Annotated in this window: 148 protein-coding genes and 1 pseudogene (2 of these 149 cut by a window edge); 30 read left to right on the top strand and 119 right to left on the bottom strand. The window is 69.4% G+C overall.

All coding sequences use genetic code 11. The features are described from left to right. Positions 1-41: 41 nt before the first annotated feature. The 25 genes from ABGB18_RS11010 to ABGB18_RS11130 form a co-directional block, all read right to left on the bottom strand. Complete coding sequence (locus tag ABGB18_RS11010) at positions 42-194, bottom strand: HNH endonuclease (protein WP_347695328.1); 153 nt, start codon at positions 192-194, stop codon at positions 42-44. Positions 195-428: 234 nt separating this feature from the next. Beyond that, the gene (locus tag ABGB18_RS11015) at positions 429-638 is read right to left on the bottom strand and encodes a hypothetical protein (protein WP_347695329.1); all 210 of its coding nucleotides are present in this window, start codon (positions 636-638) and stop codon (positions 429-431) included. Positions 639-944: 306 nt separating this feature from the next. Further along, entirely contained in the window at positions 945-1127 is a 183-nt protein-coding gene (locus tag ABGB18_RS11020; protein ID WP_347695330.1) for a hypothetical protein, read from the bottom strand. A gap of 29 nt (positions 1128-1156) precedes the next feature. Next, positions 1157-1858, bottom strand: a complete 702-nt coding sequence (locus tag ABGB18_RS11025; protein ID WP_347695331.1) for a hypothetical protein — start codon at positions 1856-1858, stop codon at positions 1157-1159. A gap of 478 nt (positions 1859-2336) precedes the next feature. Continuing rightward, the gene (locus ABGB18_RS11030) at positions 2337-2519 is read right to left on the bottom strand and encodes a DUF6011 domain-containing protein (RefSeq protein ID WP_347695332.1); all 183 of its coding nucleotides are present in this window, start codon (positions 2517-2519) and stop codon (positions 2337-2339) included. A 35-nt stretch (positions 2520-2554) separates the two neighbouring features. Further along, positions 2555-2854 (bottom strand): hypothetical protein, encoded by a 300-nt coding sequence (locus ABGB18_RS11035; RefSeq protein WP_347695333.1) that lies wholly within the window; start codon positions 2852-2854, stop codon positions 2555-2557. Continuing rightward, entirely contained in the window at positions 2851-3411 is a 561-nt protein-coding gene (locus ABGB18_RS11040; protein ID WP_347695334.1) for an HAD domain-containing protein, read from the bottom strand. Before ABGB18_RS11040 ends, ABGB18_RS11035 begins: the two co-directional genes overlap by 4 nt. Beyond that, on the bottom strand, positions 3404-3802 hold the full coding sequence (locus tag ABGB18_RS11045) for a hypothetical protein (RefSeq protein WP_347695335.1): 399 nt from the start codon (positions 3800-3802) through the stop codon (positions 3404-3406). The genes ABGB18_RS11040 and ABGB18_RS11045 overlap by 8 nt, the downstream gene beginning before the upstream one ends. After that, the gene (locus ABGB18_RS11050) at positions 3795-4091 is read right to left on the bottom strand and encodes a hypothetical protein (RefSeq protein ID WP_347695336.1); all 297 of its coding nucleotides are present in this window, start codon (positions 4089-4091) and stop codon (positions 3795-3797) included. Before ABGB18_RS11050 ends, ABGB18_RS11045 begins: the two co-directional genes overlap by 8 nt. Continuing rightward, entirely contained in the window at positions 4088-4360 is a 273-nt protein-coding gene (locus ABGB18_RS11055; protein WP_347695337.1) for a hypothetical protein, read from the bottom strand. The genes ABGB18_RS11050 and ABGB18_RS11055 overlap by 4 nt, the downstream gene beginning before the upstream one ends. Further along, a complete protein-coding gene (locus tag ABGB18_RS11060; RefSeq protein WP_347695338.1) occupies positions 4347-4778 on the bottom strand; it encodes a hypothetical protein in 432 nt (143 codons plus the stop codon). Before ABGB18_RS11060 ends, ABGB18_RS11055 begins: the two co-directional genes overlap by 14 nt. Next, a complete protein-coding gene (locus ABGB18_RS11065; RefSeq protein ID WP_347695339.1) occupies positions 4775-5056 on the bottom strand; it encodes a hypothetical protein in 282 nt (93 codons plus the stop codon). Before ABGB18_RS11065 ends, ABGB18_RS11060 begins: the two co-directional genes overlap by 4 nt. Then, positions 5049-5288 carry a hypothetical protein gene (locus ABGB18_RS11070; protein WP_347695340.1) on the bottom strand — a complete coding sequence of 80 codons (240 nt, stop codon included), beginning with the start codon at positions 5286-5288 and terminating at the stop codon, positions 5049-5051. Before ABGB18_RS11070 ends, ABGB18_RS11065 begins: the two co-directional genes overlap by 8 nt. Then, positions 5281-5562 (bottom strand): hypothetical protein, encoded by a 282-nt coding sequence (locus tag ABGB18_RS11075; protein WP_347695341.1) that lies wholly within the window; start codon positions 5560-5562, stop codon positions 5281-5283. The genes ABGB18_RS11070 and ABGB18_RS11075 overlap by 8 nt, the downstream gene beginning before the upstream one ends. Further along, positions 5555-5887 (bottom strand): hypothetical protein, encoded by a 333-nt coding sequence (locus ABGB18_RS11080; protein ID WP_347695342.1) that lies wholly within the window; start codon positions 5885-5887, stop codon positions 5555-5557. Before ABGB18_RS11080 ends, ABGB18_RS11075 begins: the two co-directional genes overlap by 8 nt. Beyond that, positions 5884-6042, bottom strand: a complete 159-nt coding sequence (locus tag ABGB18_RS11085; protein ID WP_347695343.1) for a hypothetical protein — start codon at positions 6040-6042, stop codon at positions 5884-5886. The genes ABGB18_RS11080 and ABGB18_RS11085 overlap by 4 nt, the downstream gene beginning before the upstream one ends. Positions 6043-6145: 103 nt before the next feature. Next, positions 6146-6598: a DUF6283 family protein gene (locus ABGB18_RS11090; RefSeq protein ID WP_347695344.1), complete on the bottom strand. Its 453-nt coding sequence runs from the start codon at positions 6596-6598 to the stop codon at positions 6146-6148. Next, entirely contained in the window at positions 6591-6962 is a 372-nt protein-coding gene (locus ABGB18_RS11095) for a hypothetical protein (RefSeq protein WP_347695345.1), read from the bottom strand. Before ABGB18_RS11095 ends, ABGB18_RS11090 begins: the two co-directional genes overlap by 8 nt. Before the next feature lie 3 nt (positions 6963-6965). Continuing rightward, on the bottom strand, positions 6966-7577 hold the full coding sequence (locus tag ABGB18_RS11100) for a hypothetical protein (protein ID WP_347695346.1): 612 nt from the start codon (positions 7575-7577) through the stop codon (positions 6966-6968). A 101-nt stretch (positions 7578-7678) separates the two neighbouring features. Next, a complete protein-coding gene (locus tag ABGB18_RS11105; RefSeq protein ID WP_347695347.1) occupies positions 7679-8047 on the bottom strand; it encodes a hypothetical protein in 369 nt (122 codons plus the stop codon). Next, positions 8044-8340 (bottom strand): hypothetical protein, encoded by a 297-nt coding sequence (locus tag ABGB18_RS11110; protein ID WP_347695348.1) that lies wholly within the window; start codon positions 8338-8340, stop codon positions 8044-8046. Before ABGB18_RS11110 ends, ABGB18_RS11105 begins: the two co-directional genes overlap by 4 nt. Before the next feature lie 104 nt (positions 8341-8444). Next, the gene (locus ABGB18_RS11115) at positions 8445-8669 is read right to left on the bottom strand and encodes a hypothetical protein (protein ID WP_347695349.1); all 225 of its coding nucleotides are present in this window, start codon (positions 8667-8669) and stop codon (positions 8445-8447) included. 100 nt (positions 8670-8769) lie between these two features. Further along, positions 8770-9357, bottom strand: coding sequence for a hypothetical protein (locus ABGB18_RS11120; protein ID WP_347695350.1), 588 nt, complete (start codon positions 9355-9357; stop codon positions 8770-8772). Between the two features lie 125 nt (positions 9358-9482). Beyond that, a complete protein-coding gene (locus ABGB18_RS11125; RefSeq protein ID WP_347695351.1) occupies positions 9483-9770 on the bottom strand; it encodes a hypothetical protein in 288 nt (95 codons plus the stop codon). Then, entirely contained in the window at positions 9767-10339 is a 573-nt protein-coding gene (locus tag ABGB18_RS11130) for a hypothetical protein (RefSeq protein WP_347695352.1), read from the bottom strand. The genes ABGB18_RS11125 and ABGB18_RS11130 overlap by 4 nt, the downstream gene beginning before the upstream one ends. A gap of 118 nt (positions 10340-10457) precedes the next feature. Here ABGB18_RS11130 and ABGB18_RS11135 point away from each other — a divergent pair, with 118 nt between their 5' ends. Then, positions 10458-10706, top strand: coding sequence for a hypothetical protein (locus ABGB18_RS11135; RefSeq protein ID WP_347695353.1), 249 nt, complete (start codon positions 10458-10460; stop codon positions 10704-10706). Between the two features lie 20 nt (positions 10707-10726). On the opposite strand, the gene ABGB18_RS11140 is transcribed toward ABGB18_RS11135, so the two are convergent. The 17 genes from ABGB18_RS11140 to ABGB18_RS11220 all read right to left on the bottom strand — a co-directional run bounded on the left by ABGB18_RS11140 (position 10727) and on the right by ABGB18_RS11220 (position 18760). After that, on the bottom strand, positions 10727-10903 hold the full coding sequence (locus ABGB18_RS11140; protein WP_347695354.1) for a hypothetical protein: 177 nt from the start codon (positions 10901-10903) through the stop codon (positions 10727-10729). A 56-nt stretch (positions 10904-10959) separates the two neighbouring features. Then, entirely contained in the window at positions 10960-11211 is a 252-nt protein-coding gene (locus ABGB18_RS11145; RefSeq protein ID WP_347695355.1) for a hypothetical protein, read from the bottom strand. Next, positions 11208-11570 (bottom strand): hypothetical protein, encoded by a 363-nt coding sequence (locus ABGB18_RS11150; protein ID WP_347695356.1) that lies wholly within the window; start codon positions 11568-11570, stop codon positions 11208-11210. Before ABGB18_RS11150 ends, ABGB18_RS11145 begins: the two co-directional genes overlap by 4 nt. Continuing rightward, positions 11567-11911, bottom strand: coding sequence for a hypothetical protein (locus tag ABGB18_RS11155; protein ID WP_347695357.1), 345 nt, complete (start codon positions 11909-11911; stop codon positions 11567-11569). Before ABGB18_RS11155 ends, ABGB18_RS11150 begins: the two co-directional genes overlap by 4 nt. 118 nt (positions 11912-12029) lie before the next feature. Beyond that, positions 12030-12347 (bottom strand): DUF397 domain-containing protein, encoded by a 318-nt coding sequence (locus tag ABGB18_RS11160; protein WP_347695358.1) that lies wholly within the window; start codon positions 12345-12347, stop codon positions 12030-12032. Then, a complete protein-coding gene (locus ABGB18_RS11165) occupies positions 12344-12637 on the bottom strand; it encodes a hypothetical protein (RefSeq protein ID WP_347695359.1) in 294 nt (97 codons plus the stop codon). The genes ABGB18_RS11160 and ABGB18_RS11165 overlap by 4 nt, the downstream gene beginning before the upstream one ends. After that, positions 12634-12990, bottom strand: coding sequence for a hypothetical protein (locus ABGB18_RS11170; RefSeq protein ID WP_347695360.1), 357 nt, complete (start codon positions 12988-12990; stop codon positions 12634-12636). Before ABGB18_RS11170 ends, ABGB18_RS11165 begins: the two co-directional genes overlap by 4 nt. Then, positions 12983-13378 (bottom strand): hypothetical protein, encoded by a 396-nt coding sequence (locus ABGB18_RS11175; RefSeq protein WP_347695361.1) that lies wholly within the window; start codon positions 13376-13378, stop codon positions 12983-12985. Before ABGB18_RS11175 ends, ABGB18_RS11170 begins: the two co-directional genes overlap by 8 nt. Then, positions 13375-13863: a hypothetical protein gene (locus tag ABGB18_RS11180; protein ID WP_347695362.1), complete on the bottom strand. Its 489-nt coding sequence runs from the start codon at positions 13861-13863 to the stop codon at positions 13375-13377. The genes ABGB18_RS11175 and ABGB18_RS11180 overlap by 4 nt, the downstream gene beginning before the upstream one ends. A 13-nt stretch (positions 13864-13876) precedes the next feature. Further along, positions 13877-14065 carry a hypothetical protein gene (locus ABGB18_RS11185; RefSeq protein WP_347695363.1) on the bottom strand — a complete coding sequence of 63 codons (189 nt, stop codon included), beginning with the start codon at positions 14063-14065 and terminating at the stop codon, positions 13877-13879. A 57-nt stretch (positions 14066-14122) separates the two neighbouring features. Beyond that, a complete protein-coding gene (locus tag ABGB18_RS11190; RefSeq protein ID WP_347695364.1) occupies positions 14123-14701 on the bottom strand; it encodes a hypothetical protein in 579 nt (192 codons plus the stop codon). Continuing rightward, positions 14698-14871 (bottom strand): hypothetical protein, encoded by a 174-nt coding sequence (locus ABGB18_RS11195; RefSeq protein WP_347695365.1) that lies wholly within the window; start codon positions 14869-14871, stop codon positions 14698-14700. The genes ABGB18_RS11190 and ABGB18_RS11195 overlap by 4 nt, the downstream gene beginning before the upstream one ends. Beyond that, the gene (locus tag ABGB18_RS11200; RefSeq protein WP_347695366.1) at positions 14868-15197 is read right to left on the bottom strand and encodes a CHC2 zinc finger domain-containing protein; all 330 of its coding nucleotides are present in this window, start codon (positions 15195-15197) and stop codon (positions 14868-14870) included. Before ABGB18_RS11200 ends, ABGB18_RS11195 begins: the two co-directional genes overlap by 4 nt. Next, complete coding sequence (gene dnaB, locus ABGB18_RS11205; protein WP_347695367.1) at positions 15194-16561, bottom strand: replicative DNA helicase; 1368 nt, start codon at positions 16559-16561, stop codon at positions 15194-15196. Before dnaB ends, ABGB18_RS11200 begins: the two co-directional genes overlap by 4 nt. After that, positions 16558-17139, bottom strand: a complete 582-nt coding sequence (locus tag ABGB18_RS11210) for an ATP-binding protein (RefSeq protein ID WP_347695368.1) — start codon at positions 17137-17139, stop codon at positions 16558-16560. The genes dnaB and ABGB18_RS11210 overlap by 4 nt, the downstream gene beginning before the upstream one ends. 2 nt (positions 17140-17141) lie before the next feature. Further along, the gene (locus tag ABGB18_RS11215) at positions 17142-18227 is read right to left on the bottom strand and encodes a hypothetical protein (RefSeq protein WP_347695369.1); all 1086 of its coding nucleotides are present in this window, start codon (positions 18225-18227) and stop codon (positions 17142-17144) included. After that, a complete protein-coding gene (locus tag ABGB18_RS11220; RefSeq protein ID WP_347695370.1) occupies positions 18227-18760 on the bottom strand; it encodes an HNH endonuclease signature motif containing protein in 534 nt (177 codons plus the stop codon). Before ABGB18_RS11220 ends, ABGB18_RS11215 begins: the two co-directional genes overlap by 1 nt. A gap of 230 nt (positions 18761-18990) precedes the next feature. Here ABGB18_RS11220 and ABGB18_RS11225 point away from each other — a divergent pair, with 230 nt between their 5' ends. Beyond that, positions 18991-19212, top strand: a complete 222-nt coding sequence (locus ABGB18_RS11225; protein ID WP_347695371.1) for a hypothetical protein — start codon at positions 18991-18993, stop codon at positions 19210-19212. A gap of 196 nt (positions 19213-19408) precedes the next feature. Here the strand turns inward: ABGB18_RS11225 and ABGB18_RS11230 are convergent, their stop codons facing one another. The 19 genes from ABGB18_RS11230 to ABGB18_RS11320 form a co-directional block, all read right to left on the bottom strand. Beyond that, on the bottom strand, positions 19409-19876 hold the full coding sequence (locus ABGB18_RS11230) for a WhiB family transcriptional regulator (RefSeq protein WP_347695372.1): 468 nt from the start codon (positions 19874-19876) through the stop codon (positions 19409-19411). Beyond that, positions 19873-20118 carry a WhiB family transcriptional regulator gene (locus ABGB18_RS11235; protein ID WP_347695373.1) on the bottom strand — a complete coding sequence of 82 codons (246 nt, stop codon included), beginning with the start codon at positions 20116-20118 and terminating at the stop codon, positions 19873-19875. Before ABGB18_RS11235 ends, ABGB18_RS11230 begins: the two co-directional genes overlap by 4 nt. Further along, positions 20115-20924: a WhiB family transcriptional regulator gene (locus ABGB18_RS11240; protein WP_347695374.1), complete on the bottom strand. Its 810-nt coding sequence runs from the start codon at positions 20922-20924 to the stop codon at positions 20115-20117. The genes ABGB18_RS11235 and ABGB18_RS11240 overlap by 4 nt, the downstream gene beginning before the upstream one ends. Beyond that, positions 20924-21421 carry a WhiB family transcriptional regulator gene (locus tag ABGB18_RS11245; RefSeq protein WP_347695375.1) on the bottom strand — a complete coding sequence of 166 codons (498 nt, stop codon included), beginning with the start codon at positions 21419-21421 and terminating at the stop codon, positions 20924-20926. The genes ABGB18_RS11240 and ABGB18_RS11245 overlap by 1 nt, the downstream gene beginning before the upstream one ends. After that, positions 21414-21734, bottom strand: a complete 321-nt coding sequence (locus tag ABGB18_RS11250) for a winged helix-turn-helix domain-containing protein (RefSeq protein ID WP_347695376.1) — start codon at positions 21732-21734, stop codon at positions 21414-21416. Before ABGB18_RS11250 ends, ABGB18_RS11245 begins: the two co-directional genes overlap by 8 nt. Before the next feature lie 167 nt (positions 21735-21901). After that, positions 21902-22735 (bottom strand): DNA adenine methylase, encoded by an 834-nt coding sequence (locus ABGB18_RS11255; RefSeq protein WP_347695377.1) that lies wholly within the window; start codon positions 22733-22735, stop codon positions 21902-21904. Next, a complete protein-coding gene (locus ABGB18_RS11260) occupies positions 22728-23105 on the bottom strand; it encodes a hypothetical protein (RefSeq protein ID WP_347695378.1) in 378 nt (125 codons plus the stop codon). Before ABGB18_RS11260 ends, ABGB18_RS11255 begins: the two co-directional genes overlap by 8 nt. Next, positions 23102-24856, bottom strand: a complete 1755-nt coding sequence (locus ABGB18_RS11265; protein ID WP_347695379.1) for a DNA cytosine methyltransferase — start codon at positions 24854-24856, stop codon at positions 23102-23104. Before ABGB18_RS11265 ends, ABGB18_RS11260 begins: the two co-directional genes overlap by 4 nt. Further along, positions 24853-25107 carry a hypothetical protein gene (locus ABGB18_RS11270; protein WP_347695380.1) on the bottom strand — a complete coding sequence of 85 codons (255 nt, stop codon included), beginning with the start codon at positions 25105-25107 and terminating at the stop codon, positions 24853-24855. Before ABGB18_RS11270 ends, ABGB18_RS11265 begins: the two co-directional genes overlap by 4 nt. Then, the gene (locus ABGB18_RS11275; protein ID WP_347695381.1) at positions 25104-25772 is read right to left on the bottom strand and encodes a hypothetical protein; all 669 of its coding nucleotides are present in this window, start codon (positions 25770-25772) and stop codon (positions 25104-25106) included. Before ABGB18_RS11275 ends, ABGB18_RS11270 begins: the two co-directional genes overlap by 4 nt. Beyond that, positions 25769-25981, bottom strand: coding sequence for a hypothetical protein (locus ABGB18_RS11280; protein WP_347695382.1), 213 nt, complete (start codon positions 25979-25981; stop codon positions 25769-25771). Before ABGB18_RS11280 ends, ABGB18_RS11275 begins: the two co-directional genes overlap by 4 nt. Continuing rightward, positions 25978-26442, bottom strand: a complete 465-nt coding sequence (locus tag ABGB18_RS11285) for a hypothetical protein (RefSeq protein WP_347695383.1) — start codon at positions 26440-26442, stop codon at positions 25978-25980. The genes ABGB18_RS11280 and ABGB18_RS11285 overlap by 4 nt, the downstream gene beginning before the upstream one ends. Next, positions 26439-26570 carry a hypothetical protein gene (locus tag ABGB18_RS11290; RefSeq protein ID WP_347695384.1) on the bottom strand — a complete coding sequence of 44 codons (132 nt, stop codon included), beginning with the start codon at positions 26568-26570 and terminating at the stop codon, positions 26439-26441. The genes ABGB18_RS11285 and ABGB18_RS11290 overlap by 4 nt, the downstream gene beginning before the upstream one ends. Next, entirely contained in the window at positions 26567-27040 is a 474-nt protein-coding gene (locus tag ABGB18_RS11295) for a hypothetical protein (RefSeq protein ID WP_347695385.1), read from the bottom strand. Before ABGB18_RS11295 ends, ABGB18_RS11290 begins: the two co-directional genes overlap by 4 nt. Positions 27041-27123: 83 nt before the next feature. Next, entirely contained in the window at positions 27124-27471 is a 348-nt protein-coding gene (locus ABGB18_RS11300) for a hypothetical protein (RefSeq protein WP_347695386.1), read from the bottom strand. Then, on the bottom strand, positions 27471-27764 hold the full coding sequence (locus ABGB18_RS11305; protein ID WP_347695387.1) for a hypothetical protein: 294 nt from the start codon (positions 27762-27764) through the stop codon (positions 27471-27473). The genes ABGB18_RS11300 and ABGB18_RS11305 overlap by 1 nt, the downstream gene beginning before the upstream one ends. Continuing rightward, positions 27764-28216, bottom strand: coding sequence for a hypothetical protein (locus ABGB18_RS11310; protein ID WP_347695388.1), 453 nt, complete (start codon positions 28214-28216; stop codon positions 27764-27766). The genes ABGB18_RS11305 and ABGB18_RS11310 overlap by 1 nt, the downstream gene beginning before the upstream one ends. Then, on the bottom strand, positions 28213-28983 hold the full coding sequence (locus ABGB18_RS11315; protein WP_347695389.1) for a phage antirepressor KilAC domain-containing protein: 771 nt from the start codon (positions 28981-28983) through the stop codon (positions 28213-28215). The genes ABGB18_RS11310 and ABGB18_RS11315 overlap by 4 nt, the downstream gene beginning before the upstream one ends. Continuing rightward, positions 28980-29183 carry a helix-turn-helix domain-containing protein gene (locus tag ABGB18_RS11320; protein WP_347695390.1) on the bottom strand — a complete coding sequence of 68 codons (204 nt, stop codon included), beginning with the start codon at positions 29181-29183 and terminating at the stop codon, positions 28980-28982. Before ABGB18_RS11320 ends, ABGB18_RS11315 begins: the two co-directional genes overlap by 4 nt. Before the next feature lie 96 nt (positions 29184-29279). On the opposite strand from ABGB18_RS11320, the gene ABGB18_RS11325 reads away from it, so the two are divergent. Further along, entirely contained in the window at positions 29280-29624 is a 345-nt protein-coding gene (locus ABGB18_RS11325) for a helix-turn-helix transcriptional regulator (RefSeq protein WP_347695391.1), read from the top strand. Between the two features lie 95 nt (positions 29625-29719). Here the strand turns inward: ABGB18_RS11325 and ABGB18_RS11330 are convergent, their stop codons facing one another. The 14 genes from ABGB18_RS11330 to ABGB18_RS11395 form a co-directional block, all read right to left on the bottom strand. Beyond that, positions 29720-29869: a hypothetical protein gene (locus ABGB18_RS11330; RefSeq protein ID WP_347695392.1), complete on the bottom strand. Its 150-nt coding sequence runs from the start codon at positions 29867-29869 to the stop codon at positions 29720-29722. Then, entirely contained in the window at positions 29866-30381 is a 516-nt protein-coding gene (locus ABGB18_RS11335) for a hypothetical protein (protein ID WP_347695393.1), read from the bottom strand. The genes ABGB18_RS11330 and ABGB18_RS11335 overlap by 4 nt, the downstream gene beginning before the upstream one ends. Then, positions 30378-30686 carry a hypothetical protein gene (locus tag ABGB18_RS11340; protein ID WP_347695394.1) on the bottom strand — a complete coding sequence of 103 codons (309 nt, stop codon included), beginning with the start codon at positions 30684-30686 and terminating at the stop codon, positions 30378-30380. The genes ABGB18_RS11335 and ABGB18_RS11340 overlap by 4 nt, the downstream gene beginning before the upstream one ends. After that, on the bottom strand, positions 30683-31141 hold the full coding sequence (locus ABGB18_RS11345; RefSeq protein WP_347695395.1) for a hypothetical protein: 459 nt from the start codon (positions 31139-31141) through the stop codon (positions 30683-30685). The genes ABGB18_RS11340 and ABGB18_RS11345 overlap by 4 nt, the downstream gene beginning before the upstream one ends. After that, positions 31138-31557: a hypothetical protein gene (locus tag ABGB18_RS11350; RefSeq protein ID WP_347695396.1), complete on the bottom strand. Its 420-nt coding sequence runs from the start codon at positions 31555-31557 to the stop codon at positions 31138-31140. Before ABGB18_RS11350 ends, ABGB18_RS11345 begins: the two co-directional genes overlap by 4 nt. Beyond that, positions 31554-32579: a hypothetical protein gene (locus ABGB18_RS11355; protein WP_347695397.1), complete on the bottom strand. Its 1026-nt coding sequence runs from the start codon at positions 32577-32579 to the stop codon at positions 31554-31556. Before ABGB18_RS11355 ends, ABGB18_RS11350 begins: the two co-directional genes overlap by 4 nt. Beyond that, positions 32576-32881, bottom strand: a complete 306-nt coding sequence (locus ABGB18_RS11360; protein WP_347695398.1) for a hypothetical protein — start codon at positions 32879-32881, stop codon at positions 32576-32578. The genes ABGB18_RS11355 and ABGB18_RS11360 overlap by 4 nt, the downstream gene beginning before the upstream one ends. Then, the gene (locus tag ABGB18_RS11365) at positions 32878-33177 is read right to left on the bottom strand and encodes a hypothetical protein (RefSeq protein ID WP_347695399.1); all 300 of its coding nucleotides are present in this window, start codon (positions 33175-33177) and stop codon (positions 32878-32880) included. The genes ABGB18_RS11360 and ABGB18_RS11365 overlap by 4 nt, the downstream gene beginning before the upstream one ends. Further along, positions 33170-33562 (bottom strand): hypothetical protein, encoded by a 393-nt coding sequence (locus ABGB18_RS11370; RefSeq protein ID WP_347695400.1) that lies wholly within the window; start codon positions 33560-33562, stop codon positions 33170-33172. Before ABGB18_RS11370 ends, ABGB18_RS11365 begins: the two co-directional genes overlap by 8 nt. After that, positions 33559-33708: a hypothetical protein gene (locus ABGB18_RS11375; protein ID WP_347695401.1), complete on the bottom strand. Its 150-nt coding sequence runs from the start codon at positions 33706-33708 to the stop codon at positions 33559-33561. Before ABGB18_RS11375 ends, ABGB18_RS11370 begins: the two co-directional genes overlap by 4 nt. Continuing rightward, a complete protein-coding gene (locus ABGB18_RS11380) occupies positions 33709-34212 on the bottom strand; it encodes a hypothetical protein (RefSeq protein ID WP_347695402.1) in 504 nt (167 codons plus the stop codon). 87 nt (positions 34213-34299) lie between these two features. Further along, on the bottom strand, positions 34300-34506 hold the full coding sequence (locus ABGB18_RS11385; protein ID WP_347695403.1) for a hypothetical protein: 207 nt from the start codon (positions 34504-34506) through the stop codon (positions 34300-34302). Positions 34507-34528: 22 nt separating this feature from the next. Beyond that, positions 34529-34870: a hypothetical protein gene (locus ABGB18_RS11390; protein ID WP_347695404.1), complete on the bottom strand. Its 342-nt coding sequence runs from the start codon at positions 34868-34870 to the stop codon at positions 34529-34531. Then, complete coding sequence (locus ABGB18_RS11395) at positions 34867-35109, bottom strand: hypothetical protein (RefSeq protein ID WP_347695405.1); 243 nt, start codon at positions 35107-35109, stop codon at positions 34867-34869. The genes ABGB18_RS11390 and ABGB18_RS11395 overlap by 4 nt, the downstream gene beginning before the upstream one ends. A 211-nt stretch (positions 35110-35320) precedes the next feature. On the opposite strand from ABGB18_RS11395, the gene ABGB18_RS11400 reads away from it, so the two are divergent. From ABGB18_RS11400 to ABGB18_RS11410, 3 genes are all read left to right on the top strand, one after another. Then, positions 35321-35815 carry a helix-turn-helix transcriptional regulator gene (locus tag ABGB18_RS11400; RefSeq protein WP_347695406.1) on the top strand — a complete coding sequence of 165 codons (495 nt, stop codon included), beginning with the start codon at positions 35321-35323 and terminating at the stop codon, positions 35813-35815. A 227-nt stretch (positions 35816-36042) separates the two neighbouring features. Beyond that, complete coding sequence (locus tag ABGB18_RS11405; protein ID WP_347695407.1) at positions 36043-36384, top strand: hypothetical protein; 342 nt, start codon at positions 36043-36045, stop codon at positions 36382-36384. Positions 36385-37229: 845 nt separating this feature from the next. Further along, a complete protein-coding gene (locus ABGB18_RS11410; protein WP_347695408.1) occupies positions 37230-38981 on the top strand; it encodes a hypothetical protein in 1752 nt (583 codons plus the stop codon). A 591-nt stretch (positions 38982-39572) separates the two neighbouring features. On the opposite strand, the gene ABGB18_RS11415 is transcribed toward ABGB18_RS11410, so the two are convergent. The 3 genes from ABGB18_RS11415 to ABGB18_RS11425 form a co-directional block, all read right to left on the bottom strand. After that, complete coding sequence (locus ABGB18_RS11415; protein WP_347695409.1) at positions 39573-40100, bottom strand: NlpC/P60 family protein; 528 nt, start codon at positions 40098-40100, stop codon at positions 39573-39575. Positions 40101-40128: 28 nt separating this feature from the next. Continuing rightward, positions 40129-41148, bottom strand: a complete 1020-nt coding sequence (locus ABGB18_RS11420) for a GH25 family lysozyme (protein ID WP_347695410.1) — start codon at positions 41146-41148, stop codon at positions 40129-40131. Positions 41149-41268: 120 nt separating this feature from the next. Further along, the gene (locus ABGB18_RS11425; RefSeq protein WP_347695411.1) at positions 41269-41418 is read right to left on the bottom strand and encodes a hypothetical protein; all 150 of its coding nucleotides are present in this window, start codon (positions 41416-41418) and stop codon (positions 41269-41271) included. Between the two features lie 375 nt (positions 41419-41793). Between ABGB18_RS11425 and ABGB18_RS11430 the strand changes: the two genes are divergently transcribed. Genes ABGB18_RS11430 through ABGB18_RS11440 form a run of 3 tightly spaced genes read left to right on the top strand, consistent with a single transcriptional unit; the run spans position 41794 to position 44003 of the window. After that, on the top strand, positions 41794-42735 hold the full coding sequence (locus ABGB18_RS11430) for an ATP-binding cassette domain-containing protein (RefSeq protein WP_347695412.1): 942 nt from the start codon (positions 41794-41796) through the stop codon (positions 42733-42735). After that, positions 42716-43459, top strand: a complete 744-nt coding sequence (locus ABGB18_RS11435) for an ABC transporter permease (protein WP_347695413.1) — start codon at positions 42716-42718, stop codon at positions 43457-43459. Before ABGB18_RS11430 ends, ABGB18_RS11435 begins: the two co-directional genes overlap by 20 nt. Positions 43460-43487: 28 nt before the next feature. Continuing rightward, entirely contained in the window at positions 43488-44003 is a 516-nt protein-coding gene (locus ABGB18_RS11440) for an NUDIX hydrolase (RefSeq protein WP_347695414.1), read from the top strand. On the opposite strand, the gene ABGB18_RS11445 is transcribed toward ABGB18_RS11440, so the two are convergent. Further along, positions 43980-44645 (bottom strand): flavin reductase family protein, encoded by a 666-nt coding sequence (locus ABGB18_RS11445; RefSeq protein WP_347695415.1) that lies wholly within the window; start codon positions 44643-44645, stop codon positions 43980-43982. The two genes, ABGB18_RS11440 and ABGB18_RS11445, sit on opposite strands and share 24 nt — an antisense overlap. Positions 44646-44890: 245 nt before the next feature. On the opposite strand from ABGB18_RS11445, the pseudogene ABGB18_RS11450 reads away from it, so the two are divergent. From ABGB18_RS11450 to ABGB18_RS11475, 6 genes and pseudogenes are all read left to right on the top strand, one after another. Next, positions 44891-45154: pseudogene (locus ABGB18_RS11450) on the top strand (FAD-dependent oxidoreductase); the annotation flags it as partial. Positions 45155-45380: 226 nt separating this feature from the next. Beyond that, positions 45381-45506 (top strand): hypothetical protein, encoded by a 126-nt coding sequence (locus ABGB18_RS11455; RefSeq protein ID WP_347695416.1) that lies wholly within the window; start codon positions 45381-45383, stop codon positions 45504-45506. 103 nt (positions 45507-45609) lie between these two features. Next, entirely contained in the window at positions 45610-46449 is an 840-nt protein-coding gene (locus ABGB18_RS11460; protein ID WP_347695417.1) for a helix-turn-helix transcriptional regulator, read from the top strand. 69 nt (positions 46450-46518) lie between these two features. After that, entirely contained in the window at positions 46519-47493 is a 975-nt protein-coding gene (locus tag ABGB18_RS11465; protein WP_347695418.1) for a zinc-binding dehydrogenase, read from the top strand. Positions 47494-47677: 184 nt separating this feature from the next. Further along, entirely contained in the window at positions 47678-48016 is a 339-nt protein-coding gene (locus ABGB18_RS11470) for a YciI family protein (RefSeq protein WP_347695419.1), read from the top strand. Next, positions 48013-49257 (top strand): DUF6596 domain-containing protein, encoded by a 1245-nt coding sequence (locus ABGB18_RS11475; protein ID WP_347695420.1) that lies wholly within the window; start codon positions 48013-48015, stop codon positions 49255-49257. The genes ABGB18_RS11470 and ABGB18_RS11475 overlap by 4 nt, the downstream gene beginning before the upstream one ends. A 94-nt stretch (positions 49258-49351) precedes the next feature. On the opposite strand, the gene ABGB18_RS11480 is transcribed toward ABGB18_RS11475, so the two are convergent. From ABGB18_RS11480 to ABGB18_RS11525, 10 genes are all read right to left on the bottom strand, one after another. Beyond that, on the bottom strand, positions 49352-50752 hold the full coding sequence (locus ABGB18_RS11480; RefSeq protein ID WP_347695421.1) for an ABC transporter substrate-binding protein: 1401 nt from the start codon (positions 50750-50752) through the stop codon (positions 49352-49354). Between the two features lie 26 nt (positions 50753-50778). Beyond that, positions 50779-51615: a carbohydrate ABC transporter permease gene (locus tag ABGB18_RS11485; protein ID WP_347695422.1), complete on the bottom strand. Its 837-nt coding sequence runs from the start codon at positions 51613-51615 to the stop codon at positions 50779-50781. Next, the gene (locus ABGB18_RS11490) at positions 51612-52517 is read right to left on the bottom strand and encodes a sugar ABC transporter permease (protein WP_347695423.1); all 906 of its coding nucleotides are present in this window, start codon (positions 52515-52517) and stop codon (positions 51612-51614) included. The genes ABGB18_RS11485 and ABGB18_RS11490 overlap by 4 nt, the downstream gene beginning before the upstream one ends. Before the next feature lie 249 nt (positions 52518-52766). Continuing rightward, on the bottom strand, positions 52767-53249 hold the full coding sequence (locus ABGB18_RS11495; RefSeq protein WP_347695424.1) for a MarR family transcriptional regulator: 483 nt from the start codon (positions 53247-53249) through the stop codon (positions 52767-52769). 77 nt (positions 53250-53326) lie between these two features. Next, on the bottom strand, positions 53327-54187 hold the full coding sequence (locus ABGB18_RS11500) for a YceI family protein (protein WP_347695425.1): 861 nt from the start codon (positions 54185-54187) through the stop codon (positions 53327-53329). A 158-nt stretch (positions 54188-54345) separates the two neighbouring features. After that, complete coding sequence (locus tag ABGB18_RS11505) at positions 54346-56853, bottom strand: MFS transporter (RefSeq protein WP_347695426.1); 2508 nt, start codon at positions 56851-56853, stop codon at positions 54346-54348. A gap of 352 nt (positions 56854-57205) precedes the next feature. After that, positions 57206-57730: an AraC family transcriptional regulator gene (locus ABGB18_RS11510; protein ID WP_347695427.1), complete on the bottom strand. Its 525-nt coding sequence runs from the start codon at positions 57728-57730 to the stop codon at positions 57206-57208. Between the two features lie 230 nt (positions 57731-57960). Beyond that, positions 57961-58995 (bottom strand): TerC family protein, encoded by a 1035-nt coding sequence (locus tag ABGB18_RS11515; RefSeq protein WP_347695428.1) that lies wholly within the window; start codon positions 58993-58995, stop codon positions 57961-57963. Positions 58996-59344: 349 nt separating this feature from the next. Then, the gene (locus tag ABGB18_RS11520) at positions 59345-60007 is read right to left on the bottom strand and encodes a response regulator transcription factor (protein WP_347695429.1); all 663 of its coding nucleotides are present in this window, start codon (positions 60005-60007) and stop codon (positions 59345-59347) included. Beyond that, positions 60004-61119 carry a histidine kinase gene (locus ABGB18_RS11525; protein WP_347695430.1) on the bottom strand — a complete coding sequence of 372 codons (1116 nt, stop codon included), beginning with the start codon at positions 61117-61119 and terminating at the stop codon, positions 60004-60006. Before ABGB18_RS11525 ends, ABGB18_RS11520 begins: the two co-directional genes overlap by 4 nt. A gap of 218 nt (positions 61120-61337) precedes the next feature. On the opposite strand from ABGB18_RS11525, the gene ABGB18_RS11530 reads away from it, so the two are divergent. Together ABGB18_RS11530 and ABGB18_RS11535 are read left to right on the top strand one after the other, a co-directional pair. Next, the gene (locus ABGB18_RS11530; RefSeq protein ID WP_347695431.1) at positions 61338-61754 is read left to right on the top strand and encodes a DUF6223 family protein; all 417 of its coding nucleotides are present in this window, start codon (positions 61338-61340) and stop codon (positions 61752-61754) included. Between the two features lie 81 nt (positions 61755-61835). Next, positions 61836-62156: a PadR family transcriptional regulator gene (locus ABGB18_RS11535; protein WP_347695432.1), complete on the top strand. Its 321-nt coding sequence runs from the start codon at positions 61836-61838 to the stop codon at positions 62154-62156. 82 nt (positions 62157-62238) lie between these two features. Here the strand turns inward: ABGB18_RS11535 and ABGB18_RS11540 are convergent, their stop codons facing one another. The 13 genes from ABGB18_RS11540 to ABGB18_RS11600 form a co-directional block, all read right to left on the bottom strand. Continuing rightward, the gene (locus ABGB18_RS11540) at positions 62239-63510 is read right to left on the bottom strand and encodes an APC family permease (protein WP_347695433.1); all 1272 of its coding nucleotides are present in this window, start codon (positions 63508-63510) and stop codon (positions 62239-62241) included. Positions 63511-63594: 84 nt separating this feature from the next. Further along, positions 63595-63726 carry a hypothetical protein gene (locus tag ABGB18_RS11545; RefSeq protein ID WP_347695434.1) on the bottom strand — a complete coding sequence of 44 codons (132 nt, stop codon included), beginning with the start codon at positions 63724-63726 and terminating at the stop codon, positions 63595-63597. 123 nt (positions 63727-63849) lie between these two features. Beyond that, positions 63850-64221: a DoxX family protein gene (locus tag ABGB18_RS11550; protein WP_347695435.1), complete on the bottom strand. Its 372-nt coding sequence runs from the start codon at positions 64219-64221 to the stop codon at positions 63850-63852. A gap of 22 nt (positions 64222-64243) precedes the next feature. Next, complete coding sequence (locus tag ABGB18_RS11555; protein WP_347695436.1) at positions 64244-64675, bottom strand: ester cyclase; 432 nt, start codon at positions 64673-64675, stop codon at positions 64244-64246. Between the two features lie 118 nt (positions 64676-64793). Further along, complete coding sequence (locus tag ABGB18_RS11560; RefSeq protein WP_347695437.1) at positions 64794-65951, bottom strand: sigma-70 family RNA polymerase sigma factor; 1158 nt, start codon at positions 65949-65951, stop codon at positions 64794-64796. 2 nt (positions 65952-65953) lie between these two features. Continuing rightward, the gene (locus ABGB18_RS11565; RefSeq protein ID WP_347695438.1) at positions 65954-66292 is read right to left on the bottom strand and encodes a YciI family protein; all 339 of its coding nucleotides are present in this window, start codon (positions 66290-66292) and stop codon (positions 65954-65956) included. Positions 66293-66400: 108 nt separating this feature from the next. Further along, positions 66401-67267, bottom strand: coding sequence for a helix-turn-helix transcriptional regulator (locus ABGB18_RS11570; RefSeq protein ID WP_347695439.1), 867 nt, complete (start codon positions 67265-67267; stop codon positions 66401-66403). A gap of 323 nt (positions 67268-67590) precedes the next feature. After that, a complete protein-coding gene (locus ABGB18_RS11575) occupies positions 67591-68502 on the bottom strand; it encodes a succinylglutamate desuccinylase/aspartoacylase family protein (protein ID WP_347695440.1) in 912 nt (303 codons plus the stop codon). Further along, the gene (locus tag ABGB18_RS11580; protein WP_347695441.1) at positions 68499-69356 is read right to left on the bottom strand and encodes an alpha/beta hydrolase; all 858 of its coding nucleotides are present in this window, start codon (positions 69354-69356) and stop codon (positions 68499-68501) included. Before ABGB18_RS11580 ends, ABGB18_RS11575 begins: the two co-directional genes overlap by 4 nt. 27 nt (positions 69357-69383) lie before the next feature. Then, positions 69384-71102, bottom strand: coding sequence for a DUF885 domain-containing protein (locus ABGB18_RS11585; protein ID WP_347695442.1), 1719 nt, complete (start codon positions 71100-71102; stop codon positions 69384-69386). Then, positions 71095-72480 carry a dipeptidase gene (locus ABGB18_RS11590; protein ID WP_347695443.1) on the bottom strand — a complete coding sequence of 462 codons (1386 nt, stop codon included), beginning with the start codon at positions 72478-72480 and terminating at the stop codon, positions 71095-71097. Before ABGB18_RS11590 ends, ABGB18_RS11585 begins: the two co-directional genes overlap by 8 nt. Further along, positions 72467-73216: an SDR family NAD(P)-dependent oxidoreductase gene (locus tag ABGB18_RS11595; protein WP_347695444.1), complete on the bottom strand. Its 750-nt coding sequence runs from the start codon at positions 73214-73216 to the stop codon at positions 72467-72469. Before ABGB18_RS11595 ends, ABGB18_RS11590 begins: the two co-directional genes overlap by 14 nt. Positions 73217-73242: 26 nt before the next feature. Continuing rightward, positions 73243-73956, bottom strand: a complete 714-nt coding sequence (locus ABGB18_RS11600; protein ID WP_347695445.1) for a creatininase family protein — start codon at positions 73954-73956, stop codon at positions 73243-73245. 224 nt (positions 73957-74180) lie between these two features. On the opposite strand from ABGB18_RS11600, the gene ABGB18_RS11605 reads away from it, so the two are divergent. Beyond that, complete coding sequence (locus tag ABGB18_RS11605; protein WP_347695446.1) at positions 74181-74756, top strand: Lrp/AsnC family transcriptional regulator; 576 nt, start codon at positions 74181-74183, stop codon at positions 74754-74756. A gap of 3 nt (positions 74757-74759) precedes the next feature. On the opposite strand, the gene ABGB18_RS11610 is transcribed toward ABGB18_RS11605, so the two are convergent. From ABGB18_RS11610 to ABGB18_RS11655, 10 genes are read right to left on the bottom strand one after another with little or no spacing between them, the layout of a single operon-like run. Beyond that, positions 74760-75257 carry a MaoC family dehydratase gene (locus ABGB18_RS11610; protein WP_347695447.1) on the bottom strand — a complete coding sequence of 166 codons (498 nt, stop codon included), beginning with the start codon at positions 75255-75257 and terminating at the stop codon, positions 74760-74762. 1 nt (position 75258) lies between these two features. Further along, positions 75259-76488, bottom strand: a complete 1230-nt coding sequence (locus tag ABGB18_RS11615) for a CoA transferase (RefSeq protein WP_347695448.1) — start codon at positions 76486-76488, stop codon at positions 75259-75261. Beyond that, the gene (locus ABGB18_RS11620) at positions 76485-77771 is read right to left on the bottom strand and encodes a methylaspartate ammonia-lyase (RefSeq protein ID WP_347695449.1); all 1287 of its coding nucleotides are present in this window, start codon (positions 77769-77771) and stop codon (positions 76485-76487) included. The genes ABGB18_RS11615 and ABGB18_RS11620 overlap by 4 nt, the downstream gene beginning before the upstream one ends. Then, a complete protein-coding gene (locus ABGB18_RS11625) occupies positions 77768-78592 on the bottom strand; it encodes a M55 family metallopeptidase (protein WP_347695450.1) in 825 nt (274 codons plus the stop codon). The genes ABGB18_RS11620 and ABGB18_RS11625 overlap by 4 nt, the downstream gene beginning before the upstream one ends. Then, positions 78589-79536, bottom strand: coding sequence for a N(4)-(beta-N-acetylglucosaminyl)-L-asparaginase (locus ABGB18_RS11630; RefSeq protein WP_347695451.1), 948 nt, complete (start codon positions 79534-79536; stop codon positions 78589-78591). Before ABGB18_RS11630 ends, ABGB18_RS11625 begins: the two co-directional genes overlap by 4 nt. Then, entirely contained in the window at positions 79533-80579 is a 1047-nt protein-coding gene (locus ABGB18_RS11635) for an ATP-binding cassette domain-containing protein (RefSeq protein WP_347695452.1), read from the bottom strand. The genes ABGB18_RS11630 and ABGB18_RS11635 overlap by 4 nt, the downstream gene beginning before the upstream one ends. Next, positions 80576-81607, bottom strand: a complete 1032-nt coding sequence (locus tag ABGB18_RS11640; protein WP_347695453.1) for an ABC transporter ATP-binding protein — start codon at positions 81605-81607, stop codon at positions 80576-80578. Before ABGB18_RS11640 ends, ABGB18_RS11635 begins: the two co-directional genes overlap by 4 nt. Beyond that, positions 81604-82470 (bottom strand): ABC transporter permease, encoded by an 867-nt coding sequence (locus ABGB18_RS11645; RefSeq protein ID WP_347695454.1) that lies wholly within the window; start codon positions 82468-82470, stop codon positions 81604-81606. Before ABGB18_RS11645 ends, ABGB18_RS11640 begins: the two co-directional genes overlap by 4 nt. Next, positions 82467-83408 (bottom strand): ABC transporter permease, encoded by a 942-nt coding sequence (locus ABGB18_RS11650; RefSeq protein ID WP_347695455.1) that lies wholly within the window; start codon positions 83406-83408, stop codon positions 82467-82469. Before ABGB18_RS11650 ends, ABGB18_RS11645 begins: the two co-directional genes overlap by 4 nt. A gap of 39 nt (positions 83409-83447) precedes the next feature. Next, positions 83448-85061, bottom strand: coding sequence for an ABC transporter substrate-binding protein (locus ABGB18_RS11655; protein WP_347695456.1), 1614 nt, complete (start codon positions 85059-85061; stop codon positions 83448-83450). Between the two features lie 277 nt (positions 85062-85338). On the opposite strand from ABGB18_RS11655, the gene ABGB18_RS11660 reads away from it, so the two are divergent. The 6 genes from ABGB18_RS11660 to ABGB18_RS11685 all read left to right on the top strand — a co-directional run bounded on the left by ABGB18_RS11660 (position 85339) and on the right by ABGB18_RS11685 (position 93822). Further along, complete coding sequence (locus ABGB18_RS11660; protein ID WP_347695457.1) at positions 85339-87492, top strand: amidase family protein; 2154 nt, start codon at positions 85339-85341, stop codon at positions 87490-87492. Positions 87493-87532: 40 nt separating this feature from the next. Then, positions 87533-88573 carry an alcohol dehydrogenase catalytic domain-containing protein gene (locus tag ABGB18_RS11665; protein WP_347695458.1) on the top strand — a complete coding sequence of 347 codons (1041 nt, stop codon included), beginning with the start codon at positions 87533-87535 and terminating at the stop codon, positions 88571-88573. Positions 88574-88792: 219 nt separating this feature from the next. Next, positions 88793-89263, top strand: coding sequence for a formate dehydrogenase subunit gamma (locus ABGB18_RS11670; protein ID WP_347695459.1), 471 nt, complete (start codon positions 88793-88795; stop codon positions 89261-89263). Then, positions 89260-90807: an NADH-quinone oxidoreductase subunit NuoF gene (locus tag ABGB18_RS11675; protein WP_347695460.1), complete on the top strand. Its 1548-nt coding sequence runs from the start codon at positions 89260-89262 to the stop codon at positions 90805-90807. The genes ABGB18_RS11670 and ABGB18_RS11675 overlap by 4 nt, the downstream gene beginning before the upstream one ends. Further along, entirely contained in the window at positions 90804-93584 is a 2781-nt protein-coding gene (gene fdhF / locus ABGB18_RS11680) for a formate dehydrogenase subunit alpha (RefSeq protein WP_347695461.1), read from the top strand. Before ABGB18_RS11675 ends, fdhF begins: the two co-directional genes overlap by 4 nt. Before the next feature lie 4 nt (positions 93585-93588). Continuing rightward, positions 93589-93822, top strand: a complete 234-nt coding sequence (locus ABGB18_RS11685) for a formate dehydrogenase subunit delta (protein ID WP_347695462.1) — start codon at positions 93589-93591, stop codon at positions 93820-93822. A 46-nt stretch (positions 93823-93868) separates the two neighbouring features. Here ABGB18_RS11685 and ABGB18_RS11690 read toward each other — a convergent pair whose 3' ends face one another. Beyond that, positions 93869-94267 (bottom strand): MerR family transcriptional regulator, encoded by a 399-nt coding sequence (locus tag ABGB18_RS11690; RefSeq protein ID WP_347695463.1) that lies wholly within the window; start codon positions 94265-94267, stop codon positions 93869-93871. 27 nt (positions 94268-94294) lie between these two features. Here ABGB18_RS11690 and ABGB18_RS11695 point away from each other — a divergent pair, with 27 nt between their 5' ends. The 4 genes from ABGB18_RS11695 to ABGB18_RS11710 all read left to right on the top strand — a co-directional run bounded on the left by ABGB18_RS11695 (position 94295) and on the right by ABGB18_RS11710 (position 97139). Beyond that, the gene (locus ABGB18_RS11695; protein ID WP_347695464.1) at positions 94295-95047 is read left to right on the top strand and encodes an MBL fold metallo-hydrolase; all 753 of its coding nucleotides are present in this window, start codon (positions 94295-94297) and stop codon (positions 95045-95047) included. 202 nt (positions 95048-95249) lie between these two features. Beyond that, positions 95250-95459 carry a hypothetical protein gene (locus ABGB18_RS11700; protein WP_347695465.1) on the top strand — a complete coding sequence of 70 codons (210 nt, stop codon included), beginning with the start codon at positions 95250-95252 and terminating at the stop codon, positions 95457-95459. A gap of 115 nt (positions 95460-95574) precedes the next feature. Further along, positions 95575-96456: a helix-turn-helix transcriptional regulator gene (locus ABGB18_RS11705; protein WP_347695466.1), complete on the top strand. Its 882-nt coding sequence runs from the start codon at positions 95575-95577 to the stop codon at positions 96454-96456. A gap of 176 nt (positions 96457-96632) precedes the next feature. Continuing rightward, positions 96633-97139 (top strand): luciferase family protein, encoded by a 507-nt coding sequence (locus ABGB18_RS11710; RefSeq protein WP_347695467.1) that lies wholly within the window; start codon positions 96633-96635, stop codon positions 97137-97139. 62 nt (positions 97140-97201) lie between these two features. On the opposite strand, the gene ABGB18_RS11715 is transcribed toward ABGB18_RS11710, so the two are convergent. Genes ABGB18_RS11715 through ABGB18_RS11730 form a run of 4 tightly spaced genes read right to left on the bottom strand, consistent with a single transcriptional unit; the run spans position 97202 to position 101597 of the window. Further along, positions 97202-98839, bottom strand: coding sequence for an AMP-binding protein (locus ABGB18_RS11715; protein WP_347695468.1), 1638 nt, complete (start codon positions 98837-98839; stop codon positions 97202-97204). Positions 98840-98882: 43 nt separating this feature from the next. Further along, positions 98883-100025, bottom strand: coding sequence for an ATP-binding cassette domain-containing protein (locus tag ABGB18_RS11720; protein ID WP_347695469.1), 1143 nt, complete (start codon positions 100023-100025; stop codon positions 98883-98885). Continuing rightward, positions 100022-100723, bottom strand: coding sequence for an ABC transporter permease (locus tag ABGB18_RS11725; RefSeq protein WP_347695470.1), 702 nt, complete (start codon positions 100721-100723; stop codon positions 100022-100024). Before ABGB18_RS11725 ends, ABGB18_RS11720 begins: the two co-directional genes overlap by 4 nt. A 22-nt stretch (positions 100724-100745) precedes the next feature. Next, a complete protein-coding gene (locus tag ABGB18_RS11730) occupies positions 100746-101597 on the bottom strand; it encodes a substrate-binding domain-containing protein (RefSeq protein WP_347695471.1) in 852 nt (283 codons plus the stop codon). 55 nt (positions 101598-101652) lie between these two features. On the opposite strand from ABGB18_RS11730, the gene ABGB18_RS11735 reads away from it, so the two are divergent. Beyond that, positions 101653-102567, top strand: a complete 915-nt coding sequence (locus tag ABGB18_RS11735) for a substrate-binding domain-containing protein (RefSeq protein WP_347695472.1) — start codon at positions 101653-101655, stop codon at positions 102565-102567. Here ABGB18_RS11735 and ABGB18_RS11740 read toward each other — a convergent pair. Continuing rightward, on the bottom strand, positions 102551-103078 hold the full coding sequence (locus ABGB18_RS11740; RefSeq protein ID WP_347695473.1) for a hypothetical protein: 528 nt from the start codon (positions 103076-103078) through the stop codon (positions 102551-102553). The genes ABGB18_RS11735 and ABGB18_RS11740 overlap by 17 nt on opposite strands. Before the next feature lie 130 nt (positions 103079-103208). On the opposite strand from ABGB18_RS11740, the gene ABGB18_RS11745 reads away from it, so the two are divergent. Then, positions 103209-103815 carry the 5' portion of a MerR family transcriptional regulator gene (locus ABGB18_RS11745; RefSeq protein ID WP_347695474.1) on the top strand. It continues 26 nt past the right edge of the window, so 607 of the gene's 633 nt are visible here — the first part of the coding sequence; it begins with the start codon at positions 103209-103211; its stop codon lies beyond the right edge, outside the window. After that, positions 103811-103815, bottom strand: partial view of an STAS domain-containing protein gene (locus tag ABGB18_RS11750; RefSeq protein WP_347695475.1) — the 3' portion only. The gene runs 232 nt beyond the window's last position; the window shows 5 of its 237 coding nt (coding positions 233-237); the start codon falls outside the window, past its right edge — the gene reads right to left on this strand; it ends in the stop codon at positions 103811-103813. The genes ABGB18_RS11745 and ABGB18_RS11750 overlap by 31 nt on opposite strands.

Here is a 103815-nt window from a genome sequence, read left to right on the forward strand (position 1 = left end):
GGGGTGGGGTGTGGGTAGGGGGGTGGGGGTCCCTGCCGGGCCTACCCCACGTACCCCACTGTTGCGCCCTTGCTGTAGTTGCAGGAGGCGTGCTCCGCCTGGTAGTTGGCCAGGTCGTTGGTTCCACCACGAACGCGCGGGATGATGTGGCCTGCGGTGAGCGGGTCATCGGGTGTGGGTGGCAGCTTGCACACGGCACACACGGTGGCATCAGCAAGGATCAGTTCGCGTGCTTGCTGGTGATCCCAGCCGAGTCCGCGTTCGGTGGTGGTTCCTCGCTGCTGGTCTCGCTGCTGCTGCCGTATCCCTGTGCACCCCGGGCAACGTGGCCCTGGCCCGGAATGCAGGTGCCGGCAGGTGAGGCACTCCCGCTTGGTCATGCTGCCCGCCCTGTTGATGGGCGCCCCTTCATGAGCGTCCCCCCGAAGTCAGGTGATGAGTCCGGTCTGTGCGAGTACCGCCAAGGTGAGGCCGAGACTGAGGAGGGTGAGCGGCCACGCCTTCTGTATGCCGGCGATGAGAGTGCCGGACAGGAGGCAGACGATGGCGAGGAGCAGCAGGACGTCCATGGTGGGTTTCCGTTCCTGCGAGGTGGGAGCCGGGCGGGTGGCAAGCTGGCGGCGTGCAGCGTCGACCATCCGCCCGGAGTGTTGGGGTGACGGCCCGACTTCCCGACCCCGGCGGACCCCTCACAGATCCTTTGAAGGGAGGCCGGGCCGTCACGGGGCTCCGCGCTCTACGGGGGCGTGAGCTGCGGAGCGGGGCGCGTCTCTCCCTAAGGGACGCGCGTTCTTGGGGTTTCTACCGGCGTCTGGAAACGCAAAAGCCCCGCTCGATGTCGGGGCCTTACTTTTCGGACATGCCGATAGCGCTCCTAGGATCGCGGACCCGGCCTCAGCTTGTCAATCTGGGCTGATTTGGGGCGTGTCACCTCGGCAAACGAGTTATCCACAGGCAAGATCGTCGATCTTGCCTTCCGCTTGTTCCATGGGATCGGCCAGCAACTCCCGCAACCGTGACCGCTGCTCCGGTGTGAGCCTGATCGTCAGCTGGCCGCGCGGCACGATGATGACGTCGCCGCCAGGGCAGGGCAGCACGTCGCAAGGGAGGACTGGGGGGATGGCCATGATCCCCCTATTATCCCAGTCCAGACGGTCTATGCGACGGCTTTGACCTTTGTTTCGGCTCGTTCGACGCGCTTGGCCAGCCAATCCCACTCCGACAGCGGCCAGACGGGTGCGCCCCGCCACCATGTCCCAACGTCCTTGCTCGGTGGTTCGCACAGGTTCTCACACACGATCGCGACCAGGTTGCCGGGCAACTCCCGCACCCGCCACGTCCTGGTGCCGCCCGCTGGGTTCTCCGGGGTGATGCCGCGGCACCAAGGGCATTCCACGTCGAGGCGCTGGCCGTCGAAGGTGAGCGCTAAAGCGTGCGCGACCTGTGTGACCATGCCGCGGGCGATCGGCGCCGCATAGTGGGTGAGCTCGTCGGTCATGTGCTTGGCGGCGAACTCCAGGTAGGGGCGGGCGTCCGCATCCCCGAGGCGCGGAGGGGCGAGCGTCGGGACGCCGGCGTGCTCGGCGACGGCTGCGGCGAGGTCGTCGGCCCGGACGAGGACGTCGAGCATCGTGTCGAGGATGCCGAGATCGAGCGGGGCGGGGTGCTCACCGGGGGCGACGCTGGACCGGTCGAGGCGTTCCTGCCAGGCTTGCCGGTCGCGTTCGTACTGCTGGTCGCTGGTGAGGTTGGGGTGCCGCCACGGCCTGGGCGTGCCCGGTAGGCGGGATTCGGTGAGGTCCTCCCAGTAGGCGGACACCCATTGCAGGTCTTCGACGACGAGCTGGACGTATGACACGTGGTCCTCCCCCGAGAAGTACGCTTGCGGGGAAGCCGTTGAGGGACGGTCGAGGGTGGATCCTGGGGGCGGCTCTCCATGTGCGGTGGAGGGCCGCTTTCGCGTTCTAGGACATTATGGACATCGGCACCAGCGGGCATATGCGCGGAGCGTCATAACGGCAGTTCGCCTGGCAACTTACGGTAGCGGATGCGCTGCCAGAGTGTGGCGGGCATCCAGACTGAGCGAAGGATCAGTCCGGCGTAATGCCGTGGGCAGCGCCCGTTCCATGTGCAGCGGTCACAGCCCGTCTCGATCCGCCATAGCACACGACACTCCAGGCAGCGCCAGAGGTCGCCCTGCTGCCCATCAGGAACGGTCTCGCGATGCTCAAGCACCGCTCCGCCTTCAACCGCCATGGATGGAATCCGATAAGCAACTTCCCGCCTGGGCCAGCCGCACCTGTGTGGCGCCTTCTGTGGTTGTCGAAGCACCCAGGTCACGTCTCCTCCATCAGGTCGGTCAGGTCGCCTTGTCCTTCGCAGTCTCCGCCGTCACGCCGGCTGAAGCGCGGCGACGACGGGACGACGATCCCGAGCTTGGCCGCGCAGTCCGGCCCGTACCCGCGCTCGCGGGATCTCGGGTCCCACAGATATCGTCCGCAGCCTCCGAGACACAGCATCGAAGGCAGGGGCGGGACCGGGAGGTCGAGGAGGTTCACGGCGCGGTCTCAGGCGGCAGGCTGGCGGCTTCTCGTTCGGCCTTGGCCCGCTTCTCGGCGGCCTCGTTGACGGGTGTCCCATTCCCGCGCGGGATACCAAGAGCCTCGCAGCACGCGGAGCAGCGAGGCATCGAGAAGCGGGACACCATGCCCGCGTAGGTGAGCGGCAGAGTTCTCCCGCACACGGTGGTGCGGACGTACGGTTCGCCGGCGTCGATCGCGGCATGGTGGTCTTCGACGGTGAGGGCGTCTCCTGGGACGGCGTGGAGGCGATGCCAGCCCTTGAAGGTGGTCAACCACCAGTGGAACCCGTTTTCCCGCGTCGGATAAGCGGTCGCCCGGCCTCCTGGGAGTCGTCGAGCGATGTCAGCCACGCTGCCGCCTGCTCGACGTGCAGAGCGCGAAGCCCTTTCCGCGGCCCAACGTCGATGATGCGGAACCGGTCCACGTTGTCGTGGGTCTTCAGGTAGATCCGGTCGGCGCGTTCGAGGTCGTCGTCGAACCACACGAACGGCCGCCGGTTGACGTAGGCGGCGACGGGCGGTGTTTTCGGGTGGACGCGTGGTGCGCCGGCCCCGGAGTTGACCGGGATCACCGGGAGTTCGGGCAGGCCGATCAGCGGGCCGATCTCCTGGTTGGCGGCCTCCGCCCATGTGGTGGCCCACACCAGTTCGGCGCCGGTCTCCTGGGCCAACTGGAGCAACATCGGGCCGTGCTCGGGGTTGAGCACCACCGGGTAGGTGACGCCATCGCAGGTGGCTTTGACGCTCAGCCAGTGCGGTCCCTGCTTGTGCCACGGGTTCAAGACGCCGTCCACGTCTAACAAGATCAAGGGGCGGAGGTCTTCAGTCATGGTCATCCTTCAGCTCGATCGAGATGATCGGCATGTCCGGGCGGATCATCCGGATCTCATCGAACGGGTCGATCCGAGTGTGGTCAGCAGGATCGAGACGTGCCACGGGGCGTGTCTCGCCGAACCGTGCCACCTGCTCGCTGAGCCACGCGAGCACGGCTTCTTTACCGTCGAGGTCCTCGGGGACCTGGACGTCGGCGAGGTCGGGGTGCTGCTGGAGCAGTGAACCCTTGCACGCTTCGCCCACGCGCGGGAGTTGGTGGGTGAACAGGTTGTCGCCTGTCATCCAGTTGAGGATTCGGTAGACGCCATCGATGTGCGAGGGCGAGACGAGCATGCCCGTGGTGATGGACAGGATGTCGCCAAGGTGGAAGTCGCGAGTCTCAGGCATCGGGGTTCCTCTCAAGTACGGCGGCGGGGCGGCGGCCTGCCGCTGCAATGGCGTCTGCATAAGGCTGGTCGAGTGCCTGAACCGCTTCGCTGAGCTGGTCGAACGGGATCAAGCTCTTGTGGTCGGGGCGGGTCCGGGAGCGCCACACCGCCCACGCATCGTGTACATCCTCCAAGGTCACTTGTTCGCCCTTGACGAGCGCGAGGAGGGTATACAGGTCCAGCAGGACAGGGTCCAAGTTCGGCTTGCGAACGTAGAGAGCGGTTCTGACCTGCTCCACGTAGCTCATTTGGTGGTCCTTTCGGGTAGGGCGGCACGGAGGCGGGCCACACGCTCTAGTTCATCGGCGGGCGGTGGCTCGCACATGTCGAGGTAGTTCTCCGCGATCTCGGCCACGTGGTAGAGGTCTTCAGCGGAGACGCTGACCAAGCCCGCCTGCGCGAGAGCGTCTATGGCGATCCTGGCGGCGTCCTCGGCCTCTCTGCCGGACATGGGGACACCCGCACACACGCGCATGTTCTCGCGGAGTGCCTTCTCGATCACCTCAGCGGGAATCACCGCTGCTCCCTTCGTAGCGGCGGACGGGGATGCCCACATGCTCAGCGAAAGCGGCGCAACCGCTCGCGCCTCGTGACCCTTCGACGATGTAGGCGACGCAGCCGACCGGTTGGACTCCCCTGCCGACCAGTAGCCCGGCCATGAACCCGTTCCGGTACGGTCCAGCGACAGCGCCGAGAAGCTCCCATGGGGCGGCGATCGGTTCGACGGTGACGGGGCATCCTTCGGCGATCCTCTGCGTTGCCCACGCCTGAGCGATGGCGTCGGAGACGAGCCGTCCGTCTCGCCGCTTGTAGTCTCCGTGCACCAGGTGGACGGATCCGTGGCGTTCCAGGACGCCGTCCAGGTGGCGGAAGCCTCGGGTCACGTCATCCACCTCGCGGGAGGCGGTGTAGAGCAGGTGGAACGGCTCGGTCACAGGTCTTCTCCGATCTGGCGGGCGACACGGGCAGCTCTCCGGATGCCGCCCTCCCACGTCACCTGCGTGTTGCCGGACGGCTTCTGGCGGAGGATCTCCTTGGCGATCTCCCGCGACACCTTGCGGCGTTCGTCGGCTCGGGCTTGGGCGGCGAGGACAGGAGCAGCCGCCTCCAAGATCTCGCGGACGTCCTCCTCGCTGACGTACTGCCACCGGATGGGATGTGCCGCTATCGGCGCCCACGCGGCTTGTACGACTTCCTCGGAAAGATCAGGCACGGTTGGCACCTCCCATCTGGGCGCATTCGCGGCACACGTCCCACACCCTGCCGGGCTCGCCGGCCACCGGCTCCAGCTCGTGGCGGTGGCGGTAAGCGAAGCAGACGCAGCAGGCGACCCGGCCATCGGTCAGTCTGCTCAGCGAAACCCACTCGGTCCCGTCCGCCAACGGGACGCGGAGGAAGTCCGCTGTACCCTGATCGGCGGCTTCTGCCGGGATGAGGTCAGCCATGGTCGATCTCCAATGCGGTGACACGGTCACGGATCTTGCGGAGCTTCGCCTCGAACCCGGCGCGCGGGTCATCAACTGTCGAGGCGACGGCGACCATCGCGGTCACGATCGTGTCGTTCAGCTCGTCGGCCAGCTCTTCGCGGGTGTGGGAGGCGCCCTTACGCGGGTTGCCCCACTTCGCTGAGGTGCGATCCACGATCACGCAGTTCTCGGGTCGCCTCCACCCGCGCTGCCGCTTCCTCTGGATGCGCTGGGGCTCTCGGGTCTCAGCCACGGCCGACCCCACCTTTCCCCCACAGGAAAGTGCACGAGCACTCGTGACGGTCGGTGGCATGCGACGAGCGAGCACACACGTGGATCTCGTCCGTGTCGGGGTCGGAGATCTCCGCCCTGCACAGGTCGGGCTCCGGCTCGTGGCGGAGCGGGTCCGGCTTGTCGAACACCGTCCAGCCCGCCTGCTCCAGGTCGGCGCTGCCGATCCACCGACCCTTGTCGTTGCCGAGCACCTGGGCGAACCACGGCTCGTTGCCCGGCATCCAGATCGCGAACTCCCGCTGGTCCGGGCTGAGCGCGAACTTCCAACTCTCTGGCGCTGTCACGCCTCCACCTCCGGTTCCTCGTAGTTGAGCGCCCTCACCCGGCACAGCAGCGACGCGACCGTGGCCACGGTGGGCGAGTCCCATCCCGACGCCCACACCACGATTCGCTCGTCCTCAGCGCCGAGCTCAACGCCGGCGAGCGCGTCGCGAAGCACCTGCTCGTGGACGGGCTGGTTCTTCTCTAGCAGTCCGGTACGGATCGCACCCCAAGGGGGCGGAGTGGATAGGGCCTAACGGGATGGAGATCTCAGCCATCGGTCAGTCCTCCTCAGAGCGCGGAAGGTACTCAACAGGGCGGTCCCCGCGGCACGGCGACAGGGCCGGGTCGTCCTCGTCCACGCCGTTGGCGACTGCCATCTCCCGGTAGTCGTCGTACAACGGAACGGTGGTGTGAACGCCGGCGTAACCGCGGACGCTCATCCGGACCGCGAGGTTGTCCGACGCTCCCCGCAGCAGGAAGCCAGCGCATGTTTTCGGGCGGTCGCTCCCGGAGGTGTGGCAGCCGAACTTCTCGGTGGCGAGGTCGTAGGTGGTGCGGGCGGAGTGGCGGAACACCTCCGCGGGGAACACGCCGGTCGGTGAGTCGCGCCGCCACGGGCAGGTGGGGCACGGGTGGGTCTGGTAGTCGCCTTTCCCGCCCATGAGGGTGGTGACGCCCCACTCTCCGTCGCCGCCGTCGTGGACTCCGACAACCCTGGGCTTGTCAGCCATCGGTGCTGCCTTCCTCGGCCTGGGAGGCGGCGATCAGTTCAGTGAGAGCGTCGTCCGTCACCACCGCAGCGGTCGCCGCCAGCCGGTAGCCGTTGGCGGTGTCGCGCAGTCGCTCCACCCGGATCCGGGCCCTCTTGCCGACTCGGTCGAACACGTTCGGGAAGACTGTCACGGCTCCTGCCTGCTCGCACCGCTTGTTGGCGTCGAGTTGGCGCTGCACCTCGTGCGAGTTGGTGAGGATCGTCACCACCACGTAGTCGCCTCTGATGGCGGCGATCTCGAAGGAGCGGCCTTCCTCGCGGATGCTGTTGCAGGCCCACACCTGGCCAACCTTGGCGGGCGGGGATTCGATCTTTCGCGGCATCGGTCAGTCCTCTTTCGGGGAGTCCGGGGAGGCGGAGAGCAGGGCCAGCAGCTTGTCGGCGTTGTCGAGGTCGATCACGAGCCCGGTCGGATCCCACTCGTTGTCCGCCCGCACGACAACCCCGAGTGAGGCGAACCTGGGGAGGACGCGAGCGACCCGCTGTGCCGCGTCCTGGCGCTGCCGCTCCTCGGCATCTCGCTGAGCCCTGGCTGCGTCACGCTCGGCTGCCTCATCGGCCTTGACGTCCTCGTACAGCCCCGCAACGTGGCCCAGCGTCGTGATGACGCCATAACTGATGCCGTCTCCAAGGTAGTTGGATGTGGCGGCCTCAAAGTCGGCGAGGGTCACGCTCGGCAAACTCCCGGGCTTGGTCGTCGTCCCTCCAAGGACGACCGGATACCCAACAGTGGGGCTGGAGTAGAAGCTCCCACGGCCGGGCTTGCTACCAGATCGGGCCTTGACGTAGGCGGGCGTGTCCGGTTTCCGGTGATGGCTGGTGGTGGCGTACAGGTGGTCCTTGTCGATCGGCGCGAGGAACACGACGGGCGTCACGCTGCCGTACTTGCCACGGCGGTAGCCGTAGACCACGCCGGGCTTGATGTCCTTGGCCTTCATCGGTGCCTTCCTTGGTCGTCTTGGGGTGTCTGGTCTTTGGTGCTCTCCTCCGCGCTCCGAACGCTGTCCCGGCCTGTATGCCGAGAGAAGAGAGCCGGGGGTCAGGACTTCTCGCCGTAGAGCTTCGCGATCTCCGCCTCGACGTCCACGACGCGCAGGTGCAGCTTCCGGTACCACCAGCCGAAGGCTCGGTTGGTCGGGATGCAGAAGTCCTGTATGACGTCCTCGTTGTCGTCGAGGATGTCGAGCACGGCGTAGCAGTCGCAGCCGCCGCACGTCGGCTTGACGTAACCGCAGGTGAGAGCCATGCGCAGCAGGTGATTGATCGCCCGCCATTTGTCGCCGGATGCTGCTTCGCTGACTGTGTAGGTGCGACCTACGCCGTCCGGCAGGCCACGGAAAGCGGTCACGGCTACGGCGTCAGGGTGAAGCGCTGGGAGGGCGGATTCCTGCGCGTGGGTGTCGCTCATGGGGAGCACTCCTCCGAGGAGTCCGGGACGTCCTGGACGAGCCGGTAGCCGGTCTTGGTGGGGCGGAACCGAGCCAGCGAGATGCGGGTAGTGCGGCCTCGCGTGTCCTGGAGATTGCTTCGCTCGCCCCGATCAATCCGCTCCTGCGTGTCGGTGGAGTTGGTGAGCACGGTGCAAACGGCTTTATCGCCGTCGATCGCTTCGACGCGGAGCGTGCGTCCTGCCACGCGCTCGTCGTTGTCCGCCCACACCTGCCCTGCTCTCACATCGGGCGGTGCCGCCTTCTTCGGCATCGCTGCCTCCTTGTCGTTGATGGGTCTTGGGGGTCTGGTCTTTTCGCCCTCTCCGCGCTCCGAACGCTGTCCCGGCCAGTACCGGGGAGGGAGGGCTGGGGGGGTCACGGCTGCGGCGGAGGACCGTCCAAGGTGGCCCTCTCAACAGCAGCCTCCAACTCAGCGATCAACTGTTGCGCCGCCGCGATGCTGACCGTGGCGCCAGTGCTCTGGAATCTGTTCAGGCGGACCTTGAACTCGATCGTGGGCTGGTCGGGCTCGCCCGCCATGGGGGCGCTCACCTGCGCGGCGGCGAGTTGGCCTGGCTCCAGGTAGAGGTCGCGGATCATCGTTGGCTCTCCGTTCAGGGTTGAGGGGGTCAGTTGTCTGCGAGGCGTCGGTCTGACCGAGCCAGGGCCCCGGGGATGGAGAACCCGGGGCCGGGGAATGTCAGGCGTCGTCGCTGACGCCTGCTGCGATCAGCGTCAACGAGGCAGGATCGACGTCCGCGTCATAGATCAACCTGGATGCGGAGGTCCAGCAAGGGACGCCGTCGCGCGTGGCGGCGCGGATCATCGTGTCGCCCGCCTCGGTACGCACCACGCACCCGGGCGTGAACTGGCTGAACGCCTCACGGCGTGCGTCGCGTAACTGCCGAGCTTCGGCCATCCGCGCATCGAACGCGGCCTGAGCCTGTGCCAGATCCCAGCCAACCGCGTTGACGTCCCACCCGAACGGGACATACTCGGAGACTTTGCTGGTCACCTGGTCGAGCGGAACCATCTCGCCGTTGCCGATACCGGGGAACTCCGTGTACTCGTCCACCGTCGCCGTGGGTTCGCTGGTCGGGTCGTACGTCAGGCGGGCGTGGATCATGTACAGAGTCCGGGGCTCGGGCAGAGACCGGATCACCTTGATCGGCTGGATCGAGTAGCCCTCATCCGACCACTGCCCTGCGATGTACCTGTCGGCAAGGTCCCGGGTCTCAGCGATCACCTGGACCTCGTCGTGCTTGTCCCATTGCATGACAGCGAACATCTCGTCGAAGGCGACGTATCGGGGATCAGTGGCCATATCGGCTCCTCGGGGGGTCTGGTCTTCGGGTGGTGGATCGTCAGGGAGAGGGGGTGGCCCGGAGGTATCTCCTCCGGGCCGGCAAAACGTCAGGCGATGCGGCGGAGCCACTCGGTCTGCGCGTCGGCGAGTTCCTTCGCGCACTCCTCGGTGACGTCCGTGTGGTCGCCGTTCCAGCAACTCGGCTCGCGAGTCCAGCCGTTGAGCCAGCCTCGGCTGGTGAAGGCGACGAAGTCGGCGGAGAGTGCCTCCTCGCGGGCCATGGCTCGCACCTCGCCCTTGTGGTGGTCCCAGGCAAGGACGTCTCCGCCCGGTTGGGCGAGGGCGTGGATGTGGTCGGTGGCGACGACCAGCGTCGCGGCGTCGAAGGGGATCATGCGCTGGCCCCGATCTGCGCGGACTGGGCGTGCTCCACCTCGTCGGCGAGCGTCTCGGCCGCCCACCCGGCGGACAGCAGCCGGTCAGCGGTCTCGGCCGCCTGCTCGCGCACGTCGTTCGTCCACTCGGGGGTGTCGCAGCCGTCAGCGAAGTCCACGATCACGTTGCAGGTGCCGGTCAGGGATTCAACCGCCTCCTTCAGGGAGATGGTGACGGCGGCGTAGTCGCAGTCCCAGTCCTCGGGCGGGGCGATCAGGCAGAGGCGGAGCAGGTCGGCGGACGCCTCCACCTGCTTGGCGATCTCGGTGGGGGTCGCGGATGCGGGCTCGGCCGGCTCGCTCTCGCTGCTCCACTCGCCGACGGTCACCGTGCGGGAGACGAGTTCGGCGTCCGGGGTGCGACCGGCGAACTTCTGCGCCTCACGCCGCTCCTCCACGAGCCGCTCCATCCACTCCCGGTCGGCCTCGTGTCCGGGGTATGTCTCGATCGTCACGTGGTATTTGCCGTGACGGGCGGCGGTCCCCTTGATGGCGTACTCGGTGCGGATCTCGGTGGCCATGAGCGTCATCACTTCTCCTCGTAGGCGAGTCTTCGTAACGCTATTTCGATCTCTGATTTCGAAATCTATTTACGACTATGGCCTACGCCGCTAGGTTTCGCAAGCGTCTTTCGGTACCATCTTTCGCATGAGCCCTACCGACCCGTTCGCCGCCGCCAGCAAGCGCTACCTGAAGCTGCAGGCCGCCGCAGACCAGGCCAAGACGGCGTTCTTCGACCTGTGCGCCGAGCATGTGAAGGCCGGGCTCGAAACGGCCGACACCATCGCGCCACGGTCGTTCCCAACCGCCGTCACCATTCGCAAAGAGCTACGAGCCCGGGGGGTGGAGCCGCTGCCGCGCGGCCCCAGAACACGCAAGACGCCTCCCCCGGAGTAGCCCGTCACCGAGACCCCGCCTCACGCCCGCCGGCGATCCAGGGCAGCCTCCGCCAGTTCCCGCGCGTCCTTCGATGTCAGATAAACGACGGTGGTGGAGCCTCGCCCTCCCACGCCTCCGTCGGTGCAGATGGTGACCCGCTCCAACGCATCGACGGGCGTCGGCTCGGTGGTGGTGGTCGTGGTGTTCTCGGTCATGGTGTTCTCTCCTTCTCGGGTTGGTGATGTTGGGGTGGAGGGGTTCGGGTTGCGGGTCACCGGGACCGCCCGGACCGCTTCAGCCGGCGAACCAAGTCCGCCAGCCCGACGACCAGGAACACGGCGACGATCGCCAGCACGTGGCCGTTCCCGGTCTCAAGCGCGTACCAGGCGAACCAGAATCCCGTCGCCGCGCTGACCATTACCAGCGCGGCGGCAAAGGCGACGAAGCCCCGAGTGAACGGCTGCGCTACCGGCTCGAACAGCCAGCGCCAGAAGCGGCGGATGCGGTCAGACAGGACGCTCACCGTGCCACCTCCGGCGTTGAAGGCAGCAGTTCGTACGCCGCGATCTTGCCGACCTGGCGGGCGTACTCGTTCTGCGCCCTGAGAACCTTCGCCTCCTCGATCGCGGACAGCGGCGGCCTTTCCACCACCAGGCCGCCCTCGACGACGAAGCAGTCCTCGCACAGGTAGCGCTCGTTCGGGGTGCGCCGCCAGCCTCCGACATCGGAACCGTAGGTCTCTCGGAGGGCCGCCCGCTTGAACGTCTCGGCGATCTCCGCCAGGCCGGACCAGTAGGCGGGCGTCTCGGTTTCGCCGTCCAGCCACGGGGTGTTGCAGCGGGAGCAGTGGAGGATCACGGAGACCACAGGTTCGACGATCACGACGCCACCCCTGCCTGCCGGGCTGCCTGACGCTTCGCGACTGCCTCCCCGGTGGCCCTTGCTGCGCGTGCCGCCATCCGCTCCTCCATGTGCCGCAGATCGTCGGCGGTGAACGTGTCCTGGTCGTTCTCCATGGCGGGAACCATCACCTCGGGCGGGAGCGAGCCTTCGCGCCAGCCGTGCGCCGCCTTTCGGCATATCTCGGCAGCCTCCTTCTCGGTGTAGCGGCCTGCCTGCCACAGGTCGCCCGTGTAGCCGCACCTGTTAGGCCTCCACCAGGCGCCGTGCTCGTTCGACCACACCAGGTAGACCTTCACGGGCGGCTCTTGGATGTCTCGCATCGTTCGATTCCTCTCTCGAAAGCGACTCATCGAGCCGCTGTTGTGATCCACTTTGGGTACTGACATTCGATCTTGGAGCGCTGAGAGCCCCCTCAGAAGCTCTCAGCGCGACCCGGAGCTATGCGGGGACCGGACCGGCCCCAAAGTCCGCGAGAACCGTCTCAGCGCCTCGCGTAGCGCCATCCCCGTCCGAGCCGTCCCCCGCCGAAACGACCGGAGCCCCCGTGAGCGGCAGATCGAACTCGCCTTCTCGGACTCCCGCTGTGAAGGCCGCCCATTCAGCCTTCGTGAATCGAAGCACCGGCCCGTCCTGGCTCTTCGAGTCCCGCACCAGCACGTTGCCGTCAGCGAGCTCTGTGATCTCGACGCACGCATCTGCGCCGTTGCAGAAGGAGCTCTTCCGCCAGGCTGCCGTCGTTGGGCGGTTGTGAATCATGGTCCGGTCCTCTCGATCGGTTGAGCGAACTTCTCCCACGCCGCCTCCCACGGGGACAGCCGACGCTTGGGGTCGTGGATCAGGTCGGACAGGGCTTCGATCACAGCCGCCTCGCCGGCCTTCACGTCGTCGTCCAGCGTGTCCTTGAACGACGTCTCCAGCAGCGGAGGCTCCACAACGGGCCGCACTTCCACCGGCTCCGGTGTCGGCTCCGACTCCTCCCGGACGTTGGCGGGGACCTTGGGCGCCGGCCAGAAGCGGCGGTAGAACGCCTCATCGAGGAAGCTCACGACACGCCCGCCTTCAGCGCTCGCGTGACTTCCAGAGCGCCGACGAAGCAGTAGCAGTCCTCGCCCACCGCCCCATCGCAGGTGCCGTGCAGGCGCCGGTGGCCGGCCTCGCGAACCTCGTGGTCCCACTGGCGGGCAGTCCGGTACAGCCAGCCTGCGAGCGCCTCAGCGACCTCCGGCGAGAACATCCCGGCCAGCAGACCGCCGGCGCCGCCGCACGCGTTGTCGATGCCCTGTGTGAAGCCGCCGCTCCAGTACGGCTCGTGCTCTTCACGGCGGAAGTCGGCCACCTTCTCGTGCAGCAGCGCCGACAGTGCCCGCATCTCGTCGGCGGGTGTCGTGGTCTCAGCCATGGACGGACACCTCCCGCGGTCTCGTGTCGGCGTACATCCGCCCAGGACGCTCGAACGGCTCCCGCGGGAACAGGCCCTCCTGCCCGGGAGGGTCAGGGATCGGAGTCGGCTCGCCAGGGCCCGGGTCGTCCTCGTCGCGGAAGTAGATGCACGAGTACCGGTCGTACAGCCCGTACGGGTTGCGCTCCATCCACGCGTTCGGCGTCTTGCCGAGCAGCGCGACCATGATGAGCGGGCAGCCCTTGTCCCATTCGTCACGCCTGGTCGGGGCGTCGTTCACGCACCGGTGGCAGTTGTTCTCCATCCAGCACTCGCCCTCGGTGCCGTTCGAGAACGGCGAACCCTCCTGGGCGGTCGCGTCGGCCTCTTCGAAGGTAGGCAGGCTCATCGGGCGAACACCTCGCCCCCGTGCTCAGAAGCGGCCTTGCACGGCCACCGCGTGGTGGTGCCCTCGTCCCAGCAGACGTTGCACACCCAGGACTTCGGCGTGCAGTCGCCCATCCAGTGCGGCGTGTGGAACCGGGCCGGGAGCTTCTCCCGCTCCTCCAGCGTCTCCGGCAGGTCCTCGTAGCACGGCGCGTCCGGCGCTTCGAGGAGGATCGCCTTCACCGGCTCCGAGTAGGCGCGGCGGTGAAGCTTCACCAGCTCCTTGATCGCGTCGGTGGTGGCGCGGTGGTCATGCTCGACCGGTTCGATGAGCACGCTCGCCTTCTCGTCGAGAGCCTGCTCTGCCACCCAGTCGAGGTCGTCGGCGCAGACCGTGGTTGGACGAAACCGGGCGTTCGGGTAGGTGAGGCGGGCGACGGCTGGCGTCTCCTCGTCGTGGTCCTCGTTTGCACACAGGACCGTCTGTGCGATCTTCGTGTCACTCATGATTCGTGATCTCCTACGGGATGGTCTCGGGCGGGACGTCAGGCGATTCGGCTTCGCTGACGAAGTTTTTGTCGGCGACCAGGAGGATCAGCGCCCAACGCCGCATCCCGATCAGCCGGTACCAGTGGGTTCGGTTCTCGTTGCGGCGGGCTGTGTTGGTGAGTTGCCAGCCCTGCCGTCTACGCAGGTCGATCTTCAGCACGCGCGGTCTCCTCCTTGTAGGTCGGTAAGGCAGGAAGAGCGGGGACGGGAAGGCGGGTCACCCGGACTCGCCATGCTCGAAACGGGCAGAACGAGCAGCGCGGTAGGCATCCGAAACGCCGCGGACAGTCGCGTCGTGCGCCGGCGTGAGCCACGCGCCCTCTTCGTACTGGTCGGGAGTCGCGCTGCTGGTCTCCGTCAGGCGTGCGAGGCGCCGTGTCGCGCGGAAAGCGCCGAGGCCCCACCAGTCGCCGAAGACCTCCGTTTCGCCAGGGCCGACCTCTTCCGGAGCGAGTCCGAGCCATCCCCAGTCGCCGTTGTCGCTCGGTTCGGGGACCGGCCCAAGTAGCAGCAGCCGCGGTTGATGCTCGCCTGTGGTGTTCCTGTCGGGCAGTTCGAGGGCTGCGTCGCGCATGAGCGTCTGGTCTAGGTCCTCCTCGCTGCCCTTGACCTCAACCCACGTTCCGCAGTCGGGGAGCAGGAAATCAGGCAGGTACGGTCGACCGTTGATGACGAACCCTTGTGGTTCGTACTCCCAGCGGACGCCCGCGTGGTCGAACAGCACGGCATAACGTGCCTCCAACCTGGAGCGGAAGCGGCACCCGCCATACCAGGTCTCGATCGGCTTGATACTCACGGCGTCTCCTCGTCGGGGAGTAAGGCCGCAGCGCGGGTGTCGAGGTCGGTCGTGAACCAGCCCGCCAGGTTGGTGACGAGCGCGTCCAAGTCACGCTGTTCAATCGCCTCTGGCATGCCGTCTTGCAGCGCTCGAGCGGCGCGCACCGCGGCCGGGTCGGGCGCGGTCATGAGATGGCCTTGAGAGTGATGCCGGCGCGCTGTGCGAGGTACTCGACCGCCGCGGCGAAGGAGAGCTTTCTGTCCTTCTCGACCAGCGTGATCACGTCGCCACCGGCGCTGCAGTGGGCGCAGTAGAACATGCCGCGGGCCGGGACCAGGCTCATGGAGAACGCGACGCGGGTCTCCGGGTCCAGCGAGTCGAGGCATGGGATGACGAACTCGCCCTCGCCGCGTAGCTCCAGCTTGTAGCCGAGGTCCTGGGCGACATGGGCGATGGGATTGAGGTCACGGACCTGGGCGATGTCCCGGTCGGAGTAGCGGAGTGGGGTGGTCATGCTGATCTCTCCAATGCTGATGTGGGGCTCCAGGGCTGAACGTGGTTGACGCAGCGTCCGTAGTGGCCCTGCCAGCCGAGCGTCACCGAGCCGGTGCGGCCCTGGCGCTGCTTGGCGACGATCACTTCGACGGTTCCTGCGTGCTTGGACTCAGGGTCGGCGGCGGCCTCACGGTGCAGCAGCAGGACCACGTCAGCGTCCTGCTCTACGGCGCCACTCTCACGCAGGTCGGACATCTGGGGCCGCTTGTCCTGCCGGTGCTCGGAGCCGCGGTTCAACTGGGCGAGCACCATCACGGGCACCTCGAACTCGCGGGCAATCAACTTCAGCCCGCGGGACAGCTCGGCCACCTGCTGCTGCCGGTTCTCGGCCTTGCCGCCGGCCATGAGCTGCAAGTAGTCGACGACCACGAGGCGGGCGGGAGCGGTGCGGGCCATGCCGCGCATCCGGGAGCGGATGTGGGACAAGCTGGCCTCGGGCGTGTCGTCGATCGCCAGGTGCCCTTCGGCGATCCGCGGTACTCCCTTGGCCATGCGGACGTAGTCGTCGTCGGACAGGTCCTTGGTCTGCATGCGGTGCAGGTCCACGCGGGACTCGGCGGCGATCAGCCGGTGCATGACCTCGGTGTGGGACATCTCGAGGCTGACGAACAGCGCCGGCATCCCCTGGCGCACGCCGACGTGGCGGGCGATGTCGAGTCCGATCGTGGTCTTGCCGATGCCCGGCCTCGCACCCACGACGATGAGCTGGCCAGGACGCAGCCCCGGCAGGATGTCGTCCAGGTCGGCGTACCCGGTCTTGATGCCGGCCTGCTCGACGCTCTTGTCCGCCAGTTCGTCCATGGTGGGGCCGACGAGTTCGGCCGCCGTCATCAGAGGCCGGTCGTTCACCTCGGACAGCGCGTCCTCGAGAATCTTGCGGGCGATGTCCGGGTCGGTTTCGTCGTCGTAGCCGGCATGGGACCCGAGCTGCTGGATCCGCTGGCCAGCCTCGAACAGGGCGCGACGGTTCGAGTCGGCCTTGACCAGCCGCGCGTGGTACGGGACCGCGGGGCCGACGCAGGCGTGTTCGATCAGCGTGGCCAGCGCGGGACCGGCGTTGGCGCCGATCCGTGCCAGATCGCCCGACGCTGCGATGGCGTTGAGGACGGCTGCGGGGTCGACCGGCTTTCCGCTCTCCGCCAGTTCCACCGCAGCGCCGAACACCACACGGTGCGCGGGGATGTGGAAATCCTGTGGACGAACGACGTCGGCGGCGGCCTCAACGTTGACGCGGTTCTGAATCGCTGCGCCCACGACGGCCTGCTCCGCGGCGATGACCGCCTGGCTCGGCGCCCACCCGTCGACCTGAGTCTCTGTGGTCACTGGCCCTCCCGGCGGCGGTCCGGGCCGTCCAGGACAACCACGGCGACGTCCGCGGCGAGACGGGAGGCGATGCGCTCGCCGAGCATGCCGCGCAGGTCCGGCACGTTCGACGTGATCACGGTTGGGAGACGGTGATTCCACCGGTAGTCGATCACCCCGTACAGGTGCTCGAGCTCCCACGCGCCGAGCCGCATCGCACCTGGGTCGTCGAGGATCAGCAGGTCGGAACGCGCCGCGTCGCGCACGTCCACCTCGTTGACGGGCGGCGTGGTCAACTGGCGCCACTCGTAGGCTCCGTACAGGACGGGCGCGCCGAGCCAGCCGGCCTCGAGCGCGACTGTGGCGGCCTGCCAGCACGACCAGGTTTTGCCCGTGCCTACCGGGCCGACCAGCAGCAGGTTCGCCGCGGACTTGTCGTGGACCAGGCCCGTCACCCACGCGGCGACCTCCACGTGGAGTTCGCCTTTGGCGCGCATCGAGGCGGGGATGCGCTTGCGCCACTCCGCCACGCGGAAGGCTCGCTCCTGCTCAAGCCACTCGGCGTGCAGTTCGGCGTCGTCGTCGTACGGTTCAGCCATACCTAGATCACCTTCGTCGGGTCGATGGGGGCAGTGCTGGGCTTCAGGTGGGGATCCGAGCCAGGGGCGTACTTGTCGTTGGCTGCGGAGGTCCCCATCCAAAGCAGTTCACGTGCTAGGTCGGAGTAGCCCTTGCGTCCCGCCCGCGTTGCCGCCTCCACGAGTCGGGCCGGATCTTTTCGTTCTCCGAGGAGTTCGCGAGCTTGACGGCCGACCTGAGCGATGAGGCTCCCGGCTGGCCGATCACCCGACACAGCGACGACGGCATCGATCCAAGCGCCGACGACATCTCCGGCGTTGATCGGTCGCTGCTCGCTTGTCGCCGGCGCGACTGCGCCCGCCGTAGGCGGAACCTTTGCTTCGTCAGAAGCAAAGAGGGTTTCGGGTGGTACTTCTCCGTAAGGAGAAGTACCGGGTACGGGGCTCACGCTCTTGCTTGAGCCCTTGCTGGTTTTGCTCACGCCATTTGCTTGACTTGCTCGCGCAGTTTGCTGCGTTTCCGCAGGTCGATTTTCGGCAGGAGCGACCTGCTCCCCTGCCGTAGGCTCGGCGGCTGCCGTAGCAGTGCCCTGCTGACTGCCATCGGCCTCGTTTGCTTCACTTGCTGGGCTTGCTTGCCGTTTTGCTTCGCTTTGCTTGGTTTTGCTTTCGTCTGTCCGATTACGGTTGGCGGCGGAAGCAAGACCTCCCCTTCTGCCCGCCGCCCGGCGCTTCTCCGACAGGTCTGATGGCGTACCGGCCGTCTGTCGCTCCCGAGCCGGAGCCCGGTACTGCTGGGCGTTGTGAATGACGAAGCCGTCCAACTCCGCTGGCAGGCCGGCGTACTCCTCCGCGCAGGCTCCACAGTCGTTGACGCGCTCATGCCAGAGCCCGAACTGGACCAACACCTCGGCCCACTCGGCGCCCTGGCCCCGGTCGCACACCAGGACGCCAGGCTGATGCCTCGGGATGAAACCCGTGTGCTTCTGACCATTCGTCCAGGTGTTGGCCAGGACGTGCAGCGCCAACGCCGCGGTCTTGTCGGCAGCGATGACCGCCGTCACCTTGGCGTTGACGTGGAACTGATCGTCGTAGCGGACCCAAGCCATCAGACCCGGGCCCCCTTGCTGCTGTTGCAGGGGCCGCAGAGGGTCTGAAGGTTGTCAAAGGTGTCAGGCCCTCCCTGGGACCAGGGGATGACGTGGTCAAGAGACAAGCTGGCCGTCGTTCCGCAGCGAAGGCAGCGATGCCCGTCGCGCCGATACACGGCACGGCGCAGGGCCGCGGGAATGTGGTCTCGGTCAGCGAACCGACGAAATCGGCGGCGATCGAGGATCGAGACGATGGGGATGGGCTTGCCCGAATAGCAGCAGCGCCCAAGCGGCCCCACGCTGATCTCGCCTGCCGCGACAAGTTCGTCCCGCCAGATCGACACCTGTGCAATGGGAGTTTCCTCCCACCAGAACAGACGGCGCAGCAGCGAGGGGCGGGCGTAGTAACGACCGCGGGGGTCGCCGTACATCACCAGAGCCCGAAGCATGCCCTGGGCGTCAACGACCTGCGGGCCCTCGTCCGGTAGGTCCATGAGTGCGAGGCGGGCAACAAGCTCATACCCGGTCTCGACGATCGAACTGTGCGCCACGTGCGCGCTCTCCCTTGGGTGCTTGGTGCTGCTCGGACTGGCCTACGGGAGCAGGGCCGGTCTTCGAGGTCGGTCCACTTCAGTCCCCCTGATCACTCAGTTGTTCGGATTCCATAATACGCACTCAGTACGGGTTAAGAGAGCTTGTTATGGAGACACGCAGAAGATGCGTGTTTTATCATCAAGTTGTGGTAACGCCTACATGAGACGCTGAAGGAGTGGAGCCCGAGATGACCGCTGAACTGGTAGAAGCTGCGACCGCCTACAACGAGGCGCCCAAGCGGCTGCGCGAAGCGATCGTCAAGGCCGCTGAGACGGAGAACGCGACCGCCATCGAGATCGCCAAGGCGATCAACTTCACGTACTCCGTGGACTACGTGGCGAAGATCGTGCGCGAGGCCGGCGTCTCGCGTCCCCGCGGTCGCCGCCCGCGGTCGCAGCCCGACTCCTGACCTCGCGCCGGCCCGCCTCACCGCTTCCTCCGCCCCGGACGGTGGCCCACGTGGAAGCCGCCGCAGTGATCACACGGGTAGGTGTTGAGCCACTCCCCGGACGCGCCTTCTGTGATGAGTCGAGCCCGGTGGGCGGAGGCCGCTTCGGACGTGGCGTGGCGGATCTTTCCTCCACACTTCCGGTTCTTGGTCTGCGTCACGACGCCTCCCCCGCCCGCTCGCGGAAGCACGGCTTGCACCAGACCGCCAGCCCGTCAGCGTTGCCGGCGTTGCTGTAGAAGTCGGTCTTGAGCCGGTCTGTGCGGCAGCGCGGGCAGCGCTTCGTGTCGCCGGCCGATCGCGGGGCTTCTCGTGGGGCTTCTCGTGGGGCCTTCGTCCGGGCGGGTTCGCGCCGGACGTTGGGGAGGTCGCCGATCTGGACCGGAACCGCCTGGATGCCGTAAGCGGCGCGGTAGGCGTTCCGCTGGGCGTAGGTGGTGGCAGCCCAGATGCCGCGCACGTCGTACAGGTGGGCGTAGCGCAGGCACGCCTCCCGCACCGGGCAGGACGTGCACGTGGCGACCACCTCAGCGGGCACCGTACGGCGCGGGAACCACAGCTCGGGGTCCTTGCCTGAGCAGGCCGGGTCGACGTCGAGGTGTGCGGGATGTGTCGCCGTCTTCACGACGCCTCCCGAGCGATACGGGCGCGCTGCTGGCGATCCCACCGGCGGACCCGGTCACGTTCAGCACCGGACATGCCCGCCTGGTAGCCAATCCCTGAGACGCGCAGGGCATCGAACGTGCACGGGACGATGACCGGGCAGGACGCGCATGCCTGCTTCGCCTCGCGACGTGCAGGACCATCCGAGAAGAACACGTCAGGGTCCATCGGCAGGCAGGCGCCGCGGGTGCGCCAGCCGGTCACGACGCCACCGCCTGACGGGCCTTACGACGCTCGCGGGCAGCCTCGTTGACGCACCTCCTGCAGTGCTTGTACAGGCCGTCCTTGGCGTGCTTGTCCTTGCCGAACTCGGCGACGAGCTTGACGGTGTCGCACCCGCCGCAGCGCTTCAGGACACTCGCCTGGTCGAGGAGTCCCCTACGTTGGAGCCTGCGTCGTTCCGCGGCTCGCTCGGCTTCGTTGAGTCCTCCCCAGAAACCCTCTTTCTCCGGCTTGGACAGGGCGTAGGAGAGGCATTCAGTCTGGACGGGACACCAAGAGCACAGTTCTTGGGCGAGGTCTTCCCTCATCTCCCTTTCGGGGAGGCGTTCCCCGTCGGGGGCGAAGAACAACGGCCCGTCGTCCTTGCAGACGGCGTCGTCCTGCCACTTCCAGTTGATCCGCGGTGCCGGCGCGGGCTCCACTTCACGCTCGTCGGCGACGGGTGCGGGTGGAGCGAGTGCCTCCCGGAACGCGGCCTCGACGGCGACCTGGTCGGCGCGGGCTTCCCCCACGCACACGGCCAGCCACGCGGTGTCGCTGGTGTCTTCCGGCCATGGCGTCAGCGGTCCCCCTTCCGGCAGTCCCAGGGCGTCAACAAGGAACTCCCACCCGTCCGGGCGCCAGCGGCGTAGCCGGCGGGAGCCGCGGCCCTGAAACACCGGGTCAAGCTCTTCCTCTGTGAAGCCGACGATGCCGCGAGGGTCAGGAAGCGGTGAAGGCCACCTCCTTCGGAGGGCGTTCTCCTCGTCGGTGCGGCTCGCCGCTTCGATCATCGATTCTGTTGCCATCACGCCACCGCCTGCCTGGCGTCACGCTGGCGGGCCCGCAGATCGCGGCCGGCCTTGTTCGCGCACCCCTTGCAGGTGCGGTTCAGCCCGTCAGGCTGCATGCGATCCTTCGGGAAGTCCGCGGCCGGCTTCGTCTCCTCGCAGCCGCGGCACAACTTCTCGGCGGGTGGCGACACCCGGCCTTCTGTCAGGCGACGCTCGACGGCGGTGTTCTTCAGCCAGGTGCGCCGCTTACCGACACGCTCCTGCTCGCCGAAACCGCCCCAGACGCCGTTGTCGAGCTTCTGGACGAACGCCGTCTCGGCGCAGCGCCGGCGCACAGGGCACCGGTCGCAGATTGCTTTGGCCTTCCGCTCGCGGGCGTCACGTTCGGGCTGCCGCTCCCCATCGGGGCCGAAGAAGAGCAGGAGGTTCTCACCCCGGCACGCGGCATCATCCTGCCAACCCCAACTGGGGCGACCTGCGGCCTGCGGTCGTGCGGTCGCGTTCTTACCCACGGTGCTTCTCCTCGCCCAGGTAGATGTCTTCTGCAAGGTCGGCCGTGAAGCGGAGCCCGACTCCGGGGACCGTCTGGACGTAGGCCGGGTCTCCCAACTGGGAGCGCACGCGGACGGCGTTGATCTGGACGCATTTCTTGCTCGCCGGTCGGCCTGTTGAGATGGCGGCGGCCAGGGATCGCCAGGTGAGCAGCGTGCCCGGCTGGGCTGTCAGCGCGACGAGCAGACGCCACTCCGGGGGGCGCAGTTTCAGCAGCCGTTCTCCCGCCCACGCCTTGCGGGCGTAAGGGTCTACGCGGACAAGATCAGGCATTGGTCTCCTCCGTCTCGTCTCTGGTGGGGTCTCCGTCTGGTGCTGTCCGGGAGCCGTCGGTGATGTCCGCGGCACGAGCGAGTTGTGCGTCGGCCTTCACGTAGGCGCGGACTACGGGATGGGCTGTCTCATCCGCTGCGGCACGCTCCAAGCAGGAGATGTGAGGGTTAAGAGGCATCGGCCACCGCCTCGTCGAACAGGCTTGGGGTGACGTTCCGGAACGGCCGGTTGGACCACAGCACCTCAGTGCGCGCCTGATAGCCGGTCGACTGCCCGGTGAAGGCCTCGAGCTCCACCCGATGCCAGCCGTCGTACAGCTCGTCGTACAGCGGGCTGTGGTAGCCGGACAGGACCACCGTCGCGGTGCAGGCCTCGAGGTGCGCTGCCAACGCGCGGTGCTCGTCCTCGCCGCCGAACTCGTGCCGGTAGTTGCGCGCCCGCGTCGACCCGAGATAGGGCGGGTCGACGTACAGCAGGACGTCCTGGTGCTTGCCGTAGGCCTCGAGCAACTGGGCCGCGGGGCGGCACTCGAGCGTCGCCATGGCGAGCCGTTCAGCGGCGGCCGCCATCCGCTCCACATAACCGGACAGGTAGCGCGGCATCGACGAACTCGAGCCCGCGGGGTCCACGTAGTAGCGCCACCCGGTCCTGCGGAGCGTTCCCGCCCTGCCCTGGCTGAGGAGAACCCACACACGGCGCGCTCGCTCGAGGTCGTCCAAGGCCTCGAGGTCGTAGCCCGCTTCGTGCTCCTGGCGAGAGTGCGGGGTCAAGGCGCACACCCGCTCGAGCTCCAGCGGGCGGTCTCGGAGAACCCGCCAGAATGTCATCAGGTCTTCGTCGAGGTCGTTGATCGTTTCCATCCGGGACGGAGGCTTGGCCATCAGGACGGCTAGCGATCCCGCGAACGGCTCCACGTAGTGGTCGTGAGCGGGCAGCAGACGGACGATCTTCTCGGCGAGAGTCGTCTTCCCGCCGTAGTAGGTGAACGGGGGCTTAGGCATCGTTCACCTCCGTTCGCTGGTGTCCGGGAGCGTCCGCAGACGTACGGGAGACAGTGGAGGAGTCCTGTACGGGAGGGGCTGGGACGATGTGGCGGGCCAGGAACGGCTTGTCATCCTCCGGGCACACCGCGGGCTGCTCGCCGGCTCGGACGGCTCTCTGGCGGTCCAGGAGCCGCTGCCCTACCTCTACGGGGATGTCCTGGTCGCGCAGGACTGCCCACACATCGATCAGCGGGTGGGATGGGTAGTCGAACAGGGGCTCGGTCTCCGGCCCTGCGGGAGGCTCCGGAGGGCGCCGCGGGCACACGTCGGAGTGCTCGCGGCTCTTGCCCGCCTCTATGGCTCCCTGGCAGCAGATGGGGAGCATCACGCGGCACGCTCCAAGTCCTCGCCCGTGATCGCCTCGACCAGCGCGGAGACGATCAGCTCAGCGACGGGCGGCGTGACGGCGTTGCCGTACTGCCGGACCTTCTCCCGCTTGTTGCCGAGCACCACGTAGTCCTCGGCGAACGCCATGGCGGCGCCGATCTCGTGCGGTTCGAGCATCCTGAACAGCACGTCATCAAGGTCGATCTCAGCCAAGCCGTTGACGACGGCGTACTTGTCTCGGGTGGTGAGAGTCCCGATCGGCTCGACGACGGACCGAGCGTTGCCCTTGCCGTAGTACGGCACCAGCAGCGACTCCCAGGTGATGAGCGACTGGTGGCCGGCCGTGGTGAGCGTACGGAGCGGCTCGTCAACGCCGGTGCAATGCTCGCCACCAGCCCCCTTGCTGCCGTTGTTGCGCATGACGAACCCGGGCGGCGTGACGAGCCCGTGGTGGTTGCCGGACGCGGTCACCGTGGCGAGGGCCTCCGCTACGGAGCGGGCGTCGCTGCCGCCGCCGCGGAGTTCGGCGACGAACGGCAGCCACGCCAGCCCGGTCTCGTTGCGGGCCGTCTGCGTTCTGAGCGGCAGCGTGGCAGGTATGGCTTCCTTGCCCTCGCGCCCCTCGACGGGCACCAGCAGAGGCGGGATGGCGATGCCGTCGTTCTCGCGGGTGGTGCGGGTCGGCATCGGCTCGGACACCGGAACTGCGTCGTTGCGCCATGTCCCGCCCGCGGGCACGATCAGCGGCGGTACCGCGAGAGCCTTTGTGGCGGTCGTGGTCTGCGCGGTCAGCGGAGCGTCCACAGGCCATGTCCGCACGCCGGGGCGGCGCTCGAAGGTGTGGCCCGCGGCCTCCAAGGTGATCGGGCGGGCGTACTTCTCCAGCCCCGCCTTGATGCGGGCGAGCGTCTTGTCCGCGAGGGGCTTGGCCCGGTCGCCGATCCGCTGCCCTGGCAGGGTCCAGTCGATTGCCGCGGCGGCCGGCAGAGCGCGAGGCTCCACCACCTGCGAGCGGCACGCCGAGTTCGGGCACCGGTACACGTACTGCTGCCTGTAGCGGCCCATGTCGGCGCCGAACGACTTGAACACCTGCAAGGCGGACACCCATGTGTCGCAGGCGGGGCACCAGGCGGTCGGCCGGAGCCACTTGTCCCAGTCCGGCGTCCGTCCCAGGCTCTCGTGCCAGTAGGCGACGTACAGCCTGTCTCTGCTCTGCGGCGCCGCCGGGGTGCGGGTGCCGTGGGCGTGCATCGAGTTCATGGCGATGATGCGCGTGCCGTAGCCGAGCTTGCGGATCTCGCCGAGCCAGCGGTCCCACTGGTCCCACGCCCGCACGTCGATGACGTTCTCGACCACGCCGGCCAGGACCAGCCCGCCGCGAGCCTGAACGCCTCTCAGGTAGAGCGGCACCTCCTCCATGAGGGCTCGGGACCGCTCCACCTCTTCGTCTCTCTCGGGCCCGAACAGTTCGCCCTGCATCGAGTTGGCGAAGTCCCGGACCTTGCCGCGGGCGTTGCTCCACTGCGGACACTCAGGGCTGGCCCAGAAGATGTCAGCGACAGGCCACCGATCGACCGGAGCCTCCCGGATGTCGCCCTGGTAGTGGTCGGTCTCCGGGAAGTTCGACGCATGGGACTCGATCGCCCTCTGCCAATGGTTCGCAGCCAGGGTCACGCGCACGCCAGGCACCGCGTGGGCGCCCTGCGAACTGCCGCCGGCCCCGCAGAACCAATCCATCAGGGTGAGGGTCAACGGTCCTCCTCGAACACGTCGTGGACGTCCACTCCGAACTGCTGCTTGATCTCTGAGCGGGTCAGGGGGCGGCTGGCGGCGTCCTCGCGCAGGATCCGCTCCAACCGAGTGGGCGGCTCGATCTCCCGTCCTTGCGGGTCTGGTCGGCGGCGGGAGCGGTAGGTGGCGACCATGAGGGCGCCGAGACCGATCCCGAAGACGCCTGCGACGACGGCGACGACGAACGTCTGACCGAAGGTGAAGGTGATCACGACGGCACCCCCGTACCGCCGTCCTGAGGGTCTGACTGGACAGCGGACTCCTCGGGGTCAGGGGTGACGTCCGAGAGGAGCGCGATCGCGGTCCGGAGCGCCGGGTAGACCTTCTTCATCGCGTCTGCCATGTGCTTGACGGACGCGACCGCCTGGTCCCGCTCGGAGGTGAGGCGGTCCACGACGGCGCGCAGCTCCTCAGCCTCGGTCAGCGGCGGAGTCCCCATGCTCGGTTCGGTGGGGCCTTCCTCTGGTCTCGGCTCGGTCAACGGCGTCCCGGCCTCCATGTGGAGGCGGAAGGCGTCCAGGACGTCGTCCAGGTCCCTCCACGCGAGTGATCCCTTGGCGTGCTCGTCCCGCTCCCGCTTCAGGAAGCGCTCCACATCTGCGATGGGCAGGCAGGCGTCCCCCGCGTGCCTCTTGAGTTCGTCGATGACCGCCATGGAGTCGATCTGCAACGCGGTCCCGAGGACCTCTACCGCCTGGTTGAGACGGTCCACCTCGACACCCTGCTCGCGGTGGGCGCGGATCAGGGCGAACGTGCGCCACGCGACATCCTTGACCACGGGCTCGGTCTCAGTGGCCCCGTACAGGGCGGCACACAGCGACTCCAGGCCGCGCAACTCATCCGGGGAGAGCGGGGTGTTCTGGTCGATGGTGGTCACTTCATCAACTCCTCTGCGGCAGCCGAGAACCCCTTACGGATGGCGAGGAGGACGCCGAGCGTGAACGAGATCGGCAGGGCGTCCCAGTAGCCGATGGCCGGGATCACGGGCGACAGTTCGTGGTGAAGGACGCCGACGAGGAGCATCAGAGCCCACGCGGACGCGAGGACTTCGGCGATACCGAAGGCGAGTAACTGGAGCCACTTCATCGGGTCCGCTCCTCTGCCTGAGCGGCCTCAAGAGCGTCAGCGGTGGCGACCAGAGCGGCGGCGAACCGGCGAGTCTCAGCGGGTGAGATGTGGCCCGACCCGCCGAACAGCACATGGTTCGTGGCGAAGACGCTCCAGCCGTTCTCCATCGACTCGCCCGTCTCCTCGCCGAAGCGGGGACCGTGCATCGCTTCCGGGTTCGTGATCTCGGGACGCTCCAGCAAGATCGGCGCCGTCTCGCCCTCGACGACGACCGCCCGGAAGTGGACCTCGGGCAGCTTGTCGCCGTCCTCGCTGTAGGCGGTGATGCCGATGTGGACGACGTTGCCGACAGAGCCGATCGACGGGTGCCAGTAGTTTCCGTCGTGGTAGTCGTTGTCGCCGCTGGTGAGCATCTCGGCGACGTTCTCCGGGGTGGGAGGAGTGGACGCGACGGGGGTCTCGGGGGTTTCGGAGCTCATCGGGTCTCCAAGTCGTTGAAGGGGATGAAGTCGTCCGCCGGAGGGGGCGGCGGGGCAGGCTTGGCGTGGCAGGGAGAGTGCGGCTTACGCAGCACGTAGTGGCGCAGCAGGCGCCGGACGGCGGTCACGAGACGACCTCTCCGAGATCGGCGACACCGCTGTTGTTGTCCTCCGGGTTGCAGGTGGCGCCGTAGGAGTGGCGGGCGCCCTTCGGGCTCGCCTCCGTCACCGACACCCGCCACACCGGCTCGCCGCAGTGGATGCACAACCCGTCCGGGGGCTGGCCGTCGCCGAGCGCCTCCCGCGCCGGCGAAGGGACCACCTCACCGGCCAGCGGCGGCAGCGCTCCGCCGAACATGTCCCGGTGGGCTGCCGCTGTCGGCAGTAACGGACCCTCTTCGCCAAGCAGTCGCAGGGCTCGGGTGATCGATTCCTCCAGGGCGTCGATCAGTGCCTCACGAGAGCGGATCTTGACTGCCAGGTCGTCGTGGGACGCCTGTACTACGGCAAGGTGCTCCTGGTCCTGCTTCAGGCGAGAGCGCAGCAGTGTCGCGTCCTCTTGAGTGAGAGTCGAGCCGGTAAGGGTGTCCCCGTGCATTGGTTCTCCTGGTGCTTGTGGATCGGTGGATCAGGTGGTGCCGCTCGCCTCCCGCTCCCGTGGGGAGACGAGCAAGGGGAAGGTCAGGCGGGAGCCGCGACGGCTTCGACGGGACGCAGGCAGTCGCACTGGTAGGCGCTGCACGCCTGCGGGTGGATCTCGCTCACCTGCCGCTGACCGAAGCGGCGCCCGGTGTGCTGGTCGACGACCAGGTGCCCGCACGTGCAGCGCGCCCGCAGGTCGTCCTCGTCGTGCCAGAACTGTCCGCGCTTGTCGGCGGAGACGACGGCATCGACGCTGTAGCCGACGCAGGTGCCCTTGTCCTTGAGTCCGCCGTCTTCCATGATCAGCTCGGCCTCGTCGGCGGTCCCGGCCGTGACGCGGTACTCGAACTCCAGCAGGGCGCGGATGATGAACTCCTGCTCGGCCATCACGCCTCACCCCCAGAGGGGATCTCGGCGGGCTTGGGCGTCCCAGCGACAGCCATCCACGCCTCGTGGTCGCGAATGGGCATGCCGCCCTCGAAGTCGTTGACGGCGGTCGCGGCGGCGAGAGCGAGCGTGGCGTGCAGAACGCCCATCTCACGGGCGTGTGCGGCCCACTCGCGCCGTTTGGCGACGTCAGCGGCTTCGCCAGCGACCGTTGCGGCGATCGCCTCGGATTGGTACCTAGCGGCCTGCTGGGCGTATTGCTCGGCCTGGCAGTAGTGCTCGGGTCCAGTCATCAGGCACCGTCCAGGGGAAGCTCAGGCTGGTTGGCGGGCACGGATGCGGCCTCGGGCTTGGGTGCGTCCTCAGCCTTGGCGCGGATGTTGGCCTCGACCTCCTTCGCCGCGACAGCGATGGCCTCGTGGCTGAGTCCCTCTTCGCTCACGTACTCCCAGAGGATCGGCGGGAGAGCGCCACCCTCCAGGTCCTCCCACATCTCGCGGGCGACCTCGTCGGCCTGCCGGTATCCAGCGCGTTCCCGAAGCTCGCTCAGCAGGTAGACGGCCATGTAGCTGTAGACCACGTGGCCGATCGACTTCTTCTCCCACTCGGGGTCCGTGAGGGCTTGGGCCAGGTGGGCGTGCATCTCGCCGAACGCGGCGTAGTAGCGGATCAGCGCGTCGGCGTCTGCCTGCTCGCGGTTCTCGGGGTAGCGGGCAATGTTGTCGAGGGGGCTCTTGGCGGTCATGCGATCTCCCCGATGGCGAAGAGTCCGGGCTGGTGGTTGAAGTGCTTGACGAGCCGCTTCCGGAGCCAGTCCAGGCCCTCGGGAGTCACGCGCGTCGTGGGCGTCGAGTCGTTGCCCGCCTTGGTCGGGATGACCTTGAAGTAGCGGTCCAGAGGCTTGACCTGGTACGGCGTGTTGTTGGCCTTGAGGATCTTCAGGTCGTCACCGCGAAGCAGTTCGAGGAAGTTGTTCCGCCCGAGCCCGCCCGTGATCCGGGAGAAGATCTGCGCAACGGCGGCCCAGTCGAACGTGCCGTCCGCTTCCATCAGGTCGGAGTACGCCTCGGCGAGAGGCTTCAGTGCGTCCCGCTGGCTCTCGGCCAGGACGCGGGCGTCATGCTCGTCCGCGAGGCGGCGAAGCGCGGCCGAGTAGTCCTCGGGGATCGCTGGCTGATCGACACCCGCGACCACGTACCTACCGGTCTCGCGGATCTGCCGGAGGATCTCCTTGACACGCTTCTTGATGACCTTGGCGCCGGGGATGGTGCTGCGGAAGATCAGCTCCCACATGCCGTCCTCGTAGATGACGTTCATCTGCTGAGGTCCGCCGGGGGTACGCACAATCTGCGTACCCTTTTCGCCCTCGTCCAGGAGGCGGGTGGCGTCGGTGGCCTTCGCGTGACCCATGGCCTTCGCGAAGTCGGCGGCCACCGCGTACGGGCGACCGTCCTCAGCGGTGCCGAACCGGATGCCGGTGCCAGCCACGTCGAACAGTTGGATCTCGTTCACGCCGCCGACTCCGCTCTGGTCATTTGGTGGCGTTCCTCGTACGCCTCGATGGAGGCGATGAGCACCCGAACGGGCGAGTTACGCGCTTCGCCGAGCTTGATCGCTTCGATCTCGCCGTTGCGGATGCGCTTGGCCAGGGTGGGCCTGGTGATGTCGAGGCGTCCGCAGGCTTGCGCGGGGGTCAGGTACACGTCACTCACTCCCTTCATTCTCTAGCCGTCTCTTTACAACTCTATCCAACATTAGCCAGGCATGGGAAGCGCAACAGGAATACGGATCTGGTCAACTCTGTACACATGGACATGAGCGAAAACGCCCCTGCCAGGCCCTTCCTCGAACTCGTCGAAGCCACCCTCACCAGGCAGGGCAAGACCAAGACGTGGCTTTCCGGTCGCGCCAACGTCAGCCGCGCGACGATCAACAACTGGGCGCGTCAGCCCCGCACGCCGCAATCCGCGAACGTCCTCGCCGTCGCCGACGTCCTCGGCATCGACCACGAAAAGGCGCTGCGCCTCGCGGGCCTCGCCATCAGCAGCGAACTGCCTCCCGAGCCGACTGACCTGGCCTCGCTCCCCACACCAGCGCTGGTGGAGAAGCTGCACCGGCTCACCGACGAACTCGCGCGACGGACTCAGATCTGACACCTTCGCCTCCTCCCTTCCTGGTCTGGCGTGTTGTGGGGGTTGCCTGCCGCCTCATGCACCGCCCCCGATAGGTCGGGCATGAGGCGGCAAGATCAGGGGGCGAAGAGGCCGACGAGGTTGATCACGGCGTAGATGGCGAACCCGACCGAGATCAGGGCCAGGAGACAGGCCAGCGCGAGGCAGCCTCGGGAGTCGTCTTCGTCGTCTCCGTCGTCGCGCCTGCTGGGAGTGGGCATGATCACGGCGTCTCCTCCGGGTTGATCAGGTCTGAGGGAGACCCGTACCGAAGTCCGGCCGTGGTCGAGATCTGCGCCAGGACGTCCGCCTCGACATAGGCAGGGAGATCCCACAGACCTTGTCGGCCCTTGCATGCGATCGGGTAGGCAAGCTGCCGGCGAGTGCCGAGCACCCAGTGGTGCATGCCGTTGTCGACCCTGCTCCCGATGGCCCAGCGGGAGCATGTGAACGGTCCGTCGTCGTGCTCGTGGCGTTCCTCGACCGGGCGGATGCACGTGGCCGAGTTGTGGACGCTGACCAGGTCGACGACGGCCACGATCGCGGCCGTGTCCGTGGTAACGATGGTGACTCCGGTCAGCTCGCCGACCCGGCGCACAGCCTCATCAGAGTCCCAGCGGGATCCCGCGTGGATGGCGAGGAGTCCGCGGTAGTGGGTGTTCCATGTGCGGTTCTCCACCGACTTGCCGAGCGCTGCGATAGCGAACGCCCACGGCTGCCGCACGGTCAGGGCCTTCATGACTCCTCCCGAGCGGCGTAATGCCGTGCTTGGAGAGCGAGACAGGACGAGCAGATGCCGCAGTAGTCCAGGCTGGTTCGGGACTCGCAGACGGGCTCCTCGGACCGGCACGTGTGGTTAGCGGGGAGCGTCTGCCGACACCAGTTGCAGAACTTCATGTCGAGGACGGACGCGATCAGTTCAGGCTCGACCTCGCGCGGGATCCCGCAGTGCAGGCAGGTCGTCTCCTCGCCGTCGAATCGGTGAGGTCCGTACTCTCCGCACTCGGGGCATTCGAGGTCGCACACCACGACGTGCAGCATCACGACGCCTCCTCGAGGTGCTCGGCGTACCACCGGGCGAGCGCGATGCGGCGGTCCTCGGCCATCTCGGCGTAGGTCCGCCTGTCCCAGGCGTGGACCAGCAGGTGCAGCTCGTAGCCCCAGGCCGGCTCGTTCGTGAGCTCGTCGTTGTGGCCACGGCACGTCGGTACGGCGTTGTCCGGCTCCGTGATCGACCCGCCGCGCGCTCGAGTGAGCGGCTCGTGCAGGTCGTCAGCCAGCAGCCCGCACCACGGGACGATGCACGGCGGCCGACTGTCCGGGAACATGGCGTTCTTCATGGCGTGCCGGTCTCGGTTCTCCTGCTGCCGCTTCTTGGACTGCTTCGGCAGCGGGGCGGACCTGTCGAGGTTGCCGGTCGCCCGCAGCGGCGTCTTCCGCTCGAGCGGCTTCTTCGCCTTCAGCGCTGTCTTGCGGCGGAGCGGCTGGTTGCGCTTCATCGGCCACCGTCCGTCGCGTACAACTCCTTGGCGTTGTTGTTGAGCGACTGCGCGATGGACGCCTGTTTGCCCATGGTCGCCAGGTGGTCTTCGGCGTTCTTGCGCTGCACCTGAGCGGACTCGTACGGCCAGTAGTCCTCGATGCGGGAGTTGATCCAGGCGTCGCGTTCCTCGACCGTGACGTGGCCTTCCCCGCGGCCCACCTTGGGGCAGTCCTCGGAGAACAGCAGAGTCGTCTTGGCCTCGGTGTAGGCGCGCTTCATCTTCAGCTCGTAGAAGCGGGTCCGCTGCAGGCTGATCTGGGCGCGGGCCAACTCGTTGTTGACCTGCTTCAGGTAGCGCTCCGCCTGAGGCGGGGTCAGGACGGCGTCCTCGTCGATGAACTGCGGCGTCGTCTTGTTCTGGTCGGCGGTCATGACTTCGCACCGCCGTTCATCCACCGTTCGTCTTCGGCGTCCACTCCGTTGGAGCGCTCCGCCTTCTTCGGGTTGGCGATGGTGTCCTTGGCGAGCTTGTTGTGGTCCTTGACCTGCTGCCTCGTCATCAGGCCGTTCGCTTCCAGCTCCTCATCGGTGAGCTTGGAGCGGGATACTGACCCGTCCTTGTTCGCGGGCAAACCGGTCGCGGTAACCGACTCCAGTGCGTCGACCCGCTGCTTCACCGCGGCCAGGAGTCGGTTCGCTGTCTCGGAGTTGATCCGCTGTGTCCGCATGGCGTCGACGACGTCCTGCCGGAACGCGGACACATGCTCAAGCGGGGCATCGCCGAGCCGTTTCTCGAACTCGGCCACCCAATTGGCATCCACGACGACCGCCGCGTCCGCCTGCTTCTGCCGGGCCGGCATCGCCCGCGTCCCAGCATCGGCGACAGCGTTCTCGGCAGCGGGGTTGGCGCGGTCGCCCTTCATCCACTGCTCGAGCGCCACGCCGAACCGCTGGGCCGCGTTCCGGAGCGCGTCACCGATCAGCACCTTGACCGCGTCCGATTGCTTCGACGGGCACGACCCATAGCCAGGCCGGGTCACGCCGCAGATGGTCAGCTTGATCCACAGGCCGACCGGGTTGCCGAAGTCGTCCAGGTCGAACTTCGGCGGTGCCGACTCGAGGACCATCTGGATGACATCAGGGTTGCCAGTCGCGAGCGCAGCCGCCCACACCTGAGGATCGACGTCTCGCTCGAGTGGCTCCCATGACCACTCGGGATCCACCTCGAGCAGCCGTTCAGTGACGTGAGCGTGGCCGACATAGTCGATGTGGATGTGCCGCGTGGACACATACGCGCCGCACTCCTCACAGCGCTTCTCCTGGTGCTGCTTGCACTGCGCCCGCCGGTCGGAGCAGTCCTTGCAGGTGACGCGCGGGAGTTTGCCGATCTGGTCGTCCTTGAACGGCACCATCAGCTCGAGCAGCTTGCTTCGCTGCTCGTCCGTGACGGTCACGTGCCCTTCTCCCTTCGATACTGGGATTCGGCCTCGTAGCCGATGTCGGGGCCTTCACCAACGGGCGGACCCGCGTTCTCGGCCAGGACATCGCCCCCGCAGGCGGTGAGCGGCTTCGCTGCCTGGTAGGCCAGGTAGGCGGTTACCGACTCCTCAAGCACCGAGTAGTGCTCGTGCTGCCAGCGCACTGTCAGGCGGTGGCGTTCGCCGAGCAGGAGTACGTCTTCGATCGACACGTGCTCGCCGGTTGCTTCAGCAATGCGGGAGGCCGCGGCGGTCAACGTCAACCAGCGGCCCGTCATGACTCACCGCCCGCGATGTCGAACCGCTCCCCCGCGAACTCCTCGCCGCCAGTGACCAGGCGGATCGTGCGGATGTCGTATTCCATCGCCGACAGGACCAGCAGCCAGCGCCCGTTCACCATGCCGTGCATCAGGACGCGCCGATCGTCGTGGGTGACCTGCACGCCAAGCACGCCCCGGGACAGGCCCGTGTCGCGGCTGTGCCACGTGATCTGGTGGCACTGCACACGCTCAACGTGGCCGGACTTCCAGGTCACCTCGTATGTCTGCAAAGGGCCGTAGTCGAAGTCAGACATTCGCCGCCCCCGCCTTCTCAGCGAGACGGGCAGCCTCAGCCGCCGCCTTGGCGAAGCAGTCGAAGATCTCCGCGTCGGATGCGACGTCGTTGGAGTCGCCCAGCAGCGTCACCAGCCTGTTCAGCGACATCTCGTGAACCGGCTGGAGAGGCGCCTCAACCTTGGCCAGGATCTTCGCCGCCTCGACCATGGGCAGGTCGCTCGGGTCCAGCTCCTCGAACTCCAGGTCGCGGATGTACCGCCACACGTCGGCGGGCTGGCCGGTCGCGACCGCGAGAGCGCCCGCCTGGCAGACTCGGCCGTCTCCGGTCTCGAAGTCGCCCTGGCAGCGGCCACGCCCCAGCAAGGCGCCGTACGCGCCGTTAAGGATCATCTCGGGGGTCATCGGCTCTCACCGACCCGGTTCTCGAAGTTGATGACCACCTGCCGGTAGGCGCGGGGCGACTTGCGCTTCAACTCCTCCCAGCGGGAGGTCTGGGCAGCCACGTCGTGGGGGGCAGGGATCAGGGCGGGCGTCGGTGTGGCCGTCATTCACGCCACCGCCTTAGCCTTGTCGGCAGACGCGGGCTGGTCGTTCTTGACGTTGCAGTACACGTCGACCGCGACGTCCCGGTAGACGCCCTTCACGACGTACCGGGTGCGCTCGCCCTCTACCTTCTCGGCGACGTCCTTTCCGAGGAGCTTGGCGTACTCGGCGACGACCTCCCGAGACCGGGCGTAGCCCGTGATCTCCCCGGGCTCGTACTTGGCCAGCGTCCAGTCGATCCGGGTCAGGCCCACCTCAAGGATCGCGGCCAGCGCGAGCGCGGCGTTCACGTCGGCGACGCGGTCGATCTCCGCTGTGGTGGCCTCGACCCACGTGCCGCCAGGCAGGCTCATCGTGAGCCGCGAGCCGGGGAAGGCCGCCTGGACGCTGGCGTACAGCTTCTGCGCCGCCGTCTTGTCCCAGATGGCGTCGATGTCGCTGATCCTCTTGTCGCCCGAGCGGACCTCGATCCGGTACTCGGGCTTGAAGGGCTGAACTACTCTGGTCATTGACTGCCTGCTCCTGTTTCTTGGTCTGATCAGTTCGAGCGGGTGGTCTCGCGAGGCTCGGCCCCCTGTGGCCGGGCCTCGCGGCTTTCAGGGCTTGCGGTGGTGGCGCCCGATGTACTCGCGGCGGTCTGAGTCGGCACGCTCGATGCAGCCGACCTGCCAGGCGGCGATCACCTGGAAGCGGAAGCGCTCGGCGGCGGTCATCGGCGGCACTTTCGGCAGGTTGTGGTCGCCCGCGAGTTGACCGCGCCACACGAGCAAACCCATGTGCTCGATGTGCCGGGCGGCAGCCACGGGGACGGGGGCTTCTTCGCCATCACGACGCGCCGCCGTTCTTGTACAGGCGAGAAACGGAGAAGTCGGCGACGGGAACGTTCCCGGCGTTCACGCGGACGACAGGCCGGCTCTTGCGCTGCGTCTCCCGCTTGGGTGCTTCCTGTCTGCGTTCGCGCTGCACCTGCTGGTCACGCTGCTTGCGGCGCTTCGGCTGGGCTCCGTCGCGGATGATCTGGGCGCACTGCTCGTCGGTCCAGAAGACGCCGCCGCCGATCTTCGTGCGGGGGATTTCGCCTGCGGCGCCCTTCTTGTAGAGCCAACTGGGGCTCCGCTTGACGATCTTTGACGCCGCGTGGACGTCGTGAAGCACCGGCGGGATCACGCCGACTCCCGCTCGGGCTCGCCCATGTGGATCTCGAAGAGGTCTTCGAAGCCGAATCCGTCGATGCTCAGCAGCGCGTCAGACAGTTTCGGCCCGGGGACCGCAACCCTTCTAACGGCGCGGCTCCAGGTACTGGCGTTCACGCCTATGTGCTTGGCAACGGCTCCATCGGTGGAGCAGTTGAAATGCTTCTTGAGCTTCTCGTTGACGCCCTGGCGAAGGCGAATGGTGGGTGCCATCTCGGCCCTCCTTTCGTCTGTGGCGCCATCTAAGCACGCGCATGCGTCATGCGCAATACTTCGATGCATGCGCGCTGGCACGGGCCGATCGCGGAGGTTGCGGAGTAAGGGGTCCGTAGTGGTTCAGATAGGACCGAAAAGGGCCTAGACCAGCGACCTTGTGCCAAGCGCAATGTAGACATGTCTTGCGCAAGGCTCTATCGTCATGCACATGGTCAAGACGCCTGACTGGCCAGCCGACAGACTCAAGGCGCTCATCGACCGCATCCTTGACTCGACTGGCCTCAACCAAGCCAAGCTCGCCGGCCTCGTGGGCATCAACCCATCGCAGGTGAGCCGCTGGATCAACGGATCATCCCGGCCCAAGTTCGAGACCCTGGCTGGCCTGGGCATCGCGCTCCAGGCCCGATACCCCAGCCTGGGCATCGGGCCCGAGGAACTGACTGCTTCCGTGTACCCGCGCGAGGCCGCCATGGACGCATCCCTGCCGGGCTTCACGGCCGCAGCGGCAGGACAGGTGCAGCCCGACCCACTGGACCCCTCAAAGATCAAGGACCCCACGCCGGCCGAGTCCGCGATGCTCGCCGCCCTGGCTACGGTCCGAGAAGAGATCCGCCAGCTTCGGGCTCAAGTGGACACGCTCACGGAGCGCCAAGCGCACCGCGACGAAGCGGACAACGACACCCGCCACCAGAAGGGCGCATAGCGTCGAAACGTTGGTACAAATTTAGACCACGCCAAAAACGCGCGTTACAGATTGAACACAATTAGCGTAGGGGTCTGGACCGTTCACATGAACGGTCGTGACATATAGATCCCGACAGCTCATAACGGCGAGGGATTGAAACGAACTGCGCATCCTCAGGAGGTGCGGGCGGTTTGACGTCCCCACGAAGCAACGAAGCTTCATCCACCGATTCGTCCTACAACAATATGATCAGCAAGGCGTTACGGATCCTCCGCCGGACCTCGGCGCGGCGGGAACGAGTGCTGGCGGCAGAGCTGGCACGCGCGTTTGTGGAACGTGACGAAGCCCTGCGTGAGGTCGCTGCGGTCACCGCCGGGGAGGAGGAAACACCCCAGCCCATCACGCAGGCTCTGCGATCCCCGAAGGGTAAAGACCGGCTCGTCGTCGTCCGATACGACGGGATGACGATCAAGGCGGTCTTGCACCCTATCGGCCGGCGCAACGCCGAGCGCGAAGCAGCCGTCTGGCGCTGCCTGCGCGATACCGCCATTGCGGAAAGAGATCGGCGGCGGGGGCGACACTCGTGAGCGACGAAAGCGCGAAGAACGTTCAGGAGTATCGCCGCCAAGGCTTAGAGCGGGAGATCGCCGCTTTGTCGATGAGTGTCGACGATGACGACGAAAATCCGACACTGATCATCAATATTGATGACCCGAAAGCGAAAGGCGCGATCAGGCGCGTCATCATCTGGGTGGGCGGTCTCATCGGCGGCGCCGTCGAATGGTCACGCCGGTCTGCGAAACGCCAAGTCGTCCTCGCGATGGCGGGAACAGCCGCAGCGGCAGTCACTACAGCAGGAGTCAGCGAGATGGCCCGAGAGGACCCTCTGCGCGTATCGCCGGCTCCTGTCCTCGCCCTGCAGACGGTCACGCTCCCACCTGAGCCTCCAGCGACGGTGACGGCAACGGTCAAGCCGAGCAGGACGCCAACAACCAGAACGAAACCACGGACCCAGTCACCGGCGGCGCTCCGACCGGCCGAACTCGGGGAACCGCCGCGGCGCACCCCGTCTCACGTGCAGACACAATCGCCGGCGCGGTACACGCCTGAACCGACACGGTCCCGCACCAGGGCGCAGCCCGGCCCGTCGCCGGAACGAGAGGGAGAGCCTGCCGAGGTCGAAGGTGCTCGGTCCGAGTCGCCGGCGCAGGATACGGACGCCTTGAGCAGTGAAGGCGAGCCCTCGCCTGACCCCTCTCGCGCACAGTCCGTTCCGGAATCGGCGCCTGAGCCGGCGCCTGAGCCGGCGCCCACTCCCGTGCCCGAGCCGCAACCCGGCCGTGACTGCGGCATAGAGGTGAATCTCCCCCCTCTCCTAGACCTGTGTGTGCTCCACTGAAACCCGGCAACCCTCAGTTGAAGGACCACCCTCATGGCCTTTCACCAAGTACGCGCGGACGGCGTGATCGTCGCCCGATGGAAGCGAGCAGACGGCACCTACGGGACCAAGTCCCGCCACCCCGACACCAATCAACACTGGGCGGACGGCGCCGCGGCGGATGCCTGGGGCGAGTGGATGGAAGACCTCGAACGACGAGGGCTCGCCCCCGACTACTCGCGTAAACGCAAGAAAGAACCCGAGCCGGAACCCGCCCCGGAAGACGACGACATCACCGTGAACGAGTGGTTCGCCCGCTGGTGGGAAGGGCTCGACGTCGGCCTGCGGTCCCGCGGCAACTACGCCTACCTGTTCCGGGCGCACGTCTTGCCCGAGTGGGGGCATTGGAAGCTGAAGGACATCAAGGCTTCTGACGTCAACGCGTGGGAGCAGCGCATGATCAAGGCCGGGTATGCGCGTGACGGGGTGGCCGGCGGCGCCCGTACCCGGCTGGCGACGTTGCTCGGCGATGCGGTGATCGAGAAGCTCATCGACGCGAACCCGGCGCTGCGGCAGCGGCACCGAGGACGCCGTTCCGGCGTGGGCACTGCGGGCCGCGGCAGTGAGAAGAGTGCCATCACACCGTTCGAGGCGCTCGTGTTGTCCGAGCGGATGGGCGTTCTGTCGGGGCGGGACGACGAGTTCATCTTCGGTGTCACGGTCGCTTGGGGTGCGCTGCGGTACGGCGAAGGGATCGGGCTGCAACGCGGGCTCGTCAAGCTCGGCAGGATCCGCGTCGACTGGCAGCTGATCGAGGATGGCGGCAAGTTCTACCTCGGCCCGCCCAAGGACGACTCCAACCGGGACGTCGATATCCCGCCGTTCCTGCAAAGCCTGCTGAACCGGCAGATCGCCGCCCACCCCGACCAGCGCTGCCGGTGTAAGCCGGTGACGATCGAGGGGCAGAAGGAGCAGCCCTGCCAGGGGGGCGGCGGGTTCGTGTTTCTCGGTGACCGGGGCGGACATCTGCGGAACTCGAACTTCGCGCGCCGCGTGTTCGACCCTGCCGCTGACGGCTGGTATCCGACGTCGAAGGGCAGGCGTGGGACGGCAGCGAATCGCGAGGAGGACAGGAAGGAGGGGAAGGACTGCTCCAGGTATCGCCCGGTTCTGGTGGAGTTGGACACGTCGTGGCCTGGCTCGCCGCTCCCCGCCTGGCCGGCGGCGGTGGCCGGTCAGCCGTACGAGCCTCAGCGGGTCAGGGGCTACCAGCGGCGCCCACTGAACCTCGGGATCAACGCCGCGTCCTCCCGGGCCGACCTCGTGGCGTTCGCTATCGCACAGGGCATCCCTGACGGGCAGGCGCACGACCTGACCCGGGACGCCATCCTGGATCTGTTCGTCCGCTCCCGGTACGTGTCTGAGCATGCCCCGGTGGCGTCGTGGGTGCCGATCATGGAGGGGTTGACTCCGCATGGCCTGAGGCACGCGCACTCGACGTGGCTGATGGATCTGGGGACACCCCTACAGCTTCGCGATGACCGGATGGGGCACGCCTCGCCGGAGATGCGCGGGATGCGCGGGACGTACACGCATGTGTCACGGGAGTCGCGGGCGTGGCTGCGGGAGCAGTTGGAGCGGCTGTGGCAGGACGCGCTGGCGCGGCGGGCGTGGTTCGGTCTCCGCTCTCCGGTCGCGGTCTTGGATGAGTTGCTGGCTCCGTTCCGGGACGGGGAGCGGGAGCCGATCGCTCCGTTCGATGCGCGCGGAGAGGTCCTCGAATTCCCTACATCGCGAGCGGGTTAAGGGGGCCATCGTGGACGAGGCGGGGAGATCGTTTGTGGTTCGCGACGGATTCGCGACGGGTCGCTGCCAACGATCTCCCTTGCCTGCCACTGGCTGCCAAAGTCTGCCACCCTGACCTGCGTCTTAGCGCGTTCGGGCTGGTCGGCTATCTGGCCGAATCTGCATGGTAAGGAGAAGGTCAACGGTTCGATTCCGTTTGGGGGCTCGCACCATGAGCAGAAAGAACGCCCGAATCCGCTGGCCGGTGGAGTCGGGCGTTTCTCGTTTGCGCTGATGACCTCCGTGGCCGAACGCCTCCCTCGGGCGATAGCGTGACCGGCAGTCGCCCGGTGAGCGTGTGTTGAGCGCCGCTCTTCGCTCGGTCAGCCGGTGCGCGTCGGGCGGACGTCAGTGTCAGGACGTACACGGCCTTGAGCTGCTCGATCTTGTCCAGGGTGGCGGGGGTGAACGGCGGACCAAGGTGTGGCAGGTCTCCGGGCGGGCCACCTTCCCGACGCGAGGCAGCGCAAGACGGCGCGGACAGCGGGAGCGGCACGAACTGGCGTGGGGTCAGGCGGCGTGGCGGAGGCGGTGGGGACGGTGCGCCTCGGCTCAGTATCGGTAGAACCCCGCGAAGTCCTTGCGTCCCCCAACGGGGTCGATGCGCACCACCATCCCGGTGTACGGCGAGTCCATCATCTTCCCCCCGCCCAGATACACCCCCACATGATGCGTGTTGATGGACTTCTCCGTGACCTGCCCGTAGAACACCAGATCCCCCGGCCGCCCCACGTCCACCCGGCGCAGTCGCCGCACCTGCTCATCGGTGTTCCCCGGCCCCAGCACGTCCTCCCCGTACGCCAGCGCGTAAACCCATCTGGAGAACCCCGAACAGTCCAGTCCCAGGGTGTCGGCCGCCGGACATGGCCGGATCTTTCCCCGATATCCCACGCACGTCCCCAGCGACGGGCCGGGGTCCGCCGCGTGCCCACCGCCCCATGAGTAGACGAACCCGAGGCGTTCGATCTCGTAGGACGCCCGGACGATGCGGGCGGGCAGGTGCCAATCCAGCGGTACGGAGGCGGTGGCGGCCAGCAGGCACAGGGCGGCCGCTGCCGTCACAGCCGACCGCCGCCTCATCACGCCCCCTTTGGTGCGGTGCCGGGGATTATCCGGCCTTAAGGGTGACCTTTATTGAGCCAACGGTGAAGTTCATGCCGACTGTTCCCTTTACCTTGGCATTCGTGGTGACCGTGAAGGTCTTCTTCTGCCCCCGGGCCAGCTCCTTGAGCGTGCACGACACGGCCGTACCGCTGAACTTGCACCCCGACGCCTTCACCACCCGATGCCCCCCGAAGGTCCGCCCCGAGACCTTGACGTCCTTGACGGGATGCGGGCCGGTGTTCGACAGGGTCACCGTGTAGGTCTTCCGGCTCTTGGCCGCGCCCGAGACCGTCACCTCCGCCGGCGGGTTGGCCAGCTCCGCGAGCTGGGACTCCGAGCCGTTGTACGCGTTGCCCCCACCGGCCAGCGGTCCCTTCTCCGCCGACTGCCAGAACGTGTACTTCTTCCAGCTCTTCGGCAGCTCGCCGGGATCGGTGCCCCACCGGGCCAGCCACAGCGGGTTGGCCTTGAAGGCGTCGGAGTCGCCGGTGCACGTCTGCCACCAGCTCGTGGTGGTGTAGATGATCGCCTGGCGCCCGGTCTCGGAGTGGTACTTCTTCGTGAAGTCCTTGATCCAGGTCACCATGTCCGCCACGGACAGGCCATAACAGCTGTTCTTGCCGTTCCGGTCCTTGTACGGATTGTCCTCGATATCGAGCACCCCCGGCAGGGTCAGACCGTCGCTGACCCAGTTACCGCCGTTCTGCAGGAAATAGTCGGCCTGCGCTGTCCCATCGGATTCGTGCGGTTGCGCAAAGTGATAAGCGCCCCGGATGAGCCCGGCCGCGGCGGCGCCGCCGTACTGGGCGTCGAAGCTCGGGTTGCGATAGTTCGTGCCTTCGGTGGCCTGCACGAACGCGAACCTCCCGCCGCCCGAGGAGACGCCTCCCCAGTCGATCTCGCCGGTCCAGTTGCTGACGTCGACTCCGGTAATGCCATCGGCCGCCTCGGCGGCCCCGGCACCACCCATCCCAATCCCTGCAATTACCACTAATGACAGTAAACGCTTCACGCCGGAGATCATTGCGGAGCGGTACATAATTCCGCAAGTCCAGAAATATCAACCGATATAGACGTATCGACTCGGAACACCGCCCCCAAACCCAGCGGCCGCGCTCCCGCCACCCATTCGGCCCAGCGCTCGTCACCGACCTCGGCATTCGAGGTGGATCGGGTGCCGCTCGCGCCGCTCGTACCGGCTCCTGGCCAAGGCGGGTGGCAGGCTCTCGCCCGCGGCCGCCCCCAGCCGCCTGCTCCACTCCCGCTCGCCGACCCCGCCGGGACTTTCGAGCATCCCGGCGAGCGTCTCCTTGAGATCGTCCTTGCTGAGACCGGGAGCCCGAGGACCCGCCCCAGCCCCCGCGCGGCGGTGGTCTTCCCGGCACCCGGCAACCCGTTCACGAGCACGCACAACATGCTCGGACATGCTGCCAAAGCCCGTACCCCCCGTGTGCCGAAAGTTTTTTCCGATCCCGGGAAACCCGCACCTCAGACCACCAAACCCACCACCGCAGGGCCGACGCCGGGAACATCGTTTCCGCAGGTCAGAGGCGTTTGTATACGTGACATTCACGTTTGCCAAAGCCCGGCCCTCCAGCACAAACTGGACCCGATCCTCAATCGAGCCCCCGACCTGGGGTTTCTTCGCCATGCCCGGAGGAAGCCGACCATGATCCATACCCGGGGACTGACCCGCGTGTTCAAAGTCAAGAAGCAGACCGTCGAAGCCGTACGCGGCATCGACCTCGACGTCGAAGCCGGCCAGCTCGTCGCCTTCCTGGGCCCGAACGGCGCCGGCAAATCCACCACCCTGCGCATGCTCACGACGCTCCTGCCGCCCACCTCGGGCACGGCCATGGTGGCGGGCCACGACGTGGCCGGGGACCCGGCAGGCGTCCGCGCCCGCATCGGGTACGTGGGCCAGCAGAACGGCGCGGGCGAGAACTTCCGAGTCCACGACGAGCTCGTCACCCAGGGCCGCTGCTACGGCCTCACCATCAGGCAGGCGAGCACGAGAGCCGACGAGCTGCTCGACCTGCTGGACCTGAGGCCGCTGGCCAAGCGCCTGCCCGGCACCCTGTCCGGCGGCCAGCGCCGCCGCCTGGACATCGCCCTCGGCCTCATCCACCGCCCCGACCTGCTCTTCCTCGACGAGCCCTCGACCGGCCTGGACCCGAAGAGCCGGGCGGAGATCTGGCGGCACATCCTCCGCCTGCGGGAGACGTACGGAACGACGCTGTTCCTGACCACCCACTACCTGGAGGAGGCCGACAGCATGGCCGAACGGGTGGTGATCATCGACAACGGCGTGATCATCGCCGACGGCACCGCCGAGCAGCTCAAGAACGACCTCGCCGGCGACCACATCGCCATCACCACGGCCACGGAGCAGGACGCCGCCAAGGCCGTGGGCGTGGCGGGCGGCACCGCCGAGGGCACGACCGTCCGCGTCAAGGTCCCCAACGCGGCGGCCGCGCTCCCCGACTACCTCAGAACCCTGGACGGCTCCGGCATCAAGGTCGCCACCGCCGAGACCACCCGACCCACCCTCGACGACGTGTTCCTCACTCTCACCGGGAGAAGCCTCACCGATGATGACATTCCTGCGTGACACCGCCACCGTCTTCTCCCGCGAGTTCGCACCGGCCCGGCGCGATCCCACCGGCCTGATCTTCGAGATGGGGCAGCCGTTGCTGTTCCTGTTCCTGTTCGGGTCGCTTCTGGACGGGGCGGTCGGCTCGTCGTGGCAGTGGTTCGTGCCGGGGATCCTGGTCATGATGTGCCTGACCGGCCCCATGGCCGCCGGCTACACGCTGCTGGTGGAGCTGATCGGCGGCTCGATGGAACGCCTGCTGGTCACTCCGCTGAACCGCACGGCGATGCTGGTGGGCCGGACGCTGAAAGACATGCTGGTCCTGCTGACCCAGACCGTGCTGATCATCCTGCTGGCCATGCCCATGGGCTTCGAGCTGTTTCCGGCGGGAGTCGTGCTGGGCCTGATCCAGCTCGTCGTCTTCGGGGTCGGCCTGGGCTCGCTCTCGTTCGTGCTGGCCATCAAGTCGGCCCCGGGCGGCACCCTGTTCTACATCGTCAGCCAGTCCGTCCTGTTCCCGCTGCTGCTCCTCTCGGGCGTGCTGCTCCCCCTGGAGACCGCTCCGACCTGGCTCCGCGTGGTCGGGCAGGCCAACCCCGTCACCTACGTCGTCGACGCCCAGCGCGCGCTCTTCGCGGGCGACCTCCTCGACCCCTCCGTCCTGTACGGGACCGCCGCCGCCTGCGCCGTCGCCGCGATCGGCCTCTACCTGGGCAACCGGGCGATGCGCCGAGGCGTCTGACCATCCGCTTTCGGCGAGAATGTGGGTCATGACCCGTGTGATCGCGACCCACACAGTGCCCTGGATCCCCGTGGCACACCGCCTGGACCTGATCCTCTCCCCGGCCCTCCCGCCCGTGGACCAGACCACCTGCGCGTTCGCATTCGTGTCCGACCAGATCGGCCGTACTCTGCTGACCTGCATAGACCGCGAGGGCCGCGGCTGGGACATCCCCGGCGGCCACCTGGACCCCGGCGAGACCGCACCAGAAGCCGCGGCCCGCGAGCTCTATGAGGAGACCGGCCTCCGCCTCACCCCGTCTGACCTGTCCGTCTTCGCCTGGGAACGCGTCGAGCTCCTCGAACCGCCCCCGGCCGACTACCATTACGCGCCCCTCACCTACATGGTGATGTTCCGGGCCCGCCTACCGCGCCCCGGGGCCCCCACCCGCCCGCCGACCGGCTCGGAGAGCACCCACGCCGAGTGGCTCCCGCACGCGGACATCAGCCGCCTCTGCGCCGGCCGGAGCTGGCTGGCCCTGCTAGACGGTGCGCGCCCGGTCTAGGTCGGGGGTGCGGTAGAGCCGCTCCGGGATCTGCGCCAGCGTGGAGTGGTGCACCCGCGGGCCCAGCCCGTAGAGCTGCTGGAAGCTCATGATCAGCGGCCGCCAGGCGTCGGGGTCGATGTGGTCGCTCGTCCCCGCCAGGCGGATCCTCTCGTGCGCCCAGACCCGCTGGACGCGTACCTCGAACGCCAGCACCCCGCTCTCACCCACGGGATGCACCGCCTCCACGACCGCCTCCATGTTGACCGGGCACTCGGCCACCCGGGGCGGCGCCACCGTCTCGGACGGCACGTCGGTCAACCCGGCCCTCCCGAACTTGTCCGGCACGTACCGGTACCCCCGCTTCTGCTTGCGCTCGGAAACGGGGTCGGAACCGGTCGTGAGCGCGAGCCGGTCGACGGCCGGGGCCATGGCGTCGGATGGCAGGTTCAGCACGCATTCGCCGGTCCTGCGCAGGTTCTCGGCGGTCTTGGACCCGCCTCCCAGCCCCAGGATCGCCCGCCACCCCAGCCAGAAGGCGGACGACATGGGGGCCAGGTTGGGCGTGCCGTCCTCGTTGAGGGTGGAGATCAGAACGACGGGCGTGCCGAAGTAGAGGATGTTCGGCTCAATACGGATATGGGTGTCCACAGTTGAACTCATGGTCTTCACCCTCGCCGCACGAAGGGGCCGCCCGCTGGCGGCCTTCGGACCTCTCGCTGTGTGTCCCTCCTCACCACCCGGCCAGATGTGACGCGCGTCACATCCGGCTCATGTCACGAACCGCCTGGCCGCCCGCATCTCCTGGTCGTCAGCACGGCGAGACAGACATGGAGAGTACGACGATGAGCGCACAGCACAAGGCCGGCCCGCATCACCTCCTGATCCTGGGCGCGGGATACGCGGGCATGGCCGCGGCGATCCAGCTCGCGGCCCGGCTGGCCCGGCTCGGCGGCGGCGGCACCGTGGTGGTCGGCGGCAGCGGGCTGACCGGCGTCGAGTCGGCCGCGGAGATCGCCGAGCGGTACCCGGAGCTGAACGTGGTGCTGCTGAGCCGCCAGGAGCCCGGGACGACCATGAACCCGAGGGCCCGGGCGTACCTGCGGTCCGCGCTGGAGCGCCTGCGGGTCCGGGTACGCGGCGGGGTCGAGGTCGTGAAGGTGACGCCTGGCGCGGTGGAGCTGGCGGGCGGGGAGAGCGTCCCCGCCGACGTCACCCTGTGGACCGACGGCGGGGGCAAGGTGCGTCAGGCCATGCGCCCGGTCGTCGGCGCGAGCACGGTGGCCGCCTGGTTCGCCGCCATCGGCACGGTCACCTACCAGGGCGTCGAGCCCGCCGACATCACGGCGAGGCCGGTCGAGCTCAATGGCGGCCCCGGCATGGTGTTCAGCGGGCCGGGTGATCGCCACGGTCACGTTCGACTTCGACGCCGACGGCCGCATCACCGCCATCCACAACACCGCCAACCCGGACAAACTCCAGGCCGTCTCCGGCGGGATCACGCGCGACGTCGGCACGCGCTGAGCCCGCCTCGCGACAGCTTCCCCGTCGTACGGGCCGAGGCCGACGCCCTCCTGGCGACCGGCGGCGCGACCTCGGGGTGGCGGGCCCCGCATATCGTGGGGGCATGGCCAGTCCGAACTCCCCCGTCCGACGTGACCGACGCCGTGCCGAGCTGCGCGAGTTCCTGCGCAGCCGCCGGGAGCGGCTCTCGCCCGGCGAGGTCGGGCTGCCGGAGGCGGGACGCCGGCGGACGCCGGGACTGCGGCGCGAGGAGGTCGCGGTGCTGGCCGGGGTCGGGGTGTCCTGGTACACGTGGCTGGAGCAGGGGCGCGACATCAAGGTGTCCGGCGAGGTCCTCGACGCGATCGGCCGCGCGCTCCGGCTCGACACCGCCGAGGGCGCGCACCTTTATCGGCTGGCCGGGCTCAACCCGCCGCCGTCCCCGTCCGCGCCGTCGCTGCCGGTCTCTCCCCAGCTCCAGCGGCTGCTGGACTCCTGGTCGCCGCGGCCGGGCTACGTCCGCGACCGCCACTGGAGCTTCACGGCCATGAACGACGCGGCCCGTGCGGTCTTCGGGTACGGCGACACCGACCACAACTGCCTGATCTCCTACTTCACCAACGCCCGCTTCCGGGCCCTGAACCAGCACTGGGCCGAGACCGCCCCGGACGTGGCGGCCGGCTTCCGCGGCGACGCGGCACGCTACCCGGATGATCCGGAGTTCGACCGGATCGCCGCGGACCTGGCCGCTGTGAGCCCGGAGTTCGCCGAGCTGTGGTCGCGCCACGACGTGGGCGAGCACACCAGCGCGGTCAAGGCCGTGGACCACCCCGAGGCCGGACTGCTGGTCTTCGACGCCACGCTGCTGCCGCTGCCGGACCATCCCGGCCACAACCTGATCCTGCACAACCCCCGTCCCGGCACCGGCACCGAGGCCCGCCTGGCCGCGCTGATGGGCACGTAGCCTGGTGGTGGCACACCCATGATGACCTGACACTGCCCTGGCACGCGCTTCTGCCGCACGATCGTTGCCATGACTAACACCATGATGCGGGCGATCATCATCCCCGAGTTCGGCACCGCCGACGTCCTCCGCCTGGCCGACGTGAAGATCCCCGAGCCCGGCCCGGGCCAGGTCGCCATCGACGTGGCCTACGCGGGCGCCAACTTCGCCGAGATCCTCTACCGGCAGGGGGTGGTGGACGTGCCGCTGCCCTTCGTGCCCGGAATCGAGGTCTCCGGCCGGATCCGCGCTCTCGGCCCGGGCGTGGAGGACCTGCGAGTGGGCCAGCCGGTCGCCGCCCTGACGATCGTCGACAGCGGCGGCTACGCCGGCGTCGCCGTCACCTCCGCGGACCTGGTCGCCCCGCTCGACGGCCTCGGCCTCGGGCTGGACGTCGCCGCGGCGCTCCCCTCCAACAGCACCACCGCGTTCCTGGTGCTCGACCGGGTGGCCCGGATCGAGCCCGGCGAGAGCGTGCTGGTGCACGCCGCGGCCGGCGGCGTGGGCAGCCAGCTCGGCCAGGCCGCCCGGCTGCTGGGCGCGGGCCGGGTGGTTGGCACGGTGGGCAGCGCCGCCAAAATCGAGGCGGCCCGGGGCTTCGGCTACGACGAGGTGATCCTGCGCGACCGGATCGCCGAGGCCGGCGAGTTCGACATCGTGGTCGACATGGTCGGCGGCCCGGCCCGGCGCGCCGGGCTGGACCGGCTGGCCCTGATGGGCCGCATGGTGGTGATGGGCAACGCCTCGGGCGCCGAGGACGCCGGGATCTCGGCGAACGAGCTGTGGTTCAGCAACAGGACGGTCTCGGGGTTCAACCTGGCCGCGTTCTCGGCGGCCTTCCCGGCGCAGGCGGGGCGGGCGCTGCGGCGCGCGGTGGCCGCGGCCGCGCGCGGCGAGCTGCGGGTACGGGTCGAGACGCTGCCGCTGAGCCGGGCCGCGGAGGCGCACCGGCGCATCGAGTCCGGGAGCACCACGGGCAAGCTGGTACTCGATGTGAGGGGCTGACCCGGCCGGTGCTCTCGCCCGTGGGTGCGGGAAAGGCCGCGGATCGGCGCCGGCCTCCGCCTTCTGGGGGCCGGTGTCGTATCCGGGGGCCCGCCGATCGTCTATGAGATGAAAGCCGGTCCGGGCAGCCTCGCGGCCCGACCGGCCGCGCAGACGACAGAACCCCGACCCGAGGAGACCGGAAATGAAGTACGTGCTGATGTTCGTCGAGACCGAGGCGTTCGCCAAGGAGCTGGAGGAGATGAGCGAGCTGGAGCGGGAGGCCGCCTACGAGGCGGTGCTCGGCTGGTTCGCCGAGCACTCCGACAAGATCACCCATCACACGCACCTGCAGCCGATGCACACCGCCACCACGGTACGGCTGGGCGGGAGCGAGCCGGTGGTCACCGACGGGCCGTTCGTGGAGGGCAAGGAGGTGGTCAGCGGGTTCGCCGAGATCGAGGTGGCGGACCTGGACGAGGCGCTGAAGGTGGTCCGCTCCTGGCCGGCCTGCCCGCTCGTGGAGATCCGCCCGGCCTCATGAGCGATTCGGCGCCCGGGGACGCGGGTCGCGAGCCGGCGCCCGGGGACGCGAGTCACGAGGCGCTCGCGCGGGTGGTGCGGGAGCATGCCGGTCGGCTGGCCGCGTCCCTGGTGTCGCTGCTCGGCGACTTCTCCACCGCCGAGGATCTCGTGCAGGACGCGATCGAGATCGCACTGCGCCGCTGGCCGGCCGAGGGTGTGCCGGACCGGCCGGACGCGTGGCTGTTCACGGTGGCCCGGCGGCGCGGCCTGGACCTGCTGCGCCGCGAGTCCACCTACCGGGCCAAGCTCGCCCGGCTCACCTGGCCGGCGCCCGCCGTACCGGATGACCGGCTGCGGTTGATCTTCACCTGCTGCCACCCGGCGCTGTCGCGCAGCGCGCAGATCGCGCTCACGTTGCGCGTGGTGTGCGGGCTGTCCACGGCGCAGATCGCCGCGGCGTTCGTGGTGGGCGAGAGCACGGTGGCGCAGCGGATCACCCGCGCCAAGCGGAAGATCGGCGAGGCCGGGATCCCGTTCCGTCTCCCGCCGCAGGAAGAGCTGCCCGCCCGGCTCGGCGAGGTGCTGGCGGTCATCTACCTGCTGTTCAACGAGGGCTACCTGTCCAGTACGCCCGACCGCGCCCAGGCCCGAGACCTGGTCGACGACGCCGAATGGCTGGCCGCGCTGCTGGCCAACCAGGTGCCCAAGGAGCCCGAGGCGGCCGGGCTGCTGGCGCTGATCCGGCTGCACCGGGCGCGCGGCGCGGCCCGCTTCGACGCCGAGGGCCGCCTGGTGCTGCTCGCCGACCAGGATCGCGGCCGGTGGGACCGGCAGGCCATCGAGGAGGCGACCGCCCTGCTGGTACGGGCCGCGCGCGCCCGGCACCGGCCGGGCCCGTACCAGGTGCAGGCGGCGATCGTGGCCTGCCATGCCGAGGCCGCCGACTTCGAGAGCACCGACTGGGCGCAGATCCTGGTGCTGTACGACATGCTGCTGCACCTGGCGCCCTCGCCCGTCACCCGGCTGCACCGGGCGGTCGCCCTGCGGTACACGAAGGGGCCGGAGGCCGCGCTGGCGGAGCTTCAGGACCTGAACCGGGCGCTGGAGCGTTATCCGCTGCTGCATGCCACCCGGGCCGAACTGCTGCGCGCGCTGGGCCGCCGCGACGAGGCACGCCGGGCCGACGAGCGGGCGCTGGCGCTGACCGCGAACCCGGCCCAGCAGGCGCTGCTCGCCGAGCGGCTCGACTGGACGACCTGACGCCGGCCAGGAGCGTGAGCGCGTGCTCGGAGTGCTCCACGGGAAGGGCGGGCGTCCGGTCGTGGACGCCCGCCCTCTCGCGGCGGGTCGGCCGTTACTGGCCGACGTTGGCGTTGTACTTCTGGATGGGCGACTGCAGGGTGGCGGCCGCGTTCTGCATCGCCTGCTCGGCCGCGACCTTGGCGTCCTGGCCGGCGCCCGCCGGGACGGCCTGCTCCAGGCCGACCTCGGCCGCCTTCCTGGCTTCCGGCATGACGCCGAGGAGGCAGCCCGCCGTCGCCGGGGACGGCTGCTGGGCGCGCAGTTGCGTCACCGCGACCTGGAAGTTGGGGTCGTCATTGGACTTGGACTGCGGGTTGACCGGCACGTAGCCGGTCGCCGCGTGCCACTTCGCCTGCTCCTCAGGCGAGTTGGCGAACTTCACGAACTCCCAGGCGGCCCGCTTCTCCGCGTCCGTGTGCCCGACCGAGTTGATCCACAGGGAGGCACCACCGATGATCGTGCCACCGCCGGACTCGGCGGACGGCTTGGGGAACGGCGCGGTCTTCAGCTCGAACTTGCCCTTCGCGGCCTCGGTGTACCCGCCCAGGGTGGAGGTCGACTCCAGGTGCAGGGCCACGGTCCCGGTCTTGAACGCGGCCTGCGCCTGGTCGGTCGGCCGGCCGGTGTTGGTCGCGTAGCCGTGCTTGACCAGGTCCGCCAGCCACGCGGCGAACTTGGGCCCGGCGCCGGTGCCGAAGTTCACCTTGGTGGCCAAGCCGTTCCTGCCGTTGCCGTTGTCGCAGTATTCGGTGTTGTCCTGGGCCATCAGCTGCTCGACGAACCAGCCGTAGAGCGCGGCGTTGAAGCCGTACTGCTTGACCGTCCCGCCCTCGTTGACGGTCAGCTTCTTCGCCCACTCGCCGATCTCGTCGAGCGTCGTCGGCGGGTTGTCGGGGTCCAGGCCGGCCTTCCGTACGGCGTCCGCGTTCATGTAGAGCAGCGGTGCCGAGGAGTTGAACGGCATCGACCAGAGCTTGCCCTTGATCGTGTAGTAGCTGGCGATGTTGGGCTCGATGTTGGCGTTCTGGTCGAACTTGTCCTTCTCGATGAACTTGTACATCGGCACGACCTGCTGGGAGTCGTACATGAAGCGCGAGCCGATGTCGTAGATCTGCACCAGCGGGGGCGTGGTGCCCTGCTGGACGGCCTGCTTGTACGCGACCACCATCTGGTCGTACTCACCCTTGAAGACCGGCTTCACGGTGATCTTGCTGTTCACCTTCTTGAAGTCGTCCACCAGGGCCTTGATGGCGAGCTCGTTCTTCTCCTTCATCGAGTGCCAGAACTCGATCTCGATCGGTTCGGTGATCGCCTCGGGACCGGGTGCCGTCGCGGCCTCGCCACCCTCACCCGAGCCGCCGTCACCCCCGCCGCAGCCCGTCAGGGCCAGGGACAGCACGGCCGTGACGGCCAGCAGCCCGCCGCGCGTACGCCGGGATCGAGGTAGTGCCATCTGGGAACTCCGTTTCTTGTTCACGATCACTTCACCGCGCCGGCGGTGAGCCCGCGGATGATGAAGCGCTGCCCGAAGATCACGAGCGCGAGAGTGGGAAGCAGGGCGAGGGTGACCCCGGCCAGGATGAGCGTGGGGCTGGACGACTCGGCGTCGTTGAGCATGGAGACGCCGATCTGCAGGGTCTTGTAGGTGTCGTCGTTGCCCAGGATCAACGGCCAGAAGTACTGGTTCCAGGTGGTCATGAACACGTAGACGCCGACGGCGGCGATGGCCGGTTTCGACAGCGGGAGCAGGATCCGCCACAGGAACCGCAGGTGGCCGCATCCGTCCATCACAGCGGCGTCGCGCACTTCGAGCGGGAACTGCAGGAACGACTGCCGGAGCAGGAACGTGCCGAAGGCGTGGGCCAGGAAGGGCAGCGTCAGCCCGAGGTAGGTGAGCGGGCCCTTGGTCAGGCCCAGCTCCGAGATCAGCAGGTAGTTGGGCAGGATGATCGCTTCCCACGGCACCATCAGGGTCACCATGAACAGCGCGAACGTCGCCGTCTTGGCCCACATCCGCAGGAACGCGAACGCGTACGCGGCCAGCACGCTCGACACGAGCTGGCACAGGGTGACGATGCCGGTCTGGATCGCCGAGTTGAGGTACTGCCTGGCCAGCGGGATCGTCTCCAGCGCCGCGCCGTAGTTGCCGAAGTCGATGCCCGAAGGGACGAGTTTGGGCGGGTAGCTGGCCAGGTCACCCGGCGTCATGATGCCGCCGACGAACGCGTAGTAGAGGGGGAAGAGCACGGGGAGCGCGCACACGATGAGCACGAGATAGACGATGATCTTGCTCGCCGCCGAGGAGGAGGTGCTCATCGGTAGTGGACTTTCCTTTCCAGCACGCCGAACTGAACGCCGGTGCAGGCCAGCACGATCACCAGGAGCACGATCGCCGCGGCGCTGGCCGTACCGAAGTCGGACGACCCGTAGCTGAACGCCTTCTCGTAGATCCAGTAGACCAGTGTGGAGGTGGCCCCGTCGGGACCGCCCTTGGTGAGGATGTGGATCTGCCCGAAGCTCTGCAGCGCGTGGATCGTCGAGATCACGATGAGGAAGAAGAGCTGCGGGGACAGCATGGGGATGGTGATCCGGCTGTGCAGGCGCCACCCGGTCGCGCCGTCGAGCCTGGCCGCCTCCACCACCTCGGTGGGGATCGCGCCGACCCCGGCGGAGAGCACCAGGACGTTGTAGCCGAGCGTCATCCAGATCGTGGTGATGGAGATCGAGATCAGGGAGAGATCCGGCTCGGTGAGCCAGCCGATCCGCTCGACCCCGAAGTGGCCGAGGATGCCGTTGGCCATGCCCACGGCCGGGTTGTAGATGAGGGCGAAGATCACCGACGCGGTCGCCACCGAGAAGGCGAACGGCAGCGCGAACACCGTACGGAACATCCGCTGCCCGTGGATCCGCGACTCCAGGAGCAGCACGACCACGAGAGCGCCGGCGATGGCCGGCACCACCGTGAACAGGACGAAGAGCGCGGTCGTGCCCAGCGCCTTGAAGAAGCCCGGGTCGGTGAACATGGCCGCGAAGTTGTCCAGCCCGACGAACTTGTTGGCGCGGCCGATGATGTCGGTCCCCATCGTGGACAGGTAGAACGTCCGGCCGAGCGGGTAGAAGACGAAGACCGCGAAGATGATCAGCGAGGGCGCCAGAAAGAGCAACGACAGCCTGCGCTCGCCCGTCGGTCCCCGTTCACTGGTAGTGCGAGCTTCCATCGTCGCGCGGTCCTACTTTCGACAACCATTGACAAAACCCATGCTCGCTGGATTCTGCCTACTCAGACCGCGTTTCGGTAGCCCGCCCACTTGACCGCACGGCGAACGTTCGCGGAACGTTATCCGCGAAACACGCCGCCCGGATAGCCGATGCGTGCCCGTCAAGTTCATCATCTGTTCAACAAACCTGCACCTGCCTGAACGTTGACGGCGGCTGGGGCGTCTCCAGCCGTTCGAGGGCGGGCCAGGTCAGGGGTTCGGCTCGCCGTAGATGTCGGTGAGGGCGTTGAAGCGGGCCAGCATGCCGCCCAGCAGCCGGACGTCCTCCGTCGGCCAGGTGGCCAGCAGCGCGTACAGGCGTTCCTGGCGGGCCGAACGCGCGCTGTCGAGCCGCTGGTGGCCTTCGTCGGTGAGGTTCAGCGAGTGGGCGCGGCCGTCTCGCGGGTTGGGCTCGCGCTGGATCAGCCCCAGCTCCTCCAGCACCTTGAGCTGGCGGCTGATCGTCGCCTTGCCGACGCCGAAGTAGGCGGCGAGGTCGCTGGGCCGGGCGGGGGCCACCTCCTCGATGCGGACCAGCAGGCTGTAGGCGGCGACCTCCAGCTCCGGATGCACGGCGCGGCTGATCTTGCCGGACAGCGCCCGGGATCGTCGGAAGAGCACGCCGAGTTGGTGCTCCACCGCGGAATAGGCCTCGAACTCGTCGACGGGAACGGCCGTCGGTGTCTCGGTCATCGGAACCACCGTTTCTCCCAGGGCGATGGTGGGTCGTGGGCGAGGTGGTGTGCTGGCCATCGTGGTCACCAGGGCGATCAGCCGGTCGGGGGCAGCTCGCCCTGGGCGGCCTGGATGTCCAGTTCGACCTTCAGCGTGGCGCCGATCAGCGAGATCCCCGCCTGGACCACCTGGTTGTAGTTCATCGCGAAGTCGGAGCGGTGCAACTCGGTGACCGCCCGGAACGCGACCCGCAGGCCACCCCACGGGTCGGGGCTGGTGCCGAGGTAGGCGAGGTCGAGCTCGATCGCCCTGGTGATGCCGCTCAGGCTCAGGGTGCCGTGCAGCTTGTACCGGTCCGGACCCGCGGGAACCACCCCGGTGCTGCGGAAGTAGATCGTGCGGTGGACGGCGACGTCGAGGAAGTCCGCCGAGCGCAGGTGGTTGTCGCGGGTCTGGTTGCCGGTGTCGATCGACGCGGCCTCGATCTCGGCCACGACGCCGGACGCCTCGGCGGTCGCGCCGATCACGATGCGGCCGCGGAACGAGGTGAACCGTCCCTGCACGCTGGACACGCCGAGGTGCTGCGCGGTCGCGGCTACCTTCGAGTGCGCCGGGTCGATGGTCCACACGCCGGGCGGCGGCAGCTCCGACCCGCCCAGCCGGGCGAGGACGAGGACGCCCAGGTCGGCGGTGCCGGCCGCGGTGGCGATGGCCGTCGAGGCGATGGGCGTGTACCCGCCCGCGGTGACGACGACGGTGTAGACGCCGGGAGGCAGCGGGGCGGTGGAGACCACGCCCTCGGTGTCCGCCTCGGCCCGGGCGACCTGGTTGCCGGACATGTCGGTCAGGGTGACGACGGCGTGCTTGACGGCCCAGCCGTCCTTCGTCCGCACCTCGGCATGCAGGCCGTGCCTGCCTCCTGGCGCGTGGTCCGGGGCCTGAGGGCCTGTGTACATGGGGATCCTGCTTTCACTCTCTTCGCACGGGGCGACTTTGCGCTCACACGGGGCGGCTCGGGGGCGCTCGCCGTTTCACTGGGCGGCTGCTGCGTGCCGCCGGTCTGGCGTTCCGGCCGGCCCGGCCGCGTCAGGGGACGCGGCCGGGCGGCGTGCTGTCACTCCGAGTGGCCGAGCCAGATGTCCTGGCCGTCGTCGCCCTGCCCGGTGAGGATGACCGTGTTCGCCTGGGGCGGGTACCCGGTGGCGATGACGGTGTACTGGCCGCTGGTGAGGTCGGCGAAGGCGTACTCGCCGTCCTCACCGGTCGTCGCCGTGCCGACGACGTTGCCGGTCCCGTCGAGGAGGGTGACCCGTGCGTCCGCGAGCGGCCGGTCCGCACCCTTGACCCGGATCGTGCCGCGGATCCGCGCGGCCGCCCGCAGGGTGAGGTCCTGCGTGGTCTGGCCGGTGCCGACCTCCACCGGCACGGCCGTCGGCCGGTGCGTCTCGGCGCTCGCCGTGATCGTGTAGGTGCCGGCGACGACGCCGCTGAAGCCGTACGTGCCGTCGGCCTTGGTCAGGCCCGTGATGACGACTTCCCCGCGGGAGTCCGTCACGATGACCATCGCCTGGGCGACCGGGTTGCCGGTGAGGTCCCGTACGGTGCCGCTGAGCTTGCCCGACCCGCTGAGCACCAGGTCGAAGTCGAGCGGCCGGTCACCGACGACCAGCGTCGCGACCTGCGGGTCGTGCTCGCTGGCCGAGGCGATGAGGACGTACGTGCCGCTGCCCGGGGTGGGCACCGCGTACGAGCCGTCGGTCTGGGTGGCCGTCCGGCCGAGCTGGTGGCCGCCCACGTCGATCAGGGTGAGGTTGGCGTGCGGCACCGGCATCCCGTCGGCGCCGCGGACGAAGCCTCGGATGCCGGTGCCGCCGAGGTCCTGCGGCTGCCGGGGCTGGCCGGCCGAGGCGTGGGCGACGTTCGGGACGCGCAGCGGCAGGGCGGCCAGGCCGTTCTGCTCGTGCTGCCCGGCGCTCGCGCTCACGGTGACCAGCTCCGGCCGGTCGAGGTCCTGCGCGCGCTGGGCGTGCCGGCCGGGGACCGCCGGCTGGGGCGAGGGCGACTCGGCGATGGGGGCGTCGTTGGAGGTACGCAGGGGAACCTCCTTGATGAAGAGCACGATGAGCAGCGCCAGGACCGCCAGCGGCGAGGCGTACAGGAAGAGATCGCCGACGCCGTGGCCGAACGCGGTCTGCACGACCTCGCGTACCGGGGCGGGGAGTGCGGCCAGCTTCGGGATCGAGCCGTCGCTGACCGGCCCGCCCTTGATGCCGAGGTCGGCCAGGCCGTCCTCGGTGTACTCGGCGACGCGGTTGGTCAGGACGGCGCCGAGCGCGGCGACACCGGCCGTACCGCCGAGCGTGCGGAAGAACACCACCACCGAGCTGGCCGCGCCGAGGTCCGTGAGCCGCACCTGGTTCTGCACGGCGAGGACCAGGTTCTGCATGACCATGCCGACGCCGACGCCGATGAGGAACATGAAGATCGCGGCTTGCCAGTACTCGGTGTCGTAGCGCAGCGTGCTGGCGAGGATGAGCCCGGCCGCCAGGAACAGGCCGCCGAGGACCAGGAAGATCTTCCAGCGGCCGGTACGGCTGATGATCAGGCCGACGATCGTCGACGTCAGGGCCAGCCCGGCGATCAGCGGCAGGGTCATGATCCCGGCATGTGTCGGCGTCTCGCCCCGGGCGAGCTGGAAGTACTGGCTGAGGAACGTGGTGACGCCGTACATGGCGACGCCGACCATCATGCTGGCCAGCACGGACAGGCTGATGGCCCGGTTGGCGAACAGGCGCAGCGGGACGAGCGGGTCCTTCGCCCGCATTTCCACGAAGATGAAGATCGCGGCGAGGAACAGCGCGCCGGCGATCATCGCCGCGGTCTGCCAGGAGAGCCAGTCGAACTCGGTGCCGGCGAAGGAGACCCAGATCAGGATGAGCGAGGTCGCCGCGGAGAACAGGATGGCCCCGAACCAGTCGATCGAGACCTCGCGCCTGAGCACGGGGAGGCGCAGGGTCTTCTGCAGCACGATCAGCGCGATGATCGCGAAGGGCACGCCGACGTAGAAGCACCAGCGCCAGCCGAGCCAGTCGGTGTCCACGATGACGCCGCCGATCAGCGGCCCGGCGACGGTGGCCAGGGCGAAGGTGGCGCCGATGTAACCGGAGTAGCGTCCCCGCTCGCGCGGGGAGATCATCGCCGCCATGATGACCTGGACCAGGGCGGTGAGACCGCCGACGCCGAGGCCCTGGACGACACGGGCGCTGATGAGCATCGCCGGGTTCTCGGCCAGGCCGCCGGCAGCCGAGCCGACCACGTAGATGATCACCGCGAGCTGGACCAGGACCTTCTTGCTCACCAGGTCGGCGAGCTTGCCCCACAGGGGGGTGGTGACCGTGGTGGCGAGCAGTTCGGCGGTGATGACCCAGGTGTAGGTGGTCTCGGTCGCGTGCAGGTCGGAGATGATCGTGGGAAGCGCGTTCGACACCACGGTCGTGGACAGGATGGCCACGAACAGGCCTAGCAGCAGTCCTGAGAGCGCCTCCAGGATCTGCCGATGCGTCATCGGCGCGTCCGGTTCGGGTGCAGCCCCCCGGGCCTCGGCCCGTACTGCGGTTGTCATCAATTTCCTTTCACTGTCTGAACCGTGCTGGAGGGATGCGATACGCGGGCACGGTGCGCGTCAAAACTGGTGCGACCTGGCGAGAGGGGGCATGAGATCGGCGATCTCCTCGCTGGTTCGGTCGTCGAAAGTGTCGTCAGAGACGTCGGCAGGGGGCCAGACGTCAGCCGTCTATCAGGGGATCACGGCAGATCGTGTCCGAGCATGCTGATCACTGGATGACATCGCTCAGCCGGACAAGCAGCGCTCCGCAGATGTTCGTCCGACGGCGTGCCACCTCCATCTCCATGTGGTTGCTTAGGGCAACAACATACTTGTGTGTCCTAAGTAACTTTCTACCGGGGTATGGGGTTCAGGGTCCCTCTGCCTGCGCGGGCGTGCTTCGGGGGCTTGCGGCGCGGCGGTAGTCGCGGGGGGACGCGCCGGTGATCCGTTTGAACGCGTTGCTCAGCGCGCCCTCGGAGCCGTAGCCGACCTCGCGGGCGATCGCCGCCACCGTCTCGTCGCCACGGCGCAGGCGGTGGGCGGCCAGTTCGATCCGCCAGCCGGTCAGATAGTCCATCGGGCCCTGTCCGATGGCCTGCTTGAACCGGGCGGCGAGGGTCGAGCGGGACACCGCCGCGACCCCGGCCAGCTCGGCCACCGTCCAGGCGTGGGCCGGCCGGGCGTGCATGGCCCGCAGCGCCGGCGCCACGACCGGGTCGGCGAGCCCGGCCATCCAGCCGGACGCCTCGCCCGGCCCCGCGCCGTCCAGGTACAGGCGCAGCAACTGGATCAGCGCCAGGGTGAAGGCACGCGACTGGGTGAGCAGGAAGCACGCTCGCGGCGACCACGAACCCCTGACCGGCCCCAGGGCACCGCCGAGCGATCCGTTCACGCTTCGTGCCGCGCGACGCGAGCCGGCGGAGAAGTACGAGGGTCAGGGAGCCGGCGAGGAATACCGCCGGCTCCCTCCAGCCAAGGTTCGCGTCGTGATCCGGCTCACCCCGCATCGGGTGACGGGCTACTCGGCGTGACACCCACCCTGAACCGCGTTCGAACGCGTTCACGGCTGGTCAGCGGGTCGCCGCCGGGCGTGGGGCCACGGCGGCGAGCCTGCTCCCACGGTCAGTTGCGCGCCGGATCCGGCTCGGGATCCGGCCCCGGCTCTGGTTGCGGCTCGGTTTCCTGGCTCGCGTCCCGCCTGGACTTGAGCAGGCTGGCCACCGTCGTGACACCGAGCACGGTGACGATGACGGCCAGCGAGACCCAGTTGTTGATCTCGGGGACCCAGGTGACATGCTCACCGCCGTTGATGAACGGCAGCTCGTTCTCGTGCAGGGCGTGCAGGACGAGTTTCACGCCGATGAAGCCGAGGATGACCGCCAGGCCGTAGGCGAGATAGACGAGTTTCTCCACCAGGCCGCCGAGCAGGAAGTAGAGCTGTCTCAGTCCCATCAGCGCGAACGCGTTGGCCGCGAAGACCAGATAGGCGTCCTGGGTGATGCCGAAGATGGCGGGGATCGAGTCGACCGCGAAGACCAGGTCCGCGCCGCCGATGGCGATCATGACGATGAACATGGGCGTCAGCCAGCGTCGGCCGTCCCGTTTGATGGTCAGCCGCGAGCCGTGGTATTCGTCGGTGACCGGGAACAGCTTGCGCACCAGCCGTACGACGCCGCCGTTGGGGTCGTACTCCTCGTCGTCGTTGTTGCTGAAGGCGAATTTCCACGCGGTGTAGATGAGGATGCCGCCGAAGAGCCAGAACACCCAGCTGAACCGCTGTACTGCCTGCGCGCCCACGCCGATGAAGATCCCACGCATGACCAGCGCCATCATGATCCCGATGAGCAGCACGCGGTGCTGGTGGATCGCGGGCACGGCGAAGCTCGCCATGATCATCATGAAGATGAACAGGTTGTCGACACTCAGCGAGTACTCGGTGATGTAACCGGTGAGATAGGAAGCCGCGTACTCGCCGCCGCCGAAGATCCACACTCCCGCGCCGAAGAGGACGGCACAGGCGATGTAGAAGGCGATCCATCGCGTCGCCTCGGCGATCGTGACCTTGTGGGGTCTCCTGTTGACGATGACCAGGTCGAGGATGATGAGCCCGAGCAGGGTGGCGATCGTGGCCACCCAGAGCCAGGCGGGCACGGACATAGGTGGGGGCATAAGCGCTCCTCCGACTTGGCGTTGACACGTCCGTCGGAGGTCTTCTCCGCCCGCATCCTTGCGGACCGACCGCGCCGGGCCCCGAGGCGGGTCCGTGATGACGACGCGGCCGCGAAGGAGTACTCCCCTCCACTTCGCTGCGATTTTACATACGGAATGCAGTATCCGAAATATCCTTGTCGTGCCTGAGCAACCGGAGACATCGTTGCGAGATCGCGGAATCCTCGCGCCGCCGGGCGGCCCACCGCACACAACGATGCTATTCGCGACATGTGCCGCTGTCGTCGGCGGGCTGCCCGTACCCCACATGAGCAGCGGCTTCTTGGTGTGGAGGCGGTCAGGTGTTGGGCGGGGTGACCAGGCCGGATTCGTAGGCGAGGACCACGAGCTGAGCGCGGTCGCGGGCACGGAGCTTGGACATGGCCCGGTTGACGTGGGTCTTCGCGGTCATCGCGCTGATCGCCATGTGGTCGGCGATCTCATCGTTGGACAGGCCCTGCGCGAGCAGGGCGACGGCCTGGCGTTCGCGGTTGGTCAGCTCTTCCAGCGCCGTGCCGGTGCCGGGGTTGGGCGGCTGGGTGACGTACCGGTTGATCAGTTTGCGGGTGATGGACGGTGCGAGCAGGGCGTCACCGCGGGCGGCGACGCGTACGGCGTGCAGGAAGTCCTCCGGCATGATGTCCTTGACGAGGAACCCGGCCGCGCCGGCGCGCAGGGCGTTGAAGACGTATTCGTCCAGGCCGTAGTTGGTCAGGATGACGACGTGCACCCCGGCCAGGGCCGGGTCCGCGGCGATGCGCCGGGTCGCCTCGATGCCGTCGAGGACCGGCATCTGGATGTCGATGAGCGCGACGTCGGGCAGGTGCTCCCTGATCAGGGCCAGGCCCTCGCTCCCGTCGGCGGCCTCGGCCACCACCTCGATGTCGTCTTCGAGGTCGAGGAGCGCGCGAAACCCGCTGCGCAGAAGTGGCTGGTCGTCGACCAGCAGAACCCGGATCATGGCGTACGGTCTACCGGAAGCTCGGCCTGGACGGTGAAACCGCCCTCGTCGCGCGGTGCCGCCAGCAGCCGGCCGCCGAGGGCGGTGACTCGTTCCCGCATGCCGAGCAGCCCGACCCCGGGCGCCGGGGCGGTCTCCGGGGTGGCCCTGCCGTCGTCGTCGACGCGGATCGCCAGGCCGTCGGGGCGGTAGTCGATCCTGACCGACGCCGTCGCGGCGGCGGCGTGCCGGGCGATGTTGGTGAGGGACTCCTGAACGATCCGGTAGACGGTACGGTCCACCGCGGCCGGCACGTCGGCGCGCTGTCCCCCGATCGTCAGCGTCGCGTCCAGGCCGGTCGTACGGGCCCGTTCCACCAGCTCGGCGACGTGGTCGAGCCCGCGCGGCGGGCTCGTGTCGTCGTCACGCAGCGCCTCCAGGGTCGCGCGCAGCTCCCGGGTCGCCTCGCGGCCGGCCTCCTGGATCGCCAGCAGGGCCTCCGGCACCGGTTCGCCCCGCCGGCGGGCCACGTGAACGGCGACCTCGGCCTGCACCTTGATGATCGAGATCTGGTGGGTGAGCGAATCATGCAGCTCCCGCGCGATGTGCAGCCGCTCCTCGTCGGCGCGGCGCCGCGCCACCTCCTCCCGGGTGCGCTCGGCCTCGTCCGCCCGCCGCTCGGCCTGCCGCAGCGCCTCCCCCGCGGCGCCGGCCGCGATCAGCCAGGCAAGCTCCAGTGCGCCGCGGGCCTGGGCGAACGCCTCGCCCGTGTCATGCAGGCCCGAGGCCAGGGCCGCGAACGGGAGAAGCCCCAGCATGATCACGCTCGCCACCACGGTGACGGTACGGTGTCCCGCCCGTACGGCCGCGTACACCGCGAACAGGTATGCGACGGCGGGCACGTCGAACCCGGCCGCCTGGTAGGCCACCGCGCACACCCCGGTGCCGGCCAGCACCAGCACCGGGGCCCGGCGGCGCGCGACCAGCATCAGGCCGCCGGCGGTCAGCAGCGCGTAGCCGAGCAGGGCGAGGTACGTGCCGGAGTGCCGTCCGGACAGCCCGGTGACCAGCAGCGCCGCGGCCACGCCGACGGCGATCACCCAGTCCGTGACGACCAACCGTCGTGTGCTCATGCGCGCACCCTAACCGGATCTCCGCGCGGGCGGATCCTGCGCGCGGATGACCGGCCGGCTACCGCGGACGCGGTACGTTCACGGCCCCTGCGGCGTCCGCGGTAACCCGTTACGGCATCGGCGGCAGGGCGGATTGCCCACGTACGGCCGACGATCGGCGGCGGGTCCGTGAAGCACGATCGAGCCACGTCCAGTCGCAGGAGGAGAAGGAGCACCTCATGTCGGTCCGTCACCTGTTCACATCCCTGCTCGCGGGGCTCGGGCCCGGCGCCCCGGCGGTCGTGGACGTCCTGGCCCAGCCCGACCCCACTGTCTACGGTTGGACCACCGGACGTATCTGGGCCTCGGCGGCCGCGCTGGTGGGGCTGGCCGGCGTGGTCATCGGCGGGCTCGCGCTGGCCCGCTCCGCCGGTCGCGCCGGCACCGGCACCGGCAGGCGCGGGGCCGTCGTGTCCCTGGCGGCGGGGCTGGCCGGCACGATCATCGGCGGGGTGGTCGTGGCCGTCGCGGACGGGGGTCCCGGCACCGGCTACGGCATCGTCGGCGGCTACGTGGCCCTGGTGGTGGGTCCGATCGCCATGGTCCTCAGCGGGCTCGTCCTGAACCGCTCCCGCCGCTCCCACCGCGTCGGCTGACTCGGGACGGCTCGATCTCGGCGCCCGATATCGGTTTCGTCATATGCTGGAGGACGGGCCGAGTCGGGACGGTGGGCGGGGATGAGGGAGTTCCAGCGCGGGGCGGTGCGGCTGCACATCCTGCACCATGCCGCCGAGCAGGACGTTCACGGGGCGTGGATGACCGAGGAGCTCAAGCGGCACGGCTATGCGATCAGTCCCGGCACGCTCTATCCGACGCTGCACCGGCTGGAGGCCGACGGGCTGCTGTCCTCACGGCAGGAGGTGGTCGCGGGCCGGGTGCGGCGGATCTACCGGGCCACCGAGGCGGGCATGGCGGCGCTGGCGGAGGACCGCAGGGCGCTGCTGGAGCTGGCACGCGAGGTGCTCCCCGAGGCGGACCGCCCGCCAGGGACTGCCTGAGCCCTGAGCGTGCCGCCTGCGCCGGCTTGAGCTCCACGTTTGCCCGCCGCCCCCGGTGAGCCGGTCGTCTCCGGGCGCTCGGTCACGATGAGCGGGTCGTGAGCGCTCGTCGGAGGGCGTATGCGGCGGCGCCGATGGCCAGCACCGCGGCTCCGGCGATCACCGAGGAGAGCGGCAGGGCGAAGGCCAGGATCAGGCAGCCGGCCAGGCCGACGACCGGTATCAGCCGCGGCGGGCGGCCCTCGCCGGGGGTGAGGGTCCAGGCGCCCGCGTTGGCGATGGCGTAGTAGACCAGCACGCCGAATGAGGAGAAGCCGATCGCGCCGCGCAGGTCCGCCGTACCGGCCAGGATGGCCACGATCGCGCCGATGACCAGCTCGGCGCGGTGGGGGACCTTGAAGCGGGGGTGGACGGCGGCCAGCGCGTGCGGGAGGTGCCGGTCGCGGGCCATGGCCAGCGCGGTGCGGGAGACGCCCAGGATCAGCGCCAGCAGTGAGCCGGTCGCGGCCACCGCGGCGCCCACGCCGACCACCGGCGCGAGAGCGGGCAGCCCGGCGGCGCGCACGGCCTCGGCCAGCGGGGCGGTCGCCCGGCCCAGGCCCGCGCTGCCCAGCACGGTCAGCGCCGCCACCGCGACCGCCACGTACACCACCAGGGTCAGCCCGAGCGCGAGCGGGATGGCCCGGGGGATGGTCCGGGCCGGGTCCCGGACCTCCTCGCCCAGCGTGGCGATGCGGGCATATCCGGCGAAGGCGAAGAACAGCAGACCTGCCGCCTGCAGGACCCCGGTGACCGTGGCGTCGGAGGTCACGTCCAGGCGGGCGACGTCTGAGGCGCCGGAGGTGAGGCAGACCAGCGCGACCGCGGCCAGCACGGCCACCACCACGGCGACGATCCCCCTGGTCAGCCAGACCGTCTTGTGCATCCCGGCATAGTTGACCGCGGTGAGCGCCACGACGGCGGCCACCGCGACCGCGTGTGCGTGCTCCGGCCACAGGTAGGAGCCCACGGTCAGGGCCATCGCCGCGCATGAGGCGGTCTTGCCGACCACGAACCCCCACCCGGCCAGGTAGCCCCAGAAGTCCCCCAGGCGCTCCCGGCCGTACACGTAGGTGCCGCCGGAGGCGGGATAGCGGGCGGCCAGGCGGGCCGAGGAGGTCGCGTTGCAGTAGGCGACCACGGCCGCCAGCGCCAGCCCGAGCAGCAGCCCCGAGCCGGCCGCGCGCGCCGCCGGCGCGAAGGCGGCGAAGACACCGGCACCGATCATCGAGCCCAGCCCGATGACCACCGCATCGGGCAGCCCCAGGCGCCGCTCCAGCAGCCCCTCACCGGTGGGGGTGGGTGTGCCCGCCACGACGACCTCCCCGTTACAACGGATCCCGATATCGGCTCACGATAGCGCCTGCCCGAGGTCCGGGAACGCCCGGGGAGGCACAAGTCACACGCTGCGGGCGGGTGGGCACGTGAGCGGGCTCAGAAGTGTGACCGCCCGGCCGACGCCGGGGGTGGGGTGGGCGGGCTGGAACAGCTCGACGAACGGCGGCGGGACGACCTGACCGGACAGCACCATGCCCGCCTAGTACATCAAACTCGTTTGATGTAATCAAGGCCATCGAGCGGTCCCCCTCGACGGCCGGCCCCGGAAGGCATCCAGAGGTCGGCCGTCGTGAGCGAATCGCGACGCTGAAGCGCCTTACCAGCCGTAGGGACCGAAGCGGCCCCAGGCGACGAGCACGGTGAGTACGAGCAGGACGGCGGTGACCACCACCCCGTACGCCTCCTTGCGACGGATATGCGTGACCGCCCCCAGGACCATGATGATCGCCAGCCCGGCGGCGGCGGCCGGCGTCAGGACGGCCGCGATCCCGGTCACGGCCGGAAGGATCAGCCCGATCGCGCCGAGCACCTCCATCACACCGATGAACCGCACGGTGGCCGGGGAGAAGTCCTCCACCCACGGATACCGGCCGGCCAGCTTCTCCTTCGGCTGGAGGAGTTTCACCACACCGGACATGACGAACAAGGCGGCCAGGATCGCCTGCACGATCCACAGGAACACATTCACCGAGAGATCTCCCCCGCGGTGGTCACGAGGAGCCTTCGGGGATCAGGCCGAGCTGCCGCAACTGCGAGTAGAGGTCCACGACCCCCCAGATCTCGGCGACCCGATCGCCCGCGACTCGTATGACGAAGATCTCGTCGTACGTGACGGTCCTGCCGGTCGGTGGCAGGCCCCGGTACTCGCCCTGGTGGGTCCCGGTGACCCGGTTGCGGTAGACGACCTTGTCCCCCTCCGTGATCACGTCCTCGACCGAGACACGGATGTCGGGGAAGGCGCGCAGGAGCACCGTCCACACGTCCTTGAGCGCCTGCGTCCCCGTCGTGCCCATCGGCACCGGCGCGTGGAACAGCACGTCCGGCTCGACGACCTCGTCGATCGTCTTGGCGATGAGCTCCGCGTCGTGGTTGTTGACGGCCTCGTGGAGGCGCAGGAACGTCGCCTCGATGCCAGTCGCCATGGTGATTTCTCCTCGGGTCGGGATGAACGTCCGTGACGACCATCGGATCCGGCGGTCGTCGCTCACATCCAGGCGACGAACGGCCATCCACCCGGGGGACAGGACCGGGCCGGGAAACTCAGAGCTGTTCCAGCCGCCGGGCCAGGAAGCGCCGTTCGGGAGTCGAGGTGGCGAGTTCGAGCGCCCGATGGTAGGCCGCCCGTGCCTCGGCGTCCCGGCCCAGCCGCCGCAGCAGTTCGCCGCGGGTGGAGTGGAAGTAGAGGTAGCCGTCCAGGTCGAGGCGGTCCACGGCACGCAGCGCCGTGGCCGGGTCGCCGGCCTGGGCGAGCGCCACGGCGCGGTTGAGCTCGACCACCGGCGAGCCGGTGAGCTCGACCAGCCGCCGGTACATCGCGGCGACCCGCGGCCAGTCGATCCGCTCTCCGGCCTGCAGCGACGCGATCGCGGCCTGAACCACGTAGGCACCGCGCCCGCCCAGCTCCAGCGCCCGGTCGAGCACCGCCCGCCCCTCCGCGATCTGGCCCTTGTCCCACAGCGACCGGTCCTGGTCCTCAAGCAGGACCAGGTCCTCGCCGGAGAACCGGGCCCGCCGCCGGGCGTGGTGGATCATCATCAGTGCCAGCAGCCCGTACGCCTCCGGCTCCGCCGGCATGAGCCCCGCGAGCAGCCGCCCCAGGCGGATGGCCTCGGCACCGAGGTCGATCCGCCCCCGGTAACCCTCGTTGTAGATCAGGTAGATCACGGCCAGCACCGCGTCGAGGCGGTCGGGCAGCAGGTGCGCGCCGGGCACCGCGAACGGGATCCCGGCCAGCTTGATCTTGGCCTTCGCGCGGGTCAGGCGCCGCTTCATGGTCTCCTCGGAGACCAGGAACGCCCGGGCGATCTCGGCGGTCTCCAGACCCCCGACGGCCCGCAGCGTGAGCGCCACCTGCCCCTCCAGCGCCAGCGCGGGATGGCAGCAGGTGAAGATCAGCTCAAGTCGTTCGTCCTTGATCACGGTGTCGTCGAACTCGTCCATGGTGACCTCCGGCACCGGCAGCAGGTGGATCTTCTCGGCCAGGGTGCGCTCCCGGCGGAGCCGGTCGATGGCCCGGTTGCGGGCCGTCGTCACCAGCCACGCGCCCGGGTTGTCCGGCACGCCCGACTCGGGCCAGCGCCGCGCCGCGATCGCGAACGCCTCCTGCGCGGCCTCCTCGGCCTGGTCGAAGTCACCGAGGAACCCGACCAGCGAGGCCAGCACCCGGCCCCACTCGCCCCGGAAGACCTCCTCCAGCACGCTCAGCGCCGCACCACCGGTCTGACCTCCACCGTGCCGCCGAGCCGGGCGGCCGGCAGGCGTGCCGCCAGCTCGACCGCCTCGTCCAGGTCGGCCGCCTCGATCAGGCAGAGGCCGCCGAGCACCTCCTTGGTGTCCGCGAACGGGCCGTCCGTCATCAGTGTCCGGCCGCCGACCACCCGCACGCTGGTCGCCGTCTCGGTGGGTTCCAACTGCGCGCCGACGACACACCGCTCGTCCTCACCGAACGCTAGATACTCGGCGTACGCCGCCGCGCGATCGGCCTCCGACAGCTCCTCTCCATAGCCGCGCCGGGTGTAGATCAGCAGTGCGTACTGCATCGCAACCTCCAGGGCGATGGGCTCTCACCGACACGACGAACGAGCAGTCGCGCGGGGGACACACCACCAGGATCTCTTTTCCGGGACAGCCGAGACGCTCCGCCCGCTTCAGGCGCACACGGGGAGTTTGGGGTTGTCGTGGGTACGTACGGCGGGCAGCCACGCATGACCGCCGGGCACGTCGTCCAGCAACACCCGGAACCAGCGGGTGGTGCCCACCCCGGTCTCGTCCTCGACGCGGTCACCGTCGTACAGGACGCAGTCGGTCCGCAGGAGGTCGCCATGCCACACGCGGTGGTCCACCACGTTGCCCGCCGCGTACTTCAGCCGGGGATCGCGGGCCAGGCCCATGCTGCAGGCAGGTACGCGTTCGGCCCGCACCCTGCACCCACTCTCGATGTTGTAGACCCGTACCGAGGCCACGGTCTGGGCACCCGGCCGGCTTTCGGAGATCGTCGGGGCGTCGTCCCCGGCGGCCGTGCTGAACACGGCGAAGGCGGCCACACCCGCGATCACCAGGACGGTGGCGGCCACGGCGGCCACCGCGCCGCGCCGGCCGCGCACCGGGGCCGGCCACCCGCGCCAGTCCACGACCCCGCCGGGGGATCCCCCGGCCCGCGCTGTCTTTTCCGCCGCTCCCTCGTCCACGGCCGGGCCGGTCATGAGCCCGGCGGCACTCGGCGTGCCGCTCTCGTCCTCCTCGTCCCAGGAGGGAGTGCGGTCGGAGCGCGCGGTGTCGGCCAGCGCCCACAGCCGGTGCAGTTCGCGTAATTCGTCGCTGGTGGCGCCGCACGCCTTGCCGAAGGCGTGCACCGGCCCGTAGGCGGTCGGCACCTTGGCCCCGGAACAGTACCGGTGCAGGCTCGATCGGCTGATGCCGGTCTGTCTGGACAACTCCTCGAAACTCGTCCCCGCGCGTTCCTTGAGCATCCGTAACCGCGCCGCGAAGCGCTGCGCGTCAGTCGTCTGCGTCAAGACTCCAGTCGCCTTTCAGCCGTGAGCCGCCCGCCGTCCCACGCATCCCACCGGCGTCCCAGCAGCTCGGCCGAACGCGCAGCTCGCAATGGACAAAGTGGTCTCAGCATCCCATCTCAGGGTGATTCCTTGCCAGCGACCACGACTCCCTGCAATCTTCGAGCCGTTGACGCCGGCACCTCAGCGGGGGCAGGTGCCGGCACCCCCGCCACGTCAGTCCTGACGGGGCCTGTGGACAAACCTGCCGGACTTCGACGCCTACTACCCGGCGATGAGGCCCCACTACGTCGGCCTGGCCGACCGGGCGTAACGCCCCGGGGCGTTCAGTCGCGGGCCAGGCCGAGCAGCAGTCCGTCGGCGGCGACGGCCGGGCTGCTGGTCAGGAACAGGGGCGTGCCCGCCTCGGGCGCCCGCACCTCGGCGAACACCTCGCCCCACACGTCGGCCACGGTCCCGAGCAACCCGCCGGCCGGCACCGACTCCCCCACCGACACCGCGGGCTCCCACCAGCCGGCCCGCTCGGTGCGCAGCCAGTGCCAGCCCTCGTGATGGCGGGCCTCGCGCACCGGCCACGGCTCGCCGTCCAGCACGCCGATCGACCTGGCGAGGTTGGTCAGCCCCGCCCGGTGCCGGTCGATGGCCGCCCGGTCGAGCAGGCCGTTCTGACCCGACTCGGCGATGATCGCCGGGATGCCGGCGTCGGCCGCCGCCGCGCAGGTGCTGCCCGCGACGGTCCGCGCCGCCGCCGCCTGCCGGACGATGTGCCCGAGCCCGAAGGCCCTGGCGAGGTCGAGCGAGGCGGCCTCGACCGGCGACTCCTCGAAGATCGTGAACGGTTCGAGCGCCTCGGGCACGTCGCCCGCGTGCATGTCCACCAGGTAGTCGGAGCCGCGCATGAACGTCTCGTACACGTGGTGGGCGAGCACCTGCGTGTAGGTGCCGGCCGGGTCGCCGGGGAAGTTGCGGTTGAGGTTCTCGCCGTCGGCCGGGACGACGAACGGCACCCGGGCCCAGAAACCGGGCACGTTCACCACCGGCACGAGGACGATCCGCCCGGTGACGGCGCTCGGGTCGAGGTCGCGGACGAACTCGCGGACGGCGGCGATCGAGGCGTACTCGGCGCCGTGCACGCCGGACAGCACGGTGAGCCGCGGCCCGTCCGCGCGCCCCTGGACGTCGAAATAGGGGATGGACAGGTCGAGTTCGGGGATGTCGAGGGTGCGCCGGGTGATCATCGCCGCACCGCCGCGGTCTCGGGCAGCGCCTCGGCCAGGAAGTCGCGCATCGTCTGCTGGAACAGCTCGGCCTCCTCGATCTGCGGCGAGTGGCCGGACCTCTCGAAGACGACCAGCTTCGAGTTCGGGACGAGCGAGGCGATCGTCTCGGACGACGACACCGGGGTCACCCAGTCGGTACGGCCCACGGTGACCAGGGTGGGGCAGGTGACCGACGGGAGCTGCGGCTTGACGTCGTAGACGGGCGCGTTGTGCTGGAAGCACCAGTTGTGCGCCTCGTGGCGGTAGCTGCCGGCCTCGACCCGGGCGGCGGCGGCCACCGGGTCGTACTCGAAGTCGTACAGCGGGATCAGCTCGGCCCAGCAGGCCTTGAGGTCCTCGTCGTCGCGGATGTTGCCGCTCCAGTAACGCTCGTAGTTCTCCCAGTTGAGCTTCACCCGGGTCTGCTTGCGCGCGTTCTCGGTGGCGATGTCCAGGTTGGTACGGTCCGGCGAGGTGTCGCGCAGGATCATCGCGCTCACCCGGTCGGGGTAGGCGATCGCGTACTCCATGGCGATGAACCCGCCGTACGATCCGCCCGCGACCACGATCTTCTCGGCGCCCGCCCACTCGCGCAGCGCATCGACGTCGGCGGCCCACTGGGCGTGCGAGTACGGCGGCACGCCCTCGCTCAGCCCGCAGCCGCGGGCGTCGAACACCACGACGCGGAACAGGTCGGACAGCGGCCCGAAGGTCGACCTCGGCTCCGCGAGCGAGCCGATGCCACCGCCGCCGTGGTGGGCGATCAGCACCGGAGCGCCCTCCTCACCCAGCACCTCGACGTTGAGGCGCGCTCCGTTGATCTCTACGAACATATGCGACTCCTTGCGAAGGGTGGGACTTCAGGCGGCTTCGACGCGGTCGATCCAGCCGGACACGATCTGGTCGAGCACGCCGAGCGGGACCGCGCCGTTGCCGAGCACCGTGCCGTGGAAGGCCCGGACGTCGAACCTGGCGCCGAGCCGCTGCCGGGCGAGGTCGCGCAGGCGCCGGATCTCGCGGCGGCCGATCATGTAGGCCAGCGCCTGACCCGGCCAGGAGATGTAGCGGTCGATCTCGTTGCGGACGTTGGCGCGGGTGGTCGCGGTGTTGTCCCACATGAACCGCATGGCCTGCTCGCGCGACCAGCCCAGGTGGTGCATGCCGGTGTCGACCACCAGGCGGCAGGCCCGCAGCGCGTCGAACGACAGCATCCCCAGGCGGGACAGCTCGGAGGTGTACAGGCCCATCTCGTCGGCCAGCCGCTCGCTGTACAGGCCCCAGCCCTCGACGTAGCCGCACACCTCGGCGTCCAGGAAGCGCCGGTAGTCGGGCAGGTCCGTCAGGGTCTGCGCCGAGGCGATCTGGAGGTGGTGCCCGGGGGTGCTCTCGTGGAAGGCCAGCGCCTCGTACTCGTACACGAACCGCTCCTGTGGGTCGGTCGTGAGCACGCAGTGGGCGCCCGGCCGTGACCCGTCGCCGGCCGGCGGCCGGTAGTGGGCGAGCGCGGCGTTACCCGCCTCGATCGGGTTGATCTCCTCGATGACGCAGTCGGCGATGTCGTACGCGGGGAACCAGTCGTCGCGGGCCTCCTCCGCCCGGCGCAGCGCCCCGGTCACCGTGTCGACGATCTGCGCGCTGTCGGTGAAGCGCAGCGAGCGGTCGTCGCGCAGCCGGGCGTGGATCTCCGCCACGTCGCTGGTGCCGAGCACCCGGCCGCCCAGCTCGGCCCATTCCGAGCGCAGCTCCGCCAGGCAGTCGAGCCCGATCTGGTGGATCTCCTCCGGTGACAGGTCGGTGGTGGTGTGCCGCCGTACCGCGTCGCGGTAGCCCTCCTCGCCGCCCGGGACGAACCGGATGCCGACCCGGTCGTCGGGACGGGCCACCGGCAGCAGCTCGTCGCGCAGGCCGGCCAGCAGGCGGCGCATGGCGGGGCGGACGGAGCCCTCGACGATCTCCGCCGCCCGGGCCCTGACCTGGTCGCGGTCCACGTCGTCCGGCAGGTGCGGGCTGAGCAGCGTGTCGTCGGCCAGGCTCAGCGCGAGGTGGCCGGTGAGCTGGTCGATGGCCTGGCCGACGCCGACGCGGGTGGGGATGCGGCCTTCGTCCTTGGCCGTGCGGTAGCGGTCGAGGACGGCGTCGAGGAACGCGGGCAGGCCGCTCAGCCGCTTGAGGTACCGGTCGGCCGCCGCCGCGTCGGTGACGGAGGCGGCCGGGACCGACATGAACATCATCGCCTGCGGCGCGGAGTAGCCGTCGGCCGAGGCCCCGGTCTCCCACAGGCCGTGTTCCAGGTCCGACCGGGTCGCCCAGGCCAGGCGGCCGAGCACCGCGTGGTTGACCTGGTCGGCCGGGTTCAGGCCGGCCGGGTCGATGGCCGCCAGCCGCCGCTCGATGCCGGACAACTCGGCGGCGACGGCCGCCGAACCCTCGCGGCCGGGGTCGGGCACCAGGCCGTCGAAGCCGGAGACCCCGAGCAGCGTGGCGCTGAACGGGTCGGCGGCATGCTTGACCTGGAAGAACTCCTCGCTCAGCCGGGCCAGCTCGGCGTTCGGCGGCGCTGTGGGGGTGTCGTCAGCCACCACTTACTCCTGGTTCTGAGAGGGACGTGGCCAGCCGGTGCGGCCCGTCGGCGAGCAGCCTCCAGAGCTGTTCCCAGGCGCGCATGCCCTCGCGCAGCCGGGAGATCCGCATGAACTCGTTCGGGGCGTGCAGGTTCTCGTCGGCGGTCGAGAAGGAGAAGAACAGCGTCTTCGCGCCGAGCACCTCCTCGAACAGCGCCGTGGCGGGCAACGTGCCGGCGATGACGGCCAGCAGCACCTCCTGGCCGGGGTAGACGTGCTCCAGCGCGGCGCCGGCGGCCCGGATCGCCGGGTGGTCGGGCGCGATCGTGTACGCGGGCACGCCACCCTCATCGGCGTGGACCGCGACGCGTATCCCGGCGAGCTCGTGGGCGAGCACGTGGTCGGTGATCGCCCGCAGCACGGCTTCCGGCCGCTGCCCCGGCACCAGCCGGCACGAGATGTGGGCCCGCGCGCTGTGCGGGATGACCGTGTACTTCCCGCCGCCGGTGATCCCGTTGATCTCCAGTGTGGGGCGCTCCCACAGCCGTTCGAGCGTGTGGTAGCCGGCCTCCCCGAAGAGGCTGTCGAGCCCCAGCCCGGCGCGGTAGCCGTCCTCGTCGAAGGGCACCGCCGCGATGGCCGCCCGGCGCTCGTCGCCCAGCTCGGGGATGCCGTCGTAGAAACCCTCGACCGCGACCCGGCCGTCGGGCGCGTGCAGCCCGGCCAGGATTTCCGACAGCGCGTGCAGCGGGTTGGCCACGGTGCCGCCGAACCGGCCGGAGTGCAGGTCGGCGTTCGCGCCCGTGACCTCGATGTCCAGGGTCACCAGGCCCTTGGAGGCGATCGACAGCGACGGCTCGGTGGGCCGCCACATGGCTCCGTCGGCGGAGATCACCAGGTCGGCGGCCAGCTCGTCGGCGTGCTCGCGCAGGTAGACCGGCAGGTGCGGGCTGCCGATCTCCTCCTCTCCCTCGAAGAGGAACTTGACGTTGAGCGGGAGCGCGCCCTCCTGGGCGATGAACGCCTGGGCCACCTTGAGCACGATGAACACCGGGCCCTTGTCGTCGGTGACCCCGCGCCCGCGGATCACGTCACCGTCGACGGTGAGCTCGAACGGCGGGGTGCGCCACTCGGCCTCCGAGCCGGTCGGCTGCACGTCGTAGTGGCCGTAGACCAGGATGGTGGGCGCCCCGGGAGCCCCCAGCCACTCGCCCCGCACCACCGGGTGGCCGGAGGTGGCGACGACGCGGCCGCCGGCGAAGGAGAGCTGGTCCGCCAGCCACTCGGCGGCCGAGCGCATGACCTCCTCGGTCGCGTCACGGCTCACGCTGGGCACGGCGACGTAACCGGCGAGCTCGTCGAGGTATTCGGTGTCGGTGCGATCAAAAGAGAGCATGTCCGCCGTCAATCGAGATGGTCTGGCCGGTGATCCAGGAGGACGCCTCCGAGACGAAGAACCGCACCCCGTGCGCGATGTCCTCGGGCGAGCCCAGGCGGCGCACCGCGATGCCCTCGACGAGCGCCTTCTGGCCCTCCTCCCCGTAGCTCTCCCACTGCTTGACCGTCGTGGGGTTCGACAGGACGAATCCGGGGGCGATGCAGTTGACCGTGATGCCGTACGGGCCGAGCTCGTGGGCCATCTGCCGGGTGAAGCCGATCTGCCCGGCCTTGGCGCTGGCGTACGCCTGGATGCCGGTCAGGCTGACGCTGCGGCCGGCGCCGGAGGAGATGTTGACGATGCGGCCGGACCCGCGCCGCTTCAGGCCCGGCACCGCCGCGCGGGTGCACAGGAAGGTGCTGGTCAGGTTGGCCGCCACCACGGCCGACCAGTCCTCGTCGCTGATCTCCTCGATCGGGTGGTGCACCTGGCCGACGACCCCGCCGGCGTTGTTGACCAGGATGTCGACGTCGCCGAGGTCGGCGAAGAACGCGTTGACCGCGGCCGAGTCGGTCACGTCCACCGTGTCCTTGTCGATGCCGTGCACCCGGACGCCGTCGGCTTCGAGCGCGGCCGCGATGGCCGCGCCGATCCCGTGCGCCGTGCCGGTGACGACGGCGACCCTCCCGCCGCCTGGTGTCGGTGTCTCCGGGCCTGATGTCCCTGGGCCTGATGTCCCTGGGCCTGATGTCACTGGGCCTGATGTCACTGGGCCTGATGTCACTGGTCGAGCCATCCCTTCTCCAGCAGTTCGCGGACCTCGGCCACGCCGGCGTCCCAGACGATCTGCATGTCCTCGTCACTTCGCTGGTAGGCCCCGCCGAGGCTGCCGTCCGGCGCGAGCGCCCGCATCTCCTCGGCCGTCACGTTGTTCGCCGTCGCCCGGTCGATGACGGGGGCGGCGCCGCCGGGGATGTCGGCGCCGGCCACCCTCGTCCAGGCGAAGTTCTCCAGCCAGGAGCCGTGGTACTGGTCCTCGTCGAACCGGCCGGCCGCCGCCGCCGTCTTCGGCGCGTTGTACCAACTGTGGAACAGCACCTGGACCCGGTCGGCGCCGGGCCGGTTGATCCACTCGCGGACGAGCCCGGCGACGGGGGCGTTGCCGCCGTGCCCGTTGATCACCGCGATCCGCCGGAAGCCCTGACCGGCCAGGCAGTCCAGCAGGTCGCGGATCACCTCGATGTAGGTGCTCATGCGCAGGCTCATGGTGCCGGGGTAGGAGGTGAAGTACGGGGCCATGCCGAACGGCAGGACCGGCAGCACCGGCACGCCGAGCGGCTCGGCCGCCTCCACCGACACCCGCTCGGCCAGCAGCGCGTCGGTGCCGAGCGAGAGGTACCCGTGCTGCTCGGTCGAGCCGACCGGGAGCACGATGCGGTCGTCGCGTTCGAGGTAGTCGGAGATCTGCATCCAGTTGCTGTCGAAGACCCGCACCGGTCCTCACACTCCGTTCTGGGGGTTCACGCACCGCCTGGCTCGACGGTTCGCGAAGTGAAACCCACGTCGGCCCGTAAGGTGGTCATCTGTAAGGAGATTAGAGCCAATACTAACCATTTGTCCCACAATTACCAGCCCATCCCCCTTCAGGTGCATAAGAGTGACGATTGACTTGGGGGGAAGCATGGTTCGCATGCGTACGGGAAGGTAACCTTCCCGCCATGCCCCCACGACGCCGCGCCACCGCCAGCGCCTCGCCCGCCCCGCTACGGGACCTGCCCACCGGGCCGGTCCCGGCGGCGGTGCCGCTCGACGACGTCGACAAGCGGATACTCGTGCTGCTCAGCAAGGATTCCCGGCGCTCACAGCGGGCGCTGGCCCGCGAGCTGGGGATGTCCGCGCCCGCGGTCGGCGAGCGCATAGCGCGTCTGGAGCGCCTCGGCGTGATCCGCGGCTACGGCATCAACATCGACTGGAGCGCCGCGGGGTTCCCGATGACGGTCTACCTGACCATCACGGCCGTACAGGGCTACCAGCAGAAAGAGCTCATCGAGAAGCTCTCCCTGATCCCCGAGCTGGAAGGGCTCGACGTCGTGACCGGGGCGATCGACCTGCTCGCCAGGCTCCGCGTGCGCGACCACCTGCACCTGCGTCACCTGCTCATGGAGCGCATCTGGCAGATCGAGGGCGTGCACCGCACGGAGACCTCGCTGAGCCTCATGGAGGTCGCCCCGAAGAACCTGGTGGCCGAGCTGCTGTCGAACCCGCCGGCGGAGGAGGCGCAGGCAGGTGAGTGACGGTCATCCGGGGGTCCCGGGCCCGCGTACGGGGCCGAATCCGCGCCGGTAGACCATCACCGTCCGGTTGAAGGTGATGACGACCGTGCCGTCCTGGTTGGTGCCCGTGGTCCGCACGGTCACGATGCCGACCTCCGGCCGCGACCGCGACTCGCGCACGGCCAGCACCTCGGACGACGAATAGACGGTGTCGCCCTCGAACAGCGGGTTCGGCAGCCGCACCTCGTCCCAGCCCAGGTTGGCCATGACGTTGTACGACACGTCGTTGACCGACTGCCCGGTGACCAGCGCGATGGTGAAGGCCGAGTTGACCAGCGGCCGGCCGAACTCGGTCTGCGCGGCGTAATGGGCGTCGAAGTGCACCCGGGCGGTGTTCTGGGTGAGCAGGGTGAACCAGACGTTGTCCGCCTGGGTCACCGTGCGGCCCAGCCCGTGCTCGTACACGTCGCCGACCTCGAAGTCCTCGAAGAAGCGGCCCTGCCATCCGGCGCGTACGGTCATGTCATGACTCCCCTCCCGGCCGGGTCGCGCGCAGCCGCTCGACCCGCTCGGCGTCGTACTTGAGCAGTTCGGTGTAGACGTAGTCGGCGTCCTCGTCGCGGCGCGGGGCCCGCCGGTGCGGGTGCTCCCCCGGCTCCCCCAGGCCGCCCTGCCACACCCGCATCGGGCTGCCGACCTGCCGGATCGTGCCGAAGTAGGGGTGCTCGGTCTCCAGCACCATGCCGCGGGCGAGCGTGTGCGGATCCGCCAGCGCCTGCGCCACGGAGTTCACCGGGCCGCACGGCACGCCCGCCGCCCTGAGCAGACCCAGCCAGTGGTCGCTGGTCTCGGTCGCGAACACCTGCTCCAGCTCGGCCAGCAGGGTCTCGGCGTGCTCCCGGCGGGCCGCGAAGTTCGCGTAGCGGGGTTCGTCCGGCCACTCCGGATGCCCGACGACCTCCGCCAGCCTGCGGAAGAACTTCTCCTTCGGACAGGCCACCACGAGCCAGCCGTCGGCCGAGGGGAACGCCTGGAACGGGACGAGCGACGGATGGGCGGAGTGGTGGGTACGCCTGGGCACGAAGTCGCTGTTGAGCTGCCAGGCTGCCGGATAGGTCAGCATCGAGACGGCGGTGTCGAACAGGCTGAGGTCGCAGTCGGCGCCCACCCCGTCACGCCGGGCGGCGTGCAGCGCGGCCAGGATCGAGCCGACCGCGACCAGGCCGCCCGCGTAGTCGACCAGCGAGAGCCCGGACTTCGTCGGCGGCCCGCCGGGCTCGCCGGTGAGGTCCATCCAGCCGGCGATGCCCTGCAGGACGTAGTCGTAGCCGGGCTCCTTGCTGCGCGGGCCGGTCATGCCGAAACCGCTGAGCGAGCTGCACACGATCGCCGGGTTGAGGTGTTTGAGGTCGTCGTAGCGGATGCGCAGCTTGGCCGGCACGTCGCCGCGCAGGTTAGAGTGCACCACGTCGCTGACCCTGACCAGGTCCTCGAACACGGCCCGGCCCTCCGGGGTGGAGATGTCCAGGCCCAGGCTGCGCTTGTTGCGGTTGAAGGTCTCGAAGAACAGGCTGTCCTCGCCGTGCTGCTCGGGGACCACGTAACGCCCGACGTCGCCGCCGGACGACGGATCCTCGATCTTGATCACCTCCGCGCCGAGATCGGCCAGGTGGACGCTGCCGAAGGGGCCCGCGCCGTACTGCTCGATCGCGATCACCCTGACGTCCGACAGCGGCTGCTTCATCGCCGTCATGACGCCACCGCCCGTCCGGCGCCCGCCGGCTCCGCGCCGCCCGACCGTCGGGCCGCGGCGACCGCCGCCACCCGGGCCATCTCGTTGCCCACGATCATCAACCCCTCGTCCACTCCCATACCCGGCTTGGCCAGCACCTGCCCGGCGCCGCAGGCCATCGCGACGTGGGCGCTGACCTGCGCCGAGCGGTCCGTCTCGTTGCAGGTGCCGCCGCAGTACGCGACCAGTCCCCGGTCGCGCACCAGCAGCAGCGCCTCGATGGTGTTGCCGATGCCGCCGAGGTCGGGCGTCTTGACGTGGATGACGTCGGCCGCGCCGGCCTCGACGAACAGCTCGATGTCCGCCAGCGTGTTGCACCACTCGTCCACGACGATCTTCACCGGCGAGCCGCGGCGGCGCAGGGCCGCCCGCAGGCGCACGTACGTCTCGATCTGCGGCTCGCGGCCGCCGGCGTCGATCGGGTGCTCGACGACCAGCTCGTACGGCGCGGCGAGGTCGCCGAGCCGGGCCAGATAGTCGGCCACCGCCTCGACGTCACCGCCGAAGGCCAGGCCCACGGTGCCGTAGGTGTCGAAGTGCAGCCTGGGCGCGTACGCGGCGTCGGGGCGGAGCCGGGCGATCCGCCCGACCAGCCAGCCGACGTACTCCGCCAGCAGCTCGCCCCGGCGGCCCAGCTTGGTCTCGACGTTGTTGATCAGGCCGTGCGGCAGGACGTCGACCCGCTTGAGGATCATCTTGTCCGCGTTGTCATAGCGGTCGTCGCCGGTCTGGGCGAACATCGGCACGGGGGCCAGGTCGACGCCGGTCGCGTACTCGTCGCGTACGACCTCGGCCATGGTGAGCCGCCTGCTGCGCGCCACGGCGTCGAGGAGAGCCTGGGAGACGCCGTACCGGACGGCCGTGTGCGGCGGCCCCGAGGCGGTGCGGCAGTCCTCCACCCGCCCGGCCAGCTCGCGGAACGAGCCGAGCTCCGCGCCCCGCAGTAACGGCGTGAGGTGCTCCTCGACATCACGGCGGGCCGCCGCCGCGCTGAAGACCGGGTCACGGCCCCCGGCGCCGCTGTACTGCACGGCGGCGCAGTCGCCGTGCGCGACCGAGCCGTCCTCCAGCAGCAACAGCACCGACAGCGCCTCCCCGGCCTGCCTGATCGCCGTGAAGCCCGGCGTGAGCGGGTCACCCTGGTAGGCGAAGCCGTCGTGACCGGCGCCCGCCCTGATGGCGGCCTGGTCGTCGGCGAAGAACCCGGCGCGGACCGGCTGGGTGATGACGTCGGCGATCCTCACTCGACGAGACCCCGGCACAGCAGCACGACGGTGATGAAGGTCTGGTAGATCCGCAGCGGGTCGTCGCCGGTGATGGTCGCCGACAGGTCGCCCGTACGCTCGACACCGGCGATCCTGGCCGCGAGCTCGCAGTAGTCGCTGCTGCGGAAGGAGATGCCGAGGGTGACCGGCACGGAGATGTCCGGTGGCCCGGCGTCCTTCAGCCCTTCCACCGCCGCCCTGGCCCGCTCCCGGATCAGGTCTCTGGCCGCCGCGGGGTGCAGCGACTCGGCGGCGAACCGGGAGACCGACTTCTTCACCACCGCCGTCTCGATCTTCGGGCAGAACCGCAGGGTCTCCTCCGCGGTCGTCACGTCACCGGTGACCAGCACGATCGGCACCCGGTACGCGGCGGCCACCAGCGCGTTGATGCCCGCCTCGCCCGCGACCACGCCGTTGACGGTGACCTCGGCGAAGGCCATCGGGAAGTAGGTGTGCGACAGGACCGAGCCCCGGCTGCCCATCGAGCCGTGGTAGGACACCATGAAGATCGCGTCGAAGCTCTCGTCGAGCCCCTGCATCATGTACATCGGCTTGTAGCGGCCCGACAGGTAGCCGGCCCGCCCGGCGAGCGCGTCCGGCTTCAGGTTGGCCATCTTCGAGTGCGAGTCGTTGACCAGGAACTCGGTGGCGCCGGCCTGCGCCGCGCCCTCGATGGCGGCGTTGACCTCGCCGGTCAGCAGCTCGGTGTAGTAGGGATACTGCGATCCTCCGATGACGCACTGGTCCCAGTCGACGACGCCGGCGGTGCCTTCCATGTCGGACGAGATGAAGATCTTCACAGCACGCTCCTGGGGTGCAGCTCGGGTTCGGTCGAGGTCTCGGTCATCACCGCGTAGACGGAGCCGCGCTGGCCGGCCGCCGCGCCGTGCCGCCCGTCCGGGGTGAGCGCCAGGCAGCGCAGCTCGGCGCGGTAGTCGTCGGGCAGCGTCGCCGCGTCGGCCAGCATCGCCAGGCACGCGGCCGACGGGTCGAGCCCGCGCGCGAGGTCGGCGACGATGCCGCGTGCGCCGAGCGCGCGCATGCTCAGCTCGCCCCGGCCGGTGCAGGCGGCGCCGCCGTGGCGCACGTCGGCGTAGTTGCCGGCGCCGGGCAGGGCCGAGTCGCCGACCCGCCCCGGATACTTCCAGGGGTAGCCGCTGGTGGACACGCCCACGACCAGCTCGCCCGAGGAGTCGAGCGCGAGGATGTTGATGGTCCCCCACGGCCCGTCGTGCGGGGCGAAGCGGTTGACCAGCTCCATCGCGGTCCGCCGGTAGAGCTCGTCACCGGCCTGGGCCTCGGTCTGCTCGCCTTCGACCGACTCGTCAGAGGGCCGCAGGGCGGACACGAAGAGCTTCTTCGACTCCTCCGTCAGCAGCTCCGCCCGGGTGAAGCCGTTCTCCTCCGCGAACAGCTCGGCGCCGGCGCCGACCAGCAGGCTGTGCTGCGGCAGCCGCTCCAGCACGGCCCGGGCGATCGAGATGGGGTTGGGGAATCCCCTGACCGCGCCGACCGCGCCGAAGGCCCTGGTCGAGCCGACCATCAGCGACGCGTCCAGCTCCACCACGCCCTGGGCGTTCGGCAGCCCGCCGGTGCCCACGTAGTGGTCGTCCAGGTTGTCCTCGCAGCGGCGCAGCCCGGCCTCCACGGCGTCCAGCGCGGAGCCGCCGCGGGCCAGGATCTCCATGGCCGCGGGCAGGCCCGCCTCGCTTCGTTCACTGCCGATGACGATGGGGCCGCTCACTCGCTCACTCTTTCCGCGCGTTCTGGTACGTGGACGCAGGCCGCCGCCCGGCGGCTGTCCCGTGGATCGACGATCAGGGTCGGCTCGGCGGCGCAGGCGGCGACGACGGCCGGGCAGCTTCCGACGTAACGGCACGGGGTGGTGCCGTTACGGGCCGCCGAGCGCGTGACCTCCTCGACGACGGCCGGGTCGGCCACCGGCAGCCCGTCCACCTCGGCGGGCTCGGCCTGCTCGCCGTCGGTCTCCGCCAGCCGCGGCACCGAGCCGATGAGCAGCTTGGTGTAGGGGTGGACCGGGTCGTCGAAGACGGTGTCGGTGTCGCCGGTCTCGACGATGCGCCCGCGGTACATCACCGCGATCCGGTCGCTCACCTGCCGGACGACCGCCATGTTGTGCGAGACGAAGATCACCGAGAGGTGCAGCGTCTCCTTCAGGTCGGTGAGCAGGTTGATGATGTTGGCCTGCACCGAGACGTCGAGGGCGGACACCGGCTCGTCCGCGATCAGCACGGTGGGCTCCAGCGCGAGCGCGCGGGCGATCCCCACGCGCTGCCGCTGGCCGCCGGAGAACTGGCGCGGCCGCTGCTTCAGCGCCCGCTCGGGCAGCCCGACCAGGTGCATCAGCTCCCGGTTGCGCTCGTCGACCTTGTTGCCCGGCACGATCTTGTGGTATTTCAGCAGCTCGGACAGCGTCTGCTCAACCGTCATCCGGGGGTTGAGCGAGCTGTAGGGGTCCTGGAACACCATCTGGATGGCACGCTGCTGCGCCCGCGGCCGCTTGGCGGGCACGGCCTCGCCGTCGTAGCGGATCGTGCCGGCGGTGGGGCGGTAGAGGCCCACGATGGTGCGCGCGAGCGTCGATTTGCCGCAGCCCGACTCGCCCACCAGGCCCAGCGTCTCGCCCTTGCGCAGCACCAGGTCCACGCCGTCCACGGCGTGGTTCACGGTCGGCTTCTTGCCGAAGATGCGGTCGGTGACCGCCAGGGGCGCCGTGAAGTGCCGGGCCAGGCCCTCGACCGAGAGGATCTCGCTTCCCGCAGTCACTGCTTGCTCACCGCTTCCTCCGCGACCATCTCGTTCCACCGCTCCGCGGTGTCCACCCGCAGACAGGCGCTCCTGCGTTCAACCAGTCCCGGACCGGCCGGTGCCGGCTCCGGCTCCTCGTGGTGGCAGGCGTCCACGGCGAACGGACACCGGGCCGCGAACGAGCACCCGGAGATCACCTCGCTGAGGTCGGGCGGCTGGCCGGGGATGGTCAGCAGCCGGGTGACGCGGTGGTCGGGGTCCGGCACCGAGCGCAGCAGCGAGAACGTGTAGGGATGCCGGGGCTCGGCGATCAGGTCGGGCAGCGCGCCCGACTCGACGACCTTGCCGGCGTACATCACGTAGAGCCGCGAGCAGGTCTGGCTGACCACCGCGAGGTCGTGGCTGACCAGCAGCAGACTGACGTGCTCCTCCTGCTTGAGCCGGCGCAGCACGCGCAGCACCTGGGCCTGGATCGTCACGTCGAGCGCGGTGGTCGGCTCGTCGGCGAGGATCAGCCGCGGCTTGGTGGACAGCGCGATCGCGATGCAGATGCGCTGCCGCATCCCGCCCGAGAGCTGGTGCGGGTAGAGCTCGTAGCGCCGCTCCGGGTCGGCGATGCCCACCTTGTTCATGAGGTCGATCGCGATGGCTTTGGCCTCGCCGCGCGACTTGCCCAGCTTGCGCAGCGGGGTCTCGGCGATCTGGTCGCCCACGCGCATGACGGGGTTCAGCGCCGTCAGGGAGTCCTGGAAGATCATGCTCATCGTGTCGGTCAGCCGGCGGTGCAGCCGCTTGGCGGGCAGGCCGGTGACGTCCTCGCCGTCGATGAGGACGGTGCCGGACACGATACGGGCCGGGCGGGGCAGCAGACCGAGCAGCGCGCGCAGGGTCAGGCTCTTGCCCGAGCCGGACTCGCCGACGAGCCCGACCGACTCGGCGACACCGACCGACAGCGACACCCCGCGGACCGCGTGCAGCCGGCCGTGCGACAAGGGGATGTCCACGTGCAGGTCGCGGACCTCCAGCAACGGTTCGGTCGGTGTCATCGGTTCGCCTTCTCCACGATGCCGTCCGCGATCAGCGCCAGGGCCAGGCCGGTGAGGACCACCGCCAGGCCCGGGATCGTGGACATGTACCACTTGTCCAGGATGAACTGCTGGCCCTCCTGGATCATCGTCCCCCAGTCGGGAGTGGGCGGCGGCACCCCGAGGCCGAGGAAGCCCAAGGTGACGATCGCGAGCAGGGTGAGCACGATGTCGCTCATCGAGAACACGATCGCCTGGAGCAGGACGTTGGGCAGCAGGTGCCGGATCAGGATGCGCCAGGTCGGCAGGCCGCTGGCCCGGGCCGCCATGGCGTACTCCTGCTCCTTGGCGACCAGCACCTGCCCGCGCACGATGCGGCAGTACGCCACCCAGCCGACGAGCGTGATCGCCGTGTAGATGCTGGTGGTGCCCGGGCCCATCGCGAACACCAGGGCGATGACCAGCACCAGGAACGGGAAGGCGATCACCATGTCGACGACGCGCCCGACGACCGCGTCGAGCCAGCCGCCGAACCAGCCGGCGACCAGCCCGATCAGGCTGCCGATCACGAACGGCGAGACGACCGCGAACACGCCGACCTGGAGGTCCACCCGCGCGCCGTAGAGCAGCCTGGAGAGCACGTCGCGGCCCAGCGAGTCGGTGCCGAGCAGGTGCCCCTTCGAACCCGGTTCGAGGAACGCGTTCGTGAGGTCCTGCTTGATCGGGTCGTAGCTGGTCAGCAGGGGCGCGCAGAGCGCGCACAGGACGATGAGGCCGAACAGGATCAGCCCGGCCACGAGAGGCGCGTTCCACCGCCCGCGGCCGCGGCGGCGCACGCCCGAAACGGCCGGGACGACGGGACCGACGCTGGTCGCCGCGCTCATGAGAGCTTGACCCGCGGGTCGAGGGCGGCGTGCGTCACGTCGGTCAGCAGGTTCACGACCACGACCATGATCGCGAATACCAGGGTGATTCCCTGCACGGTGGGGAAGTCCCTTCCGAGGATGGAATTGATCATCTGCTGCCCGATGCCGGGCAGCGAGAAGACGCGTTCGACCACGAGCGTCGACCCGGTGAGGTAGGCGATGTTCACGCCCAGGACCGTCACCGACGACACCGCCGCGTTGCGCAGGGCGTGCCCGAGCACCACCCGTGACGTGCTGATGCCCTTGGCGTGCGCCGTCACGATGTAGTCGCTGCTCAGCACGTCGATCATGCTGGCGCGCAGGCTGCGGATCAGGATCGGCGCGAGCGTCAGCGCGATCGTGATGCCCGGCAGGATGATGCCGTGGATGTGCGCGCCCAGCGTGTCACCGAACCCGGCCACCGGGAACAACCCCAGCTTCAACCCGAAGATCAGGATCAGCATGATGCCGAGCCAGAACGCCGGCAGACCGAGCCCGGCGATCGGCACGGCCCTGATGATGTTGTCGAGGATCCCGTTGCGCCGGGACGCGGCCACGACGGCCAGCGGCACGGCGATCAGCAACGTGAAGACGGTCCCCGAGACCAGCAGCCAGATCGTCACCGGCAGGCTGGTGCCGATCAGGCCGCTGACCGGGCTGTCGTAGACGTAGGAGAAGCCGAGGTCACCCGTCAGCAGGTGGCCGAGAAAGGTCAGGTACTGGCTCCACAACGGCAGGTTCAGGCCCATCTGGGTGCGGAGTTCCCGGACCGCGTCCGGGGTGGCGTGCGCGCCGAGCAGCGTGGCCGCCGGATCGCCCGGTATCAGGCGGACCAGGAAGAACACGATGAACGAGATCCCGAGCAGCACCGGGATCAGGGCCACCAGCCGTTTGAGTATGTAGACCAGGTACTTCATCGCTCCGTTGCTCCGTGTGTGCGGTCGGCCTGTCCGGGGTCAGAGCGAGACGTCTTCCATGTGGTAGGAGCCGGTGGGCAGGACCTTGAAGCCCTGCACCTTGGAGCTCTGGGAGTAGGGGAACGGCGTGTAGAAGAGGAAGGCGAGGAAGGCCGAGTCGGCCGCCTGCTTCTGGATCTCGGTGTAGAGCTCCTGCCGCTTGGTCTTGTCGAACTCCTTCTGGGCGTCGTGAACCAGCTTGATCAGGTCCTTGTTGTCGTAGCCGGTGTTGAAGGAGTGGCCGCCGGAGGTCGGGTCGAGGGCGTACTGCACCAGTTCGTCGGGGTCGGCGAGGTCCATCGTCCAGTAGGAGTGGGCGATCTCGTACTGCAGCTTGGTGGTCAGGTCGTGCTGCGCGCTCGCGTCGACGTTCTGGATGGTCATGGTGATGCCGAGCTCCTTCAGCGACGCCTGGAGCACCTGGGCGATGGCCGAGTCGACCGCGTCGCCGGACATCGCGAGGAAGGTGGTCTTGAACCCGTCGGGGACGCTCGACAGCTTCATCTCGGCGCGGGCCTTGTCCATGTCGTACTGCAGGCCCGGGGTGTTCTTGTCGTAGTAGGGGGCCGAGGGCATCATGAACGAGTTCGCCACGGTGCCGTTGCCGAACAGGATGTTCTTGACCAGCGCCGCGCGGTCGATCGCGAGGGAGATGGCCCGGCGCACGTGCACGTCCGCGTACGGCGTCTTCTTCTGGTTCATCAGGATGTAGTCGGTCCTGGTGGACGGGAAGAGATCGACCTTGACGTTGGGCGTGTTCTTGAGCTGCGCGAGGCTGGAGAACGGCGGGGCCTCGTTGATGTGCGCCTGGCCGCCCTGCAGCTGGATCGCGCGGGCGTTGTCGTCGGGGACGACCTTCCAGGTGACCGAGTCGAGCGCGGGCTTGCCCTGCTGCCAGTACGACGGGTTCTTCTTCAGCCGGAGGGAGTCGCCCTTCTTCCAGGTGTCCCACATGAAGGCGCCGGTGCCGATCGGGGCGGCGTAGAACTCCTGCGACGACTTCCCGGCGTAGTCCTTGGGGATGACGCCGTTGTTCGGGCAGCTCAGGTCGGCCAGCAGCGGCGCCCACGGATACTTGGTGGTCACCACGACGGTGAGGTCGTCGGGGGTCGTGACCTCCTTGATCGCCGAGTTGATGAACTCCCAGCCGCCCTTGGTCTTGCTCGACTCGTCGATCGAGAACTTGACGTCGGCCGAGGTCATCGGCTGTCCGTTGTGGAACTTCACGCCGGACCTGAGCTTGAAGGTGCACGAGAGGTTGTCGTCGGACATCTCGTAGCTCTCGGCCAGCCACGGCTTGACGCCCTGGCCGTCGTCGGTCATCGCCACCAGGCACTCGAACATCTGCTGGTGGACCCAGATCGAGGCGTTGCTGAACACCGTCGTCTTGTCCATGCCCACCGCGTCGTTCGCGCGGACGATGACCAGGTCGCCTCCCTTCTTGGTGCCACCCGCCGAGCCCTGCGGCGTGGTCGAGCCGCAGGCGGCCAGCAGCGGCGCGGCGGAGAAGGCTCCGACGCCGAGTGCGCTCAACTGCAGCATGCGGCGCCGGCTGATCGCGGGGACCCGCAGGCCGGCCGGTACTTCTGAGGCTGAGGGGTTCAGGTCAGACATGGCTATCCTTCATGGGTTTCGCGGCGGCTGCAGCGGTCGCTGTATGGCAGAGCGGCCCCGGAGAGACCCGGGGCGGGATCCGATAGAAGGCGCTGACCGGTCGGGCCGCGAGGCATCTAGCGAAACTGTGTTTCGCAAAGGTTACGCAGGAAGCAGCTGTCATACGTAAGGTCGCCGTCCCGAACTCATCAGCAAATGCAGACTAGAGCATTCATATCCATTCAGGTAGTGTCCGACGGCAAAGGACCCAAGAACTACCAAATCAGGCGGCCCTCTGATGCAACTGACCATCATCGGAGCCGGCGCGATCGGCGGGACGATCGGCGCCCACATGATCCGCGCCGGCCACGACGTGCTGCTCTGCGACGCCGACCCGGCACACGTCGAGACGATCAACCGGGATGGGCTGTCCATCGAGGGACCGGTCGACAACTTCACCGTGGCGGCGCGCGCCGTCACGCCCGACGACCTGCCCGACCGCCTGCGGCACGTCGCGATCGCCGTCAAGAGCCACCACACCGCCGCGGCCGCCGAGCTCGTACGCGGCCGCCTCGACCCAGACGGCTACCTGGTCAGCTTCCAGAACGGCCTGACCGCCGACGCGCTCTCGGCCGTGGTCGGCCCGGACCGGCTGCTGGTGAGCTTCGTGAACTTCGGCGCCGACGTGCTCTCCCCCGGCCGGATCATGCAGGGCAACATCGGCACGTTCCGGGTCGGCGAGCCGACCGGCGGGGAGATCACGCCCCGGGTGCGCGAGCTCGTCGAGGCCCTCCCGTACGCCGAGGCCACCGGCAACATCATGGGCTTCCTGTGGGGCAAGGAGGCCTACGGCGCGATGCTGTACGCCGGCGCGGTCTCCGACCTGTCCATCGCCGACTCCCTCGAAGCGCCCGAGTGGCGGCCCCTCATGCTCGCCATCGCGCGGGAGGTGCTCGCGCAGGCGCCGGTCCGGCCCGAGGGGTTCGACGGTTTCGAGCCGGACGACCTGGAGGGCTCCCTGACCCGGCTGGTCGCCTTCAACCGCGCGAGCGCCAAGTCGCACAGCGGCATCTACCGCGACCTGATGGTCCGCAGGCGCAAGACCGAGGTCGACGACCTGCTGCACGACCTGGCGGGCCCGCTGACGACCTACGTCGGCGAGATCATCAAGGCGATCGAGCGGGGGGAGCGCACCTGCGAGGTGGCCAACCTCGAACTGCTGGCCGCGTACGAGCGGGCCGAGCGGCTCGGCCGCCCGCTGAACGCCGTCGTCGAGTTGTTCCACGCGCCGCTCAGGAAGCCGGGCGGCCCGCTGCACGGCGTGCAGGTCGCGGTCAAGGACCTCATCGACATCGCCGGGCACCCGCGTGGCAACGGCAACCCGCACGCCATGCGCGCCGAGCCGGCCACGGCCGACGCCCCGGTCGTCGAGGCGCTGCGCGCGGCCGGCGCCGACGTCTTCGCGGCCACCTCGCTCCTGGAGTACGCGGCGGGCGCGAACCACCCCGACGTGCCCGAGGCGATGAACCCCTTCAACCCCGCCCGGACCGCCGGCGGCTCCAGCGGCGGCTCGGCCGCGCTCGTCGGGGTCGGCGCCTGCGCGGTGGCGCTGGGCACCGACACCGGCGGCTCGATCCGCATCCCGGCCCACTACTGCGCGACCGTCGGGTTCAAGCCGAGCCACGGCGCGCTGCCGCTGGACGGCGTGGAGCCGCTCGCGCCCACCCTCGACCACGTCGGGCTGCTCGCGCGTGACGTCGCGACCACGACCACGGTCTTCTCGACGCTGACCGGCGGCGAGCCCGCCCCGGCCCCGGCGCCGGGCACCGCCGCGCTCCGCGTCGGGGTGGTGCCCGGCCAGCTCGACCGACCCGAGATGGAGCCGGACGTGGCCGCCGCGCTCCGCGCGTCGATCGACGCGCTCGCGGCCGCCGGCTGCTCGATCACCGAGGTGGACGGCTCGCCCTTCGCCGCGCTCGACAAGACCTTCTCCGGCATCCTGCTGTTCGAGGCCTGGCGGGCGCACGGCGCGCGGGCGAGCGCCGATCCCGGCCACTACGGCCCCGAGACGCTGCGGCTGCTGCGCGCGGGCGCCGAGGTGAGCGAGGACGACTACCGCGCGGCCATGGCGGAACGGGAGCGGCTGCTGCCCGCCGTCACCGAGGTCTACGCCGACATCGACGTGCTGCTGACCCCGGCGGCGCCCTTCGTCGCGCCGGTCACGACACCGCCGGTCGACACTCCCGAGGGCGCCGCCGAGGGCCTGTTCACCGCGGTCCACAATCTCACCGGCGCCCCGGCGCTGGTGCTGCCCTGCGGCTGGAGCGCCGACGGCCTGCCCATCGGGCTCCAGCTCTCCTCCGCGCGGGGCACCGACATGCGGTTGCTGGCCCTGGCCGGATATGTGGAGTCGGCGCTGGCCGTCGAGCCCCGCCCTCCCGCCCTCCACTGACCGGACCCAACCATCCCGCCACGAACAAAGGCAATTCCCCATGCGCGCCGCCCTTTTCCAGTCCGTCGGCAAAGTGATCGTCGACGACGTGCCCGATGCCTCATTGTCGGAGCCGACCGACGCCGTGGTACGCGTCGTGCGCGCCGCCGTCTGCGGCTCTGACCTGTGGTCCTACCGCGGGATCATCAACCGTGCCGAGGGGGCCCGGCAGGGCCACGAGTTCATCGGTGTCGTGGAGGAGGTGGGTGCCGAGGTCCGCACCGTACGGCCGGGCGATCTGGTCGTCGTGCCCTTCAAGTGGTCGGACAACACCTGCCCGGCCTGCCTCGACGGCGTCCAGACGTCGTGCGAGCGGGGCGGCACCTTCGGCGCGGCGGGCACCGACGGCGGCCAGGGCGAGGCGGTGCGGGTGCCGTGGGCGGACGGGACCCTGGTGACCGTGCCCGGCGACGCCGGCGAGTCGCTCTACCCGGCCCTCCTCGCGGCCACCGACGTGATGGGCACCGGCCTGCACGGGGCGGTGCTGGCCGGCGTCACCGCGGGCTCGACGGTGGCCGTCATCGGCGACGGGGCCGTCGGGCTGTGCGCGGTGCTGGGCGCCGGGGCCGTGCTCGGAGCCGAGCGCGTCATCCTGATGAGCCGGCACCAGGATCGCGCCGCGGTCGGCCGGCGGTTCGGGGCGACGGACGTCATCGCCGAGCGGGGCGAGGAGGGCATCGCGGCGGTACGCGAGCTCACCGGCGGCCTCGGCGTACGGCACGTGGTGGAGGCGGTCGGCACCCCCGAGTCGTGGTCCATGGCGGTCGGCATGGCCCGCGACGGCGGCTCGATCGGCGCCGTCGGCGTGCCGCACACCGCGCCCACGCTGCCGCTGTTCCAGCCGCTCGTGCACAACCTCAGCCTGAGCCTGGGGATCGCCCCCGTCCGCCGCTACCTCCCCGACCTGCTGTCGCGGATCACGGCCGGAACCCTCGACCCCGGCCCGGTCTTCGACAACGTCCTCCCGCTGGAGGAGGTCGACCGCGGCTACACCGCGATGGCCGCCCGCGAGTCGATCAAGACCATGCTCACCATGCCCTGACACCGGGGCGCCGGCTGCGCGGCCGGGGCGGCCGCGGCGGCCGCGCAGCCGGGCCTCGTTACGACGGCAGCGCAACAGTATGGTGTATACCGTAGCCCGTCATCCCTTTTGACCTGCGCTGATAGTCACAGCCTCTCAGCCGATCGAAGAGAACGATTGGACGCGCGCGCACACGATCAGTGATCGTGCAAGAGCGAGCCCCCAATCGAAAGGCTGGTCATGACGTCGCCAGCACCGTCTCTTGAAGATCGAGTACGCTCCGCCGTCGCGCGGCACCGCGACGACCGGGGTGCCCTGCTCCCGATCCTGCACAGTCTCATGGAGGATCTGGGCCATATCGATCCCGCGGCGATCCCCATCCTGGCGGACGAGCTGAACTTGTCGAGAGCCGACGTGCACGGCGTCGTCACCTTTTATCACGACTTCCGCCAGAGCGCGCCGGGCCGTACGACGGTCCGGATCTGCCGGGCGGAGGCATGCCAGGCGGTTGGGGCGGCCGGGCTGGTCGAGCGGGCGCGGAGCCGGCTCGGTGTCGGCCTCGGGGAGACCACGCCGGACGGGGCGGTCACCCTGGAACAGGTCTTCTGCCTCGGCAACTGCGCGATCGGCCCCTCCGTCCAGGTGGACGACCGGCTGTACGGCAGGGTGGGGCCGCGGGAGCTCGACCGCCTCCTGGAGGTCACCGCATGACTCAGGTGACCGTTTACGTCCCCCGCGACTCCGCCGCCCGTTCCGTCGGAGCCGACCAGGTCGCCGAGCGGATCGCCGCGGCGGCCGGCCCCGGGGCCCGCGTCGTACGCAACGGCTCCCGCGGCCTGCTGTGGCTGGAACCCCTGGTCGAGGTGGCGACGCCGACCGGCCGGGTGGCCTACGGCCCGGTGGCCCCGGACGACGTGGCGGACCTGCTGGCGGCGGGCCTGCTGGACGGTGCCGGGCACCGGCTGTGCCTCGGCCCGACCGAGGAGATCGCCTGGCTGCGCGACCAGACGCGGGTGACCTTCGCCCGGGTCGGCGTGATCGACCCGGTCTCCCCCGACGACTACGCCGCCCACGGCGGGCTCGCCGGGCTGCGGCGCGCGCTGTCCCTCGCCCCCGAGCAGGTGGTGGCCGAGGTCACCGACTCCGGGCTGCGGGGCCGCGGCGGCGCGGGCTTCCCCGCGGGCATCAAGTGGAAGACCGTGCTCGGCGCCGAGTCTGACCTGAAGTTCGTCTGCTGCAACGCCGACGAGGGCGACAGCGGCACCTTCGCCGACCGGATGCTGATGGAGGGCGACCCGTTCGCCCTCATCGAGGGCATGGCGATCGCCGCCTGGGCGGTCGGCGCGAGCGAGGGCTACATCTACATCCGCTCCGAGTATCCCGACGCCGTCGCCACGATGCGCGCGGCGATAGACGCCGCCTATGCGCAGGGCTGGCTCGGCAAGCGGGTCCTCGACCACGACTTCAGCTTCGACCTGTTCGTCCGGGTCGGCGGCGGAGCGTACATCTGCGGCGAGGAGACCTCCATGCTGGAGAGCCTGGAGGGCAAGCGCGGCATGGTACGCGCCAAACCGCCGATCCCCGCCCTGGAGGGCCTGTTCGGCAAGCCCACCGTGGTGAACAACGTGCTGACCCTCGGCTCGGTGCCGATGATCCTGGCCGACGGCGCGCAGGCCTTTGCCGACCTCGGGGTGGGCCGCTCGCGCGGCACCCAGGTCTTCCAGCTCGGCGGCAACATCGCCCGCGGCGGCATCGTGGAGACCGCCTTCGGCATCACCCTCGGCGAGCTGGTCGAGGGGTACGGCGGCGGCACCCGCTCGGGCCGGCCGGTCCGGGCCGTACAGGTCGGCGGGCCGCTCGGCGCCTACCTGCCGACGTCCCGGTTCGACCTGCCCATGGACTACGAGGCGTTCGCCGCGGCCGGCGCGATGGTGGGTCATGGTGGCGTGGTGGTGTTCGACGACACCGTGGACATGGCGGGGCAGGCCAGGTTCGCCATGGAGTTCTGCGCCGCCGAATCGTGCGGCAAGTGCACCCCGTGCCGGGTCGGCGCGGTGCGCGGGGTCGAGGTCATCGACCGCATCGTCGCGGGTGAGAACAGGAGCGCCAACCTGAAGCTCCTCAACGACCTGTGCCACCTGATGACCGAGGGGTCCCTCTGCGCGATGGGCGGCCTGACACCGATGCCGGTGCAGAGCGCGCTCACCCACTTCCCCGGAGATTTCGGCACCACGACGGAGGACGAACGGCGATGAGCCTGATCAAGGAGCAGGACTACGGCACTCCGGCGCGCTCGGGCGAGGCGACCGTGTCCGTGGAGATCGACGGCAAGCAGGTGCTGGTCCCGGAGGGGACCTCGGTGATGCGCGCCGCGGCCGAGTGCGGCATCGACATCCCGAAGCTGTGCGCCACCGACAACCTGGAGCCCTTCGGCTCGTGCCGCCTCTGCCTGGTCGACATCGACGGCCGCAAGGGCTCCCCGGCGTCGTGCACCACCCCGGTGGCCGAGGGGATGAAGGTACGCACCCAGACGCCCGAGCTCGCGGAGCTGCGCCGCGGCGTCATGGAGCTCTACATCTCCGACCACCCGCTGGACTGCCTGACCTGTCCCGCCAACGGCGACTGTGAGCTGCAGGACATGGCGGGCGTGGTCGGCCTGCGCGAGGTCCGCTACGGCTTCGACGGCGAGAACCACCTCGACCTGCCGACCGACAGCACCAACCCCTACTTCGACTTCGACGCGAGCAAGTGCATCGCCTGCTCGCGCTGCGTGCGCGCCTGTGGTGAGGTGCAGGGCACCTTCGCCCTGACGATCGAGGGCCGCGGGTTCGACTCGAAGATCGCGGCCGGCGCCGGTGGCACGTTCATGGACTCCGAGTGCGTCTCCTGCGGCGCCTGCGTACAGGCCTGCCCGACGTCCACGCTGCAGGAGCGGTCCGTGGTCGAGCTCGGCATGCCGACCCGCAGCGTCATCACCACCTGCGCCTACTGCGGCGTGGGCTGCTCGTTCAAGGCCGAGCTGCGGGGCGACGAGGTCGTCCGCATGGTGCCGTACAAGGACGGCAAGGCCAACGAGGGGCACTCCTGCGTCAAGGGCCGCTTCGCCTTCGGCTACGCCTCGCACCCGGACCGGCAGCTCAAGCCGATGCTGCGCGAGCGGATCACCGACCCCTGGCGCGAGGTGGCGTGGGAGGAGGCGATCGGCTACGTCGGCAGCCGAATGCTGGAGATCCAGTCCAGGTACGGCGCCGGCGCCATCGGCGGCATCAGCTCCTCCCGGTGCACCAACGAGGAGGTCTACGTCGTCCAGAAGATGGTGCGCGCCGCCTTCGGCAACAACAACGTCGACACCTGCGCCCGCGTCTGCCACTCGCCGACCGGCTACGGCCTGAAGCAGACGTACGGCACGTCGGCCGGCACCCAGGACTTCAAGTCCGTGGACAAGGCCGACGTCATCCTGATCATCGGGGCGAACCCGACCGACGCCCACCCGGTCTTCGGCTCGCGCATCAAGCGCCGGCTGCGCCAGGGCGCCAAGCTCATCGTCGCCGACCCGCGCCGGATCGACCTGGTACGCTCCCCGCACGTCCAGGCCGAGCACCACCTGCCGGTGCGGCCCGGCGCCAACGTGGCGCTGATCAACGCCATGTGCCACGTGGTCGTGACCGAGGGCCTGGTGGACCGGGAGTTCGTCGAGGAGCGCTGCGAGGACTTCGCCGAGTGGGAGCGGTTCATCTCCGCCCACGAGCACAGCCCCGAGGCCGTCGAGCCGATCACCGGCATCCCCGCGGCCGACGTGCGCGCCGCCACCCGCCTGTACGCGAGCGCGCCCAACGCCACCATCATGTACGGCCTCGGCGTCACCGAGCACAGCCAGGGCTCCACCATGGTGATGGGCATGGCCAACCTGGCCATGGCCACCGGCAACATCGGCCGCGAGGGCGTCGGGGTGAACCCGCTGCGCGGACAGAACAACGTGCAGGGCTCCTGCGACATGGGCTCCTTCCCGCACGAGCTGCCCGGCTACCGGCACATCGCCGACGACGTGGTGCGCGGCACCTTCGAGACGCTGTGGGGCCGGGTGCTGGACCCCGAGCCGGGCCTGCGCATCCCCAACATGTTCGACGCCGCGATCGACGGCACGTTCATGGGCCTGTTCGTACAGGGTGAGGACATCGTCCAGTCCGACCCGAACACCCGGCACGTCACCGCCGCCCTGTCGGCGATGGACCTGGTGGTGGTGCAGGACCTGTTCCTCAACGAGACCTCGAAGTACGCGCACGTCTTCCTGCCGGGCACCTCGTTCCTGGAGAAGAACGGCACGTTCACCAACGCCGAGCGCCGGATCAACCGGGTCCGCCCGGTGATGGCGCCGCGGACCGGCAAGCACGAGTGGGAGATCGTCTGCGAGATCGCGCAGGCGATGGGCTATCCGATGAAGTACGACGACTCCGCCCAGATCATGGACGAGATCGCGCTGACCACGCCTACCTTCGCGGGGGTGTCGTTCGACAAGCTCGACCAGGTCGGCAGCGTCCAGTGGCCGTGCAACGACGCGGCACCCGAGGGCACCCCGATCATGCACATCGACGGGTTCGTCCGCGGCCGGGGCCGGTTCGTGATGACCGACTACGTCCCGACCCAGGAACGCAGCACCCGCAAGTTCCCGCTGATCCTGACGACCGGGCGCATCCTGTCGCAGTACAACGTGGGCGCCCAGACCCGGCGTACCGGGAACACCGCCTGGCATCCGGAGGACCTGCTGGAGATGCACCCGCACGACGCCGAGGTACGCGGCATCCGCGACGGGGACACCGTGGCGCTGGCCAGCCGGGTCGGCGAGACCACCCTCCGGGTCAAGATCGCCGAGCGGATGCCGGTCGGGGTGGTCTACACGACCTTCCACCACCCGGTGACCGGCGCGAACGTCGTGACCACGGAGAACTCCGACTGGGCGACCAACTGCCCCGAGTACAAGGTGACCGCCGTCCAGGTGTCACTGAAGCACCCGACCCCGGCCTTGGCGAAGTGATCACGTGACCACGACGCAGACGCCCCCGCACATCCGCATGTCCAACGAGATCGCCGTGCAGTTCCACCGCCGCGACCCGGCCTGGGCCGCCGAGCAGATCGCCGCCCACATCCGCTCCTTCTGGGACCCCCGGATGCGGGCCAGGCTGCTCGCCGACGCGGCCGCCGCCGACGACCGCCTGGACCCCCTGGTCCTGGCCGCCGCCGCCCTGCTCCCCCCGGCGCCCGAGCACGCCTGACCACCGACGAGGCCCGTCACCACGCATCCGCTGGTGACGGGCCTCCTCACGCCGTGGGAATGCGAGCGGCGATCTGCTCTCTGGCGTGCTCGCACTCGGCGAAGCTGTACGGGCAGGCGAGCGCGTGCTCGATCAGATCCCTGGCCGCCCGGGCCCGGGAAATACGCCGTTCCAACTCCTGTACGTGGTGGCGCAGCAGATCCCGGTGCTCCATCGGATTGGCGCCCGACAGCAGCACGCGTAACTCCCGCAACGTGAAACCGGCCTCTTTGCCCATCAGAATCAGCGCCACCCGTTCGAGATCGGCCCGCCCATATGCGCGCCGGCCGCCCGTACGCCGCGCCGGTTCCAGCAGACCCATGCTTTCCCAATGGCGCAACACGTGCGCCGCCAGGCCGAACCGCTCGGCCAATTCGCCGATGGCGAGTTCCTCGCTTGACTTCATGCGTACATTAACCGGCACCGTGGCGGCATGATCAAGCCAATCATCGCGGTCACGCGCGTGGTCAACTCCTGCGTCCTGCTGGAATTGGGCGGCCACGCCGTCCTCACCGACCCCTGGTTCACCGAGCGGTGGTGGCTGCGCCGAGGAGAGCCGCTGGGCCTGCGGGTTCCGGATCTTCCTCCGCTCAGCGCCATCGTCGTCACCAACCTGGCCACCAACCATTGGGACCTGCGCGCGCTGCGCCACCTGCCGGCCAAGGACCTCACCCCGCTGTACGTGCCCACCCGAGGCATGGCCCGCCGGGCCCGCGCCCTGGGATTCCATCGGGCGGAACGCCTGACGTGGGGACAGACCCGCGACATAGCACCCGGCCTGTCGATGCGGGTCGTTCCGTCCGGGCGGACCCTGGTGTGGCCCAACAACGCCTACGTCTTCACGGCGGCGGGCGGCCGGGTCTTCTTCGGCGGGGAGATGGGCGAGGTCGCGCCGCTGGAGCGGTACCGGTCCGAGCACCCGCACGTGGACCTGGCCCTGCTGCCCGTGAACGGGCTGCGCCCGCTGTTCGGCCCCCGCCTGGTGATGGGGCCGGGCGAGGCCGTCGCCGGCTCGTCCGCTCTCGGCGCCGGCGTCCTGATCCCGGTCCACGACGCCCACGGGCACGACCCGCTGTCCCGCCTGTTCCGCACCTCCGGCACCGCCTCGGACGCCGTGGCACTCGCGGGACCGGACCTGCGGGTGCTGGACCTGCCGACGGGCGAACGCTGGGAACTCCCGGGCTGACCAGTCGACGGGCTCCGCCGCCGACCCGGCGCAACGCCTCTCAGGGGACGGCCCCCGCACGAAGGTCACACCGATCAGGTCGCCGTCCTTTTCATACTCCTCGATGAACCAGGCATCGCTCGTATCGGCCCCTCATTCTTGGCTGGACAGGCCACGGGCGGCGGCCATTCCTTCGGAAGGGGCCATTGGCTACCGTCTCAATATGACCCTCTACTGCTATATCTGCCTGGGCCAGAAGCAGGCCGGCGAGGCGTACACGATCATTCGGGGGTTCGCATTCTGCTTCGATCACGCCCAGCAGATCATGGCCGACAAGAGGACGGGACATCCCGCTCTCGACGACTCGTCGTTCCGCAGGGATCTGCGCAGACTCATCGAATTCGGCCGGACCGACAGGGCCGGCGAGCGGTGACCGGCACGCCGTTCACCATTACCTACGACGACCGCGGCCGTCCCGTGGCGCTCGTCCAGGGGTGCCTCGGCGCTGGGAGCGGCAATACCACCACCGATGCCGGAAAATGGACATCATGACCACGACACCAGGGGCCGGGCTGGGCGCGATGATCCGAACGTGGCGGAATCGGCTGCCCCCGTCGGCCGCGGCGCTGCCGGTGAGCGGGGCCCGCCGGGCGGCCGGGCTGCGCCGCGAGGAGCTCGCCGAGCTCGCCGGCGTGTCGGTCGACTACGTCGTACGCCTGGAGCAGGGGCGGGCCACGACGCCCTCGGAGCAGGTGGTGGCGTCCCTGGCCCGCGCCCTGCAACTGTCCACCGCCGAGCGGGATCACCTGTACCGGCTGGCCCACCTCGTCCCGCCGGCCGACGACGCGATTCCGGGCCATGTCCCGCCCGGCGTTCAGCGGGTGCTCACCCGGCTCGGGGATGTCGCGGTCGCCGTGTTCGCGGCCGACTGGCAGCTGATCTGGTGGAACCGCGGCTGGGCCGCGCTGCTGGGCGATCCCTCCGCGGCGCCGCCGCGGCTGCGTAACTTCGCCCGTGAGCGGTTCCCGGTCGGCGCGGGTGCCGCTCGCCTCTCGCTCTGGCCCGTGATCGAGCGGGACAGCGACGCCACCGACGCCGCCGTCGTGTCCGACCTGCGCCGCGCCACCGGCCGCTTCCCGCACGACAGGGGCCTGGCGGAGCTGATCCGCGAGCTGAACGCGGGCAACCGGCGGTTCGCCGAGCTGTGGGCGACCGGTACGGTGGCCACTCACCGCGAGGACAGGAAGACGATCCAGCACCCTTCGGTGGGCCCGGTCACGGTGGACTGCGATGTGCTGGCCGACGGTGGCTCCGAGCTCAAGATCGTGATCATGACCGCCGCGCCCGACAGCCCCGACGAGTCCAAGCTACGACTCGCCGCGATCACCGGCCCTCCGGCCACCGCGAACAGCATGCACCCGCGCCAGTAGGCGGGTCGATCACCGGACGGCTCGCGGCGACGGCTTGAGCGCCTCGTCCACGCCGTCCCGGCGCACGCATTCGACTTGAATCGCAGCATACGCCCGGACCGTTCCATAGACGGCCGGATAACGGTTGGGAAACGGCAGGTAGCGCAACAGGCTCCTTGACGACCAGCATGGACTATGTGACGCGGCGTGCACCCGCCGTGCGGGGGCCGGCACACCCGTACGCGGTCCAAGCGATCAATTCGCTACGTTCCTGGCCGGCGCTCTCCTCCACCCAGCACGAGGGCGGCATCACGTTCACCGCCGAAGGCCACAAGGTCGTGCGATTCAACGGCCACGGCACCGCTTACCTGCACCTCACCCCGCCGGTGATCGAACGGCTGAGCAACACGCTGGCCAGGACCGTTCATCTGGGCACCGACGTGGAGCCGGGATGGGTGGTCATCCGCATCGAGGACTCCGTGGATCTCGCCGCCCTCCTGGCCCTGGTCAGTGTGGCCATCAAAGCGAACACGTCCGGCGCTCTCGACGGGTCCCCCATCGCGGGACAGGGCCGGGAGGGCCGCACCCGCCTGCCCGCCGAGGCCGACGGGCAGGCCCGGGAGCGGCCCCGGCCCCAGACCGAGACCGGGACCAGGGCCGAGACCGAGATCAGGTCCAACGCCGGGACCGACGCCGGACGGTGAGCCCTCAAGGGCTTCACCGTCCGGCTCCGACGCGCCGGTGTCCCAGGCGTTGGTCCGGTGTCTCAGGCGTTGGTGATGTCGGCCGCGTCGTGCAGGCCGAGGAGGTCGACGGCCTTCTCGCGCATCTCCACCTTGCGGATCTTGCCGGTGACGGTCATCGGGAAGCCGTCCACCACGTGCACGTAACGGGGGATCTTGTAGTGGGCCAGCCGCCCGGCGCAGAACCCCCTGACCACCTCGGCGGTCAGCGGCGTGGCGCCGGGACGCATCACGATCCAGGCCATCAGCTCCTCACCGTACTTGGCGTCGGGGACACCGATGACCTGCACGTCGGCGATGTCGGAATGGGTGTAGAGAAACTCCTCGATCTCGCGCGGGTAGATGTTCTCGCCACCACGGATGACCATGTCCTTGATCCGGCCGACGATGTTGACGTACCCCTCGTCGTCCATCGTGGCCAGGTCGCCGGTGTGCATCCAGCGGGCCGCGTCGATGGCCTCGGCGGTCTTGTCCGGCTCGTCCCAGTAGCCGAGCATCACCGAGTAGCCGCGGGTGCACAGCTCGCCCGGCTCGCCACGGCGTACCGGCAGGCCGGTCTCGGGGGCGACCAGCTTCACCTCGATGTGCGGCATGACCCGGCCGACGGTCTCGGTACGGCGCTCCAGGCCGTCGTCGCGGCGGGTCATCGTGGACACCGGGGAGGTCTCGGTCATGCCGTAGCAGATCGCCACCTCGCTCATGTGCATCTCACCGACGACCCGCTTCATCACCTCGACCGGGCAGGGTGACCCGGCCATGATCCCGGTACGCAGGCTGGACAGGTCGAACGTGGCGAAGTCCGGGTGGTCCAACTCGGCGATGAACATGGTGGGCACGCCGTACAGGGAGGTGCACCGCTCCGCCTGGACGGCCCGCAGCGTGGCCTCGGGGTCGAACCCCGGCGCCGGAAGGACGACGCACGCGCCGTGCGAGGTCGCCCCCAGGTTGCCCATCACCATGCCGAAGCAGTGATAGAGCGGCACCGCCAGGCAGACCCGGTCGGCCTCGGTGTAGCCCACGCCCTCGCCGACGAAGTAGCCGTTGTTGAGGATGTTGTGGTGCGACAGGGTCGCGCCCTTGGGGAAGCCGGTGGTGCCGGAGGTGTACTGGATGTTGATCGGATCGTCGAAGGCCAGCGTCGCCGCCCGTTCGCGCAGCGCGGCGGGGTCACCCTGGCGCCCGCTCGCCACCAGCTCGTCCCAGCCGGGCTCGCCGATGAAGACGACGTCCTTGAACCCGATCTCGGCGATCATGGCGCTGTAGTCGCTGGTGCGGTGGGAGACGGCGCTGATCAGCAGCCGCATCCCGGACTGGCGGACGACATAGTCCAGCTCGTGGCCGCGGTAGGCCGGATTGACATTGACCAGGATCGCGCCGATCTTCGCGGTGGCGTACTGCGTGAGCACCCATTCGGCGCAGTTGGGCGCCCAGATGCCCACCCGGTCTCCCTTGGCGATGTCCCTGGCCAGCAGGCCCAGCGCCACCTCGTTGACCGCGGCGTCGAACTCCGCGTACGTCCAGCGCCGGCCGGTGGCCACCTCGACCAGCGCTTCACGGTCACCGTACGTGGCCACCGTACGTTCCAGGTTCTCCCCGATCGTCTCGCCCAGCAGGGGCACGGCCGAGACGCCGGAGGCATAGGAGAGCTGCGAGTCACCCATGCCCTCAGCATCCGACATACCTGGGGCGAGGTGCCAGCCCTGTTCAGGCAGAGTCGGAAAATAGTCCCGCGCCGCCGGGCGGGCCGTTACCGTCAGGGGTGGCCAGCGGCCGCGCGTGCCGGATCCCGACGCGGACCTCGCTGCCGGTCGGGGGCAGCTCCGTGGCGAGCAGGTCGCCGGGGTGCAGGCAGGTCAGCGGGCCGGCGGCGGTGTCGACATCGATACGGGTGGCGATGCCGAGAGCGACGGTCCGGCGCAGCGTTCCGGTCACCGACTCGGCCTGGCCGGCGGGGGCGGCGGGCGGGTCGAGAAGGAGCCGGGTGTGCTCGGGCCGCGCCACGAGGCTGTGCCTCCGGCCGGTGAGAGCCGGCGGCAGGAGGTTGGTGTAGCCGAGCAGCCGGGCCGTGTCGGCGTCACTGGGGTGGTCCAGCACCTCGGCGGTCGGGCCGTGCTGGCGGATCCGGCCGGCGATCAGCAGCGCGGTGTCCTCAGCCAGGGCGAGGGCCTCCTGCCGGTCGTGGGTGACCAGGATCGTGGCGGTGGGCTGCCCGGTCAGCGCGGCGCGCAGGTCGGCGAGCAGGTCGGCGCGGGTGGTGCTGTCCAGGCCGCTGAACGGCTCGTCGAGCAGCAGTACGCGGGGCCCGACCGCGAGCGCGCGGGTGATGCTGACCCGCTGGGCCTCGCCGATGGACAGGCTGCGGGCGTCCCGGTCGGCGAGCGGGCCGAGGCCGAGCGCCTCGATCCACGGCCATGCGCGGGCACGTGCCTCGCGGCGGCCGACCCCGCGGAAGCGCAGGCCGCTGATCACGTTGGCGGCCACCGTGCCGCGGCGCAGGATCGGCCGCTGCAGCACGGCCGCGAGCGCGTCGCGCATCAGCGGGCGCGTCGCGGGGCGGCCGTCGAGCAGGATCTGCCCGCTGACCCGGTGACCGCTGAGCAGGCCCAGGGCGCGCAGCAGGGTGGACTTGCCGGCGCCGTTGGGTCCGAGCACCGCCAGCGTACGTCCCGACGCCACGTGCAACTCCGGCACGCTGAGCAGCTCCCGGCCACCGGCGCGCACGCACAGGTCCCGACACCCGATCCCAGCACCGCTGACCCCGTCACCACTCACCCCGTCACCACTCACCCCGCCGCCGCTCACCCTGGCACCGCTCACCCCGCCACCACTCATCTCGCCGCCGCTCATCCCGCCGCCGTCCGTCGCTGCTGGATGAGGGTCAGCGCCAGGTTCACGCCGAACGCGATCAGCAACAGGATCAGACCGAACGCGATCGCGAGCGAGAACTGCCCCCGGCTGGTGGCCAGCACCGCGGCCGTGGTCAGCACCCGGGTCTGTCCGGCCAGGTTGCCTCCGACCATCTGCGCGGCCCCGACTTCACTCACCACCGAGCCGAACGCGGCCATCGCCCCGGCCAGCAGCGGCAACCTGGCCTCGCCCAGCAGCGCCGCGAACGCCCGTACCGGTGTGGCCCCCACCGCCTGCATCTGGACCCGGAAGTCGGGATCGACCTGTTGCAGCGCGGCCGCGACCAGGGCGACCACGATCGGGGTGGCGATCGCGGCCTGGGCGACGACCATCGCGGTCGGGGTGTAGAGCAGCCCGAGCCCGCCCAGCGGCCCGCTGCGCCACAGCAGCACGGTGACGAACAGGCCCACCACCACCGGCGGCAGGCCCATCCCCGTGTTGGCCGCCGCCAGCACGACCCGCCGGCCCGGGAAGCGCGCCAGCGCCACGATCGCGCCCAGCGGCAATCCCAGCAGCAGGGCGAACGCGGTCGCGGTCAGCGAGACCCGCAGGGTCAGCGCGATGATCGACCAGCTCTCCTGGTCGCCGGAGAGCAACAGACCGATCGCGTCCGCCAGCCCGTCGAACAGCACGTCCATGAAGCGATCTTTCCGGCCGTGCTCACTGGCCCAGTTCGGCTTCGTCCGCGCCGGCGTCCGGGGTGAACAGCGGCCGGCCGAACTTCGCCTTCCCGAACTCGCCGATGAGCCGCTGCGCGGGCGCGGCGACGATCCAGTCGGCGAACGCCTTCGCGCCGTCGGTCCGCACCCGGTCGCCGGCCTTCTTGGTCATCTCGATGACGTGATAGACGTTCAGCAGCCCCGGATCGCCCTCGCTGAGCACCTCCAGCCCCAGGGTGCCGCGCTGGGTGAGGTAGGTGGCCCGGTCCGACAGGGTGTAGGCGGCCTTCTCACTGGCGACCCGGAGTGTCTCGCCCATGCCCTGCCCGGTGGACTGGTACCAGGATCCGCCCGGGGTCACCGCGGCCGTGGACCAGAGATCCTTCTCCTTGGCATGCGTGCCCGACTCGTCACCCCGGGAGACGAACACCGCCTGTGCGGCCGCGATCTTCTTCATCGCCTCCGGACTGCTGGTACCCCGGATCTTGGCGGTGTCAGCCTCCGGACCGAGCAGGACGAAGTCGTTGTGCATCACCAGCCGCCGGGGGCCGGCGTCGCCCTCGGCCACGAACTTCTCCTCGGCCGCGGGGGAATGCACCAGGAGCACGTCGGCCTCCCCGCGACGGCCCAGCTCCAGGGCCTGCCCGCTGCCGACCGCCAGTGTCTTGACCTGCCAGCCGCTCTCGCGGGTGAACGCCGGCAGCAGCTCATCGAGCAGCCCGCTGTCCTGGGTGCTGGTCGTGGTGGCCAGGATCAGCGACTTGTCCGCCGAGGAAGGAGTGGTGGTGGTCCCGCAGCCGACCAGTAGGGCCGTCGCGACCCACGCCAGACCGACCAAGAGCCTGCTTTTCATGACTGTGGCCCTATCTGCACTACTTCAGAGTGGTACAAGGGTAAATTACGCAACCGTGACCCGATATCGGGAAATTTGCAACGATCTCGCGCACCAGGTGAGCGCGGGCACCCTCCACCCGGGGGACGAGCTGCCGGGCATCCGCGATCTCGCCCGGCAGTGGCAGACCACCGCCTCGACCGTCAGCCGCGCGCAGCGCCGGCTGGCCGACGCCGGGCTGCTGGAGCTGGCCGACCGCCGCCGGGCCCGCGTAGCCCCGGGCGCGGCGCTCGCCGCCCGGCGGTTCCTGCACGCGGACTCGGTCTTCACCCTGGCCGGCAGTGACGATCCCGCGCTCGACCTACTCGCCGGCGCGCTGGACGGGAAGCTGAGAATCGTCACCCGCGAGGGCAGCCTCGCCGGTCTCGGCGCGGTACGCCAGGGCCGCGCCGACGGCGCCGCGATCCACCTGCTGCACCACACGGGGGCCTACAACGCGCCCTTCGCCCTCGGCATGCTCCGGGGCCTGGAACCGCACCTGATCCACCTCTGGCGGCGCCAGCAGGGGCTGATCGTGCTGCCGGGCAACCCCCATCGCATCACCGGCATCGCCGACCTGGCCAAGCGCCGGGTCTCCGTCCGGCGCCCCGGCACCGGAACCCGGGTCCTCCTGGACCGGCTGCTCCTGGCCGCCGGTCACGACCCCGACGACCTACGGGGCCCGCAGGTCGGCACCCACCTCGAGGTCGCCCTGGCCGTCGCCACCGGCACCGTCGACGCCGGCCTCGGAGTCCGCTCGGCGGCAACCGACCTGGGCCTCGAATTCATCCCCCTGACCTGGGAGGACTTCGACATCGGGGTGGTCGGCCACGCCCTCGACCCGGCCGCCCACCTCATCGCCGCCCTGCACACGCCGGCCCTGCGCGACAGGATCTCCTCTCTGGGCGGCTACGACACCACCAGATCCGGCGACGTCACGAAGCTCTCCTAGAAGCCGCGCCGGCGGCGGTCCCTCGGGATGCGGGTTCCTCCCGCCAGATGAGGAACGGCAGGACGGCCAGGGCCAGGCCGAGGACGAACAGGAGGCCGACCGCCAGCCCGCCGACCGCGGGTGAGCCGAGATTCAGCAGGTTGGGAAACCCTTCGAACGTGCCGCCGGGCACCCGGTTGTCCGCCCAGGTGCGGTAGATGTGCGGTACGGGTTCGATGGTGAGGTGCGCCCAGAGCACGAGCGCCAGCGGCGCGAGCCCGGCGACGATCCGGTAGACCTTGTTCCCGACGAAGAACATGGACAGCAGGACAGGATAGATCAACAGACTGTAGGTGAACGGGGTGACGATGCCGGCGCCGGGCACGTGCGTGTCGCCCCGGATCGGCCAGCCGCTGTGATCCCAGCGCAATGCGTGGTCGACGTGGTGGATCAGGCCCAGGGCGATGACCGCCAGCAGATATCTGTTCACGAATCTGCGGCTCACCTGGAGCTGCTTGATCTCGCTTGCCATGGTTTCTCTTTCCCGCGACGGCATTCGGTTCCGCTGAAATGTGGAGAAGCGTGTCGGCAAGGGGCTGGACAGCCAACTGTCACCGATACTATCGATAGCTTTACTATCAATACAAGAGAGAAGGCTTCGCATGCGGATCGGGGAGCTGAGCGAGCGCTCGGGCGTGGCCATCCCGACGATCAAGTTCTACGTACGGGAAGGGCTCGTGCCGAGCGGCCTGCGTACCAAGGCGAACCAGGCCGACTACGGCGAGTCCCACCTTCGCCGCCTCCGGCTGGTGCGAGCCCTGCTGGAGGTGGGCCAGTTGTCGGTGGCGACCGCCAAGCGGGTCATCGCCGTGCTCGACGACCCCGGCGAGTCCGCGCTCCGGAGCATGGGCAAGGCCGCGTACGCGCTGGGCGGCGCGTTCCCGGCCCCGACGCCCGCGGGGGCGGACGTCGTTGCTCCGGACGCCGCGACCAGGGTCGACGACCTCATCGAACGCCACGGCTGGGCGGTCGGGCCCGGCAACCCGGCCCGCGCCCAACTGGCCGCGGCCGTCGCGGCGGCCGAGGCGCTCGGCCTGGGTGACGCGCTCGGCCTGCTCGACCGCTATGCGGAGGCGGCCTACGCCATCGCCGAAGTCGACGTCGAGCTCGCCCTGTCACCCGCGACGCTGGAGGAGTCGGCCGAGCGCATGCTGGTCTGGACAGTGGTCGGCGACCGTGCCATGAGCGCCCTGCGCAGACTCGCTCAGG

It is taken from the genome of Nonomuraea sp. B12E4 (assembly GCF_039871825.1).
Taxonomy (GTDB): Bacteria; Actinomycetota; Actinomycetes; order Streptosporangiales; family Streptosporangiaceae; genus Nonomuraea.

Coding starts and splice junctions, on each gene's coding strand:
- ABGB18_RS11015 (WP_347695329.1), bottom strand. CDS start 638: ATGGTCGACGCTGCACGCCGCCAGCTTGCCACCCGCCCGGCTCCCACC.
- ABGB18_RS11020 (WP_347695330.1), bottom strand. CDS start 1,127: ATGGCCATCCCCCCAGTCCTCCCTTGCGACGTGCTGCCCTGCCCTGGC.
- ABGB18_RS11030 (WP_347695332.1), bottom strand. CDS start 2,519: ATGCTGTGTCTCGGAGGCTGCGGACGATATCTGTGGGACCCGAGATCC.
- ABGB18_RS11040 (WP_347695334.1), bottom strand. CDS start 3,411: ATGACTGAAGACCTCCGCCCCTTGATCTTGTTAGACGTGGACGGCGTC.
- ABGB18_RS11045 (WP_347695335.1), bottom strand. CDS start 3,802: ATGCCTGAGACTCGCGACTTCCACCTTGGCGACATCCTGTCCATCACC.
- ABGB18_RS11050 (WP_347695336.1), bottom strand. CDS start 4,091: ATGAGCTACGTGGAGCAGGTCAGAACCGCTCTCTACGTTCGCAAGCCG.
- ABGB18_RS11070 (WP_347695340.1), bottom strand. CDS start 5,288: ATGGCTGACCTCATCCCGGCAGAAGCCGCCGATCAGGGTACAGCGGAC.
- ABGB18_RS11090 (WP_347695344.1), bottom strand. CDS start 6,598: ATGGCTGACAAGCCCAGGGTTGTCGGAGTCCACGACGGCGGCGACGGA.
- ABGB18_RS11095 (WP_347695345.1), bottom strand. CDS start 6,962: ATGCCGCGAAAGATCGAATCCCCGCCCGCCAAGGTTGGCCAGGTGTGG.
- ABGB18_RS11100 (WP_347695346.1), bottom strand. CDS start 7,577: ATGAAGGCCAAGGACATCAAGCCCGGCGTGGTCTACGGCTACCGCCGT.
- ABGB18_RS11105 (WP_347695347.1), bottom strand. CDS start 8,047: ATGAGCGACACCCACGCGCAGGAATCCGCCCTCCCAGCGCTTCACCCT.
- ABGB18_RS11110 (WP_347695348.1), bottom strand. CDS start 8,340: ATGCCGAAGAAGGCGGCACCGCCCGATGTGAGAGCAGGGCAGGTGTGG.
- ABGB18_RS11115 (WP_347695349.1), bottom strand. CDS start 8,669: ATGATCCGCGACCTCTACCTGGAGCCAGGCCAACTCGCCGCCGCGCAG.
- ABGB18_RS11120 (WP_347695350.1), bottom strand. CDS start 9,357: ATGTTCGCTGTCATGCAATGGGACAAGCACGACGAGGTCCAGGTGATC.
- ABGB18_RS11125 (WP_347695351.1), bottom strand. CDS start 9,770: ATGATCCCCTTCGACGCCGCGACGCTGGTCGTCGCCACCGACCACATC.
- ABGB18_RS11130 (WP_347695352.1), bottom strand. CDS start 10,339: ATGACGCTCATGGCCACCGAGATCCGCACCGAGTACGCCATCAAGGGG.
- ABGB18_RS11135 (WP_347695353.1), top strand. CDS start 10,458: ATGAGCCCTACCGACCCGTTCGCCGCCGCCAGCAAGCGCTACCTGAAG.
- ABGB18_RS11140 (WP_347695354.1), bottom strand. CDS start 10,903: ATGACCGAGAACACCACGACCACCACCACCGAGCCGACGCCCGTCGAT.
- ABGB18_RS11155 (WP_347695357.1), bottom strand. CDS start 11,911: ATGCGAGACATCCAAGAGCCGCCCGTGAAGGTCTACCTGGTGTGGTCG.
- ABGB18_RS11160 (WP_347695358.1), bottom strand. CDS start 12,347: ATGATTCACAACCGCCCAACGACGGCAGCCTGGCGGAAGAGCTCCTTC.
- ABGB18_RS11170 (WP_347695360.1), bottom strand. CDS start 12,990: ATGGCTGAGACCACGACACCCGCCGACGAGATGCGGGCACTGTCGGCG.
- ABGB18_RS11175 (WP_347695361.1), bottom strand. CDS start 13,378: ATGAGCCTGCCTACCTTCGAAGAGGCCGACGCGACCGCCCAGGAGGGT.
- ABGB18_RS11180 (WP_347695362.1), bottom strand. CDS start 13,863: ATGAGTGACACGAAGATCGCACAGACGGTCCTGTGTGCAAACGAGGAC.
- ABGB18_RS11195 (WP_347695365.1), bottom strand. CDS start 14,871: ATGACCGCGCCCGACCCGGCCGCGGTGCGCGCCGCTCGAGCGCTGCAA.
- ABGB18_RS11200 (WP_347695366.1), bottom strand. CDS start 15,197: ATGACCACCCCACTCCGCTACTCCGACCGGGACATCGCCCAGGTCCGT.
- ABGB18_RS11210 (WP_347695368.1), bottom strand. CDS start 17,139: ATGGCTGAACCGTACGACGACGACGCCGAACTGCACGCCGAGTGGCTT.
- ABGB18_RS11215 (WP_347695369.1), bottom strand. CDS start 18,227: ATGGCTTGGGTCCGCTACGACGATCAGTTCCACGTCAACGCCAAGGTG.
- ABGB18_RS11225 (WP_347695371.1), top strand. CDS start 18,991: ATGACCGCTGAACTGGTAGAAGCTGCGACCGCCTACAACGAGGCGCCC.
- ABGB18_RS11240 (WP_347695374.1), bottom strand. CDS start 20,924: ATGGCAACAGAATCGATGATCGAAGCGGCGAGCCGCACCGACGAGGAG.
- ABGB18_RS11250 (WP_347695376.1), bottom strand. CDS start 21,734: ATGCCTGATCTTGTCCGCGTAGACCCTTACGCCCGCAAGGCGTGGGCG.
- ABGB18_RS11255 (WP_347695377.1), bottom strand. CDS start 22,735: ATGCCTAAGCCCCCGTTCACCTACTACGGCGGGAAGACGACTCTCGCC.
- ABGB18_RS11280 (WP_347695382.1), bottom strand. CDS start 25,981: ATGAAGTGGCTCCAGTTACTCGCCTTCGGTATCGCCGAAGTCCTCGCG.
- ABGB18_RS11285 (WP_347695383.1), bottom strand. CDS start 26,442: ATGAGCTCCGAAACCCCCGAGACCCCCGTCGCGTCCACTCCTCCCACC.
- ABGB18_RS11295 (WP_347695385.1), bottom strand. CDS start 27,040: ATGCACGGGGACACCCTTACCGGCTCGACTCTCACTCAAGAGGACGCG.
- ABGB18_RS11300 (WP_347695386.1), bottom strand. CDS start 27,471: ATGGCCGAGCAGGAGTTCATCATCCGCGCCCTGCTGGAGTTCGAGTAC.
- ABGB18_RS11305 (WP_347695387.1), bottom strand. CDS start 27,764: ATGACTGGACCCGAGCACTACTGCCAGGCCGAGCAATACGCCCAGCAG.
- ABGB18_RS11310 (WP_347695388.1), bottom strand. CDS start 28,216: ATGACCGCCAAGAGCCCCCTCGACAACATTGCCCGCTACCCCGAGAAC.
- ABGB18_RS11325 (WP_347695391.1), top strand. CDS start 29,280: ATGGACATGAGCGAAAACGCCCCTGCCAGGCCCTTCCTCGAACTCGTC.
- ABGB18_RS11335 (WP_347695393.1), bottom strand. CDS start 30,381: ATGAAGGCCCTGACCGTGCGGCAGCCGTGGGCGTTCGCTATCGCAGCG.
- ABGB18_RS11345 (WP_347695395.1), bottom strand. CDS start 31,141: ATGAAGCGCAACCAGCCGCTCCGCCGCAAGACAGCGCTGAAGGCGAAG.
- ABGB18_RS11350 (WP_347695396.1), bottom strand. CDS start 31,557: ATGACCGCCGACCAGAACAAGACGACGCCGCAGTTCATCGACGAGGAC.
- ABGB18_RS11360 (WP_347695398.1), bottom strand. CDS start 32,881: ATGACGGGCCGCTGGTTGACGTTGACCGCCGCGGCCTCCCGCATTGCT.
- ABGB18_RS11365 (WP_347695399.1), bottom strand. CDS start 33,177: ATGTCTGACTTCGACTACGGCCCTTTGCAGACATACGAGGTGACCTGG.
- ABGB18_RS11370 (WP_347695400.1), bottom strand. CDS start 33,562: ATGACCCCCGAGATGATCCTTAACGGCGCGTACGGCGCCTTGCTGGGG.
- ABGB18_RS11375 (WP_347695401.1), bottom strand. CDS start 33,708: ATGACGGCCACACCGACGCCCGCCCTGATCCCTGCCCCCCACGACGTG.
- ABGB18_RS11380 (WP_347695402.1), bottom strand. CDS start 34,212: ATGACCAGAGTAGTTCAGCCCTTCAAGCCCGAGTACCGGATCGAGGTC.
- ABGB18_RS11395 (WP_347695405.1), bottom strand. CDS start 35,109: ATGGCACCCACCATTCGCCTTCGCCAGGGCGTCAACGAGAAGCTCAAG.
- ABGB18_RS11400 (WP_347695406.1), top strand. CDS start 35,321: ATGGTCAAGACGCCTGACTGGCCAGCCGACAGACTCAAGGCGCTCATC.
- ABGB18_RS11405 (WP_347695407.1), top strand. CDS start 36,043: ATGATCAGCAAGGCGTTACGGATCCTCCGCCGGACCTCGGCGCGGCGG.
- ABGB18_RS11410 (WP_347695408.1), top strand. CDS start 37,230: ATGGCCTTTCACCAAGTACGCGCGGACGGCGTGATCGTCGCCCGATGG.
- ABGB18_RS11415 (WP_347695409.1), bottom strand. CDS start 40,100: ATGAGGCGGCGGTCGGCTGTGACGGCAGCGGCCGCCCTGTGCCTGCTG.
- ABGB18_RS11420 (WP_347695410.1), bottom strand. CDS start 41,148: ATGATCTCCGGCGTGAAGCGTTTACTGTCATTAGTGGTAATTGCAGGG.
- ABGB18_RS11425 (WP_347695411.1), bottom strand. CDS start 41,418: ATGCTCGAAAGTCCCGGCGGGGTCGGCGAGCGGGAGTGGAGCAGGCGG.
- ABGB18_RS11430 (WP_347695412.1), top strand. CDS start 41,794: ATGATCCATACCCGGGGACTGACCCGCGTGTTCAAAGTCAAGAAGCAG.
- ABGB18_RS11435 (WP_347695413.1), top strand. CDS start 42,716: ATGATGACATTCCTGCGTGACACCGCCACCGTCTTCTCCCGCGAGTTC.
- ABGB18_RS11440 (WP_347695414.1), top strand. CDS start 43,488: ATGACCCGTGTGATCGCGACCCACACAGTGCCCTGGATCCCCGTGGCA.
- ABGB18_RS11445 (WP_347695415.1), bottom strand. CDS start 44,645: ATGAGTTCAACTGTGGACACCCATATCCGTATTGAGCCGAACATCCTC.
- ABGB18_RS11460 (WP_347695417.1), top strand. CDS start 45,610: ATGGCCAGTCCGAACTCCCCCGTCCGACGTGACCGACGCCGTGCCGAG.
- ABGB18_RS11465 (WP_347695418.1), top strand. CDS start 46,519: ATGACTAACACCATGATGCGGGCGATCATCATCCCCGAGTTCGGCACC.
- ABGB18_RS11470 (WP_347695419.1), top strand. CDS start 47,678: ATGAAGTACGTGCTGATGTTCGTCGAGACCGAGGCGTTCGCCAAGGAG.
- ABGB18_RS11475 (WP_347695420.1), top strand. CDS start 48,013: ATGAGCGATTCGGCGCCCGGGGACGCGGGTCGCGAGCCGGCGCCCGGG.
- ABGB18_RS11480 (WP_347695421.1), bottom strand. CDS start 50,752: ATGGCACTACCTCGATCCCGGCGTACGCGCGGCGGGCTGCTGGCCGTC.
- ABGB18_RS11485 (WP_347695422.1), bottom strand. CDS start 51,615: ATGAGCACCTCCTCCTCGGCGGCGAGCAAGATCATCGTCTATCTCGTG.
- ABGB18_RS11490 (WP_347695423.1), bottom strand. CDS start 52,517: ATGGAAGCTCGCACTACCAGTGAACGGGGACCGACGGGCGAGCGCAGG.
- ABGB18_RS11495 (WP_347695424.1), bottom strand. CDS start 53,249: ATGACCGAGACACCGACGGCCGTTCCCGTCGACGAGTTCGAGGCCTAT.
- ABGB18_RS11500 (WP_347695425.1), bottom strand. CDS start 54,187: ATGTACACAGGCCCTCAGGCCCCGGACCACGCGCCAGGAGGCAGGCAC.
- ABGB18_RS11505 (WP_347695426.1), bottom strand. CDS start 56,853: ATGACAACCGCAGTACGGGCCGAGGCCCGGGGGGCTGCACCCGAACCG.
- ABGB18_RS11515 (WP_347695428.1), bottom strand. CDS start 58,995: ATGTCCGTGCCCGCCTGGCTCTGGGTGGCCACGATCGCCACCCTGCTC.
- ABGB18_RS11520 (WP_347695429.1), bottom strand. CDS start 60,007: ATGATCCGGGTTCTGCTGGTCGACGACCAGCCACTTCTGCGCAGCGGG.
- ABGB18_RS11525 (WP_347695430.1), bottom strand. CDS start 61,119: ATGAGCACACGACGGTTGGTCGTCACGGACTGGGTGATCGCCGTCGGC.
- ABGB18_RS11530 (WP_347695431.1), top strand. CDS start 61,338: ATGTCGGTCCGTCACCTGTTCACATCCCTGCTCGCGGGGCTCGGGCCC.
- ABGB18_RS11535 (WP_347695432.1), top strand. CDS start 61,836: ATGAGGGAGTTCCAGCGCGGGGCGGTGCGGCTGCACATCCTGCACCAT.
- ABGB18_RS11545 (WP_347695434.1), bottom strand. CDS start 63,726: ATGGTGCTGTCCGGTCAGGTCGTCCCGCCGCCGTTCGTCGAGCTGTTC.
- ABGB18_RS11555 (WP_347695436.1), bottom strand. CDS start 64,675: ATGGCGACTGGCATCGAGGCGACGTTCCTGCGCCTCCACGAGGCCGTC.
- ABGB18_RS11565 (WP_347695438.1), bottom strand. CDS start 66,292: ATGCAGTACGCACTGCTGATCTACACCCGGCGCGGCTATGGAGAGGAG.
- ABGB18_RS11575 (WP_347695440.1), bottom strand. CDS start 68,502: ATGATCACCCGGCGCACCCTCGACATCCCCGAACTCGACCTGTCCATC.
- ABGB18_RS11580 (WP_347695441.1), bottom strand. CDS start 69,356: ATGTTCGTAGAGATCAACGGAGCGCGCCTCAACGTCGAGGTGCTGGGT.
- ABGB18_RS11590 (WP_347695443.1), bottom strand. CDS start 72,480: ATGCTCTCTTTTGATCGCACCGACACCGAATACCTCGACGAGCTCGCC.
- ABGB18_RS11605 (WP_347695446.1), top strand. CDS start 74,181: ATGCCCCCACGACGCCGCGCCACCGCCAGCGCCTCGCCCGCCCCGCTA.
- ABGB18_RS11610 (WP_347695447.1), bottom strand. CDS start 75,257: ATGACCGTACGCGCCGGATGGCAGGGCCGCTTCTTCGAGGACTTCGAG.
- ABGB18_RS11615 (WP_347695448.1), bottom strand. CDS start 76,488: ATGACGGCGATGAAGCAGCCGCTGTCGGACGTCAGGGTGATCGCGATC.
- ABGB18_RS11640 (WP_347695453.1), bottom strand. CDS start 81,607: ATGACACCGACCGAACCGTTGCTGGAGGTCCGCGACCTGCACGTGGAC.
- ABGB18_RS11645 (WP_347695454.1), bottom strand. CDS start 82,470: ATGAGCGCGGCGACCAGCGTCGGTCCCGTCGTCCCGGCCGTTTCGGGC.
- ABGB18_RS11650 (WP_347695455.1), bottom strand. CDS start 83,408: ATGAAGTACCTGGTCTACATACTCAAACGGCTGGTGGCCCTGATCCCG.
- ABGB18_RS11655 (WP_347695456.1), bottom strand. CDS start 85,061: ATGTCTGACCTGAACCCCTCAGCCTCAGAAGTACCGGCCGGCCTGCGG.
- ABGB18_RS11660 (WP_347695457.1), top strand. CDS start 85,339: ATGCAACTGACCATCATCGGAGCCGGCGCGATCGGCGGGACGATCGGC.
- ABGB18_RS11665 (WP_347695458.1), top strand. CDS start 87,533: ATGCGCGCCGCCCTTTTCCAGTCCGTCGGCAAAGTGATCGTCGACGAC.
- ABGB18_RS11670 (WP_347695459.1), top strand. CDS start 88,793: ATGACGTCGCCAGCACCGTCTCTTGAAGATCGAGTACGCTCCGCCGTC.
- ABGB18_RS11675 (WP_347695460.1), top strand. CDS start 89,260: ATGACTCAGGTGACCGTTTACGTCCCCCGCGACTCCGCCGCCCGTTCC.
- fdhF (WP_347695461.1), top strand. CDS start 90,804: ATGAGCCTGATCAAGGAGCAGGACTACGGCACTCCGGCGCGCTCGGGC.
- ABGB18_RS11690 (WP_347695463.1), bottom strand. CDS start 94,267: ATGAAGTCAAGCGAGGAACTCGCCATCGGCGAATTGGCCGAGCGGTTC.
- ABGB18_RS11695 (WP_347695464.1), top strand. CDS start 94,295: ATGATCAAGCCAATCATCGCGGTCACGCGCGTGGTCAACTCCTGCGTC.
- ABGB18_RS11700 (WP_347695465.1), top strand. CDS start 95,250: ATGACCCTCTACTGCTATATCTGCCTGGGCCAGAAGCAGGCCGGCGAG.
- ABGB18_RS11705 (WP_347695466.1), top strand. CDS start 95,575: ATGACCACGACACCAGGGGCCGGGCTGGGCGCGATGATCCGAACGTGG.
- ABGB18_RS11715 (WP_347695468.1), bottom strand. CDS start 98,839: ATGGGTGACTCGCAGCTCTCCTATGCCTCCGGCGTCTCGGCCGTGCCC.
- ABGB18_RS11720 (WP_347695469.1), bottom strand. CDS start 100,025: ATGAGCGGCGGCGAGATGAGTGGTGGCGGGGTGAGCGGTGCCAGGGTG.
- ABGB18_RS11725 (WP_347695470.1), bottom strand. CDS start 100,723: ATGGACGTGCTGTTCGACGGGCTGGCGGACGCGATCGGTCTGTTGCTC.
- ABGB18_RS11730 (WP_347695471.1), bottom strand. CDS start 101,597: ATGAAAAGCAGGCTCTTGGTCGGTCTGGCGTGGGTCGCGACGGCCCTA.
- ABGB18_RS11740 (WP_347695473.1), bottom strand. CDS start 103,078: ATGGCAAGCGAGATCAAGCAGCTCCAGGTGAGCCGCAGATTCGTGAAC.